This window comes from Pararobbsia alpina (genome assembly GCF_965118125.1).
Taxonomy (GTDB): Bacteria; Pseudomonadota; Gammaproteobacteria; order Burkholderiales; family Burkholderiaceae; genus Pararobbsia; species Pararobbsia alpina_A.
The window spans coordinates 1,094,967-1,210,309 of sequence record NZ_OZ221288.1 but is presented as its reverse complement, the minus strand read 5'-3'; the positions used below and the strand labels follow the sequence as shown (position 1 = coordinate 1,210,309).

86 protein-coding genes and 1 pseudogene (2 of these 87 cut by a window edge) are annotated in these 115,343 nt (G+C 60.5%); 55 read left to right on the top strand and 32 right to left on the bottom strand.

The window, feature by feature from the left end:
- Window positions 1-385: the 3' portion of an SDR family oxidoreductase gene (locus ACMFWR_RS23515; RefSeq protein ID WP_413197332.1), read on the top strand. It extends 578 nt beyond the left edge of the window; the window shows 385 of its 963 coding nt (coding positions 579-963); its start codon lies off the left edge, out of view; its stop codon occupies window positions 383-385.
- On the opposite strand, the gene ACMFWR_RS23510 is transcribed toward ACMFWR_RS23515, so the two are convergent.
- Complete coding sequence (locus ACMFWR_RS23510; protein WP_413197094.1) at window positions 375-1,148, bottom strand: response regulator transcription factor; 774 nt, start codon at window positions 1,146-1,148, stop codon at window positions 375-377. The genes ACMFWR_RS23515 and ACMFWR_RS23510 overlap by 11 nt on opposite strands.
- Window positions 1,149-1,550: 402 nt before the next feature.
- Window positions 1,551-3,278 carry a tetratricopeptide repeat protein gene (locus tag ACMFWR_RS23505; RefSeq protein WP_413197093.1) on the bottom strand — a complete coding sequence of 576 codons (1,728 nt, stop codon included), beginning with the start codon at window positions 3,276-3,278 and terminating at the stop codon, window positions 1,551-1,553.
- A 414-nt stretch (window positions 3,279-3,692) separates the two neighbouring features.
- Here ACMFWR_RS23505 and ACMFWR_RS23500 point away from each other — a divergent pair, with 414 nt between their 5' ends.
- The 5 genes from ACMFWR_RS23500 to ACMFWR_RS23480 all read left to right on the top strand — a co-directional run bounded on the left by ACMFWR_RS23500 (window position 3,693) and on the right by ACMFWR_RS23480 (window position 10,639).
- Window positions 3,693-4,796 (top strand): HlyD family secretion protein, encoded by a 1,104-nt coding sequence (locus ACMFWR_RS23500; protein WP_413197092.1) that lies wholly within the window; start codon window positions 3,693-3,695, stop codon window positions 4,794-4,796.
- Window positions 4,797-4,972: 176 nt separating this feature from the next.
- Window positions 4,973-6,547 carry a DHA2 family efflux MFS transporter permease subunit gene (locus ACMFWR_RS23495; RefSeq protein WP_413197091.1) on the top strand — a complete coding sequence of 525 codons (1,575 nt, stop codon included), beginning with the start codon at window positions 4,973-4,975 and terminating at the stop codon, window positions 6,545-6,547.
- Between the two features lie 105 nt (window positions 6,548-6,652).
- Window positions 6,653-8,266, top strand: a complete 1,614-nt coding sequence (locus ACMFWR_RS23490) for an efflux transporter outer membrane subunit (RefSeq protein WP_413197090.1) — start codon at window positions 6,653-6,655, stop codon at window positions 8,264-8,266.
- 3 nt (window positions 8,267-8,269) lie between these two features.
- Window positions 8,270-8,782 carry a MarR family winged helix-turn-helix transcriptional regulator gene (locus ACMFWR_RS23485; protein WP_413197089.1) on the top strand — a complete coding sequence of 171 codons (513 nt, stop codon included), beginning with the start codon at window positions 8,270-8,272 and terminating at the stop codon, window positions 8,780-8,782.
- Between the two features lie 372 nt (window positions 8,783-9,154).
- On the top strand, window positions 9,155-10,639 hold the full coding sequence (locus ACMFWR_RS23480) for a catalase (protein ID WP_413197088.1): 1,485 nt from the start codon (window positions 9,155-9,157) through the stop codon (window positions 10,637-10,639).
- 174 nt (window positions 10,640-10,813) lie between these two features.
- Here ACMFWR_RS23480 and ACMFWR_RS23475 read toward each other — a convergent pair whose 3' ends face one another.
- From ACMFWR_RS23475 to ACMFWR_RS23465, 3 genes are read right to left on the bottom strand one after another with little or no spacing between them, the layout of a single operon-like run.
- The gene (locus ACMFWR_RS23475; protein WP_413197087.1) at window positions 10,814-10,948 is read right to left on the bottom strand and encodes a hypothetical protein; all 135 of its coding nucleotides are present in this window, start codon (window positions 10,946-10,948) and stop codon (window positions 10,814-10,816) included.
- Window positions 10,948-11,946: a cytochrome d ubiquinol oxidase subunit II gene (gene cydB / locus ACMFWR_RS23470; RefSeq protein ID WP_413197086.1), complete on the bottom strand. Its 999-nt coding sequence runs from the start codon at window positions 11,944-11,946 to the stop codon at window positions 10,948-10,950. The genes ACMFWR_RS23475 and cydB overlap by 1 nt, the downstream gene beginning before the upstream one ends.
- Window positions 11,939-13,369: a cytochrome ubiquinol oxidase subunit I gene (locus ACMFWR_RS23465; protein WP_413197085.1), complete on the bottom strand. Its 1,431-nt coding sequence runs from the start codon at window positions 13,367-13,369 to the stop codon at window positions 11,939-11,941. The genes cydB and ACMFWR_RS23465 overlap by 8 nt, the downstream gene beginning before the upstream one ends.
- Window positions 13,370-13,879: 510 nt before the next feature.
- Here ACMFWR_RS23465 and zwf point away from each other — a divergent pair.
- The 10 genes from zwf (at window position 13,880) to ACMFWR_RS23415 (ending at window position 32,245) form a co-directional block, all read left to right on the top strand.
- Window positions 13,880-15,520 carry a glucose-6-phosphate dehydrogenase gene (gene zwf, locus ACMFWR_RS23460; RefSeq protein ID WP_413197084.1) on the top strand — a complete coding sequence of 547 codons (1,641 nt, stop codon included), beginning with the start codon at window positions 13,880-13,882 and terminating at the stop codon, window positions 15,518-15,520.
- A gap of 98 nt (window positions 15,521-15,618) precedes the next feature.
- Entirely contained in the window at window positions 15,619-17,775 is a 2,157-nt protein-coding gene (gene tkt / locus ACMFWR_RS23455) for a transketolase (protein WP_413197083.1), read from the top strand.
- Window positions 17,775-18,773: a phosphogluconate dehydrogenase (NAD(+)-dependent, decarboxylating) gene (gene gnd / locus ACMFWR_RS23450; protein WP_413197331.1), complete on the top strand. Its 999-nt coding sequence runs from the start codon at window positions 17,775-17,777 to the stop codon at window positions 18,771-18,773. The genes tkt and gnd overlap by 1 nt, the downstream gene beginning before the upstream one ends.
- A gap of 503 nt (window positions 18,774-19,276) precedes the next feature.
- Entirely contained in the window at window positions 19,277-19,771 is a 495-nt protein-coding gene (locus tag ACMFWR_RS23445; protein WP_413197082.1) for a hypothetical protein, read from the top strand.
- A gap of 447 nt (window positions 19,772-20,218) precedes the next feature.
- Window positions 20,219-20,605 carry a hypothetical protein gene (locus ACMFWR_RS23440; RefSeq protein ID WP_413197081.1) on the top strand — a complete coding sequence of 129 codons (387 nt, stop codon included), beginning with the start codon at window positions 20,219-20,221 and terminating at the stop codon, window positions 20,603-20,605.
- An 802-nt stretch (window positions 20,606-21,407) separates the two neighbouring features.
- Window positions 21,408-22,019 (top strand): response regulator, encoded by a 612-nt coding sequence (locus ACMFWR_RS23435; RefSeq protein ID WP_413197080.1) that lies wholly within the window; start codon window positions 21,408-21,410, stop codon window positions 22,017-22,019.
- A gap of 22 nt (window positions 22,020-22,041) precedes the next feature.
- Window positions 22,042-25,656 (top strand): ATP-binding protein, encoded by a 3,615-nt coding sequence (locus ACMFWR_RS23430; protein ID WP_413197079.1) that lies wholly within the window; start codon window positions 22,042-22,044, stop codon window positions 25,654-25,656.
- A 324-nt stretch (window positions 25,657-25,980) separates the two neighbouring features.
- Complete coding sequence (locus ACMFWR_RS23425) at window positions 25,981-29,385, top strand: autotransporter outer membrane beta-barrel domain-containing protein (RefSeq protein ID WP_413197078.1); 3,405 nt, start codon at window positions 25,981-25,983, stop codon at window positions 29,383-29,385.
- 601 nt (window positions 29,386-29,986) lie between these two features.
- A complete protein-coding gene (locus ACMFWR_RS23420; RefSeq protein WP_413197077.1) occupies window positions 29,987-31,009 on the top strand; it encodes a PRC-barrel domain-containing protein in 1,023 nt (340 codons plus the stop codon).
- 3 nt (window positions 31,010-31,012) lie between these two features.
- The gene (locus tag ACMFWR_RS23415) at window positions 31,013-32,245 is read left to right on the top strand and encodes an MFS transporter (RefSeq protein WP_413197076.1); all 1,233 of its coding nucleotides are present in this window, start codon (window positions 31,013-31,015) and stop codon (window positions 32,243-32,245) included.
- A 49-nt stretch (window positions 32,246-32,294) separates the two neighbouring features.
- On the opposite strand, the gene trhA is transcribed toward ACMFWR_RS23415, so the two are convergent.
- Complete coding sequence (gene trhA / locus ACMFWR_RS23410; protein ID WP_413197075.1) at window positions 32,295-32,957, bottom strand: PAQR family membrane homeostasis protein TrhA; 663 nt, start codon at window positions 32,955-32,957, stop codon at window positions 32,295-32,297.
- A gap of 464 nt (window positions 32,958-33,421) precedes the next feature.
- Between trhA and ACMFWR_RS23405 the strand changes: the two genes are divergently transcribed.
- Window positions 33,422-33,928 carry a transglycosylase SLT domain-containing protein gene (locus ACMFWR_RS23405; RefSeq protein ID WP_413197074.1) on the top strand — a complete coding sequence of 169 codons (507 nt, stop codon included), beginning with the start codon at window positions 33,422-33,424 and terminating at the stop codon, window positions 33,926-33,928.
- Here the strand turns inward: ACMFWR_RS23405 and ACMFWR_RS23400 are convergent.
- From ACMFWR_RS23400 to ACMFWR_RS23390, 3 genes are all read right to left on the bottom strand, one after another.
- Entirely contained in the window at window positions 33,922-35,214 is a 1,293-nt protein-coding gene (locus ACMFWR_RS23400; protein ID WP_413197073.1) for a D-tagatose-bisphosphate aldolase, class II, non-catalytic subunit, read from the bottom strand. The two genes, ACMFWR_RS23405 and ACMFWR_RS23400, sit on opposite strands and share 7 nt — an antisense overlap.
- Window positions 35,207-36,190, bottom strand: coding sequence for a sugar kinase (locus tag ACMFWR_RS23395; protein ID WP_413197072.1), 984 nt, complete (start codon window positions 36,188-36,190; stop codon window positions 35,207-35,209). Before ACMFWR_RS23395 ends, ACMFWR_RS23400 begins: the two co-directional genes overlap by 8 nt.
- A 99-nt stretch (window positions 36,191-36,289) precedes the next feature.
- Entirely contained in the window at window positions 36,290-37,123 is an 834-nt protein-coding gene (locus ACMFWR_RS23390; protein WP_413197071.1) for a DeoR/GlpR family DNA-binding transcription regulator, read from the bottom strand.
- Between the two features lie 713 nt (window positions 37,124-37,836).
- On the opposite strand from ACMFWR_RS23390, the gene ACMFWR_RS23385 reads away from it, so the two are divergent.
- The 12 genes from ACMFWR_RS23385 to ACMFWR_RS23330 all read left to right on the top strand — a co-directional run bounded on the left by ACMFWR_RS23385 (window position 37,837) and on the right by ACMFWR_RS23330 (window position 62,524).
- Window positions 37,837-37,977 (top strand): hypothetical protein, encoded by a 141-nt coding sequence (locus ACMFWR_RS23385; protein WP_413197070.1) that lies wholly within the window; start codon window positions 37,837-37,839, stop codon window positions 37,975-37,977.
- A gap of 505 nt (window positions 37,978-38,482) precedes the next feature.
- Complete coding sequence (locus tag ACMFWR_RS23380) at window positions 38,483-40,567, top strand: filamentous hemagglutinin N-terminal domain-containing protein (protein WP_413197069.1); 2,085 nt, start codon at window positions 38,483-38,485, stop codon at window positions 40,565-40,567.
- 241 nt (window positions 40,568-40,808) lie between these two features.
- Complete coding sequence (locus ACMFWR_RS23375; RefSeq protein ID WP_413197330.1) at window positions 40,809-42,560, top strand: ShlB/FhaC/HecB family hemolysin secretion/activation protein; 1,752 nt, start codon at window positions 40,809-40,811, stop codon at window positions 42,558-42,560.
- Window positions 42,561-42,652: 92 nt separating this feature from the next.
- Window positions 42,653-43,585 carry a peptidyl-prolyl cis-trans isomerase gene (locus tag ACMFWR_RS23370; protein WP_413197068.1) on the top strand — a complete coding sequence of 311 codons (933 nt, stop codon included), beginning with the start codon at window positions 42,653-42,655 and terminating at the stop codon, window positions 43,583-43,585.
- Window positions 43,586-43,669: 84 nt separating this feature from the next.
- A complete protein-coding gene (locus ACMFWR_RS23365; protein WP_413197067.1) occupies window positions 43,670-55,291 on the top strand; it encodes a filamentous hemagglutinin N-terminal domain-containing protein in 11,622 nt (3,873 codons plus the stop codon).
- A 693-nt stretch (window positions 55,292-55,984) separates the two neighbouring features.
- Window positions 55,985-56,398, top strand: coding sequence for a hypothetical protein (locus ACMFWR_RS23360; protein ID WP_413197066.1), 414 nt, complete (start codon window positions 55,985-55,987; stop codon window positions 56,396-56,398).
- Window positions 56,399-57,528: 1,130 nt separating this feature from the next.
- A complete protein-coding gene (locus ACMFWR_RS23355; protein ID WP_413197065.1) occupies window positions 57,529-58,503 on the top strand; it encodes a hypothetical protein in 975 nt (324 codons plus the stop codon).
- Between the two features lie 731 nt (window positions 58,504-59,234).
- Complete coding sequence (locus ACMFWR_RS23350) at window positions 59,235-59,660, top strand: hypothetical protein (RefSeq protein WP_413197064.1); 426 nt, start codon at window positions 59,235-59,237, stop codon at window positions 59,658-59,660.
- A gap of 231 nt (window positions 59,661-59,891) precedes the next feature.
- Window positions 59,892-60,716 (top strand): hypothetical protein, encoded by an 825-nt coding sequence (locus tag ACMFWR_RS23345; RefSeq protein WP_413197063.1) that lies wholly within the window; start codon window positions 59,892-59,894, stop codon window positions 60,714-60,716.
- Window positions 60,717-60,959: 243 nt separating this feature from the next.
- Complete coding sequence (locus tag ACMFWR_RS23340) at window positions 60,960-61,562, top strand: hypothetical protein (protein ID WP_413197062.1); 603 nt, start codon at window positions 60,960-60,962, stop codon at window positions 61,560-61,562.
- A 100-nt stretch (window positions 61,563-61,662) separates the two neighbouring features.
- Complete coding sequence (locus ACMFWR_RS23335; RefSeq protein ID WP_413197061.1) at window positions 61,663-62,076, top strand: hypothetical protein; 414 nt, start codon at window positions 61,663-61,665, stop codon at window positions 62,074-62,076.
- 40 nt (window positions 62,077-62,116) lie between these two features.
- Window positions 62,117-62,524, top strand: coding sequence for a hypothetical protein (locus ACMFWR_RS23330; protein WP_413197060.1), 408 nt, complete (start codon window positions 62,117-62,119; stop codon window positions 62,522-62,524).
- 31 nt (window positions 62,525-62,555) lie between these two features.
- Here ACMFWR_RS23330 and ACMFWR_RS23325 read toward each other — a convergent pair.
- A pseudogene (locus ACMFWR_RS23325) lies at window positions 62,556-62,723 on the bottom strand (integrase core domain-containing protein); the annotation flags it as partial.
- Between the two features lie 107 nt (window positions 62,724-62,830).
- On the opposite strand from ACMFWR_RS23325, the gene ACMFWR_RS23320 reads away from it, so the two are divergent.
- The 6 genes from ACMFWR_RS23320 (at window position 62,831) to ACMFWR_RS23295 (ending at window position 66,678) form a co-directional block, all read left to right on the top strand.
- A complete protein-coding gene (locus tag ACMFWR_RS23320; protein WP_413197059.1) occupies window positions 62,831-63,262 on the top strand; it encodes a hypothetical protein in 432 nt (143 codons plus the stop codon).
- Between the two features lie 365 nt (window positions 63,263-63,627).
- On the top strand, window positions 63,628-63,960 hold the full coding sequence (locus ACMFWR_RS23315; RefSeq protein ID WP_413197329.1) for a DUF6984 family protein: 333 nt from the start codon (window positions 63,628-63,630) through the stop codon (window positions 63,958-63,960).
- Between the two features lie 126 nt (window positions 63,961-64,086).
- Entirely contained in the window at window positions 64,087-64,488 is a 402-nt protein-coding gene (locus tag ACMFWR_RS23310; RefSeq protein WP_413197058.1) for a hypothetical protein, read from the top strand.
- 443 nt (window positions 64,489-64,931) lie between these two features.
- The gene (locus ACMFWR_RS23305) at window positions 64,932-65,237 is read left to right on the top strand and encodes a hypothetical protein (protein ID WP_413197057.1); all 306 of its coding nucleotides are present in this window, start codon (window positions 64,932-64,934) and stop codon (window positions 65,235-65,237) included.
- Window positions 65,238-65,361: 124 nt separating this feature from the next.
- Window positions 65,362-65,883 carry a hypothetical protein gene (locus ACMFWR_RS23300; protein ID WP_413197056.1) on the top strand — a complete coding sequence of 174 codons (522 nt, stop codon included), beginning with the start codon at window positions 65,362-65,364 and terminating at the stop codon, window positions 65,881-65,883.
- A gap of 201 nt (window positions 65,884-66,084) precedes the next feature.
- Window positions 66,085-66,678 carry a CC0125/CC1285 family lipoprotein gene (locus ACMFWR_RS23295; RefSeq protein ID WP_413197055.1) on the top strand — a complete coding sequence of 198 codons (594 nt, stop codon included), beginning with the start codon at window positions 66,085-66,087 and terminating at the stop codon, window positions 66,676-66,678.
- Between the two features lie 226 nt (window positions 66,679-66,904).
- Here ACMFWR_RS23295 and ACMFWR_RS23290 read toward each other — a convergent pair whose 3' ends face one another.
- A complete protein-coding gene (locus ACMFWR_RS23290; RefSeq protein ID WP_413197054.1) occupies window positions 66,905-67,798 on the bottom strand; it encodes a LysR family transcriptional regulator in 894 nt (297 codons plus the stop codon).
- A 158-nt stretch (window positions 67,799-67,956) separates the two neighbouring features.
- On the opposite strand from ACMFWR_RS23290, the gene ACMFWR_RS23285 reads away from it, so the two are divergent.
- On the top strand, window positions 67,957-68,385 hold the full coding sequence (locus ACMFWR_RS23285) for an ester cyclase (protein ID WP_413197053.1): 429 nt from the start codon (window positions 67,957-67,959) through the stop codon (window positions 68,383-68,385).
- 24 nt (window positions 68,386-68,409) lie between these two features.
- On the opposite strand, the gene ACMFWR_RS23280 is transcribed toward ACMFWR_RS23285, so the two are convergent.
- Both ACMFWR_RS23280 and ACMFWR_RS23275 read right to left on the bottom strand, forming a co-directional pair.
- Window positions 68,410-69,072 carry a DUF3313 domain-containing protein gene (locus tag ACMFWR_RS23280; RefSeq protein ID WP_413197052.1) on the bottom strand — a complete coding sequence of 221 codons (663 nt, stop codon included), beginning with the start codon at window positions 69,070-69,072 and terminating at the stop codon, window positions 68,410-68,412.
- A 374-nt stretch (window positions 69,073-69,446) separates the two neighbouring features.
- On the bottom strand, window positions 69,447-70,031 hold the full coding sequence (locus ACMFWR_RS23275) for a TetR/AcrR family transcriptional regulator (protein ID WP_413197051.1): 585 nt from the start codon (window positions 70,029-70,031) through the stop codon (window positions 69,447-69,449).
- 436 nt (window positions 70,032-70,467) lie between these two features.
- Between ACMFWR_RS23275 and ACMFWR_RS23270 the strand changes: the two genes are divergently transcribed.
- Entirely contained in the window at window positions 70,468-71,133 is a 666-nt protein-coding gene (locus ACMFWR_RS23270) for a DUF3313 domain-containing protein (protein ID WP_413197050.1), read from the top strand.
- Window positions 71,134-71,292: 159 nt separating this feature from the next.
- Here the strand turns inward: ACMFWR_RS23270 and ACMFWR_RS23265 are convergent, their stop codons facing one another.
- Window positions 71,293-71,580, bottom strand: coding sequence for a hypothetical protein (locus ACMFWR_RS23265; protein ID WP_413197049.1), 288 nt, complete (start codon window positions 71,578-71,580; stop codon window positions 71,293-71,295).
- Window positions 71,581-71,919: 339 nt separating this feature from the next.
- Between ACMFWR_RS23265 and ACMFWR_RS23260 the strand changes: the two genes are divergently transcribed.
- Together ACMFWR_RS23260 and ACMFWR_RS23255 are read left to right on the top strand one after the other, a co-directional pair.
- Window positions 71,920-72,975, top strand: coding sequence for a hypothetical protein (locus ACMFWR_RS23260; RefSeq protein WP_413197048.1), 1,056 nt, complete (start codon window positions 71,920-71,922; stop codon window positions 72,973-72,975).
- Window positions 72,976-73,021: 46 nt separating this feature from the next.
- Window positions 73,022-73,426, top strand: coding sequence for a helix-turn-helix domain-containing protein (locus ACMFWR_RS23255; protein ID WP_413197047.1), 405 nt, complete (start codon window positions 73,022-73,024; stop codon window positions 73,424-73,426).
- Window positions 73,427-73,551: 125 nt separating this feature from the next.
- On the opposite strand, the gene ACMFWR_RS23250 is transcribed toward ACMFWR_RS23255, so the two are convergent.
- Both ACMFWR_RS23250 and ACMFWR_RS23245 read right to left on the bottom strand, forming a co-directional pair.
- Entirely contained in the window at window positions 73,552-73,839 is a 288-nt protein-coding gene (locus ACMFWR_RS23250) for a hypothetical protein (RefSeq protein ID WP_413197046.1), read from the bottom strand.
- A 31-nt stretch (window positions 73,840-73,870) separates the two neighbouring features.
- A complete protein-coding gene (locus tag ACMFWR_RS23245; RefSeq protein WP_413197045.1) occupies window positions 73,871-74,473 on the bottom strand; it encodes a TIR domain-containing protein in 603 nt (200 codons plus the stop codon).
- Between the two features lie 1,225 nt (window positions 74,474-75,698).
- Here ACMFWR_RS23245 and ACMFWR_RS23240 point away from each other — a divergent pair.
- Window positions 75,699-77,129, top strand: a complete 1,431-nt coding sequence (locus tag ACMFWR_RS23240) for a tetratricopeptide repeat protein (RefSeq protein WP_413197044.1) — start codon at window positions 75,699-75,701, stop codon at window positions 77,127-77,129.
- Here the strand turns inward: ACMFWR_RS23240 and ACMFWR_RS23235 are convergent.
- Window positions 77,077-77,892 carry an alpha/beta fold hydrolase gene (locus tag ACMFWR_RS23235; protein ID WP_413197328.1) on the bottom strand — a complete coding sequence of 272 codons (816 nt, stop codon included), beginning with the start codon at window positions 77,890-77,892 and terminating at the stop codon, window positions 77,077-77,079. The two genes, ACMFWR_RS23240 and ACMFWR_RS23235, sit on opposite strands and share 53 nt — an antisense overlap.
- 295 nt (window positions 77,893-78,187) lie before the next feature.
- Between ACMFWR_RS23235 and ACMFWR_RS23230 the strand changes: the two genes are divergently transcribed.
- Both ACMFWR_RS23230 and ACMFWR_RS23225 read left to right on the top strand, forming a co-directional pair.
- Window positions 78,188-80,110, top strand: a complete 1,923-nt coding sequence (locus ACMFWR_RS23230) for a beta-propeller fold lactonase family protein (protein ID WP_413197043.1) — start codon at window positions 78,188-78,190, stop codon at window positions 80,108-80,110.
- Between the two features lie 421 nt (window positions 80,111-80,531).
- Entirely contained in the window at window positions 80,532-82,103 is a 1,572-nt protein-coding gene (locus tag ACMFWR_RS23225) for a beta-propeller fold lactonase family protein (RefSeq protein WP_413197042.1), read from the top strand.
- 43 nt (window positions 82,104-82,146) lie between these two features.
- Here ACMFWR_RS23225 and ACMFWR_RS23220 read toward each other — a convergent pair whose 3' ends face one another.
- Complete coding sequence (locus tag ACMFWR_RS23220; RefSeq protein ID WP_413197041.1) at window positions 82,147-82,920, bottom strand: GntR family transcriptional regulator; 774 nt, start codon at window positions 82,918-82,920, stop codon at window positions 82,147-82,149.
- Between ACMFWR_RS23220 and ACMFWR_RS23215 the strand changes: the two genes are divergently transcribed.
- Complete coding sequence (locus tag ACMFWR_RS23215) at window positions 82,919-83,053, top strand: hypothetical protein (protein ID WP_413197040.1); 135 nt, start codon at window positions 82,919-82,921, stop codon at window positions 83,051-83,053. The genes ACMFWR_RS23220 and ACMFWR_RS23215 overlap by 2 nt on opposite strands.
- On the opposite strand, the gene ACMFWR_RS23210 is transcribed toward ACMFWR_RS23215, so the two are convergent.
- The 6 genes from ACMFWR_RS23210 to ACMFWR_RS23185 all read right to left on the bottom strand — a co-directional run bounded on the left by ACMFWR_RS23210 (window position 83,050) and on the right by ACMFWR_RS23185 (window position 90,767).
- Entirely contained in the window at window positions 83,050-84,771 is a 1,722-nt protein-coding gene (locus tag ACMFWR_RS23210; protein WP_413197039.1) for an ABC transporter ATP-binding protein, read from the bottom strand. The two genes, ACMFWR_RS23215 and ACMFWR_RS23210, sit on opposite strands and share 4 nt — an antisense overlap.
- Before the next feature lie 122 nt (window positions 84,772-84,893).
- Entirely contained in the window at window positions 84,894-85,820 is a 927-nt protein-coding gene (locus ACMFWR_RS23205) for an ABC transporter permease (RefSeq protein WP_413197038.1), read from the bottom strand.
- Complete coding sequence (locus tag ACMFWR_RS23200; RefSeq protein WP_413197037.1) at window positions 85,813-86,928, bottom strand: ABC transporter permease; 1,116 nt, start codon at window positions 86,926-86,928, stop codon at window positions 85,813-85,815. The genes ACMFWR_RS23205 and ACMFWR_RS23200 overlap by 8 nt, the downstream gene beginning before the upstream one ends.
- A 187-nt stretch (window positions 86,929-87,115) precedes the next feature.
- On the bottom strand, window positions 87,116-88,213 hold the full coding sequence (locus tag ACMFWR_RS23195) for a BMP family ABC transporter substrate-binding protein (RefSeq protein WP_413197036.1): 1,098 nt from the start codon (window positions 88,211-88,213) through the stop codon (window positions 87,116-87,118).
- 563 nt (window positions 88,214-88,776) lie between these two features.
- Entirely contained in the window at window positions 88,777-89,517 is a 741-nt protein-coding gene (locus tag ACMFWR_RS23190; RefSeq protein ID WP_413197035.1) for a FadR/GntR family transcriptional regulator, read from the bottom strand.
- Window positions 89,518-89,780: 263 nt separating this feature from the next.
- Window positions 89,781-90,767 carry a helix-turn-helix domain-containing protein gene (locus ACMFWR_RS23185; RefSeq protein WP_413197034.1) on the bottom strand — a complete coding sequence of 329 codons (987 nt, stop codon included), beginning with the start codon at window positions 90,765-90,767 and terminating at the stop codon, window positions 89,781-89,783.
- A gap of 157 nt (window positions 90,768-90,924) precedes the next feature.
- On the opposite strand from ACMFWR_RS23185, the gene ACMFWR_RS23180 reads away from it, so the two are divergent.
- The 4 genes from ACMFWR_RS23180 to ACMFWR_RS23165 all read left to right on the top strand — a co-directional run bounded on the left by ACMFWR_RS23180 (window position 90,925) and on the right by ACMFWR_RS23165 (window position 95,459).
- A complete protein-coding gene (locus tag ACMFWR_RS23180; protein ID WP_413197033.1) occupies window positions 90,925-91,806 on the top strand; it encodes an iron-containing redox enzyme family protein in 882 nt (293 codons plus the stop codon).
- 174 nt (window positions 91,807-91,980) lie between these two features.
- Window positions 91,981-93,873: a DNA-3-methyladenine glycosylase 2 family protein gene (locus ACMFWR_RS23175; protein ID WP_413197032.1), complete on the top strand. Its 1,893-nt coding sequence runs from the start codon at window positions 91,981-91,983 to the stop codon at window positions 93,871-93,873.
- Window positions 93,866-94,384 carry a methylated-DNA--[protein]-cysteine S-methyltransferase gene (locus ACMFWR_RS23170; protein WP_413197031.1) on the top strand — a complete coding sequence of 173 codons (519 nt, stop codon included), beginning with the start codon at window positions 93,866-93,868 and terminating at the stop codon, window positions 94,382-94,384. Before ACMFWR_RS23175 ends, ACMFWR_RS23170 begins: the two co-directional genes overlap by 8 nt.
- Before the next feature lie 193 nt (window positions 94,385-94,577).
- Window positions 94,578-95,459 carry a DMT family transporter gene (locus tag ACMFWR_RS23165; protein WP_413197030.1) on the top strand — a complete coding sequence of 294 codons (882 nt, stop codon included), beginning with the start codon at window positions 94,578-94,580 and terminating at the stop codon, window positions 95,457-95,459.
- A gap of 34 nt (window positions 95,460-95,493) precedes the next feature.
- Here ACMFWR_RS23165 and ACMFWR_RS23160 read toward each other — a convergent pair whose 3' ends face one another.
- The gene (locus ACMFWR_RS23160; protein ID WP_413197029.1) at window positions 95,494-96,135 is read right to left on the bottom strand and encodes a TetR/AcrR family transcriptional regulator; all 642 of its coding nucleotides are present in this window, start codon (window positions 96,133-96,135) and stop codon (window positions 95,494-95,496) included.
- A 423-nt stretch (window positions 96,136-96,558) separates the two neighbouring features.
- Between ACMFWR_RS23160 and ACMFWR_RS23155 the strand changes: the two genes are divergently transcribed.
- From ACMFWR_RS23155 to ACMFWR_RS23145, 3 genes are read left to right on the top strand one after another with little or no spacing between them, the layout of a single operon-like run.
- Window positions 96,559-97,770, top strand: coding sequence for an efflux RND transporter periplasmic adaptor subunit (locus tag ACMFWR_RS23155; RefSeq protein ID WP_413197327.1), 1,212 nt, complete (start codon window positions 96,559-96,561; stop codon window positions 97,768-97,770).
- Complete coding sequence (locus tag ACMFWR_RS23150) at window positions 97,767-101,132, top strand: efflux RND transporter permease subunit (protein ID WP_413197028.1); 3,366 nt, start codon at window positions 97,767-97,769, stop codon at window positions 101,130-101,132. Before ACMFWR_RS23155 ends, ACMFWR_RS23150 begins: the two co-directional genes overlap by 4 nt.
- Window positions 101,129-102,685, top strand: a complete 1,557-nt coding sequence (locus ACMFWR_RS23145) for an efflux transporter outer membrane subunit (protein WP_413197027.1) — start codon at window positions 101,129-101,131, stop codon at window positions 102,683-102,685. Before ACMFWR_RS23150 ends, ACMFWR_RS23145 begins: the two co-directional genes overlap by 4 nt.
- A gap of 191 nt (window positions 102,686-102,876) precedes the next feature.
- On the opposite strand, the gene ACMFWR_RS23140 is transcribed toward ACMFWR_RS23145, so the two are convergent.
- Window positions 102,877-104,013 (bottom strand): YeiH family protein, encoded by a 1,137-nt coding sequence (locus ACMFWR_RS23140; RefSeq protein WP_413197026.1) that lies wholly within the window; start codon window positions 104,011-104,013, stop codon window positions 102,877-102,879.
- 285 nt (window positions 104,014-104,298) lie between these two features.
- Here ACMFWR_RS23140 and ACMFWR_RS23135 point away from each other — a divergent pair, with 285 nt between their 5' ends.
- A complete protein-coding gene (locus ACMFWR_RS23135) occupies window positions 104,299-105,186 on the top strand; it encodes a LysR family transcriptional regulator (protein WP_413197025.1) in 888 nt (295 codons plus the stop codon).
- Between the two features lie 253 nt (window positions 105,187-105,439).
- On the opposite strand, the gene ACMFWR_RS23130 is transcribed toward ACMFWR_RS23135, so the two are convergent.
- The gene (locus ACMFWR_RS23130) at window positions 105,440-105,892 is read right to left on the bottom strand and encodes a MarR family winged helix-turn-helix transcriptional regulator (protein ID WP_413197024.1); all 453 of its coding nucleotides are present in this window, start codon (window positions 105,890-105,892) and stop codon (window positions 105,440-105,442) included.
- 466 nt (window positions 105,893-106,358) lie between these two features.
- Between ACMFWR_RS23130 and ACMFWR_RS23125 the strand changes: the two genes are divergently transcribed.
- A complete protein-coding gene (locus ACMFWR_RS23125) occupies window positions 106,359-106,628 on the top strand; it encodes a DUF1488 family protein (RefSeq protein WP_413197023.1) in 270 nt (89 codons plus the stop codon).
- Window positions 106,629-106,820: 192 nt separating this feature from the next.
- Complete coding sequence (locus ACMFWR_RS23120) at window positions 106,821-107,240, top strand: response regulator (protein WP_413197022.1); 420 nt, start codon at window positions 106,821-106,823, stop codon at window positions 107,238-107,240.
- Between the two features lie 179 nt (window positions 107,241-107,419).
- On the opposite strand, the gene ACMFWR_RS23115 is transcribed toward ACMFWR_RS23120, so the two are convergent.
- The 4 genes from ACMFWR_RS23115 to ACMFWR_RS23100 form a co-directional block, all read right to left on the bottom strand.
- A complete protein-coding gene (locus tag ACMFWR_RS23115) occupies window positions 107,420-108,637 on the bottom strand; it encodes an MFS transporter (protein WP_413197021.1) in 1,218 nt (405 codons plus the stop codon).
- 170 nt (window positions 108,638-108,807) lie between these two features.
- The gene (locus tag ACMFWR_RS23110) at window positions 108,808-110,976 is read right to left on the bottom strand and encodes an ATP-dependent helicase (RefSeq protein ID WP_413197020.1); all 2,169 of its coding nucleotides are present in this window, start codon (window positions 110,974-110,976) and stop codon (window positions 108,808-108,810) included.
- Between the two features lie 86 nt (window positions 110,977-111,062).
- Window positions 111,063-112,391 carry a C4-dicarboxylate transporter DctA gene (locus ACMFWR_RS23105; protein ID WP_413197019.1) on the bottom strand — a complete coding sequence of 443 codons (1,329 nt, stop codon included), beginning with the start codon at window positions 112,389-112,391 and terminating at the stop codon, window positions 111,063-111,065.
- 90 nt (window positions 112,392-112,481) lie between these two features.
- Window positions 112,482-112,670, bottom strand: coding sequence for a hypothetical protein (locus ACMFWR_RS23100; protein WP_413197018.1), 189 nt, complete (start codon window positions 112,668-112,670; stop codon window positions 112,482-112,484).
- Between the two features lie 41 nt (window positions 112,671-112,711).
- On the opposite strand from ACMFWR_RS23100, the gene ACMFWR_RS23095 reads away from it, so the two are divergent.
- On the top strand, window positions 112,712-113,278 hold the full coding sequence (locus tag ACMFWR_RS23095; RefSeq protein ID WP_413197017.1) for a TetR/AcrR family transcriptional regulator: 567 nt from the start codon (window positions 112,712-112,714) through the stop codon (window positions 113,276-113,278).
- A gap of 399 nt (window positions 113,279-113,677) precedes the next feature.
- Window positions 113,678-114,709, top strand: coding sequence for an alpha/beta hydrolase (locus ACMFWR_RS23090; RefSeq protein ID WP_413197016.1), 1,032 nt, complete (start codon window positions 113,678-113,680; stop codon window positions 114,707-114,709).
- A gap of 182 nt (window positions 114,710-114,891) precedes the next feature.
- On the opposite strand, the gene ACMFWR_RS23085 is transcribed toward ACMFWR_RS23090, so the two are convergent.
- Window positions 114,892-115,343, bottom strand: partial view of a methyl-accepting chemotaxis protein gene (locus ACMFWR_RS23085; protein ID WP_413197015.1) — the final stretch only. Its footprint extends 949 nt past the window's final position; only the last 452 of its 1,401 coding nucleotides appear in the window; its start codon lies beyond the right edge, outside the window; its stop codon occupies window positions 114,892-114,894.

The window sequence follows — 115,343 nt, the reverse complement described above, 5'->3', positions numbered from 1 at the left end:
TGCCGCGATCAGTTGGGTCGACACAGACGACGTCGCTGAGGTCGCCGCGAATATTCTGGTGAATCCTCAGCCGCACTTGGGGAAAGTCTATCGACTCGCATCGGATGTGCGGACGTATCACCAGGTGGCACAGGCGTTGACGGATGTTCTGAAGCAGCCGTTCGTCTACGAAGCACGGCCCGCGGAGGAGTTTATGGAAAAGGTGCGTGCGGCAGGTGCCGATATCGCGTACATGCAGTCGGCATACGAAAACTATGCCGCGTATTCGGCCGGCAAGACACCGGAGCCGGGCGCGGAGTTCGGTGTGCTGTCGCAGTTGCTGGGGCGCCCCGGTGCGACGTGGGAGGCGTTCGCGGCAGCGCACGCTGGCGAACTCAAGTACTGAGCGCCTCTTCCATATCCACCGCTTCGTCGGCGAAGGTTTGAGGCAGCGTGACCCCGGCATGGGTGAGCGCATCCACCATGCGCACGAGTTCCGGAAGGCGCGGAGACCGTAGCTTCTTCATCATTCGTCCGCGGTGAAGCTTGGCCGTGATGAGGCTGATTCCGAGCGTCGCTGCAATCTGCTTGTTCAGAAGACCTCGCGTGACAAGCATCATCACTTCGCCTTCGCGCTTGCTCAGCTTGCGAACCCTCTGCTCGAATTCCGTGATGGACTGCTCGCGCGTGCAACGCGTGTGAGCGCTCGATATCGCCAGTGAAACGGCCTCCACGAGACGATGTGTTTCGAGCGGCTCGGTGAGCACGTCCGCCGCGCCTTCCTGCATCGCTCGAATGGCCAGGGGAAGATCTGCGTCCTTGGCCAGGAACACCACCGACGTGTGCCAGCGACCGCGCTTGAGCAATTGCTGAATGTCGAGTCCGCTCATGGTCTCGCTCGAGACGTTGGTCACCAGACACAGTGGAATCGCCGGGAAGGCATTCAGAAGGAACTCGGTCGGATCGCTGAATAGTTCGAGGGTGAGGTCCAGGTGCTGAAGCGCGTCGGCAATGCGTTGGCGGACCGATGGGTCGGCATCGAGGACCGCGACGATGGTCGACGAACGTTCCGATGGACTTCGCGGCACATCCCGCGCCGCTGAGATTCCGGGCGATTGTTGATTCGAGCCGAAAGGGCTCAGGCGAAACCGGTGTTCATCTGCGTTCATCAGCCACTCCAGCGCACCCGAAACGCATCGCAATGGCGTTGATGTCGGGTACAGACGCGCAACATTCATGCAGTCAACGAGCGCGTCACGGTCTTCGGGGGAATCAAGGGAGCCGGATCTCCGCATCGTCGCGCTTCTTGCGCGCAGATCCGCGCGCAAGCTGATTGCACGTTAACAAAGCGACGCGTCGGATTCCTTGGAAAGACCTGCAAATACCTGCAGATTCCTGCTGGCGGGGCGGGGACGGGGGAAATGAATCATGTTGAACGGCTGCGGAATGCTTTGGATGTGTTTGCAGAAGTCTAAGTAGTCTGGCTCCGCTTTGCCATGCGGCAATGCCTGTTTTATGGATGAAATTGCGGTCAAATGGCTAAGTAGTTGCGAACTCGCTTGGTGGTCAGGTCAGCGTTTCAAGCCTTCCAGCGCCTCGCAGACCCGCGCCACAACCTCATCCCACGCCCCCGCCGTGCGCTGCCGGAACAGGCGCGCGGACGGGTACCACGGGCTGTCATCGCGTTCGAGTTGCCAGCGCCAGTCTGCGTGCGTGGGCAACAGGATCCAGACGGGCTTGCCGAGCGCGCCGGCGAGGTGGGCGAGCGAGGTGTCGACGCTGATCACAACATCGAGGTTTTCGACGAGCGCAGCCGTCTCGCCGAAGTCGGTCAAGGCGTCGCCAAAGTGAACGATCTCCGGACGCGCGGCCAGGGTCGCGCGATCGCCCTGACGCGCATCCTTTTGCACGATGTACAGCTCCCCATATCGGGAGATGGACGCCAGCATGCCAAGATCGATCGACCGCTCGAGGTCGCCCTTGTGCTTCGGGTTCCCCGTGCAGGCCAGACCGATCCGAAGCTTGCCTTGAGACGGACCGAGCCGCTCGCTCCAGGCTTGAACGCGTGCGGGGTTGGCCTTCAGATACCGTGGTGCAAACGGAATCGACTCGGCGCGTGTTTCAAAGGCAAGCGGCAGGCTCATCAGCGATGTCGAGTAGTCGCAGAACGGGCCGGCTTCGCCCGTGCCGATAACCTGTGCCACGCCCTTGAAGCTTTCGGCGATCAAAGGTTTGAGTGCCGGTTGCACTTCGAGCACGACGGATGCGCCCAGAGCGGCGACCATGATCGCGTATCGGCAAAACTGAATCGTGTCGCCCAATCCCTGCTCGTGCCAGAGCACGATGCGTTTGCCCTTCAGGTCATCCTTGCCGAGCCACTGCTTGATGTTCCGATGTTTCGGCGCACCGAAGCCGGTCATCAACCAGCGAACCTCATAGCGTTCCCAGCCGCTGTCGTAACGGCCGGCGCGCAGGTCGATCAACGCCGCGTTCCAGTGCGCCGCGGGCGATTCCGGGCCCAGCGTCAAGGCGCGGTCAGAAGCCGCCTTGGCGTCGTCGTAGCGGTTCAGTGTGGCCAAGACGTTTGCGATATTGATCCACGCCGCGATATACGTAGGATCGAGCTCGAGCACGCGCTCGAAGGACTGGATGGCCTCTTCGTAGCGATGCAGATTGACGAGCACATTGCCGCGGTTATTGAGCGCGTGCACGTTGTGCGGCTGGAGCGACAGGACGGGTTCGATGCACTCGAGCGCCTCGGCGTTACGGCGTACGTTTGAAAGTGCCGCGCCACGGCCGAGGAGTGCGACAGTGTCGTCGGGGTCGCTCGTGAGCACATGGTCGAAGCAAGCCAGTGCCTGATCGATCTGACCTGCGCGCCGAAGCGCATCGCCGCGATGACCGATCGCCGTGAGGCTCGTGGGTTCGATGGCGATGGCCTTGTCGAAGCTTGCGATGGCATCGTTGACGCGATCGAGCGCCCCAAAGGCCAAGCCGCGCTCCATCCAGGCTTGAAAGTACTGCGGGTCGAATTCAAGCGCGCGGTCGAAGGCCGCAATGGCGTCGTGTAGCCGTCCACGCGTTTTAAGGGCTAGGCCTAACATCACATGCGCCGGGGGTGCTTGCGGCGCAATCTCGACGGATTCCCGGAAGCGTGCTTCAGCGTCGGCCGTTTTGCCCATGCTCAGCAGGCACAGGCCCGATTCGTAGAGGACGTGGGCATCACGCGGCGCGCGAGCGTGCAGGGATTCGTAGAGCGCGCTCGCTTCATCGAACTTGCCTTCGAAGCGCAAGTTCATTGCCTGTTCCAGCATGTGATCCCTAGCGGGATCGCTCGTTGGGTTCTGCGATGAATCCCGTGTTGCGGCGGGGCCGCTGGCGTCTAGCGGATTCGGGTCCGGCGAGTGATCAGACATGGAGCGAGGTGAATTGAGCGGTCTGCAGACGCGCCATTATCCAATGGATTGCGGGCGGCCCCGGTGTTCGCGTGCACCGCGCTTGTTCCGTATGCGAACGGTCGAATCACGCCGGAACCCCGTCAGAACAGGGGTGTCAGCGGGCATTAAATATATTCAGCATCCATTGAATAAATTCCCCTTGACGTTGTGCATATGCACTCATACACTCCCTCCAATCCCCGAAATACCACGCAGTGCCTCGATGAGTGTCGAGTCGGTATTTCGATCAACCATCATTGTGCATATACACACCATATGAATACGCCGTCTACGACTCTTCCGAATTCGAGTGCCGCAGCCATCGAGCGCGCGGGTGTGCCCTGGATGTTGCTCGCGGTCGGCGCCGTGGTCGTTGTGGTCGCGGCTGCTGCGGCCTACTGGTTCTTCGATGCACGTTTCTATCAGTCGACGGACGACGCTTACGTCGGCGGCGACGTGACGGTGATGGCACCGAAGGTCAACGGCTTCGTGACCGAAGTGCTGGTGCAGGACAACCAGTTCGTGAAAGCAGGGCAGGTGCTGATTCGCCTCGATTCGCGTGACTACGATGCGCGGCTCGCACAGACGAACGCGCAACTGCAAAGTGCGCGCGCTGCGGTCGGCGAAATCCACGCGCAACAGGATCTGCAGCTTGCGAAGATCAATCAGCAGGAAGCTGAAGTCGTCGCGGCCAACGCTGAGTTGACCCGCACCAATGCGGATCACGCACGCTATACGCAGCTTGTGAAGGACGACGCGGTGTCGAACCAGGTTGTCGAGCGTGCCGATGCGGATCTCAGCAAGGCACGCGCGTCCGTCGATCAAAGTAATGCGGGCGTGCAGGCGGCCAAGCGTCAACTCGCTGTGCTCGGCGCGCAGCTCAACGATGCAGAGGCGAACGTCGCCAAGGCCGAAGCCGAACAACGGTACGCCGCGCTGAACGTCGAATACACGACGATCCGCTCACCGATCAATGGTTATATCGGCAACCGCACCGCGCGCGTCGGCATTCTGGCGAACACGGGCGTGTCGCTGCTGACCGTCATTCCGTCGCAAGGTCTGTGGGTCGACGCCAACTTCAAGGAAGACCAGCTCAAGAAGATGCGCAAGGGCGACAAGGCCGAAGTGCGCCTCGACGCGGCCGATGGCCCGGCGATCAAGGGCGTGGTCGAAAGCCTTGCTCCTGCCACGGGTGCGACGTTCAGCGTACTGCCGCCGGAAAACGCAACGGGCAACTTCACGAAGATCGTGCAGCGTGTGCCGGTGCGTATCCACCTCGATGCCACTGCGGCACAACAAGAGAGCCTGCGCCCGGGTCTGTCGGCCACGGTCAGCGTGCATGTCGGCAATGGTGAAACGGTGTCCACTGCCGCTCAATAACGAACATCGCTTATCGACGCTGACTTGGCGATGTCTCGGCACCGCCTACTTAACGCGGTCGAATCAACGCCAACGTCTCGATTGATGCATCTCCATGGGCCCGCCCTTGCCTGGCCCATGTGGACGAAGCTCGCCCGAACGACGTCGATGAAGCACCCCGATCAAGGATTCAGATCATGACCCAGGCTCCCGGCAATCCGATGGACTTGCCAATGAAAACGAAGGTGTTTGCGTTTTCGTTGATGTGTCTTGGCTTCTTTATGGCCACGCTCGATATTCAGATCGTGGCTTCTTCTCTCAAGGATATTGGCGGTGGTCTGTCGGCCAGTCAGGACGAACTGTCGTGGGTGCAGACGGCGTATCTGATCGCCGAAATCCTGGTGATTCCGATGTCCGGCTGGCTCACGCGTGTCTTTTCAACGCGCTGGGTGTTCGCCGCGTCCGCTTTGGGATTCACGGTGACGAGCATGCTGTGCGGCATGGCCTGGGACATCAATTCGATGATTGCCTTCCGTGCGTTGCAAGGCGCATTGGGCGCGGCGATGATCCCGACCGTGTTCACGACCGCATTCGTGCTGTTCCCCGGACATCAACGCGTGGTGGCCGCCACGACGATCGGTGCGCTCGCCACGCTCGCGCCGACGATCGGTCCGGTCATCGGTGGCTATATCACCGACGCGTGGTCCTGGCACTGGCTGTTCTATCTGAACCTGGTGCCTGGCATCGCCGTTACGGTGCTCGTGCCGCGCTACGTCAATTTCGACGAGGCCGATATCTCGTTGCTCAAGAAGGGGGACTACCTCGGCATTCTGCTGATGTCGCTGTTCCTCGGCTGCCTCGAATACCTGCTTGAAGAAGGCCCCCGCAAGAACTGGTTCGGCGACCCGGTGATTCTCGCCTGTGCATGGATTTCGTCGATTGCAGGCTTCCTGTTTATCGTGCACGCGCTGACCGCAAAAGAGCCCATCGTCGATCTGCGCGCGCTGACGATTCGAAACTTCGGTATTGGCAGCGTGCTGTCGTTCATCACGGGGATCGGGATTTTCTGCACGGTCTATCTGACACCCGTGTTCCTGGGCCGCGTGCGCGGCTTTGATTCGACGCAGATCGGCGTGGCACTGCTGTCGGTCGGCGTTGCGCAGTTGTTCGGCCTCGCTCTGTACTCGCGGCTCGCACGGTTTGTCGATCTCAAGTACCTGATGTTGTTCGGTCTCACGTTGTTCGGTCTCGGTTGCTGGCTTTATGTGCCGATGACCCACGATTGGGGCTGGCAGCAACTCGTGTTGCCGCAGGCGATTCGCGGCTTCGGCCAGCAGTTCTCGATTGCACCAATCGTGACGATGTCGCTTGGGTCGCTGCCGCCGGCGCGGCTGCGTTCGGCAAGCGGGCTGTTCAACCTGATGCGGAATCTTGGCGGTGCAATCGGTATCGCGGTTGTCAGCACGATGCTCAATGACAGGCTCAACCTGCATTACGAACGTCTCAACGAACACGTGACCTATGGCCGTCCGACGATCGAAGGCGTGATCAGCGCCAACGCTGCGCACCTTGCGCAGGTCGGCGGCAATCTGCTCGACGGCGCGAACGCAAGCCTTGGGCTGCTTCATCAGCTCGCGCTGCGCGAGGCACTCGTTCTGACGTTCTCCGACACATTCGCCGCCGTGGCGGCGTGTTTTGTCGTTGCGGTGGTGCTGGCGGTGTTTTCGAAGTCGGTCAAGATCGCAGCCGCTCCGCCGCCCGATGCGCATTGATCGACTCGCGTCCGTGCACGAAGCACGGACCCAGCATCGCTAAATTGTATTCAGTTCAATGACAGATCGGGTCAAGGCCCGCTCGACCGAATTCGAAGGATTGCCATGAAAACCACTCTTGCCGCTTTAGTCGCCGCCGTCGCGCTCGCGGCGTGTGCCGTTCAGCCTGCCGCGCATGCGCCGTTGTCCGATACAACGGCCAAGGTCGCACCGGCCGCATGGGATGTGCAGGTCAACGAAAGCCCGCTCGCATCCGATGCATGGTGGGAGCAATTCGGTGATCCGACGCTGCATCAGCTTGTGAGCGAAGTGCTCGCGCAGAACCTCGACGTGCAGGCTGCGGTCGAGCGCGTCAAACAAGCCGAATCTGTGACGACGCAGGAACACGCAGCGCTGCTTCCGCAACTTGACCTGGGTGCGAGCGGTGCGTATCAGCGTCAGATTCTGCCACCCCCGCTCGGTTATGTGAAAGAAGGCGGGGTCGGTGTGACGGCCAGCTGGCGGCCGGATGTATTCGGCGGCCAGCAACTCGCGGTGCTGGCGGCGCGTGCGCAAGTCGAGCACAGCAAGGACGCGCTCGACGCACTCAAGCTCGCGCTCGCGGCGAACGCCGCGTCGGCTTATGTGGATCTGCGCTGGGCACAGAGTGAGCAGAAGATTCTCCAGGGCAACGTCGAGATCCGTACGCGTGCGCTCAAGCTCACGCAGGAGCGCCGTCAGTATGGTCTGTCGAACAACCTCGATGTGTCGCGCGCGCAGAATCAGCTGAGCGATCTTCAGGCGCGGCTGCCGCGCGTCGGTTCGACGATTCAGCATCAGCTGAGCCTGATTGCCGTGTATTCGGGCCGCACGCCTGAAAGCGTCGACCACCTGTTGCTTGCGAATGCGGCCGATATTCCGGTGCCGTCGGGCGATGCACCGGTGTTGTTGCCGTCCGTCGCGCTGCTGCGCCGCCCGGATGTGCGCGTTGCCTACGACACCGTAGAACAACGTGCTGCCGAAGTGGGCGTATCGCGCGCCCGGCGTTATCCGCAATTCAACCTGTCGTTGACTGACGGCTTGCTCGCGGCGTCCTGGGTTGGATTGCCGACGCTGACCGACAACCTCTTTGGAGCCGCGTTGAGCGCAACGAGCCCGATTTTCCACGCGGGTGAAATCCAGGCCGGTATCGAAGGCAGCGAAAGCAAGATGCGCGAGTCGCAGCTCAATCTGAACCAGACGATGCTCAACGCGCTTAAGGAAGTCGAAGACACCCGCAGCGATCTCGTGAGCACGGGCGACGAAGTGACGCAGCTCAATACATCGGTGTCGGCGTCGGATCAGGCCTTGCGTTTGTCGAACGAGCTTTACAAGAGCGGCGCGGCAAACTTCCTCGACGTGCTCGATGCCCAGGAAGCGTATCTGCGCGATCAGGACGGGTTGAATCAGGCGCGACGTGAGCACGCGCTTGCGGCAGTCGCGCTCTATCGCTCGCTGGGCGGCGGCTGGTCGCGCGACGGCCGGATCGACGTTGCGCAGGCGAACCAGGGCGGAGCGGCTCCGGCGACTTCGGCAACGACAGCCACCGCAACGACGGCCACCGCAACGACAGCCACCGCGACGACAGCCACCGCGACGACAGCAACCGCCGTGACGACGTCGGCCGCATCATCCAGGTTCACTGCGACGACCGCATCGGGCACGACCTCGGCGCAGACAAGCGCATCGCACGAGGAGTGAGCCGTGACGACCGACGTTCAGGCTTCAGCGCACGACACGCAGGACCAGCAGCGTGACGACGACGCGCTGATGGAAGACGAGAACTACGAGCTGGCGCTGCGCCGCGCAGCTCGTTTCATGTCTCAGCAGTACGCGCTGAAGCTCGACCCGATCGGTCTTACGCCACCGCAGTTCACGATTCTGCGCAAGATCGAACGCCGCGACGGGCTGACGATGGCCGAACTCGTCGACGTCATCGTCGCCGATCGCTCGACGCTGGTGCGTGCGGTGCAGTTGCTGCGCAAGGATGGCCTGGTGACCTCGACACTCGGGCCGCCGCCAGGCCGGCGCAATGTGCTTTCTCTGACGCCGCTCGGTGCTGAACGCATCGCGCAGGCACGCAAGATCTGGAGAGACGCGCAACAGGAATTTGAGGCACGCTTCGGTGTGGAACGTGCACGCATGCTTCGCATGGAACTGTTCGAGGTTACGGGCCACAAGCCGGCGTCGCACCCGTTTTTCTCGGACCCCTTGTAATCATTCTGTCACCTACCTCGCGAATGACCGCATGCGTTAGGGGGCAAACGCGCCAAGCCGTTATCTGTGATCCCATGCGCACCGCTATCGAGAGATCCAGTGGGGCGACGCAGAGCTGAGGGCTGTGCGGATCGGTGCGACAGGGAGGGATCCCCGATCCCGATCTCGAATGTCGCACTGTCAACTTTTTCGTGCGCGAGTAGTCTACCGGTCGCTGCGTCGGAATTGGCGAGGCAGACGCTTGCGCCCTCTGCGAGATATGTGCCAGTCGTGCAAGTCACGAACGTGTGCGCATGGGTAGAACGGGCCGCGGGCTGAAGAACATCAAGCGGCCCGACGCGATGCAGCGTATCCCTACAAAGAGGAATGTTCATGAACAAGTTGACTACCGCATTTGGCGCTCCCGTTGTCGATAACCAGAATGTTCAGACGGCCGGTCCGCGTGGGCCCCAATTGCTTCAGGATGTCTGGTTTCTCGAAAAGCTCGCGTACTTCGATCGCGAAGTGATTCCCGAGCGCCGGATGCATGCCAAAGGGTCGGGCGCGTTCGGCACATTCACGGTCACGCACGACATCACGAAATACTCGCGCGCCAAGATCTTTTCAGAGATCGGCAAGAAGACGGAGCTCTTTATCCGCTTCTCGACCGTTGCGGGCGAGCGCGGCGCGGCCGACGCGGAGCGCGACATCCGCGGTTTCGCCGTGAAGTTCTACACGGAAGAAGGCAACTGGGACCTCGTGGGCAACAACACGCCGGTGTTTTTCCTGCGCGACCCGCTCAAGTTCCCCGACCTGAACCACGCCATCAAGCGCGACCCGCGCACGGGCCTGCGTAGCGCGGAAAGCAACTGGGACTTCTGGACGCAACTGCCGGAAGCGCTGCACCAGGTGACGGTCGTCATGAGCGATCGCGGCATTCCGCGCACGTTCCGTCATATGCACGGCTTCGGCAGCCACACGTTCAGCTTTATCAGTGCGAACAAGGAACGCTTCTGGGTCAAGTTCCACCTGAAGAGCGAGCAGGGCATCGAAAACCTGACTGACGAAGAGGCAACGGCCCTCGTCGGTCACGATCGCGAGACGCATCACCGCGACCTGTATGAAGCCATCGAGCGCAAGGAATTCCCGCGCTGGAAGATGTTCGTGCAGATCATGCCGGAGAAGGAAGCGGGCGCATATCGCTACAATCCGTTCGATCTCACGAAGATCTGGCCGAAGAAGGACTATCCGCTGATCGAAGTGGGTGTGGTCGAGCTCAATCGCAACGCTGAAAACTGGTTCGCCGATGTCGAGCAGGCTGCGTTCAACCCGGCCAACGTCGTGCCGGGCATCAGCTTCTCGCCGGACAAGATGCTGCAAGGGCGTCTGTTCTCGTACGGCGATGCGCAACGTTATCGCCTGTCGGTCAACCACCATCAGATCCCTGTCAATGCGCCGCGTGCGGCAAAGCATTACAACAGCTATCACCGCGACGGCCTTATGCGCGTGGACGGCAACCAGGGCGGAGTGACGCCGTATAACCCGAACACGCGCGACGCGTGGCTCGACCAGCCCGACTACAGCGAACCGCCGCTGACGCTCGAAGGCTCGGCCGACCACTGGAATCATCGTGCTGACGAGGACTATTACTCGCAGCCGGGCGCGCTGTTCCGCCTGATGACGCCGGCCCAGCAGAAGGTGCTGTTCGAGAACACGGCGCGCGCGATGCAAGGCGTGTCGCAGCCGATCCGCGATCTGCATATCGAGCACTGTACGAAGGCCGATCCGGCGTACGGTGCGGGCGTTCGCAAGGCGCTCAACGAAATCAGCCCGCTCGACACGACGGCAGCGCGTTCGGAACCGGCTGTCGCGAAGTAAGCGATCCGCCTTGAACGCGTTCTTAAGCAAAAGCGTACGGCGCGCCTGCCCTGATGGGTATGGCGCGTCGGGCGTTTTCGTTTTGCTCGCTGTCGTTGTACTGGCGGCGGGGTGTTCGACCGACAACGCATCGATGAATCGCACGCAAGGCGCGGTGCCTGATCTTCGATGCGATTACGGCGCGCCGTGCGGAAAGACACCGGGTGTCGCGCCCGAAGGCACCATTTCCCGATAGCTCAACGCATTCAGCGCATGCACGCCACGTGCGTCGCGTGTGCCAACCGTACCGACTTCCCGACGGTCCGCCATCAATACCCGGCATCGTGCCGGACCTTGCCGCGAAACACCCAGTACGACCACACGACGTAGAGCAGCAGCACAGGCAAAAGGAACAAAGTACCGAGCAGCAGGAACTGCTGTGAAAAAGGTGCCGCTGCCGCCGCGCGCAGCGATATCGAAGGCGGCGCAATCAGCGGCCACAGGCTGATGACCAGCCCCGAGAACGCCAGAAAGAACACGCCGATCGAGCACGCAAAAGGCTGCACCTCCTTGCCTTTCTCGAGTCCGGACCAGAGCCACCAGAACAACAGCAGGGACAGCACGGGCACCGGCGCAAACGCGATGCTGTCGGGAAACGAGAACCAGCGCTGCGCAATACGCGCATCGGTCAGCGGCGTGCCGATGCTGATCACGAGCACAAACACCGCGACACCCACGATACTGCGCCGGGCCATCGTGCGAGCCCATTGCTGAAGCTCGCCTTCGGTTTTCATCACAAGCCACGTCGAGCCTTGCAGCAGATACCCCGCAATCAGACCGAGCCCGGTGATCAGGGGGAACGGCGAGACCCAGTCCCAGCTTGTGCCGACAAATTCACGCCCGTTGACCTTGAAGCCATGAATGAACATGCCGAGCACGACGCCCTGAAAGAATGTCGCCACGAGCGAGCCATAGCAAAACGCGCGATCCCAGATCGGCTTGCGCGAGCCCACGACCTCGCGATACTCGAACGCGACGCCGCGAAACATGAGTCCGAGCAACATCAGCACGACCGGGAAATACACGGCCGGCACGATGATCGCGAACGCCAGCGGAAACACGGCCAGCAGACCGCCCGCACCCAGCACGAGCCACGTTTCGTTGAAGTCCCAGACCGGTGCGATCGACGTCATCATCAAATGCCGGTCGTGGTCGCTGTCGCGCATCAGGAACAGCATGCCGACGCCCAGATCGAAGCCGTCGAGCAGCACATACATAAAGACGGCGAGGGCCAGAATGCCGGCCCAAAGCGGGACGAGATCAAGCATGGGGAGGGTTCTCCGTCTTCTTGAGCGAGGGTTTGGCCGCCGACAACGGCCTCGACGGACGCGCCAGTCCGGGCGTCGCAACGCCGGGTGTGTCTTCGTACGGCGCCCCATCCGGGCCGACGCGGATCAGGCGGGCCAGCAGGATCAGTCCCGAGCCGAAAATAAAGAGGTAGCCGACGACATAGAGGGCAAGCGACAGCATGACGTCTTGAGCTGTCAATGAAGGCGTGACCGAATGCGCCGTGCGCAACATGCCGTAGACCGTCCACGGTTGCCGGCCGACTTCCGTCGTCACCCAGCCGCACAGCACGGTCACAAAACCGATCGGCCCGACGCGCGTGCAGAGTGCCCAGTAGCGCGGACAGTCGAACAAACGCTTGCGCACGTGCAGCACCAGCCCGATCACGACCACAAGCAACATCAGCAACGCGAGTCCGACCATCAGGTGGAACGCCCAGAAGACAATGGCGACGGGCGGGCGGTCTTCAGGCGGAAAGTCCTTGAGCCCGCGCACGACGCCATTGGGATCGTGCGTCAGGTACAGGCTGCCGAGCACCGGGATCGAGATCTCGAAGTGATTGCGTTCCTCGGCCTGATCAGGGAACGAAAACAGATTGGCGGGCACGCGTGACTGCGTTTCCCACAGCCCTTCCATGGCCGCAATCTTGACCGGCTGATGCTTGAGCGTGTTCAGTCCATGCGCATCGCCCGCGACCATCTGCGCGGGCACCGTCACGATCAGGAAGAACAGCGACATCTTGACCATCACGCGGCTTTCTTCGATCGCACGGCCATGTCTTAGATAGTAGGCACCCGTCGCGAGCACCACGAAGCCCGTCGTGACGACAAACGCAAGCACCGTATGCACGAGCCGGTAGGGCAGTGACGGGCTGAAGATCATCGCCCACAGGTCAGTCGGCACGAATCGGCCGTCGACGAGCGTGACGCCCGCGGGCGTCTGCATCCAGCTATTGACTGCGAGAATCCAGAACGACGACAGCAGGGTGCCGAGCGCAACGAACACCGCGGCCATCACATGGACCCACTGCGGCACGAGCTTGCGGCCGAACAACAGCACGCCGAGAAACGCGGACTCGAGAAAGAAGGCCGTGAGGACCTCATAACCCATCAAGGGACCGAAGACGTTGGCGGCCGCGTCGGTAAAGCGGCTCCAGTTCGTGCCGAACTGAAACGGCATGACGATGCCGGAAACGACCCCCATGCCGAATGACACGGCGAACACCTTGAGCCAGAAAGCGGACAGGCGCCGATACACATCGCGTTGCGTGAGCCACGACAGCAACTCAAGCGTCGCCACATAGCACGACAGGCCAACGGTAAAGGCGGGGAGGAGGATATGAAGCGCGATGACCCAGGCGAACTGGATCCGCGACAGTAATAACGCGCCGGAGTCGACGTCCATGCACGACCTCCTTCATGCAAGTTGATGCAAGTTGAACGAGATGTACGCGTGCAGCATGCCTGCGATCCAGCCAGAGCGCATCGCGGCGTGGGGGGAGTCCGCCCGCCAGGTCGTGGCCGGCACGTCAAGCATAGGCAAAGAATGGGACCTTGAGGGGACAACGAGGAACCCGTGAGGCGATGTCGAAGCGGTGGTGAAGCGGTAGTGAGCGGGCAATGAGCAGGTAGTGAGCCCGCAGGCGGCACATGCCCAGCAGCGAGTGAGCAGGCTGCACGGTGAAATCGCGCGCATAGGCATACACTGTTTCGTGCCCGCTGGGTGGTGCCCGCTGCGCCGTGTCCGTAGGGGCGCACCGAGATGCCCGAGGCCGCAGCCTTCGGCATGCGAATTGCTGAGCACGCAATCTCTCGCCTGCGCGAAAGCTGCTCGCCGCAAGCGAGCAGATGTCATCTGCATGTCATTGCATCGCCACGATGTTGTCGTCATGCGCCATAACCAGGAGGATTCCGGATGACCGTTCCCGAGGGACAGCCGCGTTCAACTTCCCCGGCCGCCAAGCCCGCTCCCGCGTGCACGCTTGTGATCTTCGGCGCCCGCGGCGACTTGACCCGAAGGTTGTTGATGCCGTCGATTTACAACCTCGTCCGCGACGGCCTGCTCGACGACAAGATGCGCCTGATTGGCGTGGACCACAACGAGCTATCGACGGACGACTGGCGCAAGCTGCTCAGCGACACATTCGACGAACTCGCGGCCGATCCGCATGCCGAGTTTCATGCAGGCAGCGTCGACCCGAAGATCTGGAAGTGGGTCACCGACCGCATGGAGTACATGACGGCCGATTTCGACGAAGCGAAAACGTATTCGCGGCTGAATGATGCGTTGAGCGGGAACGTTGTGTTTTATCTGGCCGTCAGCGCACGCTTCTTCGGCCCGATCGTTGAAAACCTCGGCAAAGCGGGCCTGCTCAAAGAAGGCAAGGAAGAAGGCACGGGCAGCGGAGGAGCGAAAGATTCGAAAGGCTTCCGCCGCGTCATTATCGAAAAGCCCTTTGGCAACGATGTGCCGAGCGCGGTCGAGCTCAACAAGCGCATCCTCGCGCACGGCGACGAGTCCCAGTTCTTCCGCATCGATCACTTCCTCGGCAAGGATGCCGTGCAAAGCCTGCTGGCGATGCGCTTTGCCAACCGGCTGTTCGAGCCCGCATGGAACGCCGATTCGATCGATCACGTACAGATCACTGCAGCGGAAACGATTGGTGTCGGCTCGCGCGGCAACTTCTATGAAACGACGGGCGCACTGCGCGACATGGTGCCCAACCACCTGTTTCAGTTACTGACGATGACAGGCATGGAGGCGCCGAAGACCCTCGACGCAAACGCCGTACGCGACGAGAAGACGCGACTCGTCAAGGCGATCGCGCCGGTGCGCGTCGAAGACGTCGTGCGCGGGCAATACGCCGCGGGCGAGATCGATGGCGACGCAGTCAAGGGCTACAAAGAGGAAGACAAGGTCGCCGCCGACAGCACGACCGAAACCTATGTGGCGCTCAAGCTGTCGATCGACACGCCGCGATGGAAAGGGGTGCCGTTCTATCTGCGAACGGGCAAGCGCATGGGCGGGCGCTTTACGGAGATTTCGATCCATTTCAAATGCGAGCCGTACGGCTTGTTCGAGCAAGGCTCGGCCGGCGAGGCGGGCTATGGCCCGACGAAGGACGCGCATCCGGCACAGGGCGAGCGCTCCGATGTCGGCGGTGCGCGCGTCAGCGGTCCGGGTCCGAACGTACTGACGATCCGGATCGATCCGACGCATGGCGCCGCGCTGCGCTTCAACGTCAAAGTGCCGGGCCCGCTGGCGACGCTCGGTGAAGTCGAAGCGGCATTCGACTTCGACAAGTCATTCGGCGACACCGCGACGGTGGGCTATGAGTCGCTCGTCTATGAATGCCTGCTCGGCGATGCCACGCTGTTTCAGCGCGCCGATACGATCGAAGCCAGCTGGGCCGCCGTGCAGCCCCCGATCGACCTTGCGTCGCAGCATGCGAAGCCGGAGCCCTATGCCGCAGGCAGCGCCGGCCCCGCAAGCGCCGATGCGATGCTGGAACGCGATGGGCGCGCATGGACGCCGATGAAATCCGGAGGCCAGTAGGGCTTCCCTAAGGCCTTGTTATCGACTCAAGTTCGCAGGAGCCGGCCGCAGCCGGTCTGTCCTGCACGGACCTGACAGAAACCGATGGAGCACGCGACATGAAACGATGGATGATGAACCCCGCAGCGAAATCCGCTCTTCAGGCCGCCGAGCGTGATGGCGCGGGTGCAGGCGCGGCGGGCGCGGCCGGTGCGGCACGCCCGGCCGGCGATATCGACCAGATCTGCATCAACACGATCCGCACGCTCGCGATGGACGCCGTGCAGAAGGCCAATTCCGGCCACCCCGGCACGCCGATGGGCCTTGCGCCAGTCGCGTACCACCTCTGGCAGGACCGGCTCAATTACGATCCGCAGGATCCGGGCTGGCCCAATCGCGACCGCTTCGTGCTGTCAGTCGGCCATGCATCGATGCTGCTGTATTCGCTGCTCTTTCTGACGGGCGTGCGCGAGACGGGCGAGAACGATGTGCCGCTGAGCACGCCTGCCGTGCCGCTCGAAGAGATCAAACGCTTCCGTCAGATCGACAGCAAGACGCCCGGTCATCCGGAGTATCGCTGGACGTCGGGTGTCGAAACCACAACCGGCCCGCTGGGGCAGGGGCTGGGCAACAGCGTCGGCATGGCCATCGCGGAACGCTGGCTCGCGACGACGTATAACAAGCCCGGCGCCGAGATCTTCAATTACAACGTCTACGCGATGTGCGGCGATGGCTGCATGATGGAAGGCGTGTCGGCCGAAGCCGCATCGCTCGCGGGTCACCTGAAGCTGTCGAACCTGTGCTGGATCTATGACAGCAATCACGTGACGATCGAGGGCGGCACGGACCTCGCCTATAGCGACGACGTCGCCACGCGCTTCCGCGGCTATGGATGGCACGTCGAGCTTGTCGCCGATGCCAACGACACGGCGGCGCTGGCCAAGGCCCTCGCGGCCTTCGACAAGGTCGACGATCGCCCGACGCTGATCATCGTGACCAGCGTCATCGGCTATGGCTCCCCGAAGAAAGCCGGCAAGGCTTCGGCCCACGGCGAGCCGCTTGGCGAAGAAGAAGTCAAGGCCGCGAAGCGGTCGTATGGCTGGCCCGAAGACGCCCAGTTTCTGGTGCCCGACGGCGTGCTCGACCACTTCAGCAAGGGTATCGGCGCACGCGGCAAAGAAAAGCGCGAAGCCTGGTACAAAGCCTTCGACGAGTACAAGAAGCAGAATCCGGATGAGGGTGCGCAGCTCGAGCTGATGCGCAAGCAAGGTCTGCCCACTGGATGGGAGGCCGAGCTGCCGGTGTTCCCGCCCGATCCGAAGGGTCTGGCCACGCGCGACTCGTCGGGCCAGGTGCTCAACAAGCTCGCCGTCAAGATCCCTTGGTTGCTTGGCGGCGCGGCCGACCTTGCACCGTCCACCAAGACGCTGCTCAAGTTCGAGGGTGCCGGCAGCTTCCAGCCTCAGAGCTATGGCTCGCGCAATCTGCACTTCGGCATTCGCGAACACGCGATGGGCTCGGTCTCGAACGGGATCGCCCTGTCGAAGCTACGGCCATTCGCCTCGACGTTCCTGATTTTCAGCGACTATATGAAGCCGCCGATCCGGCTGGCGTCGATCATGGAGTTGCCAGTCGCCTTTGTGTTCACGCATGATTCGATCGGCGTCGGCGAAGACGGCCCGACGCACCAGCCGATCGAGCAACTGGCATCGCTGCGCGCGATTCCGGGCATGGTCGTACTGCGGCCGGCCGACGCCAACGAAGTCGCTCAGGCGTGGCGCACGATTCTGACGCTGCACGATCAGCCTTCGTGTCTGGTGCTGACGCGCCAGGCGCTGCCGACGTTCGATCGCAAGAAGTACGCGAGCGCCGAAGGCGTGGCGCGCGGCGCTTATGTGCTGGCCGATGCAGCGGGCGGCAAGCCGAAGGTGATCCTGATGGCCACGGGCAGCGAGGTGTCGATGTGCGTCGACGCTTACGAGAAGCTCACGGCAGAGGGCATCGCCGCGCGCGTCGTGTCGATGCCGTCGTGGGAACTCTTCGAGCGGCAGGACCAGGCCTATAAGGACAGCGTGCTGCCGCCGGATGTCACGGCGCGGGTCGCTGTCGAGCAGGCTGCCGAGATGGGATGGGACCGCTATGTCGGTATTAGTCGGGACGCGCGCACGATCGTCATGCATACTTTCGGCGCGTCGGCTCCGCTGGCTGACCTCAAGAAGAAATTCGGCTTTACGCCCGAGGCTGTCTACGAGACAGCGAAACAACTTGTGAAGTAATACAACCGGAGAATAAGAGCATGCAGATCGCTATCGTTGGCCTCGGCCGCATGGGTGCAAACATTGCACGCCGCCTGATCAGGGGCAAGCATGAGGTCGTCGTCTGGAATCGCAGCAGCGGCCCGGCCGAGGAACTCGGCAAGGAAGGTGCGACGGTCGCCAAGGACTTTGACGATGTCGTCGCCAAGCTCAAGGGACCGCGCATTGTCTGGATCATGCTGCCGGCAGGCAAGGTCACGGAAGACGCGCTGACCGAGTTCTCGACCAAGCTCTCGCCTGGCGACGTGCTGATCGACGGCGGCAATACGCACTACAAGGACGATATGCGCCGGGCGAAGGAAATCGCCAAGAAGAATATCCACTATGTGGACGTCGGCACGTCGGGTGGCGTGTGGGGTCTGCAACGCGGCTACTGCATGATGATCGGCGGCCCGGACGATGTCGTGAAGTCGCTCGACCCGATCTTCAGCACGCTGGCCCCGGGCCTTGGCGATATCCCGCGCACGACGGGCCGTGAGCATCTCGACTCGCGCGCCGAACACGGCTATATCCACGCAGGCCCGGCCGGTGCCGGTCACTTCGTGAAGATGGTTCACAACGGCATCGAGTACGGCCTGATGCAAGCGTATGCGGAAGGCTTCGACATCCTGCGCGAGAAGAATTCGACGCACCTGCCGGAAGACCAGCGCTTCGACCTGAACCTGGCCGACATCGCCGAAGTCTGGCGTCGTGGCTCGGTCGTGTCGTCGTGGCTGCTCGACCTGTCGGCACAAGGCCTGGCTTCGTCGCCGCAACTCGACGACTACTCGGGTGAAGTTGCAGACAGCGGTGAAGGCCGCTGGACGATCGATGCAGCCGTCGAAGAAGCGGTGCCGGCTAACGTGCTCGCTGCTTCGCTGTTCGCACGCTTCCGTTCGCGCAAGGATCACACTTTCGGCGAGCGTCTGCTCTCGGCAATGCGCTTCGGCTTCGGTGGTCACACCGAGTTCAAGAAGTAATTGACGTGTGATGCGGGGGATCGCAGGCCGATGCAAGTCGGCCGGGTTCTCCGCACGAGTCTCCGGCGATGAAGGCGCTGCGGACGCGCAGACCTTTCGTTGCTGCGTTCGCGGGCTGCGTCCGTGGCCCGTATGTGTGCCCCGCATTCGTTTCCCGGATCCGCCTCGCATCGTGTGCCTCGCATCGGCTGCGCACCACGCGTTCCGGGTCCCGCTGCCTGAATCTCCTGTCTGCGTCCCCTTCCTGCGTGTCCCTTGTTGACTGTGCTGCTACGCCGCCGATGAGTAGCGAGTCTTGACGCAAGTGCGACGTCTCGAAACAAGTGCCGACGCGCCTTGCATCGTTCAGCGCATGTCCCGATGTCTTTGCGACATGGCGGCTTTTGCGTTCGGAAAGAACCGCTTTCGAAGCAGACGTGTCCTTTGTTGAACAGCGACATGCGGTTCTTCGGGCAGAGCTTGATACGATCTACCGCTTATCTGAGATTTCACGGGGGGAGTCGATGCCGATTCTTTTTCTTCCGCTGCTCGCCTTCATCGTTTTCATTGTCGCCGCGGGGTGGGGCTTTAATGCGCTGTCGCATCGCGTGGGCGCGGATATCGCGATCGCCATTTACTTTCTTGTGCTCGCGCTGCTGAGCGCCGTGCCGATTGCATGGCTGCGCCGACGCAAGCAACGCGCGGTCAGCCCGACGGGACGTACGCTCGTCAGCCGGACATTTTCTGGCGTGGGCTCGAGTGTCGTCGTCGAGGCGCGTGAGCGTCGTGTCACCTTGACCATCGAGGGACGGACGCAGCGCTACGCGCTCTCCGATCTCAAAGAGTGGAAGCTCTTTGAGCGAGAACTCGAGGTGCACGGTACTCAGGCAACCGGCCTGGCGATGGCTGGCGTCGTGTTCCGTACCAACGACCTGGGCAACCCGACCTGGTCCGTGCCGCTCGCCAATATCGAACAAGCGCGGGAGTGCGTGGCCCTTCTGGATCAACTCAAAGGTTGAATGCCGCCCGCGGCAGTCACCGGACGTACTGCTCGCGCGAATCGCCGCGACTGCACGCTGACTGCCTGCACGACGGGTCGATACGATCGTATGTAATGAAAACGAAAGGAATGCCATCGAACCGGGCGAACCCTACGCTTTCAGCGCTGAAAGTGAGCAAACCCTTTCATCAAAATGACCGCAGGGCATGACGACCGCATTTCGGCGCTGAGGTGAGCCGATACAGGGAAAAGCTCGTAAAACTGACCGGATTTGTGCCTTCTGTTCCTTCGATGGAACCGCGTTGAAGAGGCGTTAAATGACATCATGGCGAGACGGGCACCCATACATCCGCTAGAAGTAATTTGTGTGACTACGCCCTCAAGTTCGCTCGAGCGATTGCCGTTATTACGTTTGTTGAAACGTGAAGAAGCTCGGTCCAATACGGTTCCAGCGAAGGAGTCACACATGAGACTGCCGAGGAATGACAGCAAGAACGCGACGCCTCGCGACGCGATCGACGAAGAAAAGGTGCAGATTCGTCGTTCTTGCAGCTATATCGTCGCCCGCGAAGCTTCGGACCTGATGAGCAAATTGCCGCTGAACCGCGGTCCGGCGCTCAAGAAAATCGCCGAGCGCCTCGTCGACTCGCGCAGCGTCTTGTTCGGTATCGCGTTTTTCGAATGCGTCGAAGACTGGCTGATCGACCACGATCAGCAATCCAGCGCCGACGCGGTTCGACGCTTTCTGAATTCCCCGAAGTTCCTCACCTTGTTCGTTCCGTCGACCCCGGCGCCGTACGTCGCCACGGCCATCGCACCGCGCAATCAAGGTCAGCTCGCTTTGATCGACTGAATTCGCTGACTGAACTCGCTGGCTGAGTTCGACGATTGAGTTCGCTGGCCGCGCGGATGTCGTTCACAGCGCGCGCCGTTGCCTCAGTGAGTCGATATCGACCGGTCTTGTCAGTCGTCGATGACGAACTGACTGAGTGACCGTCATGGTTACAGTTCGCCTGACATTCAACTCGACGGGCTGTCTTGTCGCCTCACCACGCGGCACATCCAAACGCCGTTCGTCATTCCCTCGGCACTTCGTGATTCTCGACGTTCAACTCAACGTTCGATGTTCGACGTCCGACGTTCAACGTCCGCACCCACGCATTTCACTTCAATTCCCCGTCGGAAAGACCTCATTCCCAGCCCGGATTCGAACGATCTTCCGCGTCTTGAATATCTCCTCTGATATTGAGTGCCAAATTGCCTCAGTCGAGCATGAGATTTCTCTCGATCGATCTGCGGACACGTCTGTTATCTCGTTTTGACTCCTAACGCACCATTAGGCACTGATACTCAACGAGCCGCATTTTAGGTGCGCGTTTATGCCGTATCGCAATCATCCGATTCTCAATTGCGAGATGTCCTAAGCATGCATTGACGCACGAAAACGCGCTTTATTTTGAATGAAATATTGCTGTTTTGTGCACGAATCAATCGGAAACTCAGCGTCAGTGGCGAACGGATCGCGCGTCCTAAAATGAGCTGCACCAGGCTGCATGTGACCCGACTGGCTCACATATTCGCTTTCTCGTAACATCGCGCGGCGTTTAATCGGTCGACCACTTCCGGCGGCACACAAACGTTGAAGGAGATGGCCTGTGGCAAAACAAACGATCGTGCTCGTCGACGATCATCCTTCCCTGCGACTCGCACTCAAGACAATTCTTGAAGATACGGGTGAGTTCGAAATCATCGGGGAAGCGAGTACAGGTGATAAAGCGCTCGCGATCATTCGACGCGTGCCGCCATCGCTCGTGATTGTGGATCTCAAGTTGCCCGATATCGATGGCATCGAGCTCATTCGCCAGATACGCCGCGCTGCTCCGCCAACGCGCATTCTGGTGTTTTCGTCGCAAGACGAGCGCATGCATGCTGGGCCGGCGCGCGACGCGGGCGGGCATGGTTTTGTCGGCAAGGATCGCGATATCTGCGACATCCTGACCGCGGCGCGTCTCGTGCTTGCCGGCTACAACTGCTTTGCGGATTCCGGAACCGAAGCGGCGACCGATCGTCTGGCTCAGTTGTCGCCTCGCGAGCTGACGATTCTCAAGGGCCTGGTTGCAGGCGCAAGCAACAAGCAGCTCGCCGACACGCTGTTTCTGAGCCCGAAGACCGTCAGCACGCACAAGACACGCATGCTGAGAAAGCTCAACCTGGAGACCCTGGTGGATCTCGTCGAATTCGCGAAGGCTCATCGGCTGATCGACTAGCGAGGCAGCAGACATGCGACGCATGGCATTGAGACTGTGGTGCATGGCGGTACTGATCGGTGCGCTGCCGGAGACGGCCTCGCTGCAGGAGGTGTCGTCACAGCAACCGTCGCCGGAACAACGGTCGTCGCAGCTGCAGTTCTCGCAGCTACCGTCATCGCAACAGCTGTCATCGCAACAGCTGTCGCCGCAAGGGGCGTTGCTGGAGCAATTATCATCGCGCGTGCACGCCTATGTGCCCGGTCCTCCGGCGAGCGGTCGGGACGTGCTGTCGGAGTGGCGTGCGCCGATCGCGCTGGAGACGTTGCCGCTCAGCGAGGGCGAGCATGCGACGCTCGCCTTGCATGGGCATCGGCTGGTAATCGGCATTGCGCCGAATCTGTCGCCGCCGCTCGATATCACCGACTTGCACAATGGCGTGTACGGCATGTCGGTCGACTTCGCCGAAGCGATGGGTGCGCGGTTGGGCGTGCCCGTGCAGTGGCACGCCTACGACGATCGCGCGTCGATGATCGAGGCGCTGCGCCAGCATCAGATCGATGCGATTTCGACGTCGACATTCGGCGACGGCCCGGGCCTCGTGCATAGCCGGCCTTACGTCGCCAATCAACTGGCGACGATCGAGCGGCGCGCTCAAGGGGAGAGGCAGGAAGATCATCCGCGCAGGATTGCCTATGTGCGCGACGTCGTTGCACAACGCGCCGAGGCGGATCTCGAGCGTGCATACCCCGATGCCGTGCGCGTGCCGTATCCGGGCCTGATACAGGCGCTCGAGGCCGTGTCCTTCGGCGATGCCGACATGCTCGTCGGCAATCTGCTTGTCACGAGTTACCTGATCGACCAGCTGCAATTGCGCAATCTCGCGCCAAGCGGCTATGCGAACTTCGACGAGGGCGGTTTCGATTTTGCGATGCGCAGTGACGACGCCGCGCTGGCCAACCTGATCGATCGCGCGCTGGAGAGCCTGCCCACGTCATTCGCCACGAGCGTCAGGGGACGTTGGGCGCGTGCACCCGGTGAGCCGAGTTTCATTCGTCCGCTCGAACTGACCGACGATGAGCGTGCATGGATTCACGAGCATCCTGTCGTGCCGTATTCGTCGATCGGCGATCTCGCGCCGCTGGTGTTCGAAGACGCGCGCGGGCAGCCCGCAGGCATTGCGATCGATGTGCTCGATGCCATCTCGCAGGAGACGGGGCTCGTCTTCCAAGGCACCTTGCGCGCAAAGATCGCCGATACCGCGGCAGACCTGGTGAGCGGCCATGCACTGCTGACGCCTTTTATGGTCGATGCGGACGACGAGCGGCATACGATCACCACGCGCATTCCGTATATGAGCTCGCTGTGGGTCATCGTCACGCGCGCATCGTCCGCGCCCTTGCGCAATGTCGACGCACTCGAGGGCAAGCGCGTTGTGCTGCTCGCCGACAGCGCGTTGTGGCGGCAACTCGAGCATGTCGAGCCCGTCGTCAGACTGGCGACATCGTCGTCGGTGTTTGGCGCGTTCGATGCTGTTCGCGATGGCGACGCGGATGCGACGTTGATGGAAATCGGCAGTGCTCACTACGCCATCGGCCAGTATCCGAAGGGCACGTTTTCGATCACGGGCACGGTCGGCGGGATACCGATCCCGATCCACATCGGGGTGCGCGCCGATCAGACCGAACTCGCGTCGATTCTCGACAAGGCCATTGCGCACCTGCCGCCCGGCGAGGTCGATGCGATTCGACGCCGCTGGCTGCTGGTCGCGAACCCTGAGCCCGTGTGGCAGCGCATTCGGCCGCGCCTCGTTATTGCCACCTATATCGGCGGCGCCGTCGCGATGTTGTTCGTGATCTGGGCGGTCTCGATGCGTATCCAGATCCGTCGACGCGTGGCGGCCGAGCGCCGGCTCGGCGAACAGCTGGCCTTGCAGTCGGAACTCCTCGATGCATTGCGTCATGCGCGTGACGAAGCGGAAGCGGCCAATCGCGCGAAGTCCACCTTTCTCGCGACGATGAGCCACGAGATCCGCACGCCGATGAACGCGATTCTCGGGCTGCTCGAACTCGAGTTGCAGCGCGCGCTGAGCGACGAGCCTCGTACGGCATCGCTGTCAGTGATGCAGCAGGCGGCGCGGGACTTGCTCGTGCTGATCGACAACGTGCTCGACGTCTCGAAGATGGACGCGGCGAAACTCGAACTCGCGCCGCGGCCGCTCGAGTTTTACTCGTGGATCGACGGGATCGCCCGGCTCTACGAAAATCTTGCGCGTCAGCGCGGTCTTGCGTTCCGTGTGGTCTGTACGACGCCAAGGCGTGTCGAAGCATGGGTCATGGCAGACCCTGTGCGTCTGCGGCAGATCATCGCGAATCTGCTGTCCAATGCGATCAAGTTCACGTCGTCGGGCTTGATCGGCATCGAGTACGGGATCGTCGAACGAAGGCTTGCACCGGATCGCGGGCAGGGGCAGGACGATGAGGCGTCCATGGCCGGCGACTTCGGCGCATCGGAGTCCGAGCCGGATAGCCACGAACCTGACGACGCCGCCTTCGGCGTAACCATTCGCGTCTTCGACACCGGTGTCGGGATTGATGACGTCGATCAGGCAGCGCTGTTCGAACCGTTCTCGCAAGTCGGGGATGCGCAGCGCGGTGTGTACGGCGGCACCGGACTCGGTCTATCGATCTGCAAGCGTCTGGTCGTGCTGATGGGTGGGACGCTGAGTATCGACAGTGTCCGCGGTGAAGGCACACGCGTGTCGATTGACCTGACGCTTGCCCAGGCTTCGCCGGAGGAGTCGCAGGGTGCTGTGACACTGCCAGAGGATCGCACCGTACTTAAAGGCTTGCGCGTGCTCGTTGTCGACGATCATCCCGCGAATCGGCTTGTAATGAAGCAGCAAGCCGAATCGCTCGGCTGCGTCGTCACGCTGGCCGTTGATGGCCACGATGCGCTTGGGCAATGGTCGGAAGCCGACAGCCCGTTCGACGTCGTTCTCACCGATTGCTCGATGCCGTCGATGAGCGGCGAGGCGCTCACGGTTGCGCTGCGCGAGCGCGAACGCAAGGGCGAGCACGAGGGCGAGTATGACGGCGCAGCCGTGGAAGCGCACGTTCGATGCATCGTGATTGGAGCGACGGCCAATGCACAACCCGACGCCCGGCAACGTGCGCTCGACGCCGGTATGGATGAGTGCCTTGTGAAGCCGCTGAGCATCGCGTCCCTCGCGCATGCGTTGTCGCTCGCGTGCAGAGAAGCACAAGGGCATGTTGCGCCGTCGGTCGAGGATGACGCCGTACTGGACAGCGACCCGGCCGTAGCGTCGGCCGTAGACCCTTCGAGGCTGGCCAGGTTCGGCACGCAATGTGCCGCGCTTTTGATTTCGCTGCGCGACACCAATCGCGAAGACTGGCTCGCGGCGCACGCAGCGTTGACGCGTGGCGACGATGATGGCCTTTCCGCACTGGCGCACCGAATCAAAGGGGCAGTCCGCCTTGTCGGTGGCGAACGGCTCGTGGACGCCTGTGTCCAGCTCGAGACCGCCTGCGCCTCACATGACCGAATGGCCGTCGGCCGTGCGTTCACCGTAGTGAGTCACGCGTTCGATGCCTTTCAGGCCGATATTGAAAAAGCCATCCGACGCATGACGCACTGATCCGCGGAAAACGCGCTCCGGGCCGCGCGTTTCCTAAAAGTCATTGCATCGGATGGCTGGAAGCCAGATAGCGCCCACGCGTTTTTCGCAAATTTCAGACTGTTCCTACGTTGCCATCGACCTGCGCTGATATGGATTCGTGTCTCGATTTGGCACATTTCGCGCGGACGGTTGAGTTGACGATTTGGACGTGCAATTCGAGCCGTTGGATCGAACTTCAAAACGGCGGCGAAAATGCAACAGATCGTGATACGCAGGGCGCGGCGAGCGGGAGATGTGCGACGAGCGGGAGATGCGCGGCGAAGGGTGCCGGTGAGGCAGGGTGTGAGTCGACCCATCTGGGCCGCGTGGCCTGTGCCGCTTTGGCGACGCGAGGTCGTGGTCGCGATTCTCACGGCGTCGGTGGCTTTCGACGTACGTGCGGGGGAAGAGGTGCTGCCCGAGCTTCCGGAGTTGCCGATTCCGTATCTCGACCTGCAGCGTAAGGAGCAAGTCCGCACGAGCGGCGGCCGGTATTTCGCCACGGAAGTGGGACCGATGAAGTCTGCGATCCGGATGTCCGGGCCGAAGGTGAAGCTCGATATCACGGATGCCGATCTTTACGTCTATTTCGCATTGGCGAACGGGATCTACACGCGCAAGGGTGCGACGGCGGACGGGCATGTGTTGCGTGCCACCACGACCCAGCGCGAGGCGCATGCATTTGCGGCCGACGGTGCCACGACGCGTGTTGAACGCAGCGTGGTCAAGACGCGTGCGGAGGATGCGTATGGACTCTTCGCGACGCAGTCCCTGGGATATGTGCGTGCCTTGGGCGGTTCGATTTCGACGATGGGTGTGCATGCCTACGGCGCGCGTTCGACCGAGGGTGCGAAGCTCGAGATTGGCGCGGCAGTGCGGGCCGACGGAACGGTCGAGCGCGCGAGAATCGTGACGCAGGCTTCGCACGCCGCTGCTCTCGTGGTCGACCGAGGCGCTGAACTCATTGCGCGCGGGGTCGATCTTGAAACATACGGATCCGACTCGCCCGCACTCGTCGTCGATCAGGCTCGAGCCACGCTGGCCGATGCGACGTTGAAAGTCGACGTTCGCAATATGCCGTTGATTGTCGTACGCAACGATGCGTCGCTGACCGTCGGCGCGATGCGGGTTGAGCTTGGCGAACGCCTTGATCCGGTTTTTCGAGTTGATGCGGGCTCAGCGTTGACCTTTGGCGAGGGCGCGCGCGTGCGTGCTCCCGTGGTCGTGTCGGTGGTGAATTCGCAGATTGGACCGAAGGGGGCAGTGGGTGACGCAGGTACTGCGACGCGTGACGGTGGCGCGGCAGGGCGATCGGGCGCACATATCACCGTCGGCGATCGCGCTCAGGTGGAAGGCGATATCGAGATCCTCACGAACGAGCCGGCCCGGCTCGAGGTCCGTGATCGCGGCGAATTCCATGGCGCATGGGCGGGACACGTTGCGCTGGATGTCGCGAGTAACGGACGCGTTGTGCTGCCTGAGTCGGCGCGCGTGGACGCATTGTCGAACATCGGCGGCGTTGTCGAGTTCGACGACGCCGCGCCTGCCCGGCAAGCGTTGGTTATCGACGGCGGCCTGACCGGGAAGGATGCGGACGTCAGCGCGAGGACGGCATCCGAATCGGAAAACGAGGTTGGCTCGAGTGCCAGCCCAAGCGCGGGTGCGAGTGTCGGCACAGGTGTTGGTGCTGGCGCGTTTCGCTTGCGTACGCTCCTCAACGTCGGCGGCAGGCTCGACACGCAAAAGACAGACCGCGTGCTGATCTCGGGTGACGTGAAGGGTGTGCATGTGATCGACGTCGTTGTGGCGGGCGATGGTGCACAGACCGACGTCAATGGTGACGGCGTGATTCAGGCAACCGAAGGCATTTCGCTGATACAGGTCAGAGGCAGGGCGTCGCCGCAGAGTTTTGTGTTGCCGGGTGGGATCTTGGCCGCTGGCCCCTATCAATACGAACTGATGGCTTTCGCACCCGGAACGAGCCACGCGTCGCAGCGGCTGGTGTCTGGTGATGAGGGTTTCTGGGACTTTCGTCTCGCCACGAAAAAGGCGCCGGACCCTGTTGCAGATACTGGCGATGCGAGTGCGCCGCCCGCCGAACCGATGCCTGCGGACGAAACACCGGCAGAACTCCCCATCGTGGAAGTGCCACCGGTAGAAGTACCGCCTGCGGAGGTGCCACCCGTAGAAGTACCGCCTGTCGAAGCGCCGCCTGTCGAAGCGCCGCCGGTGGAAGCACCGCCTGTCGAAGCGCCGCCGGTGGAAGCACCGCCTGTGGAAGTACCGCCCGCGGAAGCACCTCCCGTGGAAACACCACCTGTGGAAGTACCGCCCGCGGAAGCACCTCCCGTGGAAACACCACCTGTGGAAGCACCGCCCGCGGAAGCACCGCCTGCGGAAGTGCCACCCGTAGAAGCACCGCCCGTAGAAGTACCGCCTGTGGAAGTCCCACCCGCGGAAACACCTCCCGTGGAAACACCGCCTGTGGAAACACCGCCTGTGGAAGCACCTCCCGCGGAAGCACCTCCCGTGGAAGCACCGCCTGCTGAACCGCCGGCCACAGAAGCTGACGATTCCAGCGACGTACCTGGCGATGATTCCAAGGACGAAGCCGAGAGCCATACGCATGTGCACGCTTCGGTGCCGGTCGCGCCGCAGCCTGAGTCGCCTCATGCCGCAAGCTACGTGTCACTGCCGCTCGCGACGGCACAGATGCTCCAGAACGCCCTACTGAGCTGGAGTGTGCCGGAAACCGCGTCGCTTGCCACTGATGATGGCGACGTCGCCTCGTCGCATGCGTCAAACACCTTCGTCGGCGTATTCGGTAGTCGAGCCCGATATCGTGGCGCAGTGACGATGAACGCCGCCGGCCCACAAGCCGGGCGCGGACTCGAATTCAACAGTACGCAACGAGGTCTGCAACTCGGTCTTTCAGTCTACGAAGCACGCCAGGCGCATGGATCGATACGTGTCGATGTCGGACTCAGTTTCGCCGAGGCAACGACTCACGGCGTGGCGATCGATCAGAGCTTGGCCTTGGCCACGACATCGAGCGAGCCCAACCCGACCGGCACGAGCGCGACCGATCGTGCGCGCATTCGTGCCGCAGGCCTGGGCATCCAGCTCGTACATCGACATCATCATCGCGACCACAGCGCGCAGCACGCCTATGGCTTCTATGAGCGCGCCATCGTTAAAGTCGACTCGCTGTCCTTCAATGTCCGGAATGGCCCGAACGACGTGTTCGCGTCAGGCGGACTCGCTGTATCTGCACTGGGAGAGATCGGCCTCACGATTCCGATGCCCTACGGCTTGCATGTGTCGCCTGCGCTGACCGTCTCCTATCTCGATCTGCGGATGGGAGACACCGTCGACCGAGACGGCTACGTCGTTCACTCAGACGTTCAGCGCGCCACGGCGGCCCGACTGAATGCGAAACTCGTCCGTCCCGTGCTGACCCATGGCGCAAAGCTGATGCCCTATATAAAGACAGGTGTAGCCGTAAGCGCGGGTCCGCCGATGTCACAGCGCATCGGTGAAACGGTGTACTCGGGCATGCCAGCCGGTCCGTCGTGGAATGTAGGACTGGGCGTGGCGGGCCGGCTCGGCAAGCAAACCGCAGTGCGCATCGACATCGAGGTCGACAACGCCTTCAGCCAAGGCTTCAGCGCCACGCGGGCGGAGGGTGGGGTGACCTGGCTGTTTTGAATTGCATCGCAAACCCGTGTGATTCGATCCCTTGCCCGGTGTGTTGAAAGGACAGCAGGGGCAGCTCGTTTCGTTTAAAGCCGCGCTGTGCCGGTTCCGGCGCAGCGTGTCCCAAAGTCGTGCTGCGCCAGCCTCTGCGCAGCCTTCTCCCGAAGTCGCACCGCTTGAGCGTGCGTCGCCTCTTTCTACAAATCGGGCCATTCCCCGACCTGAACCGATTTACATGCGTTTCCATACAACCCTGCAAAACAGCAACTAACAGCCAACGCCCCCAACCCGTCCGCGAGATGCGTTCCGCATGCATTTCGCTTACAACGCCAATACCAGACAGCTAGCAGACAGATCAACCCTGCGGGGAAGCGAATCCCGCAGGGCAGGCACTTAACTAGCTTCTTTCCCGCAGAATCGACTACCATGCGTGGTCCGAAGCGCCTGCACGGCTGCGTCTGAGCGCGGCGTGCCCGCAATGTCGCGCCTCCGGCGCCCTGCGTATGTACGCGTCAATTGCCGACTTTTCTCGAGGATCGTCCGGCACTCGTCCGCATCGGGCTCAACCCGTGCAGACGGGCACGACGCGCCCTCGATATGGGAGTGTGTCTCGATGACTGGTGGTTTAGCGCGTCTGGTTGCGCGTTGGTATGTCCCGGCATTGTTGTTATTGCTCGTCTTGTCGGGTTGCAGCCTGTTTGAGCGTCAACCTGCCCCGATTGTCGAGGTGCCGCCTTGTCCGGCGTCCGATGCCTGCGTTGAAACGATTCCGCAGCCCGCGTCGGAACCGGTCGTCGTCGCCGAGCCCACCCCGGAACCCGAGGAAGCACCCGAGACGCCGCAGCATCCGCGCAAACCGCATCGCGTTGTGCCCAAGCCCCAGCCGGCACCGCCGCCGCCTGTGGCACCGCCGCCGCCTCCGCCACCTCCGCCGCCGCCACTGGTGACGGTGCGCCGTCTCACGCCGGAGCAATCGCATGGCCTGCTGGATGCTGAGGTCGAACGACCGGACGGCAAGGTCATCGGCCGCGTTGTCGACATGGTCGTCAACACCAAGGGCCAGCCCAACGAAATCATCGTCAACCTCAACGGCTTCCTCGGGGTCGGCGATCGCAAGATGAATTTCCCGCTCACCGTGTTCCGATTCAACAGCACGGCGAGCCGAAAAGTACCGATCACGCTGAACGTGCCGAACGGCGCGCCGCCCGCCGCCGCGCAGGTCAAGCCGAAGACACAAGCCAACGCGCCCGAGCCGATCACGCTCGATATGTCCGATTCGAAGGCATTCCGCAAGGACGGCAATCGGGTGGGTCGCGTTGTCGATGTGCTGATCGACGGCGCCGCGCAGCCGCAGGCGGTCGTGCTCGACGTGAGCAACTCGATCGGTCATGACGTGCGCAATATCGCCGTCAACTGGTCGTCGCTGATGTTCGTTCAGAAAGATAAAGAGCTGCAGTTGCAGCTCGATATGTCCGATGCGCAGGTCAAGGCTTCGCCGGCCTACCAGTCGGACAAACCGGTCGATGCAGTGTCGCCGGTTGTCGCACAGCCAACGCAGCCCACGAACGCTGCCGCAGCCCCCGCATCCGGGGCCTCGGCGGTAGACACGGCTTCCTCAACACGCTCGCCTCGATAAAACATGGCAAATGCACGAAGTCTGCGAGCGCTCGACTGGCTGAATTTCTTCATCGCCGATGTTCAAACCGGCTTTGGACCTTTCATCGCGTCGTACCTCGCCTCCAAAAAATGGACGCAGGGCGAAATTGGCCTGATGCTCAGCGTCGGCACGATCACCGCCATGGCCAGCCAGATTCCTGGCGGGATCCTGATCGATGCGCTGCCCGGCAAGCGTGGCGCCGCCGCGGCCGCAATCGGTGCGTTGATCTTTAGCGCGCTGCTGCTCGGCATCAGCCCGACCTGGCTGCCCGTGTTGACCGCAGAGATCTTTCACGGCTTTGCGAGTTGTATGCTGACGCCGGCCATCGCCGCCATTTCGTTCGCGCTCGTCGGTCGCATGGACCTGGGCGACCGGCTGGGGCGCAATGCGCGCTTCGCGTCGATCGGCAGCGCCGTAGCCGCGCTTCTGATGGGGTTGTTCGGTCAATACGTCTCGGTCCGCTCGATCTTCTGGCTCACGGCTGCGTTGGCGGTGCCCGCGCTCTTTGCGCTGAGCATGATCGAGCACGCGCGCATCGATACCCCGCTGCCGAAAGACACTAAGGAAGCCGAAGAGAGCAGTTCCCGCGAGACCTTGCGTGAGCTGCTTCGCGACAAGCGCCTGCTGATTTTTGCGGTCTGCGTGATTCTGTTCCACCTCTCGAATGCCGCGATGCTGAACCTCGCAGCGGGCGATGTGACGGCGCATATGGGCGACAACGTCCAGCTCGTGATTGCCGCGTGCATCGTCGTGCCGCAGATGGTGGTCGCTGCGTTGTCGCCGTGGGTTGGGCGTTCGGCGCAGAAGTGGGGACGCCGGCCGATCATGCTGCTGGGCTTTTCGGCTTTGCCACTGCGCGCGTTGTTGTTTGCCGGCGTGACGTCGCCGTACCTGCTCGTGCCGGTTCAGGCGCTGGATGGCCTGAGCGCCGCGGTATTCGGCGTGATGCTGCCGCTGATCGCCGTCGACGTCGGCGGTGACAAGGGGCGCTACAACCTGTGTATCGGGGTGTTTGGTCTTGCAGCGGGGATTGGCGCGACGCTGAGCACGTCGCTGGCGGGTTTTGCGGCCGACAAGTTTGGCGACAAGCTGGCCTTCCTGGGGCTTGCCGCAGCGGGTGCACTTGCGGTCTTGCTCGTGTGGGCCGCGATGCCCGAGACGCGAGACAGCGGTCTGAAGAAGTCCGACGCGGCACAACCCGCAGTCGAGTCGTAATGTCGTAAGGTCAGGAAGTTGCGCTGCACAGGCGGCGCAACTTCTTCAATCACACGATCTTCGGAATCGCCGCATAGCCTGCCACTGCTGCGAAATGGCAGATCGAGCCGGCCAGCACGAACAGATGCCAGACGAAGTGTGCGAACTTGAAGCGGCTGTCGAGCAGATAGAACACCACGCCAATCGTATAAGCGATGCCACCGGCGACGAGCCACGCAATGCCTGCCGCGGGCACGTGCGCGATCAACGGGCCGAGCGCGAACAGCACAAGCCAGCCCATGACGAGATACAGCGACGTCGTGATGTAGGGATGCGACAGCACATTGAACCCGCGCATCAGCACACCGATCAACGCGAGCGTCCACACCGCAACCAGCAGCGCCATCCCCCAGTCACCGCGTAGCACGCCCAACGTAAAGGGCGTGTACGTTCCCGCGATAAACAGGTAAATCGCGCAGTAATCGAGCTTCATGAAGATCTGCTTCGCGCGCCCTTCGGCGAGCGCGTGATAGATCGCCGACGTGACATAGAGCAGCGACATCGTCACCGCATAGACGATCAGGCCGACGATATCGCCGGCTGTGCCCATATGCTTTCCGAAGATCATGACGAGCACGAGCCCGACAATGCCGATAACGAACCCGCTGCCGTGACTGATGCTATTGGCGATTTCTTCGCCGCGGGTTTGAGGACGGGGTAGTACGCGTGCCATATTTCAACCTGTCAAACGAACGACTGAATCACAAGACCTAGGGTCAATTGTCGCGGAGTTAAATACGCTTGTCAGTGTAGCGGCATACGTTACCCGACCCGATCAAGACCCGACTCGCGACCGGAAATTCCTTCGGTGCGCAATCGGAAAGCCCTTCAACTCTGAAGGGTTACTCCCCGCAGGAATTACCGGCAATTTCCGCCACCCCCACGCGAGCCCTGTATTTACGGGTTTTTCCGTGCGCTAGCCCACAGACCGAAATCCCATTAAATGGTCATCCGGTCTCAGGGATTCAACCCAATAGCCAGTCATTTTGATGCCGTTATAATCGCGGCTCCATTGGACCACGCCGAGTTATGCGACGAATCCTTTGCCTTTTTGCCCTCGCGCTCGGGTTGTCCCAGGGAGCGATGGCAGAGCAGACTGAGCCGGTTCATGTCACGTTGGCTGAACGAACCGAACGAGTGTCCGCACTGCTTGCCGAGAAATTCGGCGTTGCGCGTGCGAAAGCGGATCTGATTGCCGACGCTGTGATGAAGTCGGCATCGAAGTATTCGCTTCCTCCCTCAGTGCTGCTGGCGATCATCACCGTTGAATCGCGCTTTCGCGAGAAAGCGCGTGGAGCCAATGGCGCCACCGGTCTGATGCAAGTCGTGCCGTCTTCGCACCGCCAGCTTGTGAAGGGCAAAGACCTGACCGAGCCGACCGTTAATATCGATACCGGCTCCGCGATTCTGCATGGCTATGTCGACTCTGCCGGTGGCGATGTCGAATCGGGCTTGCGCAGTTATGGCGGCAGAAACTACGTCGCCAAGGTCAGCAATCAGGCCAAGCTCTTCGAAGCCAACCTGGTTGATGCACCGATCACACCCGAAGCCACCACGGCGTCGTCTACGCCGACCGACTCCGCAGGCGACAGCAACGTGCCGCCGCTCGTGGTCGGATCACCGGTCTCGATCGATATTCATTGATCATCTGCAACACACGCAGATGCATATTCGCCGATCACCTCGCGAATCTTGTGCTCGACGATGCTCGCCGGCAACGCATCGATTTCCCTGCGCCGCAGTGCCCAATACTGATTCGGCAATGACTGGCTCAGCGCGTTTTCGGGCACGCCGATCGCAGTGAGGTTGTCGATTAGTTTCTTTGCCGCCGCCTGAATCTCCGCATCGGCCCAGTAATAGCGAATGCGATCGCTGTAGCTGAAGATCCGCAGCTGACGCTGCTGCATCGCGTCGCCGTGATAATACTTTTCCCAGTAGCCCGGCTTCTCGAGCATCACACGCTCGACGACATCGCGCAGACGTGAACTGGCCGCCGGCTCGATCAGCTCCGATTCGATATCCGCGAGCGCGAACAGCGCTTCACGCATTGCGAACGTCACGCCCGGACCGACCTTCAGAATCGCAAACCCATCACGCACCAGCGCGCGAAGTGCTTCGGGTGTCTGATAGTCAGTCGAATGCGCCTCGAAGACCATGCCCGGCAACGCATTGAGCGTGCGCGACAATTCCGTCGCATGCTCGGGCCGATAGTCCACCACACGCGTGTGATCGAATTCGACGCCCGGTTGCACGACCAGTGCGACCACGCGTGGCCACGCAGCGTCGAGGCCACGAGCGTCCCACGCGGCGCGATGAATCGCCGCTGTTTCGAGTGCCGCAGCTCGGTTCGTGACTTCGACGGTGCTGAGCGCTTCGGCCGCGCCGCCCGGCACCGGTACTTCGGTACCAATCACATACACCGGCCGTACTTTGAGACCCTCGCGGTCGACCGCCGCTTCGGCGACCGCACACAGGCGCGCCGCGCGTTCCGCAACGACCTCGTCGGGCAAGCGGGACGGATCGTCCGCGCAACTCATGCTCGTGTCGAGGTGGATCTTCGTGAAGCCTGCAGCGGCGTACGCATCGATCAGTGCTTCAGCGCGCTGCATGGCTTCGTTCGAATGCAGCGAACGCCATGCATTCGGGCCCAGATGGTCCCCGCCGAGAATCAGGTCCTTGTGCGGAAACTCGACCGAGTCCGCGAGCTGGTGCACGAAGGCCACAAAGTCCTTGGGCGTCATGCCCGTATAGCCGCCGTATTGATCGACCTGGTTTGAGGTCGACTCGATCAGCAACGGCGTGCCCTCGGCCTTTGCGTGTTTCAACGCAGCTTCGAGCACCCATGGATGCGCCGAACAGATCGCGTACACACCACGCAGGCGGGCCGAAGCGGGGTGATTGTTGGACAGTCGCGCGACAAAATCAGTCATGGTTGGACTCCGATTGCTCGAGTAGCGCGTCGAGTTCAGCGTACGAACCCGTGCCTTCCATCGGACCGCGGAACGTCACGGCGCGTGCACCGCTTGCGCTTGCGTATCGTAGCGCGCGCTCGATATCCATGCCCTGCGTACGCGATGCGACATATGTCGCGCCGAAGCAGTCGCCCGCACCCGTCGGATCGATCTCTTCGACCGCGAGGGCAGGGACCGAAATCTCCTGTTTGCCGTCATAGAAGCTGCACCCATCCTTGCCGCGCTTGACGACGACTTCGCGCACACCACGCTCGAGCAGTTCATCGATTGCACCGCGCTCCGTCTTCGCGTTGGCCAGTAGCGTGACTTCATGACCGCTCGGCAGAAACACATCCGTGTAGTCGAGGATGAAATCGAGCGCCTCGCGCATTTCGGGAATACGCAGCATCTCCTTGCGGATATTCGGATCGAAGCTCACGGTGCCGCCATTGGCCTTGACCGTTTCGATGACCTTTTTCATGGCCTCGATGATCCTGAACGAAAACAGCGACGAGCCCATGACATGAAAGTGTCCACACTGGCGCAGCACGTCTTCACGCAGTTGCGCGACAGACAAATGGCCCGACGCGCTATTCGTGATGTTGAAAATAAAGTCGCGCTCGCCGTCCGCGCGATAGGTCACGAAGGCACTGCCGGTCGTCGCGCCCTTGATGACCGCGATGCCGGACACATCGACACCGTCCTTGCGCAGCCGCTCGACATTCAGCGTACCGAAGTCGTCTTCACCGACGCAGCCGATCATCGCGCACGGGCTACCCAGGCGCGCGACCTGATCGATAAAGATCGCGGGCGCGCCACTCGCGTAGGGCCCGATCAGCGTACCCGGTTCGCGAAAACTCTGACCCCGTTCGGTGGCCATGATTTCGACAAGGATTTCGCCCATCGTCAGGATCTGACCGGATGGGGAGAAGGCGTTCGAGTCGGACTTAGGCATGACGTTGGTTCGCTTGAAGATCGATGCAGACAGCGCCAGGGGTCACGATACCCTTGACGATGACGAGGTAGAAGTAGGGAACATCGAGCTGACTCAGATTCATGCGCGTTGTTCCGACGGAGTTGTCGCTTTGCGGAATTCGAGAATTCCGTCTTCTTTGTGATGCAGGGCGAGGTGCCGTTTGAGGAACACCTCGCGCGCGGCAGGGTCGAGTCCGTCGTCGACGATCACGCCGTCGAGTTCGTCGATCGAGCCGAAGACATGACCGTCGTCAGGCGTCGCGTGCGCGTGCCATGCGACGACCAGAGTGTGAGTGGCCGCGCGGATCCCGGCTTGAAAGACTCGCGCCAGAGCAGGGCTTGCACAGAGCAGATTGCCGTCCGCGTCGATCCCCGACGCCTGAAGAATGCAGAGTTCGAACGAGCGCGCGCTGACGCTGCGCTCCGCATCGGGCCCGGTCATGACTGTCGCATCCGGTTCGATGAGACCGCCGGTGAGCTGGAGTTCACAGCGCACGAAGCGTTGCGCGGTCTGGACCATTGCGATGTCGTTGAGCAGCAGCGCGAGGTTGTCGCGGTTCGCGAGCAGGGGAAGGATCTTGTGCGTGATCTCACCGGCGCCGAGCATGACTGACTGGTGATCGCCAACCCAATCGGCTGCGAGGCCGGCAATCGCCATTTCCGAAGCCTTGCGAGTCGGCCCTTCGGCGGGAGCCGTGAGCACGCCGTCGCCGGTGCGTTGCGGCAGGTAGCGCGCCTTGCCGAACGCACGAACGAGATAGCTCTGCTGCTCGAGGTAATTGAGGTCCGTGCGGATCGTGACGCTCGACACATCGAACGCCTGAGCGAGCTCGTCAACCGACACCTCGCCGCGCTTGCGCACGAGTTCGACGATCTGCAGCCGCCTGCGCAGCGAACTTTTGTTGGCCTGCATCGCCTGTCCTGGGAATCGATTACTTTCGTTTGGAAAGACTTTAGTTTCGAAATGAAGATTTGTCAAAGGGGGTTTGGGGAGGTAGCGCGGGGAGCGCGCGGGAAACGCCCGTCTGGAGGGGGCCCGGCGATTTTCCGGTCGAAATCAGCTTCAGGCAGTTGCTGAGCTGATGCGCGGCGCTCGGCCTGAAACTTCGACTGGGCGAGCGCGTGCGCTCGGATCCGGCCAACAAGGCGGACTGGTGACATGCGCAGACGAGCGCATTGTGCAAATCGAGAAATGATCGGGGGGCAACCATCTCGATTTCTAACTGTGCCGATAAGGCGCGCACTTTGTGTATGGACGTTGTTCGTATCGTAAGTCCCTCAGGGTGCGCGGAGATCAACGCAAATCACGGACTAACCTGATGACCAAGAGACCAATGCCACCCCCGCTCCCGAAGGGACCCGCACTAACGCCGGAGCAAAACCGGCAATTGCTCGCGTTCTTCAAAGAGCAAGCAAGGCTCACCATCGAGGAAAGCAAAGCGCCATTGATGAGGCAAGTGGCGGTTCGTAGTCCGTCGGGTGGTCATATGCTTGTGACTGTGCCTGTCGATGAGGGGAGGCACGGGTCCCAACCCGTAGCAAAAGATGGCAAATGAAATGACTAAGAGACCGAAGCTTTCGATCTAGCCTAAGGGGCCTGAACTAACGCCGGAACAAAATCGCCAATTGCTCGAATTCTTCAAAGCGCAGGCTAAACGCATGATCGAACTGGGCGAAGCGCCGCTGATGCGTCAGATAGCGGTTCCTAGTCCATCGGGTGGCTACATGCTTGTGACCGTACCGGAAGATGGCGGGTATCGCCGCTGAAACTAGTTTGTACGAGCAGCAGTGAAAGTCGACGTGCTCTTTTGGGGGCGCGTCGACGGAGATTCCCTCGCATCCTCGGTCGCTGCGGCGAAGGGCCCCCGTAGCGCGGTGCGATCGCACGCAGGTACGTGGTAACTCCTGCAAATGCGAAATCATGCGTGCAATGCGCATGAAAATGCCGTCGCTCGATTCACATCTTTGTAATGCGCAATTAGAGAAATGTTTCTAATTCGTGACAGTGCACACCCACCCTCGCCATGACCCGCGCCCGCCAAGCGTTTCGCCCACTGACGAAACCGTCAATTTGGCTGATGAAAACGGGTTACTTTGTATTTGTCTAAAGATTCAAAATTCTTCGCCGTAACCGGGAGTAAGGATGGTCGCCGGAAGAGCGGCCAAAAAATACACATATAAACAAAGACCAATCGTGGGTTCGTGTTCGCCGCGCGCTATGCGACAGGGGTTCGCATGCCGTTGTTTTCGTTTCGTTTCTGGCATTCGTTGTTTGACGATCGTCGGGTTTGTGCTGCCATCAGTCAGCGGCTTTGCTGCGGGCATCGTGCCCGATGGGCAGACCGCGACGACAGTCACCACAAATCCAAACGGTCGTCAGGTCGTGACGATCGCCACACCTGCTACTGGGGTTTCGAATAACACCTATTCGAGCTTCAACGTATCGGCCGCAGGTGCATCCCTCGACAACACTGCCGCCAACGCGCGACTGATCGTCAATCAAGTCACCAGCACGAACCCGAGTGTGATTCAGGGTGATATCTCCGTGCTCGGTCCTCGCGCGAATGTGATTCTCGCAAACCCCAACGGCATCACGGTCAACGGCGGCAGCTTTACCAACGTCGGCCATATGGCGCTCGCGACCGGGCTCGTCACTATCCCGTCGAATCTCAGCAACGCGCAGCCCTACGTCACGCTTAACACTACGAAAGGCTCGATCATTGTCGGCTCGTCGGGTATGGCCGGCACGTTGATCGGCCTCGAACTGATCGCGAAGACGATTCAAGTCAACGGCCCGATCACGAATCAGTTTTCTTCATCGACCGCAGGCGTGCGGTTGATCGGGGGTGCAAGCCAGATCTCGGTGGATTCCGGCCTCTCGCCAACCGATAACAACAATGACTGGCTCAGCATTGCGAACCAAACACTCGCGAATCCAAATGCAATCGCCATCGATGTGACCGGCGCCGGCAGCATTACAAGTGGCCACGTTCAACTGATCGTCACCGAGCAGGGTGCTGGCGTTAAACACGAAGGCACGATCCTCGCCAATGCGGGCGACTTCGATATCTCGAGTAACGGCACGGTTGAATTCACGAGCACGTCAACCGCAACGGCGGCGGGCAATCTTGGTATCACGGCGACTGACTCGATCGCTGTGAACGGTGCCATGCTCAAAGGCAATACTGCGACGTTCGCGTCAGGCGGCACGACGACGTTTAACGGCGGCAACCTGATCACGACGAACGGTATCGACTTCAACGTCGGCAATTTCGTCGCGCAGAACGACGGCGCCAACGAATCAACGATCGCTTCGTCGCAAGCGGGTGTCGTCATCGACGCAAGCGGCAACATTACGAACACAAGCAGCCTGATCCAGGGCGCTGTCCGCACTGCGGGGGATACCGCTTCGCATGGAGCCGTCACGCTGAACGCTGGCGGCAATATCCTGAACACATCGGTGCCGCAAAACGCATTCGGTGTGCTGTTCGGACAGAACGACGATGTGTCGATCACCGCAGCGGGCGACATCACGAATCACGCGGGTCGTGTGCTCTCGAACGAGAACGTCGTCATTACGGCGCAGGGCGACTTTGCGAACACCCTCGACGAAGTCACGGGGCAACCCGGGACAAACCAGCCGTCGATCACATCCTATTCGGATAGCAGCACGCGATTGCTTGTCTTCTCGCATCACGAGAACGGCGTCACGATCAACTACGGCTCCATCAGCGACGCGAATCAGGTGCCCTACATTAGCGCCGACGCCGGATCCGTCACGATCTCCGCGCGCAATGTCAGCAACACGGGCGGCGTGATTCAAAGCAACGACGGCAATATCTCGATCACCGCACAGCAAAGCATTGCGAACCTCGGCGCTTTCGCCGGGCAGGCGAGTTTCAGTGAATGGTGCTTCTTCGTGTGCCACCGAAGCGCGTCGAGCAGTATCCAGGCATACGGTGGCCAAATTCAGGCGGGCGGTGACATTGCGCTAAGCGCTGGTCAGTCGATCTCGAATGTTGGTGGCAACGTCATAGCCGGTGGCAACCTCACACTGTCGGCGCCAACGGTCACTGCGAGCGGTGTACCCGGCTACACGAGCTACAACCGCAATCGCAGCCTGAAAGAATGGTTTGGCAGTTCGTGGGCCGCGATTTTTGCGGCCGACGTCGGTGGCCTGTTCGACGCTGGAACGGGCACGCTGACGATCGACGGCGAAGGTGTGATCGATGGGGGTTCGTTCGTCGGCGCGAGAGGTGTCGTCGCAAGTCACGGCATCGTGACACAGCACGTGCCGTATCACCAGCCGATTACGATCGACAACTCGCTCGGGCTCATTTCATTGATTGGACTGTGAAATGAGATCTCGAAGCGCACATATTGAAGCACTCGTGGCGGCGAAAGCCTGTCGATGGGGTCGGACGACCATCGATCTCGCACGTCACAAGCCTGCACGCCACGATCAGCTGTACCGCGATCAGGAACGCTACAACCAGGAACGCTACGGCCGGGCGTGTCACAACGAAGCTCGAACGATTTCGAGAGCAGTCAAGCCGGCCGCCGCATGGGTGTTGACCCTCGCGCTTGCGCAGTCCGCGATGTCGCAAACCTTGCCGCCATCGCTCCCGGTCCCGGCACTCCCGCCTCCGACCTTGCCAGCCATTCCGGCTCGCCAGGAGCAGGATCCGGCCCAGCGTCTGCTTCAAGAGCAGAAGGACCGCGCACGTCAGCGAGAAATCGACCAATCGCCGCCGCAGATCTCCGCACCTTCGCTGCCGTCGTTCCCGGATTTACCGCCGGGTGCAGACGTCGAGACGATGCCTGAAACCGGGTCGACCTTTCTCGTCGACAAAATTGATTTTTCCGGCGAGACCGTGCTGAGCGCAGGTCGTCTGCAAGACGTCGTCACCCCATTTCTGCACAAGCAACTCGGTCGCAACCGCATCAATCTTCTGTTGCGTCGCCTCACGCAGGCCTATATCGACGCAGGCTACATCACGACTCGGGCCTACCTCGGACAGCAGAATCTGGCGAGCGGCACGTTGGTCGTGACGATCGTACCCGGACGCATCGAAGCGTTCATGCTGAACGGCGCGGCATTGCGACCGACCGATCCGAAGGAGCACTGGTACCAGCATCATGGCGGAGGTCTGCTCACGGACGCAGGGACAGCATGGGCTTTCCCGCCGTCGACCGGGGATGTCTTGCGCTTGCCTGATCTTGAACAAGGCGTGGATCAGATCAATCGCCTGCGGCGCAACCAGGCCGAGATACAAATCTTGCCAGGCCAGGCAAGCGGCGATTCGATCGTCAGCGTGACGAACAAGTACAGCGGCCCATTCAGCTATGCGCTTGGCATAGACAACTACGGCAGTCAGGCGACAGGTCGCCTGCGCTATCGCGGCAGCCTGGAGGCCGACAACCTGATCGGACTTCAAGAGTCGTTGTCGTTGAGCTTTGTCGGCAGCGACAACACGAATGCACTGGTGTTCTCGACCGCTGTGCCGTATGGCAATCAGACCTTCAGCTACACGAGCTCGTTGTCCGAGTATCAGGAAGTGATCGGTGGAACCGCGCTGCTCTGGGGACGAACGCTAAGCCAGATTCTCGGATGGAACGATGTGCTCTATCGAAGCAAAACGGGACGTCTCAGTGTCGACGCAACGTTCACCAAGATGCGCACCGACCGCACCGTCAACGAGAGCGATCTCGATCCGCAGAATCTGACCGTCGCACGCGTTGCCTTGAGCGCATTGCATCACTTCACGGCCAATGGTGCCGATGCAGCGATCTCCGTCGAAGGTGGCGTCACACGCGGGATGCCCTGGCTTGATGCCTCACGCGACGCACCCGACATTTCGGGTGAAGACGCTCATAGCCAGTTCACCAAGTACGACACGAGCGCCACGCTGACGCTGCCTTTGCCGCACGTGCTCGATCACGCATTCGTCTATCGCTCGAGTCTCAACGCGCAATACAGCCACGTAGCGCTGTTCGATTCGCAACAGATCTTCCTGGGTGGCATGGATACCGTGCGCGGCTTTCTCGAAGGCGGCATCAGCGGTGACAGCGGGTTTTATATGCGCAACGAGATCGCATGGGGCGATGCGCCTGTGCTTCATAACGTGCGCTGGGAACCGTATGTGTTCTTCGACGGCGGAAAGGCGCACCTGAATGCACAGGGTGGCTGGCCCACGCTCGCAGGTACGGGTATCGGCGCGCGGGCTCAGTGGAAGGCCTGGTCGCACGACATGTCGTGCGAGGTACTCATTGGTCGCGCGATACAACAACCGAATTCGCTGGGATCGAAGGCAAGTGTCGCGCTGGCGACATTGAATTTTTCGGGGTAGGGGTGCACGTCCCTGAGGACGTAGCCAGATACCTGGTGCAACAACACGTAGCAGCAAACGAACAGATACGAATCGACTAACGGGAGTTTTCGATGAAAGACCAATCGACGCAACGACATTCAGCCAAGCATCGCTTCATCGGGGTGGCGCTTTGTATTGCATCCTGCACCGTCTCGTGCGCGGCGATGGCGGCCACAGCCACTGCTACGGCAACGGCCGCAGCGGCCCCATCCAATGCAAGTGCAGCTCAAGGAGGCGCACTGTCGTCAGCGTTGCCCATCGGAGCGATCGCCGTCGTGAATGGCGTGCAGATCAAACAGGCGCAAGTCGATGCTGCGGTCACCGCCAGCAAGCTGCCCGACACGCCCGCGCTGCGCGCAAACATCAAAAACGAGCTGATTGCTCAAGCCCTGTTCCTTCAAGCCTCGCAGGCTGCTCACTACGACACGCACGCCGATGTGCAAGCGGCGGTCGAACAGGCCAAGCAGCTCGCCATGACACAGGCCTACCTGCGCGACAGCATCAAACCGGCTCCGGTCTCGGATGCTGACGTCAAAGCTCAATTCGACAAGATCGTCGCATCGCTCGGTGACAACGAATACAAGGCCAGCGTCATCGTCACGAACGATGCGGCCACGGCGCAAAAGGTCCTCGATCTCCTGAAAAAGAACGGCGATTTTGCGCAGCTCGCCAAGCAGTACAGCGTTGCAGCGGACGCTGTTCAGGGTGGCGCCCTGAACTGGGTGTCATTCAAGACGCCGCTCGAAGAAGGCAAGACACAAAACTGGCCGCTGCCTGTAGCCGATGCCCTGCTCAAGCTACCGGCCGGTGCGATCAGCAGCGATCCGATTGCCGCTGCGGGGAAGTTCTACATCCTGAAGCTCGAACAGAAACGTCCGACTCAGATTCCCGACTATGCGACGGCCAAACCAGCGCTCGAGCGTCAGATGCAGCAGGCAGCGATTCAAAAGGCGACCGCCGATGTCGTGATCGGGCTCGTCAAGACAGCCAAGATCCAACAGTAATGACGTCGCGCGCGGCGCATATGCATCCGGCATAGGCACACACGGGGTCGCGCGAAGCACAACAAAGACTGGCCAGAACAAAAAATGAACGCAGCTCTCAGACAGGTGGCACAGCAAGAGACCCAGCGCGCTTCGGCAGACCACGAAGCGCAGGGTCAATCGACGCTCACACGAGTGTCCGCCCACTCGCGTCCGTGGTGGCATCGCACCGCTGCCGCGTCGCTTGCGAGTTTGCTCTGGTTCAGTCCAATTGCGATCACCCCACAGATTGCCGCGCAGGATGCCGGTGTGCTGGCTGCGGGCAAGCGCTATTTCGCGTTCTGGCAACACGTGCTGCCCGTCACCGTGACCTTCGGCATTCGCGAGGCTTCGGCCGCCCCGATCGTGGATCCGAATGCGCCGGTTCAGTTTCAACCGAAAGTCACGCAGAGCACTGGCACGAACGGTGGCGTTCCGGTCGTGAACATCACGGCGCCTAACGGCGCCGGCATCTCGCTCAACAAGTACCAGTCGTTCAACGTTGATGCGGTCGGCCTGATTCTCAACAACAGCCTGGTGACCGGTACATCACTGACCGGCGGCACGGTACAAGCGAACAGCAATCTCAATGGCCGGACAGCCTCGGTGATCCTCAACGAGGTCACGTCGGTGGGGTCGGCCTATCAGAGCGTCCTTAATGGGCCGCTCGAAGTATTTGGCGCCCCGGCGACGGTCATCGTCGCCAACCCGAACGGCATCGCTGTTCGAGGCGCGAGCTTTACGAACACGATCGGCGTCACCCTCTCGACCGGCGTGCCGCAATTCGTGACGGGACCGAACGGCACCGCGACGTCATTTGATAACGCCGCCGCCATTGGCTACAACGTCACGGGCGGGCATATCCAGATTGATGGAAACCCGACCGCGAGCGGACCGGCCGCGGGTATCGAAGGCACGGTCGGCAATCTCGATCTCATCGGCGAAACCATCGGCATCAACGCACCGCTATACGTCGGCAATACGATCAACGTTGTGGCGGGGCGTCAGACTGTGATGCCAACGACGGTCTCCGGCGTTGGCAATACCTATGCGACATCGGCGAACGGTTCGACCAACACCGCGAGCGCGATCAATGCCGCGAACGGCAACCTCAACAACGGGTATGCCATCGATGCGACGGCCTTCGGCGCGGTAACGGCCGGTCAGATTCAGGTTGTGAGTACTGCAGCGGGGATGGGCGTGCGCGCCGACTCGCAACTTGCCGCCAATGCAGGCGACGTCAGTATCTCGGCGAATGGCGACCTCTCCGTCGCGGGCACGAATGCGTATCAGCAAGTCGACCTGCAGGCCAATGGCAATCTTTCGATGTCGGGCACGCACCAGGGCACTGCGGGCGTGTCGCTGTCCGCAAGCGGCGACATCAATTCGACAGGGCTTATTCAGTCCGGGGCTGCGTTGACGGCCACCGCCGGAGGTAACGTCAGCGTTGCTGCCACGCAATCGAAGTCGGACATGTCGTTGACCGCGACAACCGGCAACCTGGCATTGACGGACAACGTCAACAGTGACGGTGGACTGAGTCTGACATCGGGCGGTACCACGGCCGTTGCGGCGCAGGTCACGAGCCAACAGAACGTGAGCGTCCAGTCCGGTGGTGACGTTTCGATCGCGGGGTCATTGACGAGCGGCGCGAAGCTGAACGTCACGACCCAGGGCAATCTGTCCGTCGCCGGCTCATTGCTGGTCGGTACCGATGCTGTCTTGAACGCTACCGGCGGCATCGATGTCGGCGGATTGTTCCTGACGCAAGGCAACGCAACCGTTCAGACCGGCGCGTCTCTGACGGGCTCCGGTTCGATTGCGATCGGACAGACCGGATTAGTCGCTGCCGCGCAGGGGATATCGCTCGCCGGCAAGCTGTTGTCGAATGACCTCACGCTGACAGCAGGGAATAGCGTCAGTCTGGCCGCTGTACAGGCGGGCGGAAAAGTCCAGATCCAGGCGCGAGGCCAGGACGGCACGGGTGACGTCGTATTGAACGGCGACACGGCAACGATCGGTGCAACGACCGTCACGGCCGCGCGCGACATTTCCGTCAACGGCGCCTTGGCCGGTGGCAGCTCGATCACGCTCAACGCGCAGAACAATGTCAATGTCGCCAGCGCGGCGACAGTGCAGTCCGTCAACGATACGACGGTGAACGCCGCCAACGGAAGTGTGACATCGACTGGTACGATTACATCGGCGGGCGCGTTGTCGGTCACTGCTGCGCAAGACATCAGCGCGACCGGTGCGACGAGTTCCGTGTCGGATATGACGCTCAACGCCGGGCGTGATCTCACGCTTGCGGGCACGACCGACGGGCAGGGCAACGGAACGCTTCAGGCGGGCCGGGATCTGTCGACGCAGGGCACAGTTGGTTTCGAGCACGGGGCGACCGTATCCGCCGGGCATGACGTCAATGTGGGCGGCATGCTGCAGGCAGGAAGTGTCACCATCAACGCGGCCAATTCCGCCACCCTCAACAACGTCCAGTCGACGGGTGATCTCGTCGTGACGACAGCGGGTAACGCGGGTGGCGGCGACATTGCCGTCAATGGCACGATCATTACCAACGGAACGTCGCAGCTCAATGCAGCTCGAGACGTGTCCGTTGCGGGGTCAATGTCGGCAGCGAACAGCCTCTCGGCGACCGCCGGCCGCAACGTGAGTGTGACGGGATCTGCAACAGGCGCGGGCACGCTCTCTCTGTCCGCGACGACCGGCACGGTGTCATCGACAGGGACCTTGACGAGTACCGGCTACCTTAATATCGGCGCCGGGCAGGACATCTCGTTGGCGGGTTCCACGTCGACGATCAACAGTGCAGTCCTGACGGCAGGCCACGACATTGCGCTCGACGGTACCCTGGTCGGCGGAGCCGATGGGACGGTCGCCGCGGGCCACGACATCACCGGCGCGGGAACGTCGGCGTTCAACGGCACGTTCACACTCAATGCTGCGAATGACATTGCCCACACCGGTGCATTGCAGGCTGCGACGCTGAATGCAGTCGCCGGCAACGACGCATCGTTGCACGACGTCCAGACAACCCAGGCATTGAGCGTTGCGGCAAACGGGGCGGCAGGGCAGGGCGACGTTTCGTTGACCGGCACCGTCAACGCAGCGGGTTCGATCACCACCACGTCGGCGCGCGACACGAACGTATCCGGAAGCATTGCGACGGGTGCGGCATGGCAGGCAACCGCTCAACGAGACATCAACGTTTCCGGCACGGCGCAAACCGCAGGGGATGCAACACTGACGACGCAGACGGGTAACGTCAACATCACGGGCACCGTCGGGATCGGCGGTAATGCGACGATCAACGCGGCTCAGGATGCGACGCTCGGCGGCACGATCACGATCGCCAACGCGACCAATGTGACCGCCGGACGAGATGTGGCCTTGACCGGTTCGGTCAACACGCAAGGTGCGGGGACGATCACCGCGGGACGGGACTTCGACGGCAATGGGAGCGCCGCGTTTGCGCAGGGACTGACGACGACCTCGGGCCGCGATACGAACCTCAGCGGCCTTCTTCAAGCCTCGTCGGTCAATGTGCAGGCGGGCAATGACGCGACAGTCGGTAACGTCGAGTCGACAAGCACGGTCAGTCTCTCCGCGCTCGGTAACGCCGGCGGCGGAACCTTGACGGTGACCGGAACGGTCGGCGCCGCCGGTGCGATTACAACGCAGGCTGCGCAAGACACATCGATCGCCGGCAAGCTCGCCTCCGGATCGACCGTGTCGGTCGTCACCAATGGGAATCTGTTTGTCGCGGGAGCGATCGAAGCCTATGGCGATACGACGCTGCAAGCGATCCAAGGCAGCTTGAGTGCCACCGGCGGCATCAATAGTGGCGGCGCGCTGGCGATCAGCACGGGTCTCGATCTTTCGCTTGGGGCGAGCACGACGTCGGTCGCTGCAATGACGCTCGCGGCGGGACGCGATGCCACGCTCAATGGCATGACTGTTGGCAACGCGGGCGGAACCATCACCGCAGGGCGTGACATCAATGGCGGTGGCACGCAGGCATTTACGAACAACGTGACTGTCACCGCAGGGCGCGATGTCGCCCTGACCGGTACGCTGCAGGCGAATCAAGTCGACGTGACCGGTGGCAACAATGCATCGGTCGGCAGCGTAACGTCGCAGACAACGCTTAGCGTCACCGCTCAAGGCAACGCGGGTGGGGGCGACGCATCCGTCACAGGTACGACGACAGCGCCCGGCGCGGTGACGCTCACGGGTGCCCGCGATGTCAACGTGAGCGGGTCGGTTGCGAGTGGAGATGCCTTGACGCTCGCCGCACAGCGCAATGTTGCCGTGACGGGAGGCGTGTCATCGGTTGGCGATTTGTCGGTGACCGCGACCACAGGTAGCGCTGCACTTACCGGAACCACTGCAACGAACGGCGCGCTGACCCTGACGGCAGGCACCGACGCGCAACTCGGCGGCCAGGTATCCGTATCCAAAGACATCAATGCGCAAGCCGGCCACGATCTCCAGCTTAATGGAACGATCGCGGGTCAGGGGGCAGGCAATTTCACGGCGGCGAACGACGTCTCGGGGAATGCGGCCATTGCACTCGCACAGCAAGCAACGATCAATGCGTCGCACGACGTCGCATTGACCGGCTCGCTGCAAGCGTCGACCGTCACCGTGACAGGGGGTAACAACGCAGGCCTCGGTAGCGTTCAGGCAATCAGTGGCCCGATCACCGTGACTGCGCAGGGCACGGGCGGGCAGGGCGACGCCACGTTCGGCGGTGCGGTCACCACGACCGCGCAACTGAACGTGCAAGCCGCACGCGACATCGGCATCGGCGGTGCGTCGACAGTTGGTGCAACTACGATCCTCAACGCGGGACGCAATGTCACGCTTGGCGGCGACGTCAATTCGGTTGGGGACCTGACTATCACCGGTGCGAGCGGCACGATCAACGGCGCTGGCGCAACGACGCAGGGCAACCTTTCCGTGACCGCTGGCCAGTCCGTTGCGCTGACGGGCGCGCTGACCGTCGGCGGTATATCCGCATTGGCTGCGGGCAATGATCTCGCGGTTGGATCGCTGAATTCGGCGGGTGCGGCAACATTGAGCGCGCAGGGCCTTTCGGGCACGGGCGATGTCACGGTCGGTGGCGCGCTGAAAAGCGGCGGAGCGGTGAACGTCAATGCGGCTCGCGACATCAGCGTGGCCGGCGACACAGCAAGCCTCTCGTCGGTGACGATGTCCGCAGGCCGTAACCTGACTGCCACCGGCGCCCTGTCGTCAAATGCAGCCACGACCCTGACGGCCACGACTGGCAACCTCACAGTGGGCGGTGCGACTCAAAGCGTGGGCGATCTGAACGCGACGTCCGGCGCAGCGATGGCGATCGCCGGCGGCATGGTCAACGGCCAGATCGACCTGACGTCGCAAGGCGCGATGACATTGACCAACACACTGTTGGGCGGCCAGGCTGCAACGCTGAGCTCCGGCGGACTGATGGGTGGCGGCGGTGCACTCACGATTCAGAGCGACATCAACCTCACATCGGGCGGCGGCATCGCGCTCGGTGCAGTCCAGACCGGCGGCAAATTCACGGCAACGTCCGCATCGGACGCATCGTTCGGAGCGGCGCTTGCTATAGGTGATATCACCGTCAAGTCGACCACCGGCGGCATTGCGTTCAATGGCGAGATCTCGACCGGCGGCAATCTGTCCCTGAATGGTGCTCAGGACATTTCCGTCTCAGGTGGCACGAGCACGGTCGGCAGCACAACGATTACATCGACCAGCGGCAACGTCAGTGTCGCGGGCATTTCGTCGAACGGCGACGCAAACGTCTCGGCCGGCAAGACACTGAGTGTGACAGGTACAAGCACCATTGCAGGCGAAGTCAACCTGACGGGGCAGAACATCACGTTGGCCGGCAGCCTGCAGGCGTCGAAAGACATTACGGCCAATGCGAGCGGCACCATCAACGCAAGCGCATCGAGCCTGGTTGTTGCGAACAACGCCACATTCACCGGCGGCGCGCTGTCGCTCGGCAACTTGATGGTCGGCGGCGCTCTGAGCGCGACGGGCACATCGAGCGTTGCGTTGTCGGGCAGCCAGATGTTCGTCGTCGGCGATGCGAGTTTCCATTCGCAGGGTGCTTTCAGTAACTCGGGCAATCTCCTTGCGCAGTCGTTCGAAGTTCAAAGCGGGTCGTTCACAAACAGCGCGAACGCTTCGCTCGCGTCGACAACGACAGCACAGATTCAGACGGGAGCCTTCACGAACAGCGGCGTGATCAGCGCGCAGTCGGCGACGGTCAACTCGACGAGCTTCAATAACGCCGGCGGCACGCTGATCGGCGTGAACGCGTTGACCATCAATACGGGCACGTTCAACAACGCCAACGGCATCGTGTCGGCGGGAGACCCGACAGCGACGGCAGCCACGAGCGGCGATCTCTCCCTGACGATTTCAGGCGCGGGCGCCGCTTACTCGAACACGGGCGGCCAGTTGCTTGCCCAGCGCAATCTGCAACTCGGTGCGAATAGCGCCACGGTTGACGTGTCGCAAGGCACGATTAGCCAGGGTGGGGCGCTGTCGATCACGGCCGGCACGATCGATGTATCGGGCACGTGGAACTACGGCGGGTCGAGCGTTTCGATTACCGGCTTGAACGGCATCGTCAATACGGGCGTGATGACGGGCACGACGGCGCTCAACGTTACGACAGGCGGCACATTTACGAACTACGGGCAGGTCATCGCGAACGACCTCACCCTGAACGGTGCGTTAAGCAACGCGGCAGGCGCACTTTTCCACGCGACGGATACGCTGGCGCTGAACGGCACCGTCGTCAATCGAGGCACCGTTGAAGCGAACACGCTTAACGTCACGAGTGGCTATTACGACAATCAGCTGGGCCTGACGCAAACCGTCGGAGCCATGACGTTCACGATGGGTGGTGGCACGCTCCAAAACACGGGCGGCGATATCTTTGCCGGTACAAACCTGACGATCAACGCAGGGGCGGTGATCAATGATCAGACTGCCCCGACGGGGACGGCATCGTCGAGTACGACTGTTGGGATCTCCGACCCGTCGCTCGTGATGTCCGGATCGATTGGCACCGAGCTGCAGTACTACATGCAGATGGTGAACCAGGGGAGCGGGGTGTTCAACGGGGAGCAATCGACCAGAACTGTCTCAGCGACGTTGGGTGACTTGCTGTCCACAGTGAACACCGCGTGCGTGAACACAAATCCCAATTGTCAGACGCCGTACACCGAGCTGCCCATCTCGGGATCGGTGACGTTCAGTGAACTCATGCAGAGCTGGGACGCTGGGCAGTGGAACAATGACCAAGGCGGACCCGTTCGGATTTGGGAAGCAGGCACGTCGGCTCTCCCGGGTGCGATGCAAACCGTGACCCTCACGTTGCCAACGGTGTACCAGACGACCACGGTCGAGCAACAAGGCACGGCAGGTGTGATTTCCGCTGGGGGGAACATCACGCTCAATGCGGGATCATTGTCGAACAAGGGCGGTCAGATTTCTGCGCAGGGCAACGTCACGCTCAACGTTCAGTCCCTCAACAACGGCGTAGCAGCACCGACCTTGACGACCGTGGTGACTGATTGGGTCGATCAAAGCGCATACACCGCGTTCCTGACGCAGCTTCAGACACTGTCGAAATCGGGTGAAGTGGGTGTGAACGGGTTGGAAGGCTGCGAATATAGCTTCACGGCCTGCGGCGCTGAAGCAACACTGCCGCCGTCGAGCTTCACAATCAACCCGTCGTCGGCGGCTCCGACCGCGTCGGGTACAACCACGTCATCCGGCTCGACCGGCATGATCGCAGCCGGCAATAACCTTTCCGTGTCGGGAGGTGCGCTTGTCAACGCCGGCTTGATCTACGCCGGAAACAATGTCTTCATCACCGGCGGCAGCCTGACGAACCAGGGCGGCAATTCGCAGAACGCCTCGTCGCAAGCCGGCTGTGGGAGCGGGATTCCGAACAAAGCTTGTGGCAACGGTGGAGCGACGCAAGGCGGCAACCCGTCGCAGAACAACTTTGGCTATAGCCAATCCGACGCGACGATCTTTGCCGGTAACGACCTGATCATCGCAGCAGGCAATGTCAGCAATACCTACGGCAACCTGATGGCTGGGCATGACATCGTCGTTGGCGGCGTTGGCACGACCGCGACATCCAGCACACCCGCTCAGTCGTTGACGAACACCTCAGGCAATATCATTGCCGGCAATGACATCACGCTCAATGTTTCGGGCGCGATTACGAACAACTTGCCGCCACCGACACTGGTGCACGAGAACAGCGGTTCGACTGCGCAGTACTCAGGGTGTATGACGGCCGGGGGGTATAAGAACGGTTACTGCGAGGCGTACGTCGAGCAGCAATCGGGAAGCTCGTCGACGATTTCTGCGGGCAATTCGCTTTCAATCCAGGCCGGTACGCTGACCAATATCGGCAGCCTGATCACGGCAGGGGTCAGTGCGACGATCAATGTTCAAGGTCCGATCGTCAACAGTGCGCAGACGCTTAATGCGTATTGGCATTCGCACTGGACCGAAGAAACCGGCATGTTCAGTGCGGACAAGACGCACGACGTATGGGCATGCGGTTCAGCTGCAGAGTGCGCTCAGATCTATGGCAGCGCCTACACGGGCGGCGGCATTGACCCACCGACCCCGATCGGCAACGTCGCCGCCACGATCCAAGCTCCGAACCTCAACATCACGTCCGGCGGCCAGATCCAGAACGTCGGCAACATCATCGGCACGCAGGTGCAGCTGACGGGCCAGAAACTGATCAACGGCATCACGACGGCGAACACCTACACGCCGAACGTGAACGCGCCGTCGCAAGTGATCTCGTTGAGCCCGCTGACGATGCCCTCGCTGAACATCAGCGTGCCGCGCTCGGGCACCGGTTCACTGCCGACCTCGACCAACGGCCAGGCCGTCTACGTCGACGGCCAGCTCGGCGGCAACGATATCGGCCCGCAGGACCTGCTCAACAACCTGCCGGCCAACCTCAAGCCAAGCTCGACGGTCTTCTATTACAACCCGGAAGAAGAGGACGCGCTGCTCCAACAAGCTGCGCTCCAGCAAACCGGTAAGGCCAGCTTCATCAATGGCCTGACTTACGACAACACGCAGAACCTGTCGGTGACCGAGCAAGAGAAGGCGATCCTGTATCAGAACGCCATCAGCTATGCGGACGCCAACGATTTGCAAGTGGGCACCGCACTCACGCAGACACAGATCAACCAGCTCACGCAGCCGATGCTCTGGTACGTCGAGCAGACCGTGCCGGACCCGCAGTGCCAGGCAACGGGCGTAGCAGCCTGCCCGACGATCACGGCACTGATGCCGCAGATCTATCTGCCCAGCGGCAGCGCAGCGCTGTCGGCAGGCGGCAACATCGAAGGCACCGACGTCACGCTGAACTTCGGCAAGGGCGATGGCGGCAGCGTGATGAACACGGGAACGATCACCGCATCGGACACGCTGACGGTGAACACCGACTCGCTGACCAACGAAGCGAATCAGGTGAACGTCGGCAACATCTGGAACAGTGTCAAGGGCGGGTACACGGACACGACTGGTACGACCGTGCAGCCTGGCGGGTTCATGAGCGCGGCGAACGTCGATCTGAACGTGCAGACACTGGCACAGATCGGTGGAGCGTTGCAGAAGCTCAATAGCGATGGAACGGTTGATCAGGCGGGTACGGTTGCGTTGATTGCGGGGTTGCAGCAGGAGTTGGGTGGCGACTTTACGCAGACGTCGTTGAGCAATCAGCTGAATACGAGCTTCGTTAAGCAGGGCGGCTCGTTTGGCGTGGGGCAGCTGATTGCGCTGGTAGCAGCGGTTGTTGTCTCCATCCTGACTTACGGCGCAGCTAGCGAACTGATCGGGGCCGAACTCGGCGCGGAAGGAGGCACCTTCGCGGCCGGTGCAGCGGCGACAACCACTATCGACGGGATCACGATTCCCGCAGTGTCTGCGGGCCTCGGCAATATCGCTTTGTCTGCAGGGATCGCAGGCATGGCGTCCAGCGTGACCAGCCAGCTGATTTCGACGGGCGGTGTGCAATGGGGCAGCGTGCTGGAGGCAGGTGCAGTAGCGGGACTCACAGCCGGGCTGACCAACGGCATTACGATCGATAGCAGTTCCAGTGGCCTTGGGCTGGGCTTCACGACCGATCCAATTATGGCGGGTGGCTCGGTGCAATCGCTCGCTAGTTTGGCGGGCGTGCAGTCGGTGGGTGGTGCGATGGTGCCGCAGGCGGGTCAGGCAGCAGCGGGCAACTTGCCGGAAGAGCTCGCTGCGATGGCGGCGGACGCGACGATTCAAGCGGGGGTGAGTACCGCGATCGAAGGCGGGAGCTTCCTCAACGCGTTGAAGAATGACGGCGTGAGTGATCTTGCGGCGGCGGCTGCGTTTGCGATTGGCAACGGCAAGGCTGCGCTGACTAACGACTTGGGTGAAGCGGGCGGAGAGGTCGCATATCTCGCGGAGCACGCGGGTCTGGGATGCCTCGCGAGTGCGGCCGAGGGAACGGGTTGCGCGGGCGGGGCGATTGGCGGAGCGGCTAGCGCGGCATTCTCATCCGACGTTATCAATGCGATGGATCCGAACGCTGCGCCGTTGACGGCGGGGCAGCAGGCTGCACTAGCGGGGTTTGCGACGCTACTAGGCGGCGGTCTCGCTGGATTGGCTGGTGCGAACGTTCAGGGTGGGGCATCAGCTGCGCAGAACGAGGCGTTGAATAATGCCGGTAACCACCCCGGTCAAGATGGGTTGCTGAACAAGATAGCAAACGCGTTTAATAGCGTGGTTGCTGCGCAGGCGCAAGCGGCGGAGGTTGACTCTGATGTTGGTCGAGCTGTTGGCGCTACGCTAGCGCCCACAGCTGCGGGCACCGCGCAGGCGGGCGGCGGCGTCCTGACGGCCGCGTTTGGTTCGGGCATGGTCACCGCTGGGCTGGCGTCCTGTCTCGAAACCGCTCTCGTCGGTTGTGGCGTAGCTATCGGAGGACTGCTAGTAACGTTCGCCGGCTCAGACAATATTGCGTCCGGTCTTGCGCTCCCACTGACGGGGCAATATTTGCCGACGCTTGGCTCTGGCTTGATCGGAAACGTATTGCCTGTCGATCAACAGACGGCAGAGGTGATCTACGGCTCGCTGACTGCAGGGTTGGGCGCTCAGCTGGCGCCGGTGATATTCACTTTGCCGTCGAACGCGGTGGGATCGGTGACAGACACTAGCGCTACGGCCGTCACTGGCAACTATGTCACACTCTATCGTGGTGACGCCTCTGCACAGTTACAGTTTTTGTCGAGCTTGGCGAAGAGTAACGGTGTTGATGCATCAAATGCTGCGATTGCTCAGGCAGAAGGTCAGGGCTCCGTCAGTTATCTTTTTGAGAATCACGCGTTAAATAGTGGTGAATCTCCGTATATTAGTTTGACAAACTCTCAAGAAGTGGCGGAGACGTTTGCGCGTGGTCCATCGGGTGATCAGGCTGGTTATGTGACAGTGTTTAAATTGCCCGCGGGTTTTGCGGAGCCGAATTTCGAAAATCCGAATCCGTGGGAGCGCGAATATCTCGTGCCCACCAAAATTGATGGTTTGTACATTGTGAATCAGTATCAGGTGGTGCCCAAACAACCATGACATACAGACGTATTCCACTGGCTCTCGATGCTCCACCTGATTTGGATCGAATTCAGGCGACTCTTATTCGATACACTGACGGTAAATTTTTTGCGGAGATATACAGGTACGGAACCTGTACGTTTCCCGTCGTGTCGCGAGACGGAGGCGTGCCGGATGGACGTGCACTGCTAGCGGAGCTTGCACATAGGCCACTCGATTTCATAATTCGGGAAATGGATGATCGAAATTATGTGGTGAAATATAATGACTCGGTATTTTCAATTGTGTTTGCAGATGAATATGCTTTGCATCGACATGAAATATTAATTCAGGCGAAGACGACGCAGACTGATGAGGTCATTGCAAAAACACTAAATTCACCGCAAGATCATCTGCTTATTGGGTTGTACGCAAGAACTAGGTTGCTTCAAGATATTCAGGAGCTTGTTCCCATTAAACTGATTAAACCGGACGTGACGGGTCGGTAGTTGAAAGCACAGTAAGATTCCGTCAATTTCCATTTCAACAGGAAGCAAAGCACGATGGATGTGACGGACCTTGCTCATCCTGTTCACGTCGGTACCTGGCTCGAGTGCGGATGGAAACGCTAAGGGTTGATTGACCCCGTACCCGCGAGATGTGCTTGTCCGGCGTTGACGGACAGAACACGCATCTCGCGCCCACCATCGTGTATCTCTTCGAACGATCAAAATGAAGTCACTTGCATCCGTCTGCTTCGCCTTTGTCGCATTGCCGGCGGTCGCGGCCGCGCCGAATTGCCAGACTCAAACGATTGACCAGCACACATCGAAGCTCTGCATCGCTGAAGTGCCGTTTCAGCACGACTACTACACGCTGTGGGTCGACAACGCGATGGTCTTGTCGTTGCCTGACGACTATGTGGAAGACGTATCGCTCACGCACACCATTCCTGAAGATGCGGGCGTGGAGTTCCCATTGAGCAAACAAGGCACGCCTACCGTCACGATCAAAGGCGGGTGCCTTCCAGTTAGCGAAAAGCGACCGCTGGGCTCGAAGATGGTCGGCGTCGAAGTCGCTCGCGTTTGCTCGTTCAAGTGGGGCGACCAACAGATTCTTAAGGATCTTCGCTTCAATATGGAGTGATCAGAGCGATCGACGTCTATCGTAGTGCGAACAGCATCTGGTCCAATGAACATGCTTAAAAGCCTTGGCGCTGGTGGAATGACTGTGGCGGCGTTGGTCGCTCTGACCGCGGCGATATATAACAGCGCGTTCGATGGGCAAGGGACGGCCCGAGTTAGGCTTGCCACAAGTGCAGGTGCAGCGATGTTTTCGGTACTCTGCTTTGCTGGCGCCTGTGCGATCTTCCTGGCCGCATATTTTTTCTTTTGCATGGCGAATAGTCCGAAACCTGGTCTGACCGTGCTCGACGCGCGGAGCGTCACGGGTATGTCGGTGTTTTCTGACGCTTACCTGAGCGAGCGAGGAAAGCTAGAGCGAAGTCGGTTTGTTTCTTCGCTTCGATGGTTTGCAGGATGTTGGTTGTGCAGTCTGCTATTGGGTTTCGCAATGTACTTGGCGTTAAGGCCGACGTGAGGCCGTTTGCCGTGCTTGATACCCTGTCGTTGGCAGCAGTAACAGAGGCGGACACGCGGCAACGGGAAATCTCGTTCGACTTATGGTGAGCTCGAACACACAGGCAATATCGAAACCGCTGCAGGCACGGATTTCTCGCCCACAGGGCTCGATTCGCGTGGTCGATCCGCCAACAGGTGGCGTTACTGTTTGGAAGGGAAAGAGGAAGAGACGTTGAATGAAAAACAAAGTCCCGATATGCCTTAACGTGCTAAGCCCGAAGTCCATGTTCCATGCCGATGACTTCATCAACGCGGTCCGCCTGTACAGCGATTTGCTGCCGCGTGTCTTGCCGGAAAAGTGGGGCTGGTGGGAACCGCTCAACCGTAACTTTGATGTGCGCGAGTTGGAACAGCTTGTCCCGCAGAGCGGGAGGTGTGAGACGGTCTATTGGAAACGAAAGCAGTCACCTAAAGCGGACGGATCGTTCAATGTTCGATGGTTGAGTAAGTCGCCGCGGGTTGGGGACACTCACAGCAACATTAATTTTGCAGTTGAGTCGAGCAAAATAGACCAAGACACGCTTGTGCGCTGGATGAAGGCGACATGCATCTCTACGCGAGCTGATCTCGCGCTCGTAAGGTCATGGTGCATCCAACGAGTGCCTCTATACGAACTGTGGCTACAGCACCAACACAATGGCCGATTTAAAAAGCATAAGTAGCGCGGGTGTCGCCAAACACTGGCCGACGCGGAAGGCAATTGTCAATCGCCTGACGAAGTCAGTCTCGAATCGGACACCACTCGCGAAGGTCGAGGCCTACAACAATCGGATTGATTCGGGAAACACTGTAAACCTTCCGCCGAATTCGACTTATGTACCTGTGAGCGCCGAGTTGTGGCATCAAGCCGAAATACTCGCTCTGACTGGACGACCCTGGGAGCAAGAGATGACGCTTGCCTTAGGGGTTCGGGCTTTCTGCGATCAGTTGTTTTTCTTCTGGCATCAGAATTTCCGCGTCTTGTACCCAGATCATCCCCAGCCGCTGCGCATGCTTAGCTGGGAGTCCATGATGGAAGCGACTGCTTGGGAATTTATTCTTGGTCGAATTCAGGAAGGCATTTATCACGGGTATTTAGCGTTTGCGGCGCTCAACCGCGGGTATCAACTCCAGATCTCGTACAGCGATAAACACCGAAGAGTGCACGTCTTCGTGTTGCGGCTGTTTTCGTTGTGGCGTGGGGATGTCACACATGACTGGCCCGCGTATGGGTACGACGAGCCGATCTACGAAGGCATCCTGGAGCGTTGGGATCGTCCTGATCTCGATGACTTGACGCCGTGGTTACTTGCCGCTTGTGATCGTCACACTCATGAGTCCAGGATGGACAGCGAGACGAAGTTCTACGATTGCTCGGAGTTCGCACGCACGCCCTTGGAAATCTTGTTCCTGTTTCGATTGCGCGAGCTGAAAGGCCTGGCAAATCCGACACTCAATCATCCGCTTATGGACGCGCCATTCGAAAAGCTGCTGGAGGTGCAACCGGCGTACGTGCCGGATGAACTGGTCTTGGGGACGCTCAGACGCGTGCGAGAAGATTGGCCTCAGTACGACGAAGTCGTAGCACTTGAGGCTCTGAAAAGTCAGCCAACCAGCACCAAAATGAAATGAAGCAATCACGACTCGACCGACTCTTGCAAAGCAGCGGTTGGAAAGGAGCTTGTGCTCGAGTGACGCTGATAGCCCTCGTGTACATCGGAGTTGTCTATCTTCCGGATGCCATTGCCTGGGGTTCTAAACATTGGGGTCTAACGCCCATGTCTGCACGTCAAATAGCAAACCACGGCACAATTGTGTGGATTTTTAGGGTTGCATTCATCATTGCGCTTTCAATCGAAGCGATCGGATGGTGCGCAGTAGCCATAAGAAAGTATCAAAAAGTCGGGTGAGCAATCCGCGTAAGGATAGACCTGTTCAGCAGGCCGTTGCATTCCGAGGGTCGGGCGCCGCGCGTAATCATAAGTATCATATGCTTTGTCGTACAGAGAAAAGCACTGAAGCGCTCCGCATGGCATTTTCTATGAAATGCGCAGTTCCATGAAAGCGCCGGTACGCTGATCGTCGTGCCCACATCGTCGACAGCGCGTAGGCGCTGAATGCATATTCGCATTCGCAATGGACGCGGGAGACAGGGCTTTTCGGCGCGGTCTAGTCCCACGACGTTTGAAGGAAACTGGGCGGCTAATTTGCCTGTCGGAACCGCCGTGACATATCGTCCGCTTGATCAAGCGTCGACGAGCATGAAGCTACGACGGCGACGGTACGGGTTAATAGCTCGGCTGTGCCTGCTGCTAACAGTGGTCAAGCGGCGAAATTCAAATTTCCCGCTAAATGAGGTGTGTATGCGGTCATTTCCAGAAATCGACTATCAGCAGCAGCTACTCTTTGCAAGCCTTGATGATTTCACCCCGAATGCGGCTCTGCCCAACTATCGTGGTGGACAGTATGGTCCGGATCATGATGGGTGGCGGCGAGGGGTTGTCGATTTCATTTGCTTAAATGTCGCGTGTGGTCTTTTGGTTCCGACACACCGTGGAGATCTGGTGCGCAATCGAGGCGATGATGCTATTCGAAACGTTCTATTGCACGGGGATGCGAATGCACAAATGCCGGTCGATACTTTGTGGAATGCATTGTATTTTAATGCTACGGCTGCGCTTTCTTCTCTGGTTGATCGGCATAATATGAGAAACTGGCAATCCATTGAGGTAGACGTTGACCCAGATTTTATTGCGTCGTTGGTTGATTTCTACCGTGCCCGCGAATAGTAGGCCGCAAAAGGCGGCGGCACCTGTTGCTTCGCTCTAACGAGAGCTCGCGCTCTACCGAGGCGATCCGGTCGCGACGCAGGGGATCGAAGTACAGCAGCAACAACTACTGGGCGGCATTACAAGCGACGAATTGCAAAAGGCTGCGGCCATTGAGTTTGGAGTTAGACGGCCTGATTTGTCCACTTTTGGCCTTGCCCCGTGGGGCGGCATGACCGTAGGTAAATCGAAATGAGTATTGTGCGCGCTGATAAACTAGAAATTAAACAACGAGGCTTTCAAGCGGCAATGAATCGTCGAATTTCAACGGCAGAAAAGATTCGTCGCCGTATCGAACCGATAGACGTGAGCGCATGCTACAGCAGTCTTGCACATAGTCATCTGGTAATTGCATTTTATAAATATTTCGTACAGCAGGATCAGGTGCAACTAAAGCAAAATCTATATACTGCGTGTCGATTGGAGTTGGCGGCAATTGCCATTGATGGATTTCAGAAATTTACGGTGCCGACGGATATTTTATACGCGCTTTTATCCGGATCGTCCAAGCTCATAGAATCCGTTACAACATTGGAGTTTGACTACTTCGTTGATCAATGTCAAAACCCTCGAAACTCGGAATATAAGGTGCGAATGTGGCAACTTGCTGTTCAACGCGACGATGAGCAGCTAGAGAAACAAGTTAATAATCTTGCAAGAAAAGGTCGGAAGTATGATCAGTTGGCCGTGAACACAAAGGAGGATTTCTTTTCTATGTTGTTGAGGGGGGAGAAGGCAGGGCTAGAGGATTTGATTGCAAGGCATGCGAGTGTGCCCGAGAAGAATGCGTTGATGGAGTATTATTTTTCAGGGCTTGCGACACTCGAGACGAAGGTGTGCTGGCATCGGGGAATTCACGTGGAAATCGACCACCCCTTAGTGCCCATGGAGCTAATGAAAACACACCCCTTGCCTCAATACGATGACATTTATGATTTTCTCGCCCCGGATTGGTCGCCGCCGTCTCGAGGTATGTTCGGAAAATTATTTCGATTCTTTTCGGAAAGCCTTGATTGATGATGTAATTTTAGAGCGTGTAAGAATGCTCAGAGGCTACTCAGTAAGCGTTGGTATTTGATTGCTTATCGATGTTGCGTCTCCGAGCACTTGAGTCGGTGCGAGATTCTCGGTTGCTGAATTCAAACTCTGCGCGCAACGACTTCAGTTCGTGCGGCAGTTGCCGATATCAAATCTATGAGCGGACACCGAACTTCGGTGCGTATTCCGTCGTAGTACAAAGATATTAGAGGCAGCAGACCAATGCGAATCATTGACATCAACTCAAAACTGAATATCGGGGCGCTATTCGCTTCAGTCCTTCTGATCACCGGATGCGCCACAAAGCAACCTGCGCCGCAAGTTTCACACGAAGAACAATCTCGTAGTCATGTCGACGGCACTGACGCGTTTGTCGCGGATCCTGATCACGCCAAGATCGTCATGACGACAAGCGGGATGCCTATGTTCGTACGCTTTCTGACGAGCACGTCGGATCAAGCGTGCACGGCGTTTCAGCCAGTGGGAACCGTATTTGATAGTGGCCGAGGCGTAATTCTGCCGGGCATCGCTCATCTCACGGAAAAGGTCAACAAGGCGGTGTTGAGAGCAAAGCCCTCGAGAACGATCATCGCGGAGCCGGGTGTCCCGATTCAAGTCGAGGGCATTTATGGCGATGACACAGATCCCGGCTCGAACTCGTGTGGTCCCTTGGTTTCATCGCTGACACCGGAGAAAGGTCACGTCTACCACGTCAATTTCCATTTCAACGGGAAGCAAAGTTGTGCGCAAAGCACGACGGATGTGACGGATCTTGATCATCCTGTTCACGTCGGTACCTGGCTCGAGTGCGGATCGAAACGCTAAGGGTTGATTGACCCCATACCCGCGAGATGTGCTTGTCCGGCGTTGACGGACAGAACACGCATCTCGCGCCCACCATCGTGTATCTCTTCGAACGATCAAAATGAAGTCACTTGCATCTATCTGCTTAGCTCTTTTCGCATTGCCGGCGGTCGCGGCCGCGCCGAATTGCCAGACTCAAACGATTGACCAGCACACGTCGAAGCTTTGCATCGCTGAACTGCCGTTTCAGCACGATTACTACACGCTGTGGGTCGACAACGCGATGGTCTTGTCATTGCCCGATGACTATGTGGAAGACGTATCGCTCACGCACACCATTCCGGAAGATGCTGGCGTTGAGTTTCCGTTGAGCAAACAAGGCACGCCCACCGTCACGATCAAAGGCGGGTGCCTTCCAGTTAGCGAAAAGCGACCGCTGGGCTCGAAGATGGTCGGCGTCGAAGTCGCTCGCGTTTGCTCGTTCAAGTGGGGCGACCAACAGGTCCTTAAGGACCTTCGATTCAATTTGGAGTGATCGGGACGTTCGACGTCTATCCGCTCAATCGAGACACAACATGAATACCAAGTATCTGGCAGTCGCCTTGGCGGCGCTATCGACACACTGTCTCGCCTACGACTGTCTCGACTCGGACGCGTACAAAAGCGGCGTCGCATCGGCTCGCGAGGCAAACCATAGCAACGGCGTTCAGCTGGGCGTAGCTGTCAAATATCTGCAGAAGACAGAGGGCATTGGCTTTGACCAAGCACTGAAGAAAGTTATGCAGACCTCCTCGCCGGAGATTCTCGCGCAGGATGACCAACTTGCGGATGTGGCGGCAAAGATCAAGGCATCGAAGCCACAGTCCGAAGATGAATGCGTGGCGCTGCTTCAACTGCAACAGCAGTACGGCGCGATTGGTCGTCGCAAGATCGACCTTATCGTGAAGGGTGTGATGGGCCAGGCGAGTCAGTCCGATAACTAGTCTTGTGCCGACGGGGGTGAGATAGAGAATGTTAGCCCAGCGCACTGTGCGGTCGCTCCGTGTTGTACTCGATGCGCCATTGCTCAATCAATCGCCGTGCGTACCGCATCGAGACGAACCATTGCTCGTTCAAGCGTTCGTCGCGGAATCGTCCGTTAAAGCTCTCGATGTAGGCATTCTCGACTGGCTTGCCTGGACGTACTGCGGGGCGTAGCAGCGAGTTTTTGCTCTGGCGATTCGGCACGGTTCTTCGAGGGGTGCGAAATTCAACGTTTTTGTTTTCCAGGAATCGGCTGAAGGTGCTATATGAAAATGGCGTACGCGTTGCTAAGAAAGGGGCGCATTTTTATGCAGAGTTACTCTAAAGCGACCACTGGGCTGTGGGTCGCATCGGGCCCCGTTTACATTGTTGCCGTGGATGCGCCGGAGAATCTTGATAGCATCATTAGGCGTGCACTAGATGGCTCGAAAGAAGGGGTGCAACACCCCAGTCAGAATGAATGGAAGGCAGTTCAGGCGCCGATGCTGGAGGCTGCCGGCGTAAAAAGTTGGACAGCTTTGTCAAAAGGAGCCAAAGCAGTTGGATTGCACAGTGAAAATGGAATTGTAAAAATGACGCCATCTCTGAATTATGAAAATAAAGGCGGAACATCAAATCTCGAGGCCGTTGTTGAACGTGAATTGAAAAATTTCGACCTGGGGAGCGCCTTGGTTGAAGCTTTTGAGGCGTGTCGTTAAGAAGTCGCAGAAACGCGGCAAGATTTTCGACGTATAAGCAGAATGCGAGTCTCGTGTGCCATGGAGCTAATTGCCTTTGCTGAGCGTCCGCCTTCCACAGGTTTTTTGCAGTTCAGACACGGTGGCAAAATGCCTCGAACGGTGTGTCTAGGGATTCGAGTGCGGACCGAAAGGTGGTGCGCACTGGAACGAACGAGGAGGGAATAAAAAAGTGCCGTTCGTTCACCCTAAAACATTTTTTTTCGAAATGCGCCGCTCTATGAAAAGCAATGTGCGGTCGGTACTTGAAGGTCATGCAGCGTTCAATGCAGACCAAGCTTCGCCAACGTTGCGAGTGGTTCCCCACCGAAGTCACCAGGTTAAACATGGCTGCACCGAGAGTATTGAAAAGAGAAGAAAGGGAGCTAATTGCCGCGCTCATCGCCGGAGCGCCTAACGAAGCTCGGCTTCTCGGTGCGCTGGTAGATGCCCAGGTCAAAGAGCTGAACGATGGTGGAATGGGAAGTCTTCGCTTCATCGCGGACGGCGTGATGCCACGCCGTTTTGGAGCGAGGTTGGTAGAAAGACAACTGATTGATAGCGACGGCGTGCCCGTTTCCGTGGCAGTTTACTTAGACGAGTACGGTGACCTTTACGAGTTAGATGTATGGAAGGTTGATTTCTCTCCGGTGAGAAGATTTCCGGATGTAGGTGGGTGAGCTACTGCACTGCCTGAGGGTTGTCGCACTCCCCTTTGACCTTGCGCTCTCGCGTTCGCAACGAATGGATGCACGACCGCCAACGGTACCGAGGAGCCCCGCCCGACGGGCAATGACATTCGAGCGATGAAAGTAGAAATCAACAATCCGCTTCAGTTGTGCATCGAAGTTGTCAAGCTGGATGAACGTATGCCCTCGATGCGAGTGCAAGTAGCAATGGAGTCGGTGCAGTTTGGACACACACTAAGGTATCAAGGGTACATGTGGCTTGATTGCGCCACTTGGGATACCTTTGTTCTCGACCTGAGACGCCTCGATGAAGGGGGTGCCGAGTTGAAAGATATGGGACGCCATTTCACACTTCAAATAAAAATGACGTCCGAGAAGCCGACACTGGTTTGGAGGTTTGAGAACAAGGCTGTGGCGGGCGATGCTGCAAGTGCGGAGTTCCGCGCTCATCTTGATGAAGATGAATTGGGGAGCATAAGAGACCAGTTCGCACAATTTGAACGCTGGTGGTCACTCTAAGGTCGTTAAGAGGATGTGTCCAATGAATGCACCCAAAGGGCTTGGTCGCAGCGCAATAGTTGCTGCGACGTTGGTTGCTCTAACCGCCGCGACATATAACAGTTCGTTCGCTGGGCACGGTACGCCGTCAATCCGACTGTTTACAAGCATAGGGGCAGCGATGTTTTGTATGCTCTGCTTTGCGGCCGCGTGCGCGATCTTTTTGGCCGCATATTTCTTCTTTCGCATGGCGAGTTGTTCAAAACCCGGTCTCACCATACTTGATGCACGTGCCGTCACTGGCATTTCGGTGTTTTCGGACGCGTACTTGAACGAACGAGGAAAGGAAGAGCGAGCTCAGTTTGTTTCTTCGCTTCGATGGTTTGCTGGATGCTGGTTGTGCAGCGTGCTATTGGGTATGACGATGTACTTGGCGTTAGGGGCGAAGTGAGTGCGTCTATATCGTGAGGCACCTTGAATTGAAGCGTCCAAATATTAGCTTTCCCACGGAAGATGAACTTCGAGAGCGGATCGTGCGCCACTTGAGCTGGCGAGGGGATGTTGATTCGGTCGCGTTGATCTGGCATGGATACTTGACCGGATTGGTTGAATGGGGCTTGATTGAGTTGAATGTCTTTGAGCGATTAACATCCTTGCTTCCTAAGCTCGCAGAGCGAGAACTGGTTGAATTGTCGTTGGACGAACCTATCTCCGCGGAGATGGAGAAAGAGATCGAGAAAGCTCGTGGCCTCCGTGAAGATAAAAAGTAAAGAAGCGATTCGGTAATTGACGGCGTAGCGAGCGACGGCAACGCGTCCATATGCAAGCGTCGTACGGCTCGACGAAGTTCACAATGACTGCGACCTCACGCAGCATTGCCCCAAGCGGCAAACAATGAACGCAACCCCCGACATAGAAGCGCTGTTTAAACCCCTTCTGGGCGAAGCCGCATGGCATGTCCGTCACACTCACGGCAGTTGCGTGTTCATCGAATTTGGCACGCCGCATCGGCAGGTGAGGGAACCCCTGCCGACGAGCGAGGGCTTGTCGCCTGAGCAGAAGCTAAGAAGACTGAAACGGAAGGTGTCCTTCCGTGGCGATTGGTCTTTGTTGCTCTTTACATGCCATTGGTCACTACGCGCTTGGGACTTTGCGGCGACGGATGATTCGCGGCCGGCCGAGATCGCGCTTCCGTTCGAGGCTCTCGATGGGCAGTTTCTCAAGTCGGTGCAATACGATGAGGTGGACAAGGCAATGTCGCTGTTCTTCGATCTCGGCGCTGAACTACAGATGTGGCCGAACGCGGATACCGACGATGACGAGGCGCAGTGGACGCTCGCTTCTATCGACAAGGTCTATAGAAGCTTTGTTTCGAGCGGGGCGTTGCAAGTCGAGCAAGGTCGGAACGCTGATTAGAAGCGTTTATCAAATCGCGCTAGAAGCGGCATATTCTCTTTAGTTTTCGAACACTTGCGAACGACGTCTGTAATCGCAACCCGAACACTTAAAGCGCGGCGATGCATTTTGTCTAAAGAATCGAGGTAACGCGCCGTAATTCACGGAGGTCAATCAGAGCTACGGGAATCAGGCGAGATGAGAGCAATCGGATGGCGAGTCGTGTTGGGCGCAGTGGCAGTTAGCGCGGTGGCAGGGTGCAGCACGCCGTACCAGCAGCATGGCTTCACGGGCGGATATACAGATCACAAGATTGACGATCAGACCTACACCGTCCAGTTTTCTGGCAATGGCCACACGTCAAAGGACAAGGTGCATAAGTTCTTTATGTACCGCTGTGCCGAGTTGACGAAACAGGCCGGCTACCAATACTTCACCATCGTTCCGACCGGCACACTCAGCGATGCGGGTAATGCGGTGACCCTGGTGCGGGGTTCGGGCTTCGATCACAGCATGATGCGCAAGGCGCACTACGTGGCGCCGGTGGTGATTTACAGCGGTGGCGTGGGCGTTGCCAACAGATATATGGATAACGCGACGATTCGGATGTTCAACGACGACGCCGTGTTTCCGGCGCGAGTGGTCGGCTGGGATGTCGCTGAGATTCTCGACAATCTCGGCCCCTATGTCCGAACCGACGGACAATCCAACGCAAACCTTCCGCGAGCTTGGGTGTTTGAGCCAGGTAAGCCGAAGACGCGCATCGAAGATCTGCTGCCCACGACGCCGAAGAAACCGGATGCGGCTTCCTCCTGATTGGATGTCGGGACGGTCGGGACGGCGTCGCAAAGCACCAGGCTGACCTGCAAAACCAATCTGATCGACCGCGACGCGCCAGACGGAAATCGCGGTTTGCTGGAGCACTAGCAAACCGCGCGGATTTCACTGAAATGCCGGGTTTCAGCAAATGTTGAAATGTCGCTTTTCAGTGAAATCGTGGGGCGATGCGTCCAACATGGTCAGCCACGCTGCCTGTGACCAATCAAGACGACCCAGGCGTCGCTCCACCACCACCTCCCTGCAACGTCTCCCGCAACAGCGAAACAAGCGGCTGCAAGAGATGCTGAATCTCCTTCCCGCCGCCAATCACTTCCACTTGAATCGGCGGCAATGCGGGCCATTGTTTCGAAGCACGCAGGGTCTTCATGCCCTCGCGCACCTGTGACTTGCTGAGCACCGAAACTCCAAGTCCACCGCCAATCGCCGCGTTCAGGCCGGTCAAGTTGCTGACGGTGCACGTGTTCGTCCATTCCCTTGCCGTTGAATCGAGCGCGGCAGCCATGATTTCCCGGTAAATGCACGGAGGCTGCATCATGATTAGCTCAGCCTGGCTGGCAGGGTTGTCGCGATAGTTTGCGCCGGCAACCCACATCAGCGGCTCGCTCCAGATGACTTGGCCCCGTGATGTCGGCGTCTTTTCAAATGTCCCGACGACAACGACATCGAATTGATCTCGCGCGTAACTGTCGGCCAGGTTCTTACTGGTTCCAGTCGTCAGTTCGATCTGCACGCCAGGAAATAGCGTCTTCATGCGCGACAGCAGGTTGGGTAACTGAATCTGAATCAGATTCTCGGATACGCCAAGTCGCAATACGGAAACGGGCGGGGGCTCGAGTACTTCCCGTGCAAACCCTTCGTAGTGTTCCAACAGCCGCCGTGCGGCGGACAGTACGCGCTCGCCATCGCGTGTGAGCGTTAATGAACGACTCGTTCGCTCAAACACTCGCATCTGAAGTATGTCTTCGAGCCGAAGAATCTTCTGGCTCACCGCCGATTGTGTGCGGCCAACGACGTCGGCCGCGGCAGTAAAGCTGCCTGCTTCCGCGACGGCGACAAACGCTCTCAGCAAGTCGATCTCGATGTCCGGGGTTTTCATCGATCAATAAGCATCGCTACTAGATAAGAGAAAGATTATTCGTTTGTTTTATCGACTGCAAGGTTCGATAGTGGATGGGTCGCGTCCTGATGTGGGATGCAAGCGGTCTGGCACTTCAGGCTGACGTTGCCTGAAGCTAAACGAATGGAGAGAGAGCAATGATGAAGCGAGATGCAGTTTCGATCGTCGAGCGGTTCTGGAGGGACGTCTGGCAAGGCAAAAACCCGGAGGCCGCGGATCATTTGGTGGCCGAGGACTTCGCTATTACGTCCGGCGGCACATTGATCGGGCCGCGAGAGACGTTCAAGCAATGGGTTGCTGCGTTTCTGTCGTCGATCGACGATTTCAATTTCGAAGTCGTCGAGATGTTTCAGAACGAAGCGGGCGATCGCGTCGTCACGCGATGGGTGGTCACAGGAAAGAACAACGGCTTCATGGGAATCGCGCCTTGCCAATCGCCGATTCGGATGACAGGAACGGCCGTGATTCACGTTCGGGACGACGGACTGCTCCAACACAACTGGGTCGAGCGCAACGCGCTGGAAGTTCATCGCGGCTTGCTGGACGGCAAGCAAGCCGCGGTATGAACGCCAGCGTGCTTCCAGACGCCGTCAATTGAAACGGGCGGCCAGTGCTTCTGCGCCCTTGTCGATGCCGGTCTTTGCCGCGCCCAACGATCCGAATGCTGCGCCGATGTTCATGGCATTCGGATACTGATGGGCCACCTCGGCATAAAGCAGTTCGTTGGTTGTCGCGTCGCGGACCTCTACGGCGTAGGTCACGGATCCGCCGAATAGCGCCTTTCCGCCGCGCGCAGCTTGCACGCCGTTGTACAACGTGCCGCCGATATCGAAGTGCGTGAACTGACCGAGGAACGGGGTGGTGCCTTCGGCGCCGGTGAGCGTCAATGTCATTCGCAGCGTGGCGGGTGACGGCTCATGCGCGAGTTCGAATCGCGTGCCGAGTTTCTTCGCGAAGGTGTCGCTCATGTACTTCGCGAGTTCGGTTTTGTCCGTGTCGCTCATGCCGTCGAACTGATTGTCCTGGCCGTGGTAGACGACTACGGGGTCGATCATGAGCTTCTTATACGTCTGCCAGTTGTGCTCGACGTTGTAGCGATACGGCACGCGGTCGGCGTCCCCGCTCATGTTGCTTCGCAAGTAATTCGACGAATCGATGCCCGAATACTTGACCGGCTCCACACTCGAGCACCCCACGACGGCCGTGCATGCAGCAGCGATAAAGAGCAGACGGAACCCGTTTGTGTAAGCCATTCAATACCTCCGGAAAATTGTGTGTCAGGCGGCCGCTACGTACTCGAACAAGCCAAGGGTTGATTTCGGGACGAAGCCTATCATTCGTCAAATTAGATGTAAACCGTCCGGGCGGTTTGTTTGTGGAAAATGTTTTGGGGCCGTATGCGACCGTGAACCTGTGGGAGGGGAAAGGGGAAAGAGGGAGGAGGGAGGAGGGAGGAGGGAGAAGGCAGGTGAGCGACAAGCGAGAGCGTAGGGCGTAGGGCGTAGAGCAGAGAGCGGAGAGCAGAGAGCAGAGAGCAGAGAGCAGACAGCAGACAGCAGGAGAGGAGGAACGAGAGAGGAGAGGAGAGGAGAATCGCGCGCCTCCGCCTCGGAGGCGCGCGCAGAAATCAAGACTTCGACGCTTGCGACGAATCCAGCCGTGCCCAGTAGTCCTCGTCGAGCAAGCGGTCGTAAAGTCTTTCGCGTTGCTTGTTGCTCAGATGATCGAGGCCAAGCAGCGAGTTATATGCGAGCCCACGCGCAGCTGCGAGGCGCAGAAGCGCGAGATCCGGATCCGGCGCTTCCTTTTTGATCTGCTTCGTTCGGGCTTCGTCCGCGATCCGTACGGTTTCGAGAAGCTCTGCGTCCTCAACAAGGGCAGCCAGTATCGCGCGCGCAACGGAATGCGGCTGATTGATCGACTCACGAAAGATCGCGATCTGCGCGGCAAGCACGGGCTCGGAGCGCGTGTCGCCTTCCTTGGCCATAAAGGCGTCGAACAGTCGATCGTACGATTCCCGTTGATGCTCGAGCAGCGCAATCAACACGCCGTGCTTCGAGCGGAACTGATGCAACAGGCCGCCTTTGCTGATGCCGCTTTCCTTGGCGAGAGCGTCGAACGTGAGTCCGCCCGGACCATCGCGCGTCAGGATGACCAATGCGGCTTGAATGGCGATGCTGCGCGAACGCTCGGAGCGTGAGGCGTTATCCATCGTGTGTCGAGTGTTGTGTTTCGGATTCGGAGAGGTCCGGCCGGGATCGGCGACGGCTCTGGCCGGATGCGATCGGTAAGAGCCGGATTCTAGCAAGTTGTCTGATTTTTTCTCGCAAAGCGCGCAGCCTTGTGGCGATCGAGCGTCCACTGGCCTTGCTTCGGTTGCGGCCGGCGACGCGAGGGTCACCGATATCGATCGCTGGACAGCAAGGGCCTGAGCGAGGCGCAGGTACGACGCGCAGGTACGACGCGCCGGCGTCGCCGCACTGGCGTAAAGCACGGATAGCATCATGCCTAAATTCTCATAAACCGTCCAGCCGGTTTGTAAAGTAAAGAAAAGATGCTACGCTTCGGTCGACCGCTTGGGGACGTCACAGCACAGATGACGTCATGGCAGCAATCCACGCTGACCCGGTCAACAGAAGAGCCCTTTCATGAAAAAGATCCGAGCGCTGCGACGTGCGATGGTCATGATGTCGTTCATCACGTTCCCCGGGTTCGCGAGCCTCTATCCAATTCCGCATTCGAGCCTGGCATCGCTACGCGATGCACATGGCACTGCGATTGATCTTGATGGCGCCGCGCCTTCACGCGCCAGCTCGCGCGTCGACTGGTTCACGTACGACCGGTTGATTCTCGATCCCATCGATGTCTATCGCGGCACCGACAGTCAGTTTGTTGGCGTCAGTGAGGGCGAGAAGACGCAGCTCTCGCAGTACATGTATCGTCGATTCGCCACAACGCTGGCGCAGCGATTCGCACTGACGACGAATGCAGCTACCGGAAAAACACTTCGCGTTCATCTGGTGCTTGCGGGTGCTGAGGTCAGTCCGTTTCTCGCGAGCGCGGTCACTTGGCTCGACTATGCGGGTGGTTTGTACAACATGACGCAGGCCATTTTCGGCGGACACAGCGCGTATTCCGGCTCGGTCAGCTATGCCGTGGAGATATTCGATGCGTCCAATGATCACCTGCTCGAGGCCTATGTGACGCGACAGTATCCGGGTGCGCTCGACATTGCGGCCATCTTCAGGCCGCTGGGTGCGGCCAAAGCCGGCATCGACAAGGGCGCTGACGCGCTTCTTGCTCAGATCCGATGAGGGCGTTGTAGGGAGCGAAAAAATCGCGGTGTACGGTAGCAAGCGGGCGAGCGAGCTTGAATCCCACTGCCCACAGCTACCAGGCAACCACAGCTAGCAGCCAACCAAAGCTACCCGGGCGAACACCCCATGCTCCGGCTTCCTGCGCACTCCGATCACTTAACCTCCTGCCTTGATCGCAGCCACCGCCTTATTGCGCTCCGCCTTAGCTTCCGCAACGGTCTTCTTATATTCGCGATCGGCCTCGCCCTCGATGCGATCGTATTCCTTCTGAGCAGCCGCAACCTTGTGCTTATAGACCTGATTCGCCTTGAGCACGGCATTGCGTTCGGCCACAAACGGGTCGGTTCCAGCGCTCGCATCTTTAGCGGGTGCGCTTTGCGACCAGGCCGGCGACGACAGGCACGCGATGAACAGGCATCCCGCACTGATCCACGATTTTTTCATCTCACGCTCCTCTTGGGTGGTTTTGAGTCGGTCGGCACGCGACGCGTTGCGCTCGTGGCGCACACGTATGCATGCGCGAATTCTCATACCAAAAGCGTGAGGGCCAAACGAGTTTCAGTGTCTTCAGGGGCGTTTCCTCAAGCACGCTAACGAACGAGCGTCGATAGGCGATAAAGCGATTGATCTTCGAGAGGCAGCGTGAAATTTTATAAGGGCGTCTGAAAGGTACTGAGACGAAGACCGAACCGAAACACGCGCCTGTAGTCGCATAGTTTTTCGATACCGGCGATTCGCGCGTTAGTATTCCGCTCCCTCACGAGCCGTGTGCGAGTCATTACGATGACGACGAATCCCTACAAGAACGCGAGCCGGCACGCAACGAGACGAAGCGAACGATGTGTTCGTGCGACGCATTGGGCACGCACGATCGCGTTGTTGTCGATCGGAGTCAGCGCGATCTGTGCGACGAACGTCGCTCACGCACAGGAGTTTTCTTTGTTCGCCGGTGGATCGCGCGCGAGTAACGTCAACACGTACACATGGGCGTTCAACTACCAGGAAGGGCTAGGCGAGTACTTTGCAGCGAGCTTCATGTGGCTCAACGAAGGCCACATACCGGACCATCATCGCGACGGACAGGCGGTGCAGTTCTGGGCACGCCTGCCTCTCGATGAGCGTCGCTTTGTCCTGCAGGCGGGGCTGGGTCCGTATCGCTACTTCGACACGACAACGGCGCAGCAGGGCGGCAGTTATTCGGATGTGCACGGGTGGGGCGTGGTCTATAGCCTGCGTGCGATGTACTACGCGTCGAGTCGATGGATCACGCAGCTCGAACTGAATCGGGTCCACGTGCAGCGCGGCCCGGATTCAACGGGTGTCATGTTGGGTGTCGGATATCAGCTCGATGCGCCTGACGGACCCGGTCCGAGAGACTGGGCATTGCCGCGTTCATCGAACGTCACGAACAACGAGGTGACGGTCTATATCGGCAAGACGATCGTGAATTCGACAAGCTCGCCGGTCGCGCTCGCGGGGGCGATCGACTATCGCGTCGGCTTGCTGAAGTGGCTCGATCTGACGGTAGGGTATCTGCATGAGGGCAGTAGCGATATCGCGCGTCGCGACGGCATCACGTCTCAACTCTGGGCCACGCGAGCGTTTCTCGATGACAAGGTGACCCTGGGCGCCGGCGCAGGCGTGTACTACGCGATCGACGAGAACGAAAACAGCCCGTCACCGGGGCCAGGCGACGGCAAGTTCTCAGGGCTTGTATCGATCTCGGGTACATATCGCTGGACCGATCACTGGGACACACGTCTGACGTGGAATCGCGTGGTCACTCACTACAACCGCGATACGGATGTGATCGTCGCGGGGATCGGATATCGGTGGTAGCAGCACCAGGGCGGGGACGCGTACGGTGACCGACAGGGAGGTTCGTATGGCCCACGAGACGGACGAATTGCCAACCGTGGTACGGCGGATGAAGGCCGGGCGCATGCTGGTCGCCGGCGCGACGGTCAAGGAGGTGGCCGACGCGCTGCGGATGTCGCCGGTGACGGTGCGTCGTTACCAGCTGATCGTTCAGGCGGGCGGGCTCGACGCGCTCAAACTGATCGGCGTCGGCGGCCGTGCGTCAGCGCTGGATCGGGAGGCACTCGACTGGATCGCTCAGGCGCTTCAGGGGTCGGCACGCGTGCACGGCTTCGACAGCGATGCATGGACCAACTCCCGTCTGCGCGAGGTCATCGAGGCGAGGTTCGGCGTGCGCTACTCCCGCGTGTACATCTGGCAAATCGCAACGAACCTCGGTCTGGGGCACTGCCTGGCTAAATCGACCCGCTAGCCGGCGAGGCGTCACAACGACACGCGGCGGCTTTGCCCCGTTCGCCACCGCCTCGATACTCGTGGGCCTGGTACTCGACGTCCCTGCACCCATCGCCCTCCGGAGCACACCTTGTGTCTCAGGGCTCAACCACCCGATCCGCGCGCCGCAGCCACAGCCTTCTTGCGCTCATCCTTGGCGTCAGCCACCTTCTGATCGAATGCGTCTCCGGCGGCGTCAACTTTGTCGTCGTAGACCTTCTGCGCAGCGGCCACCTTTTGCTTGTAGGCGTCGTTGGCCGCCGCGATTGCATCACGTTGTTTGACGAACGGATCGTTGCTCTGAGCCTGGTTGGCATCGGACGCTGCCTGTGCCCAGCCCGATGTGGAAACGAGACTGCACGCGACGAGTGTCGCGAACGCGATTGTCTTCATGACGTGCTCCTTCTAGCTCGGGATCCTGTGCTTACATCGCGGCTGCTTCTGCCAGCCGGACGAGCGACCTGTCGCTCGCTTCGTCGGCGTGCTCGATCGACTCGAGCGCGCGCTCGACCCATTGCCCGAGATTGCGTTCGCCCCAATCGTCGGTCCACCGGTAGAAAGGGAAAATCGACGACAGCAGCCACGGACCGTTGCCGTCCATCGCATACGGCACGGCATAGCGCGGTACCGACGACGACGCGCGCGCAGCCTGCCACTTCTGCACGACGGGGTTGAATTCCTTGAGCCAGAGCGTCTGCGCTTCCGCTTCGGCGGACAGGAATTCGAGCGTGTTGCGACCGCGCACGGCACGTAGCTTCCGTTCGTCGCGAATGCAGCTCACGTCGACGACCATCATGGGCGTGCCGCGTATGAACGCGCGCATCACTTCGAATTGAATCCACCGCTGGCTCGCGGTGTGGGGGCCGTTGAGGATGACAAGAACGTTCCCCCGGCTTGCGCTGGCCGGACTCGGGCGGCCTTGAATCCGGCCGTCGCGCGCGGTTTGCGCCCGCCACGCCTGCTCGACTTCGTGCGCGCGGTGTGTGTCGTGCTGCGAATCGAATATCAGCTGAATCGTTGTATGCATTGTGTGCTCCGTAGAGATTCCGCGATTCCGGCTTATTTGGCGAATTGTCGACACGAATCTAATTGGCGCTGGCTGGACCTTTTTCGTCACTCGTTTTTGACGTCCAATAAGCGAGCGGTGCTTTTTAACATGTCGTCTTTTTAGTCTAAACACACTTTTCACAAATCATACAAGTGTTTGTCAGCGTGCTAACGAATTGGATACACGTTAACAATCAAGTGTATTTGCACATAACTCTTAAAAAGATAATGGACGACGTCAAGGTCCGGGTGGGGGCAATTGCATCGTGCGCCAATGAAAGCGGTAGCTGTTACCTGTATTTTGTATGCATAAATAAAACAGGAACTCACTCTACGAGGATTTGATGAGGGCAGATTGGACGTGAGTGCATTGGGGTTACAAAAGATTCCACTCGTTCCATTGTGTCAGACATCTGTCTACCCGGTGAGAAAAGACTCTGCTCGAACGCCTGTTTCATAGACATTACTTTTCTTTCATTCGACGATGATTCATTTCAACTCGTCTCGCGAAAATGATCAATCGAGTAGAGTGATTTTCCGGTAGTGTGAAAGTGGTTATTTTTTGCGATTATCAAGTTTTATGCCAAATGAAAATTGCGTGGTCAGCTATTTCGGATTATTGCAATGAGCGTGGTATTGGATACAACGGAGTACTCAAAGTGCGATTATTTTGGGGTTTCGGACCGAAAAACACTGAGGCTGCATACAATCGTGGTGATATATCAATTGAATAAGGGTGTTCGACCGGGGTTTTTCGAAGTGCGTGCCGGTGACTGGTCTCGTCAGTATTCCGAGGTTTAAATGGCGGGCAAGAAGGGCGTGCAACCTGCATGGCATCGACATGGCATGAATCGTTTCACGTCGCGTATCGGTCGGCGCGCATCGCCGAACGGAGAGCGGTGATCACATCACCGACCGCAACGGCCGATCGCGAGCTCTGACCGCAAGCCCTAACCGCAACCCACGTTCACCCCCTTCAACCCACTCACCACTTGGTTCACCGAAGCATCACGCCACCGCATCCCGCCTTTCCATCCCTTACCACTGAAAGCCCCCGAAACACGAGACCCCCGTATCTCGGGCCTCCTCGCCCCGCGGTCGCTTTCAATTAACTCCACGTAACCTTCGACTTCCTGAGCGATGGCCTCAGGGGTCGATCGCGCTGCTATGGTGGGCGCGCCTGGCCAAGGAGCGTCACTCATGTATTGGCCGGAGCGATTCATGACTTCGATAGCCACCGTATGGATGCCTTGTTTGACGCAGCGCTGCTTCATCACCGCTCGGGCCGGCTCGAAGCGGCCGAAGCGATGTACCGGATGATTGTCGAAGCGAGCTCATCGCATGTCCCTGCGTGCGTGCATCTGGCTCGCTTGCTGATGCGGCGCGGAGGCTTCGACGAGGCGATTCGCTGGCTGCGCTGGGCGGTGGCGGAAGCGCCACACCAGGTGGACACCTACCGCCATCTCGGACTTGCGTATGCGAGTTCGAGGCAGCTCGACGACGCACTCGATGCCTTCTCGAAGGTGCTCGAGCATGAGCCTGACGATGTCGGCACGCTGCAAATCGTGGCGAACCTTCAGCAGGCGCTGGGCCATGCCGAAGCGGCACGCGCAACGTTTCTGCGTACGCATGCGTTGCAGCCGCTGTTACCGATTGCCGCGAGCCGGCAACCTCCCGAGTTTCGCGCGCTGCTGCTCTTTGCACCGGGCGCGGGCAATACGCCGATTGACTTTCTGATTGAAGGTGCGCCATTCGAGAGCCTCGTGCTCAACGTGCTGCCCGACGTCGATCACGATTGCGATCGCTTGCGCGACGCGGCGGACGTGGTCGTCAATCTCGTCGCGGATGTCGACCTGGGTCACGGCTTGCTGTCCGATGCGGCTCGATTGGCCGAGCGCATCGGCCATCCGGTGGTCAACGAACCTGACCGTGTGGCTCTGACGGACCGCGAGACGGTTGCCCGGCGTTTGTTGGGGATCGAGGGGTGTGTGGTCCCGCATGTCAGGCGTCATAGCGAGGCCACACTCGAACGTCATGCCCAAGGAGCGGGTTCGGTCTCGATGCCGTATCCGCTTCTCGTGCGTCCGGCAGGCAGCCATGGCGGCGTCGATTTTCACAAGGTCCGCGACGGGCAACACCTCGCCGCCGTACTCCAGCAAACCGATGCGGCGCGCTACTACGTGACGCAATACGTCGACTACCGTTCAAGCGACGGCTACTTCAGGAAGTATCGATTCCTGTTTGTCGGCGACGACATCCTGCCGTATCACCTGGCGATCGGTGACATGTGGAAAGTGCACCACGCCACGACCGATATGATCGATCACCCGTGGATGCAGGAAGAAGAGCGCGTGTTTCTCGGCAATCCGCGGACGGTGTTCGGCGCGGCGCAGTTCGCCGCGCTGCATGCGATCCGTCAGCGCATCGGTCTCGACTACTTTGGTGTCGACTGCGCACTTGATCGGTCGGGACGCGTGGTCGTCTTCGAGGTCAATGCATGCATGCTCGTGCACGGTCACAACGCGGCGTTTCCGTACAAGACGCTCGCGGTCAATCGCATCCGCGAAGCGTTTCACGCGCTGCTCAGGCGCAAGGCGATGTGTGCTCGCCGAGAAATGCCAGCAACACACGATTGAACACCTCGGGGCGCTGGATCGGTGCGAAGTGGCTGACACCAGGCAGTGTCACGAGTCGTGCATAGGGCAAGGTCTCGGCGAGATACGCCGCATGCTCGGGCTTGATGAACTCGTCGAGTTCACTCTGCACGATCAGCACGGGCACGTCGATCTTCGCGAGATCTTCAGCCGAGTAGTTGGGCTGTGTGCGCTCCATCAACGACACGGCTTCGACGAACGCTTCGAATTGATCGGGCGTCGCCGAGAGCCGTGCGTAGTCTTTCTTGTGCCGGTTAAAACACCGTTCGATGACGGTGTGCGGCCACTGAATCTCCTTCGTACCGCTTGGGTCCATATTGCAGCCGAAGAACAACACGCTCGTCGCGCGTGACGGTGAATGCTCGCCCAGCAGTAAGCCCGTGCATGCGCCGTCGCTCCAGCCGACGATGGGGGCTGCTTCGATCTTGAGCGTATCCATGACGGCGATCACGTCGGTGCCCATCCGTTCATAGCTGTAGGGCCGTGCGTCCCGCGTGCTGTGTCCATGTCCGCGGCTGTCGATCGCAATCGGGCGATATCCGGCTTCAACCAGGGGCTGAATCTGCTTGCCCCAGTTACCGCTGTGTCCAAGTCCACCGTGCAGAAGGATGACGGGCTTGCCCGAACCAAACGACGCGTACCAGATGCGGACCCCGTCGTGCTCAACGAAGCCGTGGATATCGGAGGCGGGAAGCGACACGCCGTCCGCTTCGAATCGAATCAGTTCGTCGTCGTGCGTTTCCATGGCATGGGTCACGGTGGAGTTGAATCGCGCGAATAACACGGTCTGCGGACGGGCAGTATAGGTGCCGATGCATTCGAGGTGTAGTGCGTTGTTTGACGCGAATTCGACAAGCATGCGCCTCGGATACCGTTCATGTCGAATGTTCGGAGTCTGATGTATGACTAGTGGCAGATAGTCATTTCGATCAGGAACGCTCTGAAATCCCATTGGGACTTCGTTTTTTGCAAACGCGCCTGCGTCTGAAATCCGTAGCATCCGCGCCGAAGTGATTCGACATCCATCGACGAGGACGACCATGAAACGAAGTATTCAATGCGCGTTGGCTGTAGTGCTCGCAAGCGGGGTGAGCTTGACTGCGGGATGCGGGGGGAGTAACGGACCGGACGCCGATGTGCCGATCGCCGATACGCCCGCACGCATACCAGCAGCGCCGGACCCGGACAGCGACCTGGGGTCTGAAGGGAACGGCGAGGCAAGCATCGGCACAAGCAGCAACACCGGCAGCAACCCGAGCAGCACCGAAAGCGGGGGCGCGGTCGGTGTTAGCGCCGGTGGCAATGCGCCTGGCGGCATCGCAAAGCCGGACAGCACGTCGCCCGGCACGCCCAATGCAACTGGCAACACGTCGACTGCGTCCGACAACGGGCAATCGAACGATGCAGCGAGTCACGCCGATACCGGGCATACGAAGCCAACGGCTAGCCCATCGTCTGGCGCTGCGGCGGGTTCGACGGCCGCGGCCGGCACGCCCTCCACGGGCTCGAGTGCACCGGCCGAGAATGGCGGAACACCTCCTGCAACGATTCCGCCGGGTGACTATCCGGTCGTGGTCGACCTCGCGGGCCTCGAAGTCGGCAAGCGCGTCTCGCTCTTTCTCAACCACGACAACCTGACGGTCGTCAAAGACACCGGCAAGTTTGAGCTTCCCACGCCGGTCAGAGGCGGTACCCGCTATCACGTCTCCGTTGCCGTACACCCGGTAGGGCAACGCTGCGACGTCAAGAACGGAGCGGGGACAGCGGGCGATCGTAATGCGCCACCGGTATCGATCTCCTGTCAAAGGCGTTGGCAGATCGGTGTGAGCCGCAGTCGCGTCAAGAAGGAGATCCGGAGCTATGCCGTGAATCCGGAGGTCGGCAAGATCATGCCGCTCCAAGGTATGAAGATCACTACGGAGGGCTATCCGCATCGCATGATGCTTCATCCGAACGGTAAAACCGGCTATGTCATCGGGACCGACAACTCAGGCGGCGAATCGACGATCTCGTCGCCTTCGACGCTCGGTGGGCGGTACTTCATGAAGTTTTCAATTGATGAATCAACCGGCCGGCTTCTGCAACTACCGGCACCGCGACTCACGATGGACCATCACGCCACCGAGATGGCGTTTGGCGCGCGCGGCCGCCGGTTCTTCGTGGTCGGCAATCACTATGACAACCTGAAGCAGGACTACATCGAGGAGTACCTCGCGCTTAACTCCGCGGGGGAGATCTCGGTGTTCAGAACGTACGTGATCGACCGGTCGCCGGATAGCATTCCGACCGACAAATGCGCCCGGATGCGCAACCGTGTCGGCTCCGGCGGCGATTTGCGCGACGTGCCGGACGACCTGCGTCTCACTCCGAATGGCAAGTTTGCGTATATGGTCGATTGCGCGCCCGAGATGGATCGTGACCTCCGGCTCGTGGCGTTCGCCATCGACCCCATGTCCGGAGAGTTCAAGCGTTTCGATTTGACGGATCCCGGGGTGCGCGGCCTGCTCGACGTACGGATCGCGCTCAGCCCGCAGGGAACGTATCTGTACGCCAGTGATACGGAGGGCGTCAAGCTCCATGCATTTCGTGTGAACCGCGAGACCGGGCAACTGCAAGCGCTGCCCGGTAGCCCGTTTCCTACTGCGCCCAAGCCGGGGCGTGTGATCGTGAGTCCGGACGGCCGGTTCGTCTACGTGGTTCACCCGGACGCCAAACTGATCAGTGCGTATTCCGTGGCCAAGATGACGGGCATGCTGATGCCGGTTCAAGGTTCGCCGTTTCGCCAGAATGGTTCACCTCTGGATATGACTATCGACGCGGCACAGTCCTTCGCCTACACGCCGCTGCGTGATCAGATGGGCATCGATATCTTCAAGATCGATGACGAGACCGGCGCGCTTCGCATGTTCGAACGCGGGGCTACGCAGAACACCTATGTCGAGGAGTTCGCATTGACGCCCTGAATCCCTGAGGCGAGTCGAGGCGACGTGCTGAATTCACACCAAAACCTCGGCGGTTGGTGCGCGAGTCATCGCTGCGCGATGGATATGCGCGCCAGCCAACTCCTGCAGAAAAGGACTGGATCGACATCTTCCCGGATCCAGTTCAAACACGCGGATACGGACGGTTCCTAAAATCCATTCAGGCGACAGATTTCTTTTGTCATTTGATTTCGGGGTCCGTAGTATCCGCCGTCGAATCGTTGATCTGCTGAACTCTTTTCGTTGTGGGGTGTCCGGGCGATACCGCGTTGCCAGACGCGGAATCGCTGCATTCGACACCGTGCAATTCGTTTGACCTGCTGAATCCACCCAAGCAAATGTATCCGTCGTTCGAACGAATCGACGGCGGCTCTCGTTTGCTCTTTTAAAGCGAGGAAGATCGATGAAAAGAAGTACTCGATGGCGTTGGGGATGCTGGATGCTGGGCGGCGCTTGCGTGCTGGCCGGCTGTGGGGGCGATAACACCGGCGCTGCGCCGCCGACCGGGCACGCCGCGTCAGTAGGTGGTGCGGCGCAAGGGGTGCAGGTCGTGCCGACAGCGTCGGCCGACGTGCAGCAGGATGCACCCGAAGGGCCGCATGTCGGTGGTACGGTCACGGGGCTCGACAAGGACACCTCGCTGAAGCTCTTCAACAATCGAAGCGAGCTGCTCACAGTGTCCAAAAACGGAACCTTCCACTTCGCTTCGGAGGCTTCGACGGACGCGCCCTTTGACGTCACCGTTGCCGTCCATCCACGAGGACAGCACTGCACGGTGTCCGACGGCGTGGGTGTGGTGGGCGGCGCGACGGCCGCATCGGATATCAAGGTGGAGTGTGTGGCGCGCACGCAGTTCGCCATCGTGCGTGACAACACCTCGGAAATCCACTCCTATCGCCTGGATCCGCACAATGGTGTCGCACACTACGTGGCGGCCAACGGGCAGCCGTGGACACTCATACGTCGCCTGACGCTGAGTCGCGACGGATCGCGAGGCTATGTGATACGTCGGGGGGGCGATTACGGTACGGACGCCAACAATGCGAAATGGATCCGGCCGATCGGCACGTTCACGATTGACCTGAAGTCGGGTGCGCTCGGCAAGATCGACGACCTCAACTGGACTTCGCGGAGCGGGCGAGCACTCGACTTCTCGCTGAATCCCGTGAATAGCACGCTTAGCGTGATTCAGTTCGGCTATGCCTATGCGGACATCAAAGTCAACAGCAGCGCGGCCATCGTCGAGCGTCCGCACATGTTCCTGGGTGTGACGGGCAGTCCTTCGCCGTCACCGTCGCTTGATCGGGATAAATGCTGGGCTCGGGATTCGCGCGGGGTATCGTATATGCCCACCGGTGACGTAGTGGGCAATATGCGATCCGTGGCTCAGGGCCGACTGCACTACACGCTGGGATGCAACGCCTTGTCGGGCCTGTACACGCTTCGGGGCTATACGCACGACTACGTGACGGGAACGTATCGTCAATTCGACATCGGAGGCGATGTCCTCGACACGATGCGTTCGCCCGAGAGTTTCGACATCAACCCGCAGGAGACTTATCTCTACGCGGTCGATTCACAAGGCTCGGGGTTGGAGTTGGGGGCTTTCCGGATCGACTTGAGTTCGGGCCGTCTCAAACTGGTTCAACGTATCCGATTGTCGGATCGTCCGACCGGGGTCTTCGTCAATCACGACGGTAGCGCGGTGTATGTGCTGCATGTCGGCAACGAGAAAATCAGTGCGTTCACGGTCGACGCGTCCACGGGAGCGTTGTCGTCGGTGAAAGGCTCACCGTTCAAAGTGGGCAAGATGCCGACGGGCTTTGTCATCGATGCTTCGGAGACGTTCGCCTATGTGTCGGAAATTGGCGACGCCGCGCTCGGGGTCTATCGAATCAATCCCGAGACGAAGGCCATCGAGCGCGCAGGCATGACGCCCTATCTCGGCATCGCGGAGTTCGTGCTGACGCCTTGATCGTCTGACTGGCGACGCATCGTATAAGACACGTTTGCCCCCACTACGACACGAACGGCAGCTTCTGATCACGGGCTGCCGCGAGCATCGATAGCGTGATGCGGCGTACTTCGAGCTTGCTCTGTGTGATATGCGCGCGCAACAGGATGCTGGCTTCCTGGATCCGGCTGCGCTCGAGCAGATAGAGCATTTTTGCGTGCTCGTCGTACGTCGCACTGGTGCGGTGGGGTTTGACGAAGTCGAGTCGCCGCACGATACGAATGCGTTCGGTCACCTCGTTATGCACCCGAAGCATTTCGTTGTTGCCCGTCGCGGCGACGAGCTGACGATGAAAGTCTTCGTCCATGCCGAACATGGTGACCGGATCGCTCTCGCGTTCCGTGAGGTCGATGCACCAGATTGACTTGAGGGTGTCGATCGCGGCATGCGGTGCGTCGCCCGCGGCAATGCGCTCGAATGCGGCGAGTTCGAGCACGATGCGCAGGTCGTAGAGCTGGTCGAGTTGCTCGAAGTTGATCTGCGCGACTTTCCAGCCGCGCCGGAAACCGACTTCAAGGTATCCCTCTCTTTGCAAACGGAACAGGCCATCGCGCATGGGGGTGCGCGATACCCCGTAGTACTGCGCGATGCCGTTCTCGGAGAAGCGATCGCCGGGAAGGAGCCTGAAGCTGAAAATGTCCTGTTTGAGTTGTTGGTAGACCTGTTCGGCAAGCGGGTTGGCTGCGTTGGCCGCGGCCACTGCATTCACGGCACTGGCTACGCCCGCCTCAAGTTTTGTGTCGCCTGTCTCGTCTTGTGCGAGATCGGTGTTGTCCATGGATGGCATCCCTGATTCGATTGGTGCAAATGGTGCGATCGGTCTGTTTGCTGCAATGGGTCTGTCTGTTGCGATGAGTCTGAAGCTGCTTTACAGGTGCATCGAAATGGCGCTGTGCCGCCTGGTCCGCTAAGCCGGCGAGCCGACCGGTTCGGCATGAAAGCCGCCAACAGCAGGGTCTTCCCCGTGACCCGCCATGTGTCGCCCGAGCACCGCGCGCTCTGCGCCTTCTGCCGGGGTTTCGTACACGAGCCGGCCCTCGGCGATCACAAGCAGCCGGTCGGCGAGCTCGAGGATTTCGTCGAGATCTTCGCTGACGAGCAAGACGGCAGCGCCCGCGTCGCGCGCAGCAAGCAGCCGCGCATGGATGTCGGCAACGGATGCGAAGTCGAGGCCGAACACCGGGTTCGCCACGATCAGCACATCGACAGGCTGACCCAGCTCGCGCGCGAGCACGGCGCGCTGGACATTCCCGCCTGACAGCGTGCCGATCGCGCGCTCGGGTGCGGGCGGTCTGACGTTGAAATCGCGGATCAGTTGCAGCGCGCGTTCACGGATCGCACGACGGTTCAGACGCCATCCCCCTGAGCGCATCGGTGCGCGGTCGAAGTCACGAAGGGCCATGTTTTCTGCGACGCTCATGTTCGCTACGCATGCATTCCGCAGGGGCTCTTCGGGGATCGCAAACAGCTTGCGCTGTGTCATCTCCGTACGTGTTGCGTGGTAGGGCGCACCGGCAACCGTCATCTCGCCGCTCGTGAGCTTGCGTTGTCCGACCAGGGCCTCGACCAGTTCCTTTTGTCCGTTACCCGACACCCCGGCAAGCCCCACGATTTCTCCCGATCGCACGTGCAGGGAGGCGTCCTTGACGGCGCGGTGTCCGCGGTCGTCGTCGATCGATACGTGACGCAGCTCGAGACGGATGGGCGCACGCGGATCAACCGGACGACGCGGCGCGCGTTCCGAAGTGATTTCGGCGAGGACGGCGGAATTCGGAGGTCCGCCTGGTGTTGCCGTACCCATCATCCAGCTTGCCAGCTCTTGCCGATTTGTACTCGCGACGGATGCGGATCCGACGAGCCGGCCCTTGCGCAGCACGGTCACGTCCTCGGCGTAGTCCATGACCTCGCGGAATTTGTGCGTGATCATCAGCACGCTGAGTTCGCCGCGTGAAGTCAACTCGCGCATCAAGCCAAGCACTTCATCGGCTTCCTGCGGTGTGAGTACCGATGTGGGTTCGTCGAGAATCAGAAACCGCTGTTGCAGATAGAGCTGCTTGAGTATCTCGAGCTTTTGCTTTTCCCCCGCCGCAAGCCCGGACACCGGCGCATCGAGCGGCAATCGAAATGGCATGCGCGCCATGAAGTCGGTGAGCGCTGCGCGCTCCGCGGCCCAGTCGATGCGCCACGGCAAGCGTCCTCGCGTCAGTAACAGATTCTCTTCGACGGACAAGCCGGTCGCGAGCGTGAAGTGCTGATACACCATGCCAATGCCGAGCGCCTGTGCGTCACGCGGCGAGCCGATATGCACTTCGCGTCCATCTGCCGTGATCTGGCCGGCGTCGAGCAGGCCGTAGCCGACGAGGCCCTTGACGAGCGTGCTCTTGCCCGCGCCGTTTTCGCCGAGCAACGCGTGAATGGTGCCGGGCCGTACCTTCACGGACACCTGATCGAGCGCAACAAACGCGCCGAAGCGTTTGGTCGCGCCGAGCACTTCGATGCCAAGCGCGCGTGGTGCATTAGCGCGTACGGGATTGATCGCGCCGGGCAACAGCGCCGGGGCGTCGGCGAGGGGAAGCGCGCCAAGCAGAGGCGTCGATCGCTTCTCAGACCGGGTGATATCGCTCGACATGACGCACCTCCTTTCAGCGGGTAAGGCTCGACTAACGGGTGATGCTCGATCAACACCTGAGGCTCATTGAGCACCTGAACTTCAATTGCGGCCTGCGGTTCAATTGAGAACTTCGGGCCCAGCTAACGCGTCAGGCTGAGTTCCCCTGGTGCACCCGCCAGCGTGCGATCCGGACGGCAATTGATGATCATCAGCGCGAGCGTCAGCACATAAGGCGCGGCGTTGTAGAGGTAGTAGCCATGTGTCACGCCAACCGCTTGCAACGCAGGCCCAAGCGCGCCGGCTGCGCCGAACAGCAACGCCGCGTACAGGCACTGTATCGGCTGCCAGCGCGCGAAGATAACGAGCGCCACGGCCATCAGACCTTGTCCGCTCGATAGCCCTTCGTTCCAGCTACCCGGATAAACGAGCGACAGATACGCGCCGCCAATGCCCGCAAAGCAACCGCCGACTGCCGTCGCCGCGATACGGATTCTTGTGAGCGGATAGCCCATCGCCCGCGCGGTCTCGGCGTGATCGCCGACCAGCCGCAGTGTCATGCCCCAGCGCGTGCTGCGCAGGCCCCATTGAAGGACGATCGACAACACGATGCCGATCACAAACAGCGGATTGATATGCAGTGCGTTGTGCAACTGAGGCGAAGTCGACCACGCACCGAGATCGATTGACGGCAGCATCGGCGCCTGCGGTTCGATAAACGGCTTGCCGAGGAAGAACGCGATGCCTGTGCCGAGCAGCATCAACGCGATGCCGAAGGCGATATCCGACACACGCGGCAACGAGCAGACGAGTCCGTGCAGGCAGCCGAACAGCAGGCCGACACCCCCGGCGACAAGTACACCGAGCCACGGTGAACCGAGCAGATAACTCGCCGCATAGCCGCTCATCGCACCCGAGACGAGGATGCCTTCGAGTCCGAGGTTCACGCGTCCGCCTTTCTCGGTCAGGCATTCGCCAAGGCTCACAAACAAGTAGGGCGTGCTGACGCGAATGGCGCCCGCAAACAGCGAGAGCACAAGCACGACGACAGGCGATTGCATATCAGGCATGAGAGGCCTCCGGTTGGGCAGGGAGTGCGGTCTCGGCAATCGCCTGCAATGCGACGCGCCAGGCTGCCATGCGTCCGCCGAGCGCTTCCCATGCGAGCAGGTTGGCGAACAGGAGTCCCTGAAGCACGAGCGTGGTCGCATCGGGCAGACCGAGGCGCCGTTGCAGCAGACTGCCGCTTGCTTCGATACCGCCGATCATGATCGCGCAGGCAATGATGGCGAGCGGGTTCTGGCGCGCGGCAAAGGCCACGAGGATGCCGCTATAGCCATAGCCCGCAAGCAAGGACGCATTCGCGCTGCCCTGAACAGCGGCCACCTCGAACATGCCCGCAAGGCCCGCGGCGCCCCCACCGAGTGCGCAGGCTCCAAGTGCAAGCTTGCTGACGGGCAGACCGACCAGACGCGCCGCGCGATGGTTACCGCCGACGATACGCATCGCGAAACCCTGGGTGCTATGTCTGACGAACACCCAGGCGGCGATACACGCGAGCACACCCCATAGCAGGCCCCAGTGCATTTCGAGTCCTGGCATCGAGCCGATCGCCAAAGCGTCTGGAATCGGTAATGTCGAGGGTTTGTTCAGGCTCGCCGGATCGCGAAGCGGACCCTCAACGAGATGCTTGAACACGGCGATTGCGATATACGCCATGAGCAGGCTGCTGATCGTCTCATTGACGCCGCGTAGTTGCCGCATTGCGCCGACCGCACCGATCCAGAGCCCGCCCGCGATAATGCTCGCGATGCCCATCAGCGGTATCGCGATGAGCCAGGATGTGCCTGCCGGCAAGCATTGCGGCACAACGGCCGCACTGAGCCCGCCAAGCGCAAGCGCGCCTTCACCACCAATGACGACGAGGCCAACTTGCGCGGGCAACGCGACGCACAGAGCAGTCAGCATCAATGGCGCCGCACGCAGCAGCGTGCTTTGCCATGCGAAAGAAGACCCGAACGCACCCTTGAAAATCAGGCCGATCGCATCGAGCGCCGATGCGCCCTGCAAGAGCGGGAAGATCGAGAACAGCACCAGCGTGCCCGCGATTGCGAGCACCGTCGGCAAGGCGGGCAGCACACCCAGAATCAGGCGCGCGGAAGTCGGGCCAGGGCGCATGGCGGCTCCTTAGCTTGAATGGCGATGACGTTCGGTATAGAGCGTTTTGCGGGGCAGGGATGCGAGGCAGCAAAGCCTGCACCCCGAGCCCCCAAAGCAGAAACGCTCGATAGAGCGAGACTCATTTCGAAGGGCGGCTCATGACAACGATCGACCCAAATCAACGAGTGACTCATGACGACGCGCCTCAGATCTGGCCAACGACACCGTCGACGAGGTAGTTCATGCTCTCGAGCGTGAAATCGGTCTGGATATGCGTGGTGCCGCTTGCGATGGCGACGCCACCCTTGTTGTCTTTCATGGGTCCCTTGAAGATCACGAAGTCGCCTGCAACCATCTTGGCCTTGATGCTGTCGGCATTGGCCTTTGCGTCGGCCGCGACCTTCGCGCCATAGGGCGACATCTTCACGTAGCCTTCCTTGAGGCCGCCGCGCATGATGTTTTGCTGTGCCTTGCCCGCTTGAGCATCGGCGACGAGCGCCTTGTACGGTGTGGCCCAATCCCATTCGGCGCCCGTCAGGTAGCCGTTGGGGGCCAGTGCTGCCTGGCTTGCGTGATAACCGCAGCTCATCGCACCGCGTTTCTCGGCGGTTTCGATGACGACCTTCGGACCGTCGACGTGGCACGTCAGTACATCGCAGCCCTGATCGATCAGACTGTTTGTCGCCTCGGCTTCCTTCACGGGCATCGACCAGTCTCCCGTGAAGATCACGTGCGTGGTGATCGACGGGTCGACCGATTGCGCGCCGAGGGTAAATGAATTGATGTTGCGCAGGACCTGCGGGATCGGCTTGGCGGCTACAAAGCCGAGTTTCTTCGACTTCGTCGAGTGTCCCGCGACGACGCCATTGAGGTACTGGCATTCGTCGATATAGCCGAAGTAGCTTGTGATGTTGGCGGGGTTGCCTTGTTTCCAGAGCCCGCCGCAATGCGCGAAACGCACGTTGGGATACTTCGCCGCCATCTTGAGCACGTGAGGATCGAAATAGCCGAAGGACGTCGCGAAGATCAGCGTCGCGCCATCCTGCTCGATCATCGCTTCCATCGTTTTCTGAACTGCAACGGTTTCAGGCACATTTTCTTCTTCGACGACCTTCACGTTCGGCAGTTTCTTGATCACGCCGGCCGCCGTGGCCTGGGCCTGGTTGTAGCCGTAGTCGCCGCGTGCGCCGACGTAGATCACGCCCACCGTCAGCGGCGTGGCCGCGAACAACGACTCGAACGGCAGCGCCGTACCGAGCGTCAACAGACCTGCTTGCTTGAGGAAACTGCGGCGATTCGTCATGGCGGTATCCGTGTGTGTCGGTGAGGGGGTGACGCATTCGAGGGGCTATCGACTTGCCATCGACGACTTGCAATCGAGGCGCAATCCAGCGTGTGCGAATGAAACGCTCGCGAATCGAAAGTGCGAGCAAGCCCACGGCGGCTGTCTCGACAGCACCGATGCGTTCAATCTTGAATACAAGATGCGACGCTCAAAGCACGACTGATGCCAACGCGTATTCAGACGCAGTTGGGGAGGGCGCAACGCCTTGCGCGGCGCGGGTTTCGTGTCAATCAGGAAAAGGCGCGGCTAGCTCGTTACGCGTCGAGCCAGGGCGACCGGTGCGATTGATGGTTGTGCATCGATCCCCAGAACGGGGCGTGCGTGAACGCGGATGGGGGCGGAGGGATGCAACGAGGGCTGCGGGGGATGCGACGAGAGATGCGAGGCGGCGAGAGATGGGGGCACAGCAAGAGATGCGGGCACAGCGAGAGGTGCGGAGATGGTGAGGGGATGCAGCGGGAAAGGTGGGATACGCGGAAGAAGGCGCATGACCGATCGGTCATGCGCCTGCACATGGCTGTTTACCGCGAACGCGAGTTGATCAGGTACTCCACGTCTTCGCACATATGCGAAAGCAGCGAGCGCATCGCGGCTTCTGCGCGATCCGCATCACGCGCTTCGATGGCAACGACCACCTTGCGATGTGCCTCGATGACCTGGTCACCCATCTGCGGCAATGCGCGTTGTGCCTTGCTCACCAGACCGAGTGCTGCACGAACGATCGGCGCCATCTGGTCGAAGAAGCGGTTGTTGCTGGCTTTGAGGATGGCCGCATGCAGGTTTTCGTCGACCGTCATGAAGACAGGGTCGTCTACCTTGTGCTTTTCGAAGATCGCGAACGCTTCATGAATCGCGGCGAGGTCTTCGGGGGTCGCGCGTTCGGCCGCGAGTCGCGCCGCACGCACTTCGATCTCGACGCGAAAGTCGACCAGATCGCGCATGAATTCGTCTTCGGGCGTCCGCAGGAATCGCCATTCGACGACGTCGCGGTTGAGCACTTGCCATTCGCGCATGGGGCGCGCGCGCGTGCCGGTCTTGGTTCGCACGTCGAGCATGCCGCGCGATACGAGCATCGACAGTGCCTCACGCATGACCGTTCGGCTTACTTCGAACTCGCGCGCAAGTTCATCCTGCGTGGGCAACGTCTCTCCGGCATAGAGGCCGGAGACGATATTGCGTGCGAGCCGCTGAACGGTCTGTTCGACGAGCGAGGCAGGCCGTTCGACGCGGTGCGTGGAAGGCGCTTCGGAGTACGGAGTCATTGTTTAAACGATCACTAAATTTCAGCTCTGCGATGCAGCCTCTCTGACAACCTGCACCTGCATCCATTCAAGCGTGCGCGACAGGTTGCGTCAACGCTCTTTAGCCTGAAAGGGTAAACGCCTGAATCCGGACGACCGTCCAAAACGTACGCCCGGCGCGCCGCACTTGTTTGCGGACCCGCCGGATTGTGCATGTCGGGACTTTCGTGCGCAAGCGGTTTGGCACACCAAGTGCCGTCTCGCGACATCGCACGCCGTCATTTTTATGAATTGTTCTCGGACAAGCGTCGCCAGTTGCCGGGTGACATGCCGTATCGGCGGGTAAACACACGGGTGAAATGAGCCGCATTGGCGAAGCCGCAACGATAAGCTAGTGAAGCAATACTCAGGCGCGCGAGCCTTGTGTCTTCGAGTTGAACCCGGCCGAGCTCGAGCCGCTTTTCTAAAACATAGTGTGAGAAGCGCAGTTGCCTTTCGGCGAACAAAGCGTAAACGGACCGAGTGGACAGGTTCAGCGCCCGCGCGCAACTGGTCGGCGACAGGTCGTTATGCGTGAGGTAAGCATCGATGTGCGCGACAAGGGTTTGCCAGCGCCGTTCGGTCGCGAGGGCGCGCACCGGGGCGGGCAGTGCCGGCGCATGGGTCATGCAGTATGTCGTGGCGAGCAGCAACAACAGCGACTGTTCGAGCGCGGCCACGGGTTCGAAGGTGGCCTCGAAAAAGCACGGCACGAGTTGCTCGACAAACGTGTGAACCACGCGCGCAAATCGTGAACTGCTCGGGCACACGCGAGGGCCGATGCGTGTCACGGCACCGAGATGACCCTCCAGGCGTTCACGCGGCACGCGCAGCGCAACCAGGCGTGACGGGCCCTCGAAGCGCACGCTCGACGGGTGGGCCGTGCTGCGAAACGAAATGTCTCCGGGGCCGAATCGAAGGCGTACGCCGTCTTGTTCGATCTCTCCGACACCCTCGAGTACGACGTGGATCAGAAAGCCTTCCTGCTTGTCGCGAGGCAGGTGTTCGCGCCGGTGAGCGATCTCCTGGGGCGCAACCGACAGAAAAGCGATGGCGCCGCCGCCGAGCAGGCGCGAGATCCCGAGTTCGCCGATCGCCAGCGTCGTCGAGGTCTGCACCTGTCCGGGCAGCATGGATTCGGTCAGCAGCGACTGCCAGCTGACGAGATCGTCGGCGCGCTCGTGCAGACGCTCGGGTAGCACGGGCACGATCGTCGTTTCGGATTCGGCCATCGATTCCCCCGGAGTCAGTCTTCCCGGACACTCAATTGCGGGCGCCGATTCTACTTCAGCGTGAGAAAACAATTCCCTGCACGCTCAGACAAATCAAGGGGGCTGGGTCTGGATAAGCTGGAGCCGGACAGTTTCAAACAGCGATTAAAGCGCTGATTTGCAAGGATTGTTCCACGGCTGTCGGATTTTTCTGTCCGGCGATTCGCTATTCCTTATCAAGGAGAAGATTTTGACTACCACCGCCCTGAACCGGTCGTCAGATATTCAGACGCTCACGGCGAGCGCCGTCCACACCGGCCCGCACGCCTTACCGGCGAACACGGCCGCACTACTCAAACTTCGTGAAGAGTTGATTACGCGTCATCCGGTAAACGACTTGATGCGTGAAAATCCCCGGGCTCTGCTTCAGTTTTTCGAGCTTTATGGGCACTTTGCGTATGGATTTGCGCCATTCGTGTGCACACTATTTACCGCGCTTAAAGGGCAACGCGCGAAAGCATTTATTTACGATAACTTGCTGGATGAAATGGGTTGTGTCGGCGGACAGGCTACAGCCTGGGATAACCAACATGGAGAGTTGTATCGCCGTTTCATCACGACGTTGCGTCGTACCGATGTGTATCGCAGCTATTTGAGCGAATCGGACACGGCGGCGCTCGACGCGGCATCGCGGCGACTATCGCATCAGGCTTATGCCACGTATTACGAATTGATTGCCGAAGGCAACGATGCGCAAAGCGTGGGTGCGTTCTCGGGCGTCGAGGGCTGGGTGGCGGCCGAGTACCCGTTCTGGCGTGACTGCCTCGCATCGCTGGGCAGTGATATGCGCTTTGTCGATCTGCGCACGATCGAGATCCATTGCGAGGCCGATGTCGAGCATGCGCGCGTGCTCGATGAGCTGATCAGTGAATACGCGGCTGGTGAACAGACAGCTGATGTGCATCGCGGGCTGCTGCGCGGGATCGAGATCTCGCAGACGCTGTTTGCGGGCATGCAGGTCGAAATGGCGCGGAGTCCGGCGTTGGAGATGGCGGGTTAGGTGAGAGGCCTTCGAACGCTCGTGCATAACACGGGCTCCTGAGCCGTCGTCGATACCGCGATGACGGTGGCAGGGGGACGCGGGCGTGCGCCGGTGACGGCCCACGCCCGTATTCCGATACTGATGTCCGAAAATGGCCAGACAGGTTCCGGGGCGTGGCATAGAGTGACGTCCATGGAACTCGATCAGACAGCCCTCTATCAGGCCGTGTGCGCACGGGACCGCCGCTTCGACGGCTGGTTCTACGTCGGCGTCACCTCCACTGGCATCTACTGCCGGCCCGTTTGCGCCGTGCGCACGCCGCAAGCGCGAAATTGTCAGTTTTTTGACACGCAGGCAGCCGCCGAAAAGGCCGGCTTCCGGCCGTGCCTGCGTTGCCGTCCCGAACTCGCTCCGGGGCTCGGCGTGCTCGACGTGTCGAAGCGGCTCGCGCACGCGGCGGCGTCGTTGATCGACGAAGGCTTTCTCGCCAATACCGACCTCGCCGCGCTGGCTGAGCGCGTGGGCGTATCCGAGCGGCATCTGCGACGCATCTTTCTCGCCGAGTTCGGCGTGACCCCCGTCGAATATGCGCAGACGCAGCGCTTGCTGCTTGCGAAGCGGCTGTTGACGGATACCTCGATGGAACTCAGCGAGATCGCGTATGCGGCGGGTTTCGGCAGTGTGCGGCGGTTCAATTCGCTTTTTCTAAGCCGTTACCGGCTCGCGCCCGGGCGGTTTCGCAAGGCCACGGACGACAAGGGTCCGGGTACACGAGACTCGGGTGGCAACGGGAACGCGCGAGACCCCAGCGGCAATATCCGGTTCGAACTCGCTTATCGTCCGCCGTACGCGTGGGATGCGGTGCTCGGCTTTCTCGCACATCGGCAGATCGAAGGCGTGGAGTCGATTGAGCACTCTTGCTATCGGCGCGTGGTGAGCTTCGAGGGTCCGCAAGGCGTCTGCACTGGATGGGTCGAGGTGCGCAACCTGCCCGGGCGCAGCGCCGTCGAGGTGGTGATGTCGACCGCGCTGTCGTCTGTCGTGCCTGCGGTGCTCGCGGGGATGCGTCGTGTATTCGATCTCAATTGCCGGCCGGACATCATTGATCCGGTGCTCGGTGAGCTGGCCGCGGACTTGCCCGGCATGCGCGTGCCCGGAGCCGTCGACGGATTCGAGATCGCAGTGCGCGCGGTGATCGGTCAGCAGATCTCGGTGCTGCACGCACGCAAGATTCTGGCGCGTTTCTCCGAGGCCTTCGGGCGGCGGCTTGATGATGATCAGGCGACTGATGTTCAGGCAGCTGATGATAAGCCGACTGATGGAATCGCTGCGTCACGTCGGCCACGTCTCGCTGTTGTGAAGGTCGCAGCAGGTGCGCGAGTCGATGGATCGGCCGATGCTGAAACAGCGATCTCTTCACCGGTGCGTGTGGCGTTTCCGACGGCGGCGAGTTTTGCGGAAGCGGGTGTCGAGCGTCTGCGCGAAGTCGGCGCATTGACGCAGGCGCGCGCGCAGACGCTTCATGCGTTGGCCGTCGAGGTCGCGTCCGAGCGGCTTCGCCTGGCGCCGCTCGAACCGCTCGAGCCGACGATCAACGGCCTGCTGGCCATCAAGGGCATCGGCGACTGGACCGCGCAATACGTGGCGATGCGTGCGTTGTCGTGGCCGAACGCGTTCCCTGCGGGCGATCTCATCATTCGCAAGCAACTCGGTGTCGAGACCGCTGCCGAAGCGACCGAGATCGCGACGCAGTGGGCGCCGTGGCGCGGATACGCGATCGTGCATCTGTGGCGTCATTTCGAACGGGCCAAGCAAGCGCTGGCCGATGCCAAGGCCGCGACGCTTGTGGCCAAGCCACGACGCGCACGTGTCAAAAGTGTGAGCGCGTCGGCGGAACAGATTCAACGTGATGCTTCGGATATAGCGACGGAGGCCAAGCTGCGAAAAGCACGCGGTACCCGAACGTCCGCCCAGGCCGAACAGGTTCAACCCGATGCTCCGGACCCGGCGTCGACGGCGAGAGCGCGACGCGTGCGCGGCGCCGGTTCGAAGTCATCACATGAGCAGGAGGACACCCATGCCTAGCTACGATTTGATGGAAGGCCCGCTCGGCGAGATGCTCATTTCGGTCGAGGGCGAAGCATTGATGGGACTTTGGTTTTTAAATCAGAAGTACGCGCCGGTTCTCAAGGGCTGGCGACACGCTCCGGATCATCCTGTGCTGCGCGCGACGCGCGAGCAGATGGAGGCGTACTTCGCAGGCGAGCTGTCGACGTTTTCTTTACCGCTCGCACCACGGGGCACGCCGTTCCAGGAGAGTGTCTGGCAGGCGTTGCTGACGATCGAATACGGCGCGTTGTCGACCTACGGGGATATCGCCTTGCAGATCGGCCTTCCGAAAGAGAAGGCACGCGCGGTGGGCGGGGCGGTCGGGCACAACCCGATCAGTGTGATCGTGCCGTGCCATCGGGTGGTCGGACACTCGGGCGCGTTGACGGGTTATGCAGGTGGCCTCGATCGCAAGGAAAAGCTGCTCGCACTCGAAAAGCGCGGCGTAGCGGACCGGCGTCCGGCGTTCGATCTGACGGGCGGGTGATCGGGTCCGGCAGATGCGGACCTGGGGTGCGGACCTGAGGTGCGGCAGGAGTGGGCGCATCACTGTTCTGTCATAGGCTCCGTGGCAGAGGCATATGTCCCGGCACTGCGGCAGGACTTACGCCAAGGCCCGGTGTCTGGCCCGTTGCCGAGTCCCGTACAATTTATCCTTTCAATTGCTTGACGGTGCGGGAATGAATCGCAACACAGTCGAATTGCTGGTGCTGGCCGCCCTCTGGGGCGGGTCGTTCTTGTTTATGCGTGTGGCCGCGCCTGAGTTCGGGCCGGTCGTCATGATTGCGCTGCGTGTCGGCATCGCGGCTTTGATGCTTGCACCGATGATCGTGTTCGATGGCACTGCGCGGTCGGAAATCCGGCGCGCCTGGAAGCCGTTGCTGGTCGTCGGCATCACCAACTCGGCGCTGCCGTTCTGTATGTTCGGTTACTCGATGCTGTACCTGAACGCGGGCTTCGACTCGATTCTCAATGCGACGACGCCGCTCTGGACGGCAGCCATCGCTGCGATCTGGTTCCGCGTGCCGCTCACGCGTACGTCGGTGCTGGGGCTTGTATTGGGCATCGGGGGCGTCGCGGTGCTGGTGTCCGATACCTTGACGTTGTCGAGCGGCACGATCCCGAGCGCGATCGGCGCCGTGCTCGTCGCGACGCTGTCATATGGTTTCGCTGCGAACTATTCGAAGCGGCATCTCGTCGGTGTCAGGCCGATGACCGTTGCCTTCGCAAGTATGTTCTTCGCGACATTGATCCTGACGGTGCCCGCGTTGCTGACGTTGCCGCAGGCGCCTGTCTCGGCGCGCGCATGGGGCGCAACGATCCTGCTGGGGTTGCTGTGCACGGGCGTGGCATACGTGCTGTATTTCCGGCTGATCGCGCATGTCGGCGCTGCGCACGCCGCATCGGTCACGTTCCTGATCCCGATCTTCGGCATGATCTGGGGCGCCGTGTTCCTTGGCGAACACGTGACGGCGATGATGATCGTCGGCTGTGTCGTGATTCTGCTCGGCGCGGCACTCATCACCGGCCGCATCAAGCTGCCGCAAACGCGGTCGGTGTAGTCCACGCGCTATGCAACCGCACAGGTCGTCCCGGTCAGGCCCGTTTGTGCGACTTGCCTTTGATGACCGCCAATTCCATCAGCGAGTCGACAAACAACGAGAGGATCGACTCGGCCTGCGCGGCATTCATGTCCTGCGGGGTCGACAGCATAAATAGCGTGACCCCTTCCACGAGACTCATAAAGCCCATGGCCATCTCTTCAGGCGAGGCCGGCGGCTGGACGCCCACGCGCCCATAGAAATATTCGATGAACTTCGCGATCTGCATACGCTTTTCCTGCATCAGCGCAGAAAGCTTCACGCGGAACTTCGCGTCGCGCGCCGCCGCCATGCGTGCCTCGGTCCAGTTCATGAAGCACTCGTTATCGCGATAGAGCTGGCTATACATCTCGCGCGTTCGCTCTTGTAACTGATCGACGGGAATATCGTCGCTCAGCAACGCATTCATCTCATCAGTGGCTTGCTGATGATCGCGGCGCAGCAATTCAATAAACAGATCATTCTTGCCGCCGAAGTTCGAATAGAACGCACCGCGCGTGTAACCGGCGGCGTCGGCGATGTCCTCGACGCTCGTGGCGGCGAGTCCTTTCTTGGCGATGAGCTTCTCAGCCGCGTCCAGCAGGCGCTGGCGCGTCTGGTCTCGGCTTTCTTCTCTTGTTAAGCGTTTGCGGGTCATGGCTCGGATCGTAGCACATACATGTCCAAATCCAAGTTCGGGATTGAATTGAGATACAACTGTGTATTAAGATGCGTGCATGTATTTCCTTGCCGTTTGAAAGCGTCAGTGTGGCCGTAACGCATCGGGGATCGCAGCGGCTTTGTAGTCAGGACTTAATCGAATATCGCGAACGAGCGTAACTGCCGCTGCAACGTTTTCAGCATCCGCTCCACATCGTTGTACGCGCATCATCGCTGTTGCCTCGAAGCTTCGCTAAAAGGAGTCGTCGTGAACGTGATGGACCTGTTGTCTCGTGCCGCCTCGCGGCATCGTCCGCCGCTGGCCCTGAGGGCCAGTGCCGATTTCAATCGCTTCGGCGGACCGGGCGCATCGCGTTCGGGCACGACCCATGCGCGTGTGACGACGTCCGCGCGCGGGCACATCCATGCGTCCATGAAAAAGATCGCGACCGTTGCGCTGTGCACGGTGGCACTCTCGGCCTGTCATCGGGCAGCCGAGCAGACCGCACCGCCGGCCGTGGTGGTGGCGTTGCCCGTGCATCCCGACGCGGGAACGGCAGGTGGATTGGCGGTGCGTTATCCCGTTGAAGTCCAGTCGCGCTATTCGAACGTGATGTCGTTCCGGATCGCGGGCAAGCTTATCGAGCGCAAAGTCCGTCTCGGCGATACGGTGCATAAGGGCGAGGTCGTCGCGCGACTCGATCCGGCCGACTCCCAGAAGCAGGCTGCGAGCGCGCAAGCCTCGCTCGATGCGGCAGACCATCGCCTCGTGTTTGCCAAGCAGCAGCTCGATCGCGACAAAGCGCAAGCCGCGCAGAACCTGATCGCAACGAATCAACTCGAGCAGACACAGGACAACTACGCGTCGGCGCTCGCCGGTCGCGATCAGGCTGCGGCGCAACTCGTCGTCGCGCAAAACAATCTTCAGTACAACACGCTGAGTGCGGACCACGACGGCTGGATCACCAGCGAAAACGCGGATACGGGTCAGGTCGTGTCTGCGGGTCAGGCGGTCTATGGACTCGCGTGGAGCGGTGATGTCGATGTGATTCTCGATGCGGCCGAAAGTGATCTCGGACGTATTCAGGTCGGTCAGGCTGCGACGGTGACGTTCCAGGCCTTGCCCGGTCGCAGCTACGACGCGAAGGTCCGCGAGATCGCACCGGCCGCCGATCCGCAAAGCCGTACTTTCCGCGTGAAACTGACGCTCGCGCAGCCGGGCAATGAAGTTCGCCTTGGCATGACGGGGGACGCTGTGCTCGCGCCGCAAGCTGCATCCGGTGCGGCCATTGCGGGTGCTGCATCGTCTGCTTCGTCTGCGGCTGTGGCTCATGCAGGTGGCAACGGTGGGCCTACGTTCACGGTACCGTCGACAGCGATCTTCCATCAAGGTCGCACACCGGCCGTATGGGTTGTTCGCGCAAGCGATTCGACGCTCGAGTTGCGTCCTGTTGATGTGCGCAGCTACGGCGAACGCACGACGACGCTGGTGAATGGCATTCGCGATGGCGAGCAAATCGTGCTGGCCGGTGTCCACACGGTGTTCGCGGGCCAGCATGTGAAGCCCGTGAAGCCGCTCTTCAGCGGCGAAGGCGACGTCGACGGTCCGGCACCGCAGGGAGCCGCACGATGACCGACGAGCGACACGACACCCCCGGCGACTCGCAGACGCCGGGTGGATCGAACACATCGGGTGCGTCATCAGGCACATCGAATCCGTCGGGCACGTCGAGTACATCAGGCACGACGAGCACATCGGGCGCATCGGCCACATCAGATGTGTCGAGTGCATCAGGTGCGTCGACTGCATCAGGCACGCCGACCGCATCGAATGCATCGCACGACGGCCATGATGCGCACGCGCAGCCGCCGCTTGAACCCGCTGAAGTTGCGCATCACTTCAATCTGTCTTCATGGACACTGCGCCATCAGGCGCTGGTGACCTTCCTGCTTGCGCTGATCACGCTGTTTGGCGTGCTGTCGTACGGCAAGCTCGCGCAGTCCGAAGATCCGCCGTTCACCTTCAAGGTGATGGTGATCCGCACGCTATGGCCGGGTGCGACCGCGCGTCAGGTTCAGGAAGAAGTGACGGACACGATCGCGCGCAAGCTGCAGGAAACGCCGGACGTCGACTTCCTGCGCAGCTACTCGCGCCCCGGCGAATCGCAGCTGTTCTTCACGATCAAGGATGCGGCGCCGCCGTCGCAGGTGCCTGACACGTGGTACCAGGTCCGCAAGAAGGTCGGCGACATCGCCTACACGTTGCCTCCCGGTGTGCAGGGACCGTTCTTCAATGACGAGTTCGGCGACGTCTACACGAACATCTATGCGCTGCAAGGCGACGGGTTCAACTTCGCGCAGATGCACGACTACGCCGAACGCTTGCGTGTCGAACTGCTGCGTGTGCCGGGCGTCAACAAGGTCGATTTTCTGGCTGACCAGGAACAGCGCGTCTACGTCGAGATTGCAAACGCGCAACTCGCCAAACTGGGGCTGACGCCGCAACAGATCGCCGATGCGGTCAACGCGCAGAATGCCGTCGCGGCAGCCGGCGTGTTTCAGACGTCGACCGATCGCGTCTACGTCCGTCCGAGCGGCCAGTTCCAGGACGTCGACAAGCTGGCCGATACGCTGATTCGCGTGAATAACCGGGTGATTCGCCTCGGTGACATCGCCACGATCAAGCGCGGCTTTGAAGATCCTCCGACCGAATACATGCGGTTTGGGGGGAAGAACGTGCTGGGCATCGGCGTGACCATGGCGCCCAAGGGCGATGTGATTGCGCTGGGCAAGTCGCTCGACGGCACGATCAAGCGTCTGCAAGCAGCGTTGCCCGCGGGTCTCAAGCTCACGGAAGTCTCGAGCATGCCGCATGCGGTCAAGCATTCGATCGATGACTTCGTCGAAGCCGTGGCCGAAGCCATCGGTATCGTGCTCGTCGTCAGCCTGATCAGCCTCGGGGTCCGCACCGGGATGGTCGTCGTGATTTCGATTCCGCTCGTGCTCGCGGCGACGTCGCTGTTCATGTACGTCTTCGATATCGGCTTGCACAAGGTGTCGCTGGGCACGCTGATTCTTGCGCTGGGTCTGCTCGTCGACGACGCGATCATTGCGGTCGAAATGATGGCGGTCAAACTGGAGCAGGGCTTCGATCGCATGCGCGCCGCGGCCTACGCTTATACGAGCACGGCATTTCCGATGCTCACCGGTACGCTCGTGACGGTGTCGGGCTTTTTGCCGATCGCGCTCGCGAAGTCGGCAACGGGCGAGTACACGCGGTCGATCTTCGAGGTCTCGGCGATCGCACTATTGTTATCGTGGCTGGCGGCCGTGATCGTGATTCCGCTGCTGGGCTATCGCATTCTGTCCGAGCATCCGACGCGTCGTGCGTTCGGTCATCATGAAGACGGCAGCATCAAGCACGAGCATCACGATATCTACGATACGAAGTTCTATACGCGCCTGCGCGGGTGGATTGGCTGGTGCGTGGACCGTCGCCTGCGCGTGCTGATCATCACGATTGTCTTGTTTATCGTGGCGCTCGCGGGCTTTACGCTCGTGCCGCAGCAGTTTTTCCCGAGTTCGGATCGCACCGAGTTGCTGGTGGATTTCCGCTTGCCCGAAGGTGCATCGTTTGCGGCGACACTGCGTGAGACGCAGCGCTTCGAGCAGGTCATCTCGAAGCGACCCGAGATCGATCACTATGTCGACTTCGTCGGTTCGGGCGCACCGCGTTTCTATTTGCCGCTCGATCAACAGCTCCCGTCGCCGAATTTCGCGCAGTTCGTGATCACCGCCAAGACGATCAAGGATCGCGAGAAACTCGCACAGGAACTCGACGTCGTGCTGCGCAATGATTTCGCGTCGGTACGCACGCGGATCAGCCGCCTCGAAAACGGCCCGCCGATTGGTTACCCCGTGCAGTTCCGCGTGACGGGCCCGGAAATCGGCACCGTGCGTTCGTTGTCGGATCAGGTCGCGCAGATCATGCGCGCGAACCCCGATACGGTGAACGTGCAATACGACTGGGATGAACCCGCCGAGCGCTCGGTGCATTTCGAAGTCGACCAGAACAAGGCGCGCGCGCTCAATATCTCGTCGCAAGATATCGCCAACTATCTGCAGATGTCGCTGACGGGCTACACGATCACGCAGTTCCGCGAACGCGACAAGCTGATTGGCGTCGACTTGCGAGCGCCTGAGCGCGATCGTATCGATCCTTCGCAGATCGAACGCCTGGCGGTGCCTTCGCCGTCGGGCACGGCTGTGCCGCTCGCTGCGCTCGGACGCTTTACGTACGGTCTCGAGTACGGCGTGGTGTGGGAACGCGACCGCCAGCCGACGATTACCGTGCAGTCCGACGTTCAGCACAACAAGCAGGGCATCGATGTGACCAACGTCATCGATGCGAAGCTCGGCGAACTGCGCAAGCAGTTGCCGATCGGCTATCGGATTGAAATCGGCGGCGCGGTGGAAGAAAACGGCAAGGCGCAGGGATCGATCAATGCCGAAATGCCCTTGCTGGTGGTGGCGGTCTTGGTGCTGCTGATGGTCCAGCTGCAAAGCTTCAGCCGCGTGCTGATGGTGGTGCTGACTGCGCCGCTCGGGTTGATCGGTGTGGTGCTCGCGCTGTTGCTCTTCCACATGCCGTTCGGCTTTGTGGCGATGCTGGGTACGATCGCGATGTTCGGGATCATCATGCGTAACTCGGTGATTCTCGTCGATCAGATCGAGCAGGACATCCGGGGCGGGCACAGTCGTTTCGACGCGATCATCGGCGCGACAGTGCGTCGGTTCCGGCCAATTACGCTGACGGCCGCCGCCGCCGTGCTCGCACTGATTCCGCTGTTGCGCAGTAACTTCTTTGGTCCGATGGCGACGGCACTGATGGGCGGCATTACGGTGGCAACGATTCTGACGTTGTTTTATCTGCCGGCGCTCTATGCGCTGTGGTTCCGCGTCAAGCGGGACGAAGCACCGCGGGAGGCAGCATGAACAAGCCCGGTCGACATGTGATTTCGTTGAATACGACGTTCGCGCTCGGCGCGCTGACGCTGGCGCTCGCAGGCTGCGGCCTGTTCGGGCCCGATCGCAATCCGCCTGCGATGGCATCGCCCGATCATTACTCGGTGCAGGGGCAGGCAGCGAAGCTGCCCGCGGCGGATGGCGTGTCTCAGCAACTCGACGTCGGTGCGCAACCCGTGCCGGAGTGGTGGAAGGGCTACAACTCCGATGCGCTCAATGCGCTCGTCGACGAAGGTCTTGCGAACAGTCCGTCGCTCGCGGCGGCTCAGCATTCGCTGAAGTCCGCGCGGGAGGGGCTGCGTTCGGAGATCGGCAACAACTTGTTCCCGAGCGTCGATGTGGGCTTCGCGCCGTCGCGCCAGCGTTCGCTTGGCATTCCGATTCTGCCGACGGAAGAAACCTTCCTCGAGAACGTGTTCGTCGCGCAGGTCCAGGCGTCCTATACGTTCGACTTTTTCGGGGCCTCGTTGCTCGCTGACCGTGCGCTCGCGGGTCAAGTGCAACAGCAGGCGTTTCAGTTGGAGTCGACGCGTCGCACGCTGGCCGCCAATATCGTGATCGCGACGATCAATGTGGCCTCGCTCAACGATCAGGTCGTTGCGACCGAGAAGCTGGTCGACCTCGGCGAGCAACGTTCGCAGCAAACGGCTGCACGGTACAAGCTTGGTGGCGCGTCGAGTGACGATGCGTTGAGCGCCGAGCAGGATGCGGCGAATGCTGCGGCGACATTGCCCGCGTTGCGCGCCCAATTGCTCGCGATGCGTCACGCGCAAGCGGTGTTGATCGGCCGCACGCCGGACAAGGCGCCTGAACCGCTGTCGCTCGACGATTTGCATCTGCCGACGAATGTGCCGGTGGCCGTGCCGTCCGAGCTGGTTCATCAGCGGCCGGATATTCTCGCGGCCGAAGCCGCGTTGCGCGCAGCGGCCGATCAGGCGGGCGCCGCGACGGCGTCGATGTTCCCGACGCTCAAGCTCTCGGCCTCGTACGGTCGCGGCGGCTTTGACTGGACGACGTTTTCGTCGCCCGCGGGCATGATCTGGAGCATCGGTGCGAACCTCACGCAGCCGATCTTCCACGGCGGCGCGCTCGTCGCGCGTAAGCATCAATACGAAGAGTCGTATCAGGTCGCGGTTTCGCAGTACAAGCAGACGGTGCTGTCCGCGTTCCAGACGGTGGCGAACACGCTGGTCTCGCTCGATGAAGATGCGAACACCGTGACGCAGACGCGTCGTGCGATGGACGCCGCACAAGGCATGACGCGCGATACGGACTCGAGATACAAGCTCGGTGCGACGCCGTTCTATGCAACGCTGAGTGCAGGGCAGCAGTATCAGAGTGCACGCGTGCAGTACGTACGCGCACGTGCGCAGCGGCTCGCCGATACGGCAACGTTGTTCGATGCGATGGGCAACCCGCCGGTCGACTACGAAGGCAACAGTCTGCACGACACCGTGCACGACAACGCCGCACCGAAGGCAACGTCGGCAGCACCTGCAACGACGGCCAAGCCTGCAACGTAGCGCGTGTAGTGGCGGTTAAAACGACAAGGCCCGCAATTTAGCGGGCCTTGTCGTTTTGTTGCGATCGGAACAGGTGGTCGAGGCAGCGGAGAGAATGTGCGGACTCGCGTTAGCTAGCCTGCATTTGCCGATCACGTGCGTTGTCGCGACACCTGCAACGTCGCTACGCACTCATTTGGCGTTAAGGTCGATCAGAGCAGGTGCTCGGCGAGATACGTAACGCCGAGGCCGCCGGCGATGAGCCACACGTAGAGCCCAAGTCCGAAGAGCAGGGCACGCGGGCCGGCCTGGCGGATCTGCGCGAAGCGCGTTTCGATGCCGAGCGCGGTCATGGCCATCGTGAGTGCGAAGGTATCGATCGTGTTGATCGAGTGCACTGCGGTATCGGGCAGCAGATGCAGCGAGTTCACACCGACCAGCGCAAGAAAACCGATCGCAAACCAGGGCACCGCGATCTTGCGACGGGCGGGATGGTTGCCTGCGGCATGTGCGTGTGCCGATTCCACCGTGGCATGGCTCGATGCGTGGCTCGACCCGTGTGCATTCGATGCATCGCGACGTGCAAGCCATACAGTCAGCACGAGCAGGACGGGCACGAGCATCAGCACGCGCGTCATCTTGACGATCGTTGCGATATGCGTCGCTTCAGGGCTGACGGCACTGGCGGCACCGACGACCTGCGCAACTTCATGAATCGTGCCGCCAAAGAAGAGTCCGGTGCCGACCGTGTCGAGGTGAATCAGGCCGACGCGCAACAGCGCCGGATACACAAACATCGACAGCGTACCGAACAGCACGACGGTACCGACCGCGATGGCACTCTTGTGCGGCTTCGATTGCAGCGTCGATTCGAATGCGAGCACCGCAGCCGCGCCGCAGATCGCGCTACCTGCAGCGGTCAACAACGCTTCTTCACGATCGAGCTTGAGCAATCGCGTGCCGAGCCACGTACCGGCGACCAGCGTGACGATAACGATTGTCGCGGACACCGCGAGTCCCTGCACGCCGACCGTCGCGATTTCCTGAAAGCTGATCCGCAGACCATAAAACGCCACGGCGATGCGCAACAGGCGTCGAGCGGCGAAATTCACTCCGGACGCCCAGCTTTCGGGCATCGCTTCACGGACGACGTTGCCGTAGAGCACGCCCGATGCGATGCCGATGATCAATGAACTGAGGCCCAGGCGGCTGATTGCCGGGATGGCCGAGATCTGGGTCACCGCCGCCGCGAACAGCGCGACGAACAGAAACCCGTTGAGTTCGCCGCGATGCGCGCGAAAAAACCCCGGGGCGGCGGACGCCGGGGCAGTGGTCGGGACGGAGTTCATATCCAGATTTCGATATAAGCAAAGATGAAAAAAGAATAAGCAACTTTGACGTATATGTGAAATCGTCATTTCGGCTATAAACTATCGGTGTAGCTGATAGTTTGGCGAATTCGCGGAGTTTTGAGCCAAAGCCCAAAGCCCAAAGCCCAAAGCCCAAAGCCCGAGGCCAAGACCAAGACCAAGACCAAGACCAAGACCAAGACCAAGACCTGACGCCTGCGATGCTCTGTCGGGCTCTGTCCGGTTTGCAGGCGCAATCCACAGCCCTTTCTTGTTGAACCGTCGATGACCCCGGAACAACTCCTGACCTTCGCCGCCGTCGCCGAGCACGGCAATATCAGTCGCGCTGCGCGCGCGTTGTTCCTGTCGCAGCCAGCGGTGTCCGGCCAGTTGCGTCAGCTCGAAGACGAATTCGGCGAACCCCTGTACCACCGCGAAGGCCGCGGGATCACGCTGACCGAGACCGGGCGGCAGCTCGCGCTCCATGCGGAGCGCCTGCGCACCGATTTCCGGGAAGCGCTCGCCTTTCGAGATGCGCTGCGTTCGCTCGACGCCGGACATCTGCGCATCGGGGCCAGCACGACGCCCGCGAGCTATCTCCTGCCGTATCTGATTGCCGAATTCCACCGCCGGCATGCAGGCGTGACGATCTCGACGCGCTACGGCAACTCGACCGAGGTGCTCGCCGCCGTGCGCGAGCTCGACGTCGCGCTGATCGAAGGATCGACCGGGGACGCACTGCCTCCCGGTACGACGATCCATGAGTGGCGCGAAGACGAAGTCGTCGCGGTGGTGCCGGCAGGACACCCCCTGGCCGATCGGCGGGGCGGCGAAGTCCGCATCGAGGAACTCGGCGCATTCCCGCTCGTGCTTCGGGAGGTCGGGTCGGGCGTTCGTCAGTCTGTGGAGCGCGCGTTCGCGCGCAATGCAGTGCCGATGCGCGTCGCGTTCGAACTCGCGGGGGTGGAAGGGGTGAAGGAAGCCGTGCGTGCCGGTATGGGAATCGGCTTTGTATCAGCCATGTCGATGCGCCACGAAGACAATGCGCTGATTGCATTGTCCGTCGCGGCGCCGCATCGCCTGATTCGCCATCTGACGATCGTCGTTCCACACGGCGCCGCACCGCTGCGGGCCGTCGAACGGTTTGTGGAGTTATGTCTTCAGTCCGGCTGACGTGACGTGACGCGACGCGACGCGAGGTGGGGTGAGCTGAGGTGAGGTGTCAGGCGGTCTGCATGGCGCCGAATGGTGGCCAGTCGAGCCGGCAGCGCTAAAGAGGCGGCACGAACTGCGGACGATGGCACGGCCCGCTGCCGTGGCAGGCGGACTGCGTCATGTCGAATCGTGAACCGCGATACATCATTCCAAAGATGAGGCACGAGCCGCCGCCGATGGCACCGGCCGTGCTCAGGTTACGGTGACACGCTCACATACGCACGCGGCCAGCGAGGGAGGCTTTGAGGTCGTGCAGCTCGTCGCGCAGGCGCTGGAGGTCCGACACCGGGCGGCCGGCGACTTCGTTGATGTAGTTGGGAAGGAAGGCCGCGCTCAGCTTGAGCGATTTGCCCGACTCCGTGAGGTGGATCAGCACCAGCCGTTCGTCGAGCACACCGCGCACGCGGCGCACATACCCGACCGTTTCGAGCCGTTTGAGAATCGGTGTCAGGGTCGCCGAATCCAGGCCCAGGCGCGCAGCCAGATCCTTGACCGACAGTTCATCGTGCTCCCACAGCACCAGCATCGCGAGGTACTGCGGATAGGTGAGGTCAAAACCTTCGAGTACGGCCTTGTAGGCCTTTGTCATCGCCAGCGACGCCGTGTAGAGCGCGAAGCAAAGCTGGCTGTCGAGGGTTAGCGACGTCGCAAGCGAGTTTTGCACAGACGATTCGCTCAGAGGTTGGTGGGGGATGCCCAAGCCTTTTGAAGGGAACTGACTGTGCATCGTCGTGGATGCGGCAAGATTTTCCATGATGTGTCCCGGTGAGCGGTCAAATGGAGTTTGTAGTATTGGTCTGAATATTCCTGTAATCAAGGGAAATAAAGCACTTGTTTGCCGCTTTTTGCCTGTCTTACGCGTTTACTGGAAATTCTTAGTACGGCATCGGTGTTCCTCCTAATTAGTCGTCTTGAATATCCTGAGTGCGATAGGCGTTTAGCTGTGTCAAACTTACGCAAAATGTTGAAATTCGGTAACACTAGCCCGAAAGCAAGCACCGGTGCGGCTTGTGGCGAAGCGGGTTCGTTAACCGGCACGCTGTTTGCTTAAAACAAGGATTTGGCAGCGTTTTGAATCAAGCGAGCATCGATGTTTCGTTCGCTAGTTGTTTGGAATACCACGGAAACCAATGAACATTACGCTCTCGACCGAACCAACTTTATCCGGCGATGGTCAATTCCTGGAGTTTGTCGCCGATGTCGATGGCCGCGAGGTCCGTTGCGCGCTTGCGCGCAAGGCTCTCGAGATGTGGTTCTGGGTACCTCCGGAGGCTGAGCCGCCTCGTCTGACGCGCGCTTACCTCGATGGTCGCAAGCGGATTGCCGTCGCTCTCGAGCGGCGTATCGTCAAACAGCCCGCGGAACCCGTGGTGCTCAAGACGGAGCATTTTTCTGGCTGACGCGCTGTGGCGCGCGGTCACCCGTGCCGGCGGGTCCGTTGGAGCCGGCAGAAGTGGAGAACGCCCCTCGCGCAGCGGCGGGAAACTGGCTGGCCAGCCAGTCCGAGGCTGTCGGGCGTGACCCGGCGCGGTGGCACGATGGCATTCGCCGTCGCGACCGGCCCCAAGAATATGAAGTGTTGAAAAAGCGATATGAACGCAGATGCGGTAAGTGGCAAGAACATCCTCATCGTCGAGGATGAGGAAGGCAGCCGGCAGTCGCTGGCCGCCATGCTGACCGATTGCGACGCCGATGTGACCGCCGTCGCAGACGCAGAAGGTGCACTGGCTGTGATTGAGCAGCGGTTACCCGATGCGGTGATCAGCGATATCGAGTTGCCGGGTATGGACGGCTACTACTTTATTCAGAAGCTTCGCGATCTCGAATCGAAGATGGGCGCACCCAACGCGCCTGCTGTCGCACTGACGGCGCACTCCGACGAAGCGCATCAGTTGCGCGCCGTAGGAGAGGGGTTTCAGATGCACGTCGCGAAGCCCGTCGATCCGGCGGGGCTGCTTCGGGTGCTCGATCGATTACTTTCCGAAGTCCGACAGAAACCGCGACACGCCTGAGGCGAATGTCTGCCTGATCGTGAGCGTCGGCGAGGTGTCGTGCGGTGCCGTGACTGCGGCGTCCGATGTGTTGGCGCGCGGCCCACACACGCGCCTCGTCAAGCGGGGCGTGGATGGGTTCGGCTGCGTCAGCCGGCGCGTCGTGCCCGGTGTACGCCTGTGAGGACGATTGACGTGCGTCAGCCGAGCATGCTCGTTCCGGCGTGCTGGCGCGCTTTCGACCACAGGCCGACGACGATCCCGCCGCCGCAGAGCACGACGCCGGCCGTGCCGACATACACCGCCGAAAAGCCAAAGTGGTGTGCGACGATCCCGGCCACCGGTCCGGTGACGCCCAGTGCAAGATCGAGAAACGCCGAATATAAGCCGAGCGCGGCGCCGCGATCGGCGAGCGGAACCGTCTCGACCGCGACGACGCCCAACGCTGGAAAGACGAGTGCGAAGCCCGTGCCGGCGAGGCCCGCGCCGATCAAGGCGAGCAGACTGCTCGGTGCGAAGCCCAGCAGTGCGAGGCCGACTGCCTCGGCAATCATCGATACCACCGCTACCTTGTAGCCGCCGAAGCGTCCGATCGTATCGACGAACATCAGGCGCGAACCGCAGAAGCACACGCCGAAGACCGTTAACGCGAACGCCGCACCCGACCAGTTGTGGCTTGCGTAGTACAGCGTGATGAACGTTGCGATCGCGCCGAAGCCCGCCGAGCCAAGGCCGAGCGCCAGGCCGTAATTGACGACGCGCCGAAACACGTGATGAATGCCGAGACGTTCGCCGTGCACGGCAGGCACCGGAATCTGGCGCCATGCGAGCAGCAGTCCGGCGATTGCGAGCACGATCACGGTGACACCGAGCGCCTCGAATCCGGCCAGACGCACCAGAACGACACCCAGCGGCGCGCCCGCGGCAAGACCGCCATAGGTCGCGACGCCGTTCCACGAAATAACCTTGCCGGTGTTGCCCAGTCCCACCGCGCCGACGGCCCATTGAATCGAGCCGGTGCCGACGAGACTCTCACCCACACCGACGATCAGCCGCCCGACGATCAGGATCGCAAACGCGACGATCGGCGAATGGCTGTCGAAAACACCGGCGCCAACATAGAACAGGCCGCTGACCAGACACATCGCCAGTCCCAGCGACACAGCCTTCTTCGCCCCTTTGCTGTCACAAAGACGACCGGTCATGGCGCGGCTCATCAGCGTCGCGACATACTGAACGCTGATCACGAGGCCCGCGAGCACGGAACCCATGCCGAGATCCTGATGGACGTAGCCCGGCAACACGGCAAGCGGCAGGCCGATGGTCAGGTACGCGATAAACGTGAAGCAGACAAAGGTGATGACTTTGAGCGTGACGTTCGTACCGGAATCGGGCACGGTGGAGTGGGCAGTTTGCACGGACACAGGCGAAGACGAAGGCGACGGGCGACGGCAAAGCGGCAGAAATTACCGAAAGGGACCGTCAGCAGGAACAGAAGAGCGATTAGTGTAAACCCTTTATTACCTGCGCGTCCGCTACATCATTTGTTCGGACAATGTTTTTTTTCGGCGGAAACGTCGGGATCCGCTTAGCCCCACATCTTCCGCATCTTTGCGGCTAGGTCGATATGCTGCCGCGCCTGTTCGGAAGAGGTGGGCTGCGTGCCCGGGTCGCGCGGCCAGCTGGTCGACTCAAACCGCGGCAACAAGGCGTTTGGCACGAAGCGCGTGCGTGAGCCGTACACGTGCCGATCGCCCTGCGCGGTTTGCTGCGTCACGTAGAAGCGTTGCGGAATCACAATATCGAGCGTGTCCTTGGCGCGCGTCATCGCGACATAAAGCAGGCGCCGCTCTTCTTCGATCTCGTCCGGCGAGCCTGTGGCCATATCCGAAGGGATGCAGCCGTCGACGGCGTTCAGCACGAACACGTGGTTCCACTCCTGGCCCTTCGCCGAATGAATCGTCGACAGGATCAGGTAGTCCTCGTCGCGCAACGGCACGCCGGACTCGTCGCTTGTCGCATCAGGCGGATCGAGCGTGAGCTCGGTCAAAAACCGTTCACGCGACGGATAGCCCGACGCGATGTTCGAGAGCTGAACCAGATCGGCCATACGCATCGGCCCGTCTTCGAACTGATCGAGCAAGTGCGGTTCGTACCAGACGCGTACGCGCTCGAGATCGGTGGGCCACGCATGTGCGCCGGCGCGGATGTCGGCGACGAGTTCGACAAACGCCGGCCAGGCCTCCGATGCGCGCGCGCCTGGCGCAAAAGCGCGCAGCGCTTGCGCTGTGTCCATCGCTTCGGCCGACGCTACAGCGTCGAGCGCCCGTCCCGCTGTGACCGGACCGATGCCCGGCAACAGCTGCATCACACGAAACCCGGCCACGCGATCGCGCGGGTTCTCCGCAAAACGCAGCACCGCGAGCACGTCCTTCACGTGTGCAGCGTCGAGAAACTTGAGGCCGCCGAACTTCACGAACGGGATGTTGCGCACTGTGAGTTCGACCTCGAGCGGACCGCTGTGATCGGACGCGCGAAACAACACCGCCTGCTTCTTGAGATCCGTGCCGGCCTCGCGGTGTTCGAGCACGCGCGTGCAGACAAAACGCGCCTGGTCGGCCTCGTCCTTAACATGCACAAGTGATGGTCTTTGCGCCGACGCACGCTCGGACCACAGGTTCTTCGTGAAGCGCTCCGATGCGAGGCCGATGACCGCATTCGATGCTTCGAGAATCGGCTGCGTCGACCGGTAGTTCTGCTCGAGCGTGACGATGCGCGCGGGCGGATCGAACTGCGTCGGGAAGTCGAGGATGTTGCGAACGGTCGCCGCACGAAACGAGTAGATCGACTGCGCATCGTCGCCGACGACCATCAGGCCGTGGCCGTCGGATTTGAGTCCGAGCAGCAGGGTGGCCTGAAGCGCATTGGTGTCCTGGTATTCGTCCACGAGCACGTGATCGAACCGGGCGCCGATTTCCGCGGCGAGCGTGGGCTCCGACATCATGTGCGAGCAATAGAGCAGCAGGTCGTCGTAGTCGAGCACGTCTTGCTTTTGCTTGGCTTCGACATAGGCCGCGAAGAGCGCGCGCAATTCGTCGTGCCAGTTGGCGCACCACGGATAGACCTTGTCGAGCACGGCCTGCAGTTCGGCCTGCGAATTGACGACGCGCGAATAGATCGCGAGGCACGTCGACTTGAGCGGAAAGCGCCGGTCCTTGCTCGACAGGTCGAGGTCGTGGCGGACCAGGTTCATCAGGTCGGCCGAGTCTTCGCGATCGTGAATCGTGAACGTGGGCGACAGGCCGATCTGCACGGCGTATTCACGCAGCAACCGCGCGCCGATGCCGTGGAACGTGCCCGACCAGTTCAGGCCCGATGCGAGCGTGGCGGCGTCGGCGCCGAGTGCGCGCCACGCGATGCGCTCGACGCGCTTGCGCATCTCGCCGGCGGCGCGGCGCGAAAACGTCAGCAGCAGAATCCGGCGCGGGTCGACTCCGTTGATCAGCAGATGCGTGACGCGGTGCGCGAGCGTGTCGGTCTTGCCGGACCCCGCGCCTGCGATGACAAGCAGCGGCTCGGCGACGTGGGCCGACGGAGTCGTGCCGGGCGTCGGCGCGACTCCGTGTTCGACGGCGGCGCGCTGCTGCGGGTTAAGGCGGGCGAGGTAATCAGGGGCGGCGCCCTCCGGCTGATCGGGAGCGGCGTTCGGCGTATCGGCTTGCATCGGGGCGCGAGTGGGCGGCGGGCGGCGAGGCATCGTACCGTCGCTTCCGCCCGGGTGTCTGTATGTTTATACAGTGTGCACGCAAACAGGCTGGTCGGGCAAGGGGGATGGCTCGACGCTTACGCCGCCGGAACATGCTCCCGTCCGATCGCCGCGTCCGCTTCCGTATCCGGTGCGCCCGAATAGAGCATGTCGGGTGCGAAATCGAGCACGCGACGGGCGCGGGCTTTGTCGATATCGTGTTCCCACGCGCCGACCACGATCGTCGCGACACAGTTGCCGATCAGATTCGTGACCGCACGCGCAATGCCGATAAACCAGTCGACCGGCAAAATCAGCACGAGTCCGAGCACCGGGATCGCAGGGATCGCCGACAGCGTGGCGGCGAGGATCACGATGGCCGATCCGGGAATGCCGTGCGCGCCTTTCGATGTCAGCAGGGACACCAGCACGACGACGATCAGGTCATGCGTCGAGAGCGGTGTGTTGGTCGCCTGCGCAATAAAGATCACCGCGAGCGTCAGATAGATCGAAAAGCCGTCGAGGTTGAACGAGTAGCCCGTCGGAATCACAAGTCCGACCGTGGAATCCTTCACGCCGAGCCATTCGAGTTTGCGCATGACCTGCGGCAGCACGGCATCGGATGATGCCGTGCCAATGACGATCGACAACTCTTCGCGCAGATAGCGAATGAGCTTGAGGATGCTGAACCCGGAAAGCCGCATGACGATGCCGAGCACGACGAACACGAACACCACGCAGCTCGCATAGAACACCGCCACCAGCAGCCCGAGCTGCTTGAGAGACGCAACGCCATACTTGCCCGTGGTAAATGCAATCGCGCCGAGTACACCCAGCGGTGCGAGCTTGATGATGAAACCCATCATGCGGAAGAACGCGTGCGAGAGTTCTTCGATCAGCACATTGACCTTCTCGGCACGCGGGCCGAGCATCGACAATGCCGCGCCGAACATCACGGAGAACACGAGGATCTGCAGGATGTCGCCCTTGGCGAATGCATCGAAGATCGTGTCCGGAATGATCTTGAGCAGGAAGCCCGCGGTGTCCTTGAGGTTCTTGACCTGACCCGTGTACGTGTCGAGCGACGCGGGATCAAGCGTATGCAGGTCGATATTCATGCCGACGCCAGGGCGCGTGACATAGGCGAGCACGGCGCCGATCACGAGAGCGATTGTCGTCATGATCTCGAAGTAGACCACGGCCTTGATGCCGACGCGGCCAACCTTCTTGAGGTCACCGGCGCGTGCCATGCCGTGCACGACGACGCAAAAAACGATCGGGCCGATGACCATCTTGATGAGCTTGAGAAAGCCATCGCCTAGCGGACGCAAAGATTGCGCGAAGCTTGGGAACAATGCGCCAAGCGCAATGCCCGCGACCAGCGCGATCACCACGCGGCCAAACAGCGAGTTGAAAAACTTGAGCACGGCATTCTCCAGGTGTCATTCGAGCCGCGCGGTATGGGTGTCTTTGTGTGCGCGGTGATCCAGGGATCGTAGGAAGCCGAAAATGGGGCGTCAATCCGGGGAGAGGATGGGATCGGGTTCGCCCGGGGTCGCCGGGTCATTGAGGACGCTGAAGTCACCGAAGTCACCGAAGTCACCGAAGTCACCGAAATTATTGGCGCCGTTGAAGCCGTTGATGCCATGGGTGGTATCGGTGGCATCGGGCTCATCCGAGCGTACCGTCCAAATTATTTTTGACACACGCGTTGACAATCTATCTACTGATAGATACAGTTCGGTACATGGAAACGCGAACTGTCCGTGAACAACTTGTCGGTTATGCCCAGACCCTGATCATGCTTCGGGGCTTCAACGGCTTCAGCTATCGAGATCTGGCTGAGCTGGTGGGTGTGAAGACGTCGAGTATTCACTATTACTTTCCGGCGAAGGACGATCTGATCCTCGAGGCGGTTAACACCTACAGCAGTGAGTCGCTCGCTGAAATGTACGCGATCGATTCATCGCTGCCGGCCGATGCGCGGCTTGACCGCTATACGCGGATGTTCGGCAAGGTGTTGGGCGACGGCGATCAGATCTGCTTGTGCGGCATGCTCGCGGCGGATATTGCGTCGCTGCCGGAGAACGTGAAGCAGGCGGTGCAGAGTTTCTTCCGCAGTAATGAGACCTGGCTGGGCAAGGTGCTCGCCGAAGGCAAGCGACAAGGGACCTTGATCGATGCCGGGCCACCTGAAGCAGCGGGGCGTACCTTGTACGCAGCCTATCAAGGCGCTGTCCTGGCGAGCCGTTTGTTCGACACGAAGTCGCGTCTGACAGAAGTGACGGATTCGTATAAGGCCCGAAAAGCTTGATCGGGGATGAGCGTATTGCCTAAAGCACCGTGATAGATGACGCGTCACCGGAGTTTCGCCGCAAATTGTACGTAACAATCTATCTTTGAGTAGATAGATATTGGTTGATGAAAGGAAGGAGAAAGCCATCGAAGTCGTGCCGTCGAGTTGAGTTTTTGAGTCTGTGTTTGTGTCTGTGTCACCGCGTTGAGCCCTGGAAGTCCGTGATTGCGTTGTGTTTTGAGTTGAGCCCTTGAGTTGAGTTGTTGGATCGACCCGTGAGTTGGGAGATCTGGTGAGCGACAACACTGCGTCGCTGCACTGGGCCACGAGCACGCCACACTGCGTTCGATTGTCTATCTAGTAGTAGATAAATTAATAGCTGAACCCTGAAACCTGAAACCTGTTTGGAGTTTTGTCATGAAAGCACTGTCCACCATCGCCGCCGCTGCATTGATCGTGTCGAGCGCAGCCGCACACGCGGCGCAACCTGCAGCATCGGCTCCGGTTCTCGAGCCGACGACGCAAGCGTTTATCGACGCACTCGCCAAAGCAGGGGGCGCACCGATCTACACGCTGTCACCTGAAGCGGCGCGCAAGGTGCTCGACGGCGCGCAGTCAGGTCCGGTGGCCAAGCTTCCCGCTGACATCGAACACCGTACCTTGCCCGTCGGCCCGACCGGTAGCGTGAAGGTGCGCATCGTGCGTCCGCACGGCGTGAAAGGCACGCTGCCTGTCGTGATGTACTTCCACGGCGGAGGCTGGGTGCTCGGCAATGAAAACACGCACGACCGGCTTGTCCGTCAGATAGCCAACGGTGCGCATGCGGTGGTTGTGTTTGTCGACTACACCCCGTCGCCCGAAGCGCAATTCCCGGTGCCGATCGAGCAGGCCTACGCCGCGACGAAGTACGTGGCCGAGCACGCGAAGGAATTCAACGTCGACGCATCGCGTCTGGCCGTTGTGGGTGACAGCGTCGGCGGCAATATGGTGGCCGCGGTGACCTTGCTCGCAAAACAGCAGGGCGGTCCGAAGATCACGACGCAAGTCATGTTCTACCCCGTGACAGATGCAGCGATGGACGACGGCTCGTACGATACGTACGCCAACGGCCCGTGGCTCACGAAGAACGCGATGAAGTGGTTCTGGGATCAATACGCGCCGAACGCAGCCGACCGCGAAAAGATCACGGCTTCGCCGCTGCGTGCGACGCTCGACGATCTGAAGGACTTGCCGCCGGCATTGGTGATCACCGACGAGAACGATGTGCTGCGTGATGAAGGCGAAGCGTATGGACGCAAGCTCGCGCAAGCCGGCGTGCGTACGACATCGGTGCGCTACTCGGGCACGATTCACGACTTCGTGATGCTCAACGCGATCGGCGATACCCCTGCCGCCGAGGGTGCTGTATCGCAAGCCAATGCGTTCTTGCGCAATGCGTTTGCGAAGTAAGTAAGCGGTGGTGCAAGGGCTTGGCGAGGCGGACGTCGATCGGTGCTAGTCGAAGCGGCAGCCCGGCAAGCGCCGCCCTTGCACACAGCCCCGGGGCCGTGAATGTTTTGAGTGAACCGGGCTTCGACATGTGCCACAAAGCCTGGACCCTGCGCCTTTGAACATGGCGCAGCGTTCAGGCGCTACACCCGGTACCCCATCCGGAAGCCACCCCAATGCCGGCCGCCGACGACGATTGGCGCGGAGGCATCCTTCATCAACACGAAGTTGCCGCCACCCATGTCGCGGCGATAGGTCTGTAACAGGAACCGTTTCGTATTGGCGCCTGCGGCACCACCGGTGCGGTCGTTGAAGATCCGGCGATTCCGACAATTCGCGGCATTCCAGACCGGATCTTCGCGTTGCGGCTGCGAGAACTTGAGGTTGTGCGTCGGCAGATAACCGCGTCGGTCGATCGCCGCACAGAACGCCACGCGTGGGTCGAATGACAGCAGGGGTTCCTGAATCTCGGGCAGCACGCGGTCGGTAAATGCAGTGAAGCGCGTCATGTGCTGCAGCGGGTTCGTTCCGGCGATGGGCTGGTACTTGTCGTCGAAGAGATCGGACATCGAAATGTCGCCGCGCGCGAGTCCCG

Excerpts from the sequence above, each read along its gene's own strand:
- cydB (WP_413197086.1), bottom strand. The coding sequence starts at position 11,946 with ATGCTTGATCTCGTCCCGCTTTGGGCCGGCATTCTGGCCCTCGCCGTC.
- ACMFWR_RS23420 (WP_413197077.1), top strand. The coding sequence starts at position 29,987 with ATGACTGGTGGTTTAGCGCGTCTGGTTGCGCGTTGGTATGTCCCGGCA.
- ACMFWR_RS23505 (WP_413197093.1), bottom strand. The coding sequence starts at position 3,278 with ATGAACTTGCGCTTCGAAGGCAAGTTCGATGAAGCGAGCGCGCTCTAC.
- ACMFWR_RS23125 (WP_413197023.1), top strand. The coding sequence starts at position 106,359 with ATGAACATTACGCTCTCGACCGAACCAACTTTATCCGGCGATGGTCAA.
- ACMFWR_RS23200 (WP_413197037.1), bottom strand. The coding sequence starts at position 86,928 with ATGCGCCCTGGCCCGACTTCCGCGCGCCTGATTCTGGGTGTGCTGCCC.
- ACMFWR_RS23260 (WP_413197048.1), top strand. The coding sequence starts at position 71,920 with ATGACGACGAATCCCTACAAGAACGCGAGCCGGCACGCAACGAGACGA.
- ACMFWR_RS23490 (WP_413197090.1), top strand. The coding sequence starts at position 6,653 with ATGAAAACCACTCTTGCCGCTTTAGTCGCCGCCGTCGCGCTCGCGGCG.
- ACMFWR_RS23480 (WP_413197088.1), top strand. The coding sequence starts at position 9,155 with ATGAACAAGTTGACTACCGCATTTGGCGCTCCCGTTGTCGATAACCAG.
- ACMFWR_RS23340 (WP_413197062.1), top strand. The coding sequence starts at position 60,960 with ATGCGAATCATTGACATCAACTCAAAACTGAATATCGGGGCGCTATTC.
- ACMFWR_RS23185 (WP_413197034.1), bottom strand. The coding sequence starts at position 90,767 with ATGGCCGAATCCGAAACGACGATCGTGCCCGTGCTACCCGAGCGTCTG.
- ACMFWR_RS23375 (WP_413197330.1), top strand. The coding sequence starts at position 40,809 with ATGTCGCAAACCTTGCCGCCATCGCTCCCGGTCCCGGCACTCCCGCCT.
- ACMFWR_RS23395 (WP_413197072.1), bottom strand. The coding sequence starts at position 36,190 with ATGCCTAAGTCCGACTCGAACGCCTTCTCCCCATCCGGTCAGATCCTG.
- ACMFWR_RS23495 (WP_413197091.1), top strand. The coding sequence starts at position 4,973 with ATGACCCAGGCTCCCGGCAATCCGATGGACTTGCCAATGAAAACGAAG.
- ACMFWR_RS23235 (WP_413197328.1), bottom strand. The coding sequence starts at position 77,892 with ATGGAAACGCACGACGACGAACTGATTCGATTCGAAGCGGACGGCGTG.
- ACMFWR_RS23360 (WP_413197066.1), top strand. The coding sequence starts at position 55,985 with ATGAAGTCACTTGCATCCGTCTGCTTCGCCTTTGTCGCATTGCCGGCG.
- ACMFWR_RS23290 (WP_413197054.1), bottom strand. The coding sequence starts at position 67,798 with ATGAAAACCCCGGACATCGAGATCGACTTGCTGAGAGCGTTTGTCGCC.
- ACMFWR_RS23170 (WP_413197031.1), top strand. The coding sequence starts at position 93,866 with ATGCCTAGCTACGATTTGATGGAAGGCCCGCTCGGCGAGATGCTCATT.
- ACMFWR_RS23215 (WP_413197040.1), top strand. The coding sequence starts at position 82,919 with ATGGATGGCATCCCTGATTCGATTGGTGCAAATGGTGCGATCGGTCTG.
- ACMFWR_RS23165 (WP_413197030.1), top strand. The coding sequence starts at position 94,578 with ATGAATCGCAACACAGTCGAATTGCTGGTGCTGGCCGCCCTCTGGGGC.
- ACMFWR_RS23465 (WP_413197085.1), bottom strand. The coding sequence starts at position 13,369 with ATGGACGTCGACTCCGGCGCGTTATTACTGTCGCGGATCCAGTTCGCC.
- ACMFWR_RS23245 (WP_413197045.1), bottom strand. The coding sequence starts at position 74,473 with ATGCATACAACGATTCAGCTGATATTCGATTCGCAGCACGACACACAC.
- ACMFWR_RS23110 (WP_413197020.1), bottom strand. The coding sequence starts at position 110,976 with ATGCCTCGCCGCCCGCCGCCCACTCGCGCCCCGATGCAAGCCGATACG.
- ACMFWR_RS23350 (WP_413197064.1), top strand. The coding sequence starts at position 59,235 with ATGCGGTCATTTCCAGAAATCGACTATCAGCAGCAGCTACTCTTTGCA.
- ACMFWR_RS23095 (WP_413197017.1), top strand. The coding sequence starts at position 112,712 with ATGGAAACGCGAACTGTCCGTGAACAACTTGTCGGTTATGCCCAGACC.
- ACMFWR_RS23090 (WP_413197016.1), top strand. The coding sequence starts at position 113,678 with ATGAAAGCACTGTCCACCATCGCCGCCGCTGCATTGATCGTGTCGAGC.
- ACMFWR_RS23150 (WP_413197028.1), top strand. The coding sequence starts at position 97,767 with ATGACCGACGAGCGACACGACACCCCCGGCGACTCGCAGACGCCGGGT.
- ACMFWR_RS23225 (WP_413197042.1), top strand. The coding sequence starts at position 80,532 with ATGAAAAGAAGTACTCGATGGCGTTGGGGATGCTGGATGCTGGGCGGC.
- ACMFWR_RS23445 (WP_413197082.1), top strand. The coding sequence starts at position 19,277 with ATGCCGATTCTTTTTCTTCCGCTGCTCGCCTTCATCGTTTTCATTGTC.
- ACMFWR_RS23210 (WP_413197039.1), bottom strand. The coding sequence starts at position 84,771 with ATGTCGAGCGATATCACCCGGTCTGAGAAGCGATCGACGCCTCTGCTT.
- ACMFWR_RS23370 (WP_413197068.1), top strand. The coding sequence starts at position 42,653 with ATGAAAGACCAATCGACGCAACGACATTCAGCCAAGCATCGCTTCATC.
- ACMFWR_RS23510 (WP_413197094.1), bottom strand. The coding sequence starts at position 1,148 with ATGAACGCAGATGAACACCGGTTTCGCCTGAGCCCTTTCGGCTCGAAT.
- zwf (WP_413197084.1), top strand. The coding sequence starts at position 13,880 with ATGACCGTTCCCGAGGGACAGCCGCGTTCAACTTCCCCGGCCGCCAAG.
- ACMFWR_RS23175 (WP_413197032.1), top strand. The coding sequence starts at position 91,981 with ATGGAACTCGATCAGACAGCCCTCTATCAGGCCGTGTGCGCACGGGAC.
- ACMFWR_RS23255 (WP_413197047.1), top strand. The coding sequence starts at position 73,022 with ATGGCCCACGAGACGGACGAATTGCCAACCGTGGTACGGCGGATGAAG.
- ACMFWR_RS23430 (WP_413197079.1), top strand. The coding sequence starts at position 22,042 with ATGGCATTGAGACTGTGGTGCATGGCGGTACTGATCGGTGCGCTGCCG.
- ACMFWR_RS23250 (WP_413197046.1), bottom strand. The coding sequence starts at position 73,839 with ATGAAGACAATCGCGTTCGCGACACTCGTCGCGTGCAGTCTCGTTTCC.
- ACMFWR_RS23310 (WP_413197058.1), top strand. The coding sequence starts at position 64,087 with ATGAAAGTAGAAATCAACAATCCGCTTCAGTTGTGCATCGAAGTTGTC.
- ACMFWR_RS23135 (WP_413197025.1), top strand. The coding sequence starts at position 104,299 with ATGACCCCGGAACAACTCCTGACCTTCGCCGCCGTCGCCGAGCACGGC.
- ACMFWR_RS23120 (WP_413197022.1), top strand. The coding sequence starts at position 106,821 with ATGAACGCAGATGCGGTAAGTGGCAAGAACATCCTCATCGTCGAGGAT.
- ACMFWR_RS23265 (WP_413197049.1), bottom strand. The coding sequence starts at position 71,580 with ATGAAAAAATCGTGGATCAGTGCGGGATGCCTGTTCATCGCGTGCCTG.
- ACMFWR_RS23315 (WP_413197329.1), top strand. The coding sequence starts at position 63,628 with ATGGCTGCACCGAGAGTATTGAAAAGAGAAGAAAGGGAGCTAATTGCC.
- ACMFWR_RS23145 (WP_413197027.1), top strand. The coding sequence starts at position 101,129 with ATGAACAAGCCCGGTCGACATGTGATTTCGTTGAATACGACGTTCGCG.
- ACMFWR_RS23330 (WP_413197060.1), top strand. The coding sequence starts at position 62,117 with ATGAATACCAAGTATCTGGCAGTCGCCTTGGCGGCGCTATCGACACAC.
- ACMFWR_RS23500 (WP_413197092.1), top strand. The coding sequence starts at position 3,693 with ATGAATACGCCGTCTACGACTCTTCCGAATTCGAGTGCCGCAGCCATC.
- ACMFWR_RS23205 (WP_413197038.1), bottom strand. The coding sequence starts at position 85,820 with ATGCCTGATATGCAATCGCCTGTCGTCGTGCTTGTGCTCTCGCTGTTT.
- ACMFWR_RS23160 (WP_413197029.1), bottom strand. The coding sequence starts at position 96,135 with ATGACCCGCAAACGCTTAACAAGAGAAGAAAGCCGAGACCAGACGCGC.
- trhA (WP_413197075.1), bottom strand. The coding sequence starts at position 32,957 with ATGGCACGCGTACTACCCCGTCCTCAAACCCGCGGCGAAGAAATCGCC.
- ACMFWR_RS23285 (WP_413197053.1), top strand. The coding sequence starts at position 67,957 with ATGATGAAGCGAGATGCAGTTTCGATCGTCGAGCGGTTCTGGAGGGAC.
- ACMFWR_RS23230 (WP_413197043.1), top strand. The coding sequence starts at position 78,188 with ATGAAACGAAGTATTCAATGCGCGTTGGCTGTAGTGCTCGCAAGCGGG.
- ACMFWR_RS23390 (WP_413197071.1), bottom strand. The coding sequence starts at position 37,123 with ATGCAGGCCAACAAAAGTTCGCTGCGCAGGCGGCTGCAGATCGTCGAA.
- ACMFWR_RS23140 (WP_413197026.1), bottom strand. The coding sequence starts at position 104,013 with ATGAACTCCGTCCCGACCACTGCCCCGGCGTCCGCCGCCCCGGGGTTT.
- tkt (WP_413197083.1), top strand. The coding sequence starts at position 15,619 with ATGAAACGATGGATGATGAACCCCGCAGCGAAATCCGCTCTTCAGGCC.
- ACMFWR_RS23270 (WP_413197050.1), top strand. The coding sequence starts at position 70,468 with ATGAAAAAGATCCGAGCGCTGCGACGTGCGATGGTCATGATGTCGTTC.
- ACMFWR_RS23345 (WP_413197063.1), top strand. The coding sequence starts at position 59,892 with ATGAGTATTGTGCGCGCTGATAAACTAGAAATTAAACAACGAGGCTTT.
- ACMFWR_RS23440 (WP_413197081.1), top strand. The coding sequence starts at position 20,219 with ATGAGACTGCCGAGGAATGACAGCAAGAACGCGACGCCTCGCGACGCG.
- ACMFWR_RS23355 (WP_413197065.1), top strand. The coding sequence starts at position 57,529 with ATGGCCGATTTAAAAAGCATAAGTAGCGCGGGTGTCGCCAAACACTGG.
- ACMFWR_RS23190 (WP_413197035.1), bottom strand. The coding sequence starts at position 89,517 with ATGACTCCGTACTCCGAAGCGCCTTCCACGCACCGCGTCGAACGGCCT.
- ACMFWR_RS23275 (WP_413197051.1), bottom strand. The coding sequence starts at position 70,031 with ATGGATAACGCCTCACGCTCCGAGCGTTCGCGCAGCATCGCCATTCAA.
- ACMFWR_RS23300 (WP_413197056.1), top strand. The coding sequence starts at position 65,362 with ATGAACGCAACCCCCGACATAGAAGCGCTGTTTAAACCCCTTCTGGGC.
- ACMFWR_RS23365 (WP_413197067.1), top strand. The coding sequence starts at position 43,670 with ATGAACGCAGCTCTCAGACAGGTGGCACAGCAAGAGACCCAGCGCGCT.
- ACMFWR_RS23320 (WP_413197059.1), top strand. The coding sequence starts at position 62,831 with ATGAAAATGGCGTACGCGTTGCTAAGAAAGGGGCGCATTTTTATGCAG.
- ACMFWR_RS23415 (WP_413197076.1), top strand. The coding sequence starts at position 31,013 with ATGGCAAATGCACGAAGTCTGCGAGCGCTCGACTGGCTGAATTTCTTC.
- ACMFWR_RS23280 (WP_413197052.1), bottom strand. The coding sequence starts at position 69,072 with ATGGCTTACACAAACGGGTTCCGTCTGCTCTTTATCGCTGCTGCATGC.
- ACMFWR_RS23475 (WP_413197087.1), bottom strand. The coding sequence starts at position 10,948 with ATGGCGGACCGTCGGGAAGTCGGTACGGTTGGCACACGCGACGCACGT.
- ACMFWR_RS23220 (WP_413197041.1), bottom strand. The coding sequence starts at position 82,920 with ATGGACAACACCGATCTCGCACAAGACGAGACAGGCGACACAAAACTT.
- ACMFWR_RS23195 (WP_413197036.1), bottom strand. The coding sequence starts at position 88,213 with ATGACGAATCGCCGCAGTTTCCTCAAGCAAGCAGGTCTGTTGACGCTC.
- ACMFWR_RS23400 (WP_413197073.1), bottom strand. The coding sequence starts at position 35,214 with ATGACTGATTTTGTCGCGCGACTGTCCAACAATCACCCCGCTTCGGCC.
- ACMFWR_RS23335 (WP_413197061.1), top strand. The coding sequence starts at position 61,663 with ATGAAGTCACTTGCATCTATCTGCTTAGCTCTTTTCGCATTGCCGGCG.